Here is a 115343-nt window from a genome sequence, read left to right as displayed (position 1 = left end):
TGAACTGCGGCTGTCGGCGCGCAGCAATTTCGAGGCCCAGGGTTGCGACGATTTTCTGCGCCTGTGCAACGCCTTGCGCGAGCGCACCATCGCCCAGACCGTGACGGCCATCCTCGAACTTCTACCCAGCGGCATCACCCCTCAGGCCGTGACCCCTTCGGGCAGCGAGTGGCAGCTGGTCGATGACGCGGAAGTGGAGGAGATGCTCGAGGCGCGCCGCCTGGTGCGCCAGCTGCGCGAACCCCTGGGCGTCATGGAGTGGCGCAGTTGCGCCCGCCTCAACGCCGTCACCGGAGCCAGCGCGAAAGATCGCGAAAATCCGCTGTCGCTGGAATTCATGATTCGCGTCCTGCAGTCGCGGCTCAATCTGCGCGAGCAACTGCCAGTGGTGCGTGAGCACTTCTATGCCGCAGCGGCAAAAGAGCTGAGCGTGGTACTGCACGCCTATTTCAAGCATCTGGACACGGTTTTTGCCGAATTTCAGGTCGAGCCGCGCGTCGATCAGGTTGTGCACCCGGCGCTGGAGCGCCAGCGGGCCCGGGCGGCGCGCAATCCGGAGGCGTCCTATCAGGCCATCCAGCAGCTGCGTGCCGTGGATGCCGGCCCCAGCGCAGGTTCCAGCCCGGCCGCGGCACCGCCCGTCGACCCGGCAGTGCTGCAGCAGGCCTTGAGCCAGGTGCAGCGCCTCGAACCGCCGCAACAGGGCTGGTCGGCCCAGTCCTTTGTGCAGGAACTGCAGGCCGCCGGTGCCGCATTGTCGCCGCGGCAGAGCGACGATGCCGGGGTGGTGGCCGAGCTGTTCCAGCATATCGAGCAAGAGTCGGTGATCGCTCAGGACATCAAACCGGCTCTGCGTCATCTGATGTTGCCCGTGGCCCAGGCCACCATGCTCGAACCCGCCGCTTTTGCCGATACCACCCACCCGGTGCGGGCCACTTTGGACAAGCTGATCCGCCTTTGCGATTTTTCCGACCCGCCCAACCTGGCGCTGGAAAACCGCGTACAGCAACTGATTGCCGGCATAGTGGCGGACTATCGCGGCGACAACAGTGTATTCAGCCGCTGCAATGACGAACTGGAACAGTTGCTGGCCGTGCAACAGCGTGCCTACAGCAACAATGCCGACCGCGTGCGTCAGTACAACCGCGGCCGCGATGCCTTGGAGCAGGCTCGCCAGCAGGTTGGCCGCGAGTTGCTCAAGTTGTTCGGCAGCCAGGCCCCGCAGGTACTGCTCGACCTGCTGGATAACGGCTGGCGCGAACTGCTGGTGCATGAGCTGATTCGCCACGGTGAGCAGAGCGCTGAGTGGCTGGATGATCTGGCGGTGATCCGGCAATTGAATCACTGGTTGCAGGCGGGGGCTGCAGGCTCAGGCCCTGACAGCGACCCGGTCGAGCGCGCTTATGAGTCGGGCGCGGTTATGGAACTGATGCGCAAGCGCCTGGAGAGCTTCCTGCCCGGGCAGTATCGCCACACCCCGGTGCTCAAACAGCTGCACCAGCAATTGCAGGGCGAGCAGGCCGTCGAACTGGTCGATCTGGAGCTGCCGCAAGCGCAAACCCAGGACCTGCGCGACCTCGACCCGGCGCACCAGCGTTGGCGCGAGCGGGTGCAGCAACTCAGCGAAGGCGATTGGCTGGTAACGCAAAAGGGCCAACACCTGCAGCTGATCTGGGCCAACCCGAGCAGCGACCATTATGTTCTGGTCGATAGCCAGGGCCGCGAAGCCGGCAGCTTCACTTCCCATGAACTGATGCATCAGCTCGCCACCGGCTGGATCGGCACCTCGGCACCGGAAGGTCAGGGGGTGATTCAGGATCACCTGGAGAACATCGTCGGCAAGCTCTACCGCGATATCGCCTATGCCCGCAGCCACGATGAGCTGACCGGCCTGCTCAATCGGCGCAGCTTCGAAGCCTCTGTGGCCCAGGCCCTGGCCAGTCCCGAGCCGTGTGCCTTTATCTATGGCCATATCGACCTGTTCAGCGTGCTCAACTCCAGCTTCGGGCCCCTGGCCGGGGACACCTACCTCAAGCACACCGCCAGCCTGCTGGCGGCCCAGTTACCCGCAGGGGCAACCCTGGCGCGTATCGGTGGGGTGGATTTTGCCGTGGTGCTGCCCCAGGCCGATGTCGACCAGGCCAGGCTGCAGGCCGAAGCGCTGCGCGCCGCCATCGAAGCCAACCCGTTGGAATGGCAGGGCCACTCGCACAGCGTGACCATGAGCCTGGGGATCGTGCTGACGCGCGATTGCCACGATGTGATCAACCTGTTCCGCGACCTGCAGATGGCCTGCAATACCGCCAAGGAAGCCGGGCGCAACCGCGTGCATGTCTATAGCGACGAGATCGACGGTGCTCGCACCGGGCTGATGGCCATCGCCGGGCGGGTGGACGATATAGTCGAGCGCGGCGAGCTTAGCCTGCGGGTCCAGCAGATCGCTCCCACCGAGTCCAGCGAAGGGCACCTGCCGCATTACGAAGTGCTACTGGTGATGGAAAACGAGCTGATGCTGCTGGACTTTATCAGCGCCGCCGAACGCTATAACCGCATGACCAAGGTTGACCGCTGGGTGCTCAAGCGGGTGTTCAGTGAGCTGGCCCAGCACCCGGGCATCTGGGATCACTGCAGCGGCCTGTCGGTCAATCTGTCCGGCAGCAGCCTGAATGACGACCGGCTGCTCGAATTTATCGAGTCGCTGTTCGAGGATTACGCGATACCGCCGCAGCGCATCTGCTTCGAGCTGACCGAAACCGCCGCGGTGGCCAACCTGACCAAGACGGCCGACCTGGTGCGTTACCTGCAGCGTGTCGGCTGCACCTTTTCCATCGACGATTTCGGCACGGGGTTTTCTTCCTACGAGTACCTCAAGCGCCTGCCGGTGGATTACGTCAAGATCGATGGCAGCTTCGTCAAGGAAATCGAGCGTTCGCCGAGCGACCATGCCATGGTCAAGTCGATCAACGAGATTGCCCATGTGCTGGGGCGCAAGACCATCGCCGAATACGTCGAAACGGACAGCATTCGCCAATGTCTGGCCGCCATGGGCATCGACTTCGTGCAGGGTTATGGGGTGGAGATGCCGCTGTCGTTAAACGAGTTCTTCTCCCGCTACCGCTAGGGTCTTGGGCGTAGGCTCAGGGGGCTGGCTGATCCTTGTCGGCGGCGGCCAGTTCACGCAGCCAGAGCAGGCGCTGATGCAGTTGGGCGGCAAAGGAGCGGGCGGCCAGTTCCTCATGAAAGGTCAGCCCCCGCGGTCCCATGCGTACCTGCCACAGCGTGCGGCCATGGCGCTGCAACGCTTCGATCTGCACATCCATCCGCTTGCATTCCCCTGTTTGCCGAGTAACGGCCGCCACCATCATGGGGCCGTTGTTCCAGAGGTTACGCCAAGTGTCGACGAAGCGGGAGTGGCCTGACGGCTCAATAAACCCAGACTTCGACCCGACGGTTGCGCACGCGTCCGTCATCGGCGTTGTTGGCCGCCACCGGCAATTCGTCGCCGAGGCCGATGATGTCGTGGAAACTGACCCCAGCTTTGCTCAGCTCGCGGCGCACGGCCATGGCGCGCAGTTTGGACAGCAGCTCGGCGCGGGCGACATCGTCCTTGGCGTCGCCAAAGCCGACCAGCACCACCTTGCGCTCGAGTTTGTTCTGCGCCTGCAGGTATTCGAGCAGCCGCGGCAGATCGCGCAGGGCCTTGTTATCCAGGCTCGCGCTGCCTTGCTGGAAACGAAAATTCACCGACAGGCGCTGCGCCTCTTGGGTCAGCGCCTGGTACTGGGCGGGCATCTCGGCGGTGGCTGCGACCTGCATGGCCTGCACGTTTTGCGCAATAAAACCGCTGCCTTCCACGATGGCCTGGCCGCGCGGGCTATGGGCGAACTGAACCAGGGCGCGCGCCCAGGGGTTGGCCAGGTCGGGCTGGTTATAGAGGAACAGACGCCGCGACAAGGGGTAGTCCTCGGTGGCAATCAAGGCCGGGGTGGGCAGCATGGGCTGCGAGTCGCCGGCGGCGATGGCCAGGGCCTTGGCTTGGCGGATATAGGGCAGGCCGATAAAACCGATGGCGTTGCGGTCCTGGCTGACCGCGTCGGAGAGCTGCTCGCTGGACTCGTAGCGCTTGGCGTGGGTGGCCAGGGTCCTGGCGTTGGCGCTTAACACCAGCTCCTTGAAGGTGTCGAAGGTGCCGGACTTGTCATCGCGGGCGTACAGGCTGATAGGGCCGGACGGCGCGCCGAGCTGGGCCCAGTCGCTCAGCTCGCCGGCAAACACCTGAGCCAGTTGCTCGGTGGTCAGGGCTGTCAGCGGGTTGCTGGGGTGGAGGATGATCGCCAGGCCATCGAGGGCGATAATCTGCTCGGCCTCGCGGCTTGTCAGATCGCCCAGAGCTGCCAGGCTGCTGACCTCGCTGTCCTTGATCGGGCGCGAGGAGGCGGCCAACTCGGCGCTGCCGTCGGCCAGCGCGCTAAAACCGGTGCCCGAACCGTGGGCGGCTACTTCAATGTTTACGCTGCGGCCATCGGCGGTTTTACCGATGACCTTCTGCTCGTTTTCCGCAGCGCCTGCTTCGATGCGAATGGCGCTCAGACCCTGTTCTTCCAGCAGCCCCTTGACCAGCGCCGGGCCAAGCCGCGCACCAATGGTGTTGGAGCCCTGGATACGCAGCACACTGCTGTTGTCGGTGGGGATGGGCAGGGCGGCGAATACCGACCAAGGCAGGGCATAGCAGATGGAGCCGAGCAGTAGAAAGCTGAGGGTGCGAATCCAGGTTTCACGGTCAGACGTGGAGAGGGCGCGCGACATGCGGCAGACACCTTGTGGTGAGTGAAGGTGCCGCGAAGATAAGACAAAAATATGACCGTAATATGACTGCTGAGTGATGCCGGAGCTGCTCTGCAACAGGGCGGGCCAGCAGGCTGCTGGCCGCCCCGATCGGTGGTTACACTCAGCCCAGTTCAAGCCAGATCGGGGCGTGATCCGAGGGTTTCTCCATGCCGCGCAGCTCATAATCGACGCCGGCATCCTTGATCCGCCCTTGCAGCGCCTGGGAGGCCAGTATCACGTCGATGCGCAGGCCGCGCTTGGGTTCGTCCTCGAAGCCGCGGCTGCGGTAGTCGAACCAGCTGAAGCGGTCATTCACCGTAGGGTTGAGGTGGCGGAAGCTGTCGACCAGGCCCCAGCTTTTCAGGGTTGCCAGCCATTCGCGCTCTTCCGGCAGAAAGCTGCATTTGCCGGTTTTTAGCCAGCGCAGGCGGTTGGGCTCGCCGATGCCGATGTCGCAATCTTCCGGCGAGATATTGATATCACCCATCACCACCAGTTGCTGCTGCGGATTGAACTGGTTTAGCAACAGTTGCTGTAGGTCGGCGTAGAAGCGTTGCTTGGCCGGAAACTTGGTCGGGTGGTCGCGGCTTTCACCCTGGGGGAAATAGCCGTTCATCACGGTGACTGGGTTGCCCTGAGCATCGGCAAAGGTGCCGTAGATAAAGCGCCGCTGGGCGTCTTCGACGTCATCCGGAAAGCCCTTGTGCAGTTCCAACGGGGCCTGGCGCGAGAGCAGGGCGACGCCGTAATGGCCCTTCTGGCCATGGTAATGCACGTGGTAACCCAGCTCACGAATCTGCGCCTCGGGAAATTGCTCGTCGGCCACTTTGGTTTCCTGCAGACCGATCACATCGGGCTGGTGCTTGTCGATCAGCGCCGCCAATTGATGAGGGCGTGCGCGCAGGCCATTGATATTGAAGGAGACGATCTTCATGGGCGGCAGTCCTGGGTTGCTCTCTGGAAAGCAGGCGATGCTAGCCCATTCGCCGGGGGCGGGCCAGCCGTATGGCGGCCGGCGCAGTGCAGTGCTAACGTGGCTTCAGGCCCATAAATAAAGAAGAACTGAGGTCAATATCATGCCCAACAGTCCCGCCGAAGTTCGTATGCTCGACAGCGGCTATGCCCGCGAAGCCCGCTCGCTGCTGTATCACGCCTACCGCCACGATCCCACTTTCGCCTACCTGTTTGAAGCCGACCGGCCCGGCTATGACCAGCGTGTGCGCGCCACCGTGCGCGAGCTGGTGCAGCAGCATTTCAGCGAGGACCTGCCGGCCATCGGCCTGCTGATTGATGATCGCCTGATCGGCATGGCCCTGATCGCGCCCCCGCAACGGCGCATGGATATCACCGAAAGCTGGAACTGGCGCATGCGCATGCTGCTGACCACCGGCTTTCGCTGCACCAAGCGCTACCTCGAGTACCACGATGCGGTAATCGCCTGCCTGCCGCCTGGCCCTTATCACGTACTACCGCTGCTGGGCGTGCACCCGGAATACCAGGGGCAGCACCTCGGCGAACAACTGCTCGAAGCGCTGCACAACTGGTGCGCCGAAGATGCCAGTTCCCAGGGTGTGGTTCTGGATACCGGCAACAGCCATTACCTGGACTTCTACAAGCGCCAGGGCTATCAGGAAATTGGCGAAGTGGCGGTCGGCCCGATCATCGAGCACGTCTTCTTCCACCCCAGCCCGCAGCCGGCGATCAAGGCCAGCGCCTAGAGTCTGTCGTTCACCCCCGGTAATCGTTTTGCCCATGGATACTGGCTTTGATGGGGATTGAATGGCGGTTACCGGTTGAAATAACTGCGCGCTGAAAATCGTTCTCAACGCTCTAGGCTGGCGCTTTGCTCGTGCTAGCATCCGCCCATGGGTGTTTTCTTCAGGCTTACTGCTGCACTTGTTCTGCTATTGCTCGGCTCTTCAGTGCTGGCCGAAGCGCGTCTGCTCGTGCGTGTGCAGCCGGCCAATAGCGCCCTCAAGGACAATATCGAAGGCCATATCGGCAGCCTCGGCGAGCGCGATGCCGAGGCCCTGCGGCGGTACGTGCGCAGCGCCGAAGCGCTGGCGCAAAAAGCGGCCCAGGCCCTGGGCTATTACCATGCGCAGATCAGCAGTGAAGTCAGCGATGGCGCGCAGCCGCGCCTGACCCTGCGCGTCAACCCCGGCGAGCAGCTGCGCTTGCGCGAGGTGACTCTGCGTATCGAGGGACCGGCCAGCCAGCTAGCGGCGTTTCGCCTACCGCGCGATGCCCAGCTGCGCAGTGGCGCGCCACTCAACCACGGGCGTTACGAGGCGGCCAAGCGCAGTATCCAGAACCAGGCTTCACGCTATGGCTTCTTCGCCGGACGCTTTACCCAGCAACGCCTGGATATCGACCCTGCGGCGGGGATTGCCGATATCGAACTGGTCTATGACAGCGGCCCGCGCTATCAGTTGGGCGCGATCAGCTTTACCGGCGATGCCCCCTTCGAGACGCAATTGCTCCAGCGCATGGTGCCCTTTGCCGAAGACAGCCCCTATGACTCCGAACTGATCGCCGAGCTGTATCAGGCGCTGCGTTCCAGCGGCTATTTCGAGACGGTGCAGGTCGATGCCAACCCGAGCAGCGCGGAGCAGTTGCGCATCCCGGTGGTGGTTCAGCTGCAGGCTCGCAAGCCGCGCAGCATGGGCCTTGGCTTGGGTTTTTCCACCGATGTGGGCCCACGCGTTCGGGCCAACTGGACGCGCCACTGGGCCAATCCCCAGGGCCACAGTTATGGTGCGGAAACCGAGCTGTCGGCACCGCGGCAGAATCTCGGCCTCTGGTACGACATTCCCCTCGACCCACCGCTGACCGACAAGCTGCGAATTGCCGGCGGCTATCAGTTTGACGACCTGGCCGATAGCGATATCGACAGCCGCCTGCTCACCTTCGGCCCGGAGTGGCACCGCAAACTCGACAGCGGCTGGCAGCGGGTGATCTCGCTGAAATGGCAGCATGAGGAGTACGACCTGGGTGATGACAACGGCAGCAGCACCCTATTGCTGCCCGGCGTCAGTTATTCGCTGCTGAGAAGCGATAACCAGATCGACCCCAGCCATGGCTACCGGCTGCAGTTCGATCTCTCGGGGGCGGCCGAAGGCCTGCTCTCCGATACCACCCTGGTGCATGCCAATGTCCAGCTCAAGGGCCTGACCACACTGGCCAGCCGGCATCGTTTCCTCGGCCGGGTGCAGTTTGGCGGTACCGAGGCCAGCGGCTTCGGCAACGTGCCGCCGTCCCTGCGTTTTTTCGCTGGTGGCGACCAGAGCGTGCGTGGCTATGACTATCAGAGCCTGTCGCCGGAAAACCGCGAGGGCGACAAGGTCGGTGGTCGTTACCTGTTCACCGGCAGCCTCGAATACCAATACAGCATCGCCGAGCGCTGGCGTCTGGCGAGCTTTATCGACCAGGGCAACAGCTTTAACTCGCTGGATATCCCCTCGCTGAAAAGCGCGGTGGGAGTCGGGGTGCGCTGGGTTTCACCACTGGGACCGTTGCGCTTCGACCTGGCGCATCCGCTGGATGATCAGGGCGGCGTGCGCCTGCATTTCTCCATGGGGCCGGAATTGTGAAGCCAATACCGCGCAAGGGACTGCGCAACGCACTGTTAAGCCTGCTCGGCGTGCTGCTTCTGCTGAGCGCCGGGCTGAGCCTGGTGCTCAGCAGCCAGACGGGCAGCCGCTGGCTGCTGGAACAGGTGCCCGGGTTACGGGTCGACGGCTTCAGCGGCACGCTGGGTGGTACCTGGCGGGCCGAGCAGTTGCACTGGCAGCAGGAGGCTAACAGTGTGCGAGTCGATAACCTGAGCCTGGCCTGGTCGCCGGCCTGTCTGTTGCGCATGACCCTGTGTGTCGAGCGCCTGCACGCTGCGCAGATCAGCCTGGTGTTCCCGCCTGGCGAGGCCACCGACAGCGCATCGTTCCGCCTGCCGGAGCTGTCCCTGCCGTTGGCCCTGCAGCTGGGCGAAATCGCTATCGACAGCCTGCAATTCAATGACAATGAAGCCCTGCAGGGTCTGCAACTGGCTGCGCAGTGGACAACCCAGGGCCTGCGCATCGACAGCCTGAGTTTGCACAGCGGCGAGCTGCAGCTCGAACTGGCGGGCCTGCTGCAAACCACCGGTAACTGGCCGCTGCAGCTCGCAGGCCAGTTGCAGCTACCCGCGCCGCAGCAACAGCCCTGGCAGCTGGCCTTGCAGATCGAGGGCGATCTGCGTGAGCGTCTGCAGCTGCAGGGCGACAGCAGTGGCTACCTGCTGGGCCGCCTGAGCGGCGAACTGCAGCCGCTGGCCGAGCATTTTCCTGCCCGTCTGCAGCTGCAGGCAGAGGGTTTCATGCCCAGCGCCGAACTGCCGGACAGCCTGCGCCTCGACCAGCTGGTGTTGAGCGCCGACGGCGACTTGCAAAGCGGTTACCGGCTTAGTGGCAGTGCCAACCTGGCGGCGCAGCAAGCGCCCATCGTGCTGGTGCTGGAGGCCTTGGTAACCGCCGCCGGTGCCGATATCGAGGCGCTGCGCCTGACCGCCAAGCCGGAGCAGCAGGTGCAAGTGAGCGGTCGGCTGGACTGGCAGGAGGGCTTTAGCCTCGACAGCCGGTTTGACTGGCAGGACTTCCCCTGGCAGCGCCTCTATCCGCTGGAGCAGGAACTGCCCGTGGCGCTGCATAGGCTGCAGGGCGAGCTGGCCTACGACAATGGTCATTACCTCGGCCACTTTGCTGCCGAACTGGAAGGCCCCGCCGGAGCCTTCAGCCTGCAGAGCCCGCTAAGTGGCGACTTGCACAAGCTGTATTTGCCCGAGCTGCGCCTGCAAGCCGGGCAGGGACGCGCCGAAGGCCAGGTCAGCCTGGGTTTTGCCGAACAGCTGAGCTGGGATGTGCAGCTGCAACTCAGTGAGCTGGACCCTGCCTTCTGGCTGGCGGAGTTGCCCGGCACCCTGGCCGGGCCGCTGAGCAGCAGCGGTAGCCTGCAAGATCAACGCCTTGAACTGACTGCCGATATCGACCTCAGCGGCCGCTTGCGCGGCCAGCCAGCCGTGGCCCAGGCGCGTTTCGCCGGCGGCCTGGACAATGGCGAACTGAGCCGCCTGGAGTTGCGCCTGGGGGACAACCGCATCTACGGCAGTGCCTCGCTGCAGCAGCAACTGCAGGGGCAACTGACCCTGGCCATGCCCCGTCTGGGGCAGCTCTGGCCGCAGTTGCAGGGCCAGTTGCAGGGCCAGCTCGATCTGGCCGGCAGCCTGCAGGCACCGCAAGGCAAGTTGCAGCTCGACGGCCGGCAGCTGGCCTTTAGCGATCAGCGTCTGCAGCAGCTCACCCTCAACGCCAGCCTGGACAGCGCCCAGCGTGGCCGCCTGAAACTCGATGCCAGCGGGATCCAGCTGGGTGAAACCAATCTGGGTCAGCTTAGCGCCAGCGCCGAGGGCGACCGTCAGCGCCAGAGCCTTGAACTGCAGCTTGAGGGGCCGCTGCTGCTCACCCGGCTGGCGTTGGCCGGGCGTCTGGATCAGGGTAACTGGCGCGGCCAGCTGCAACGTGGCCAGCTGCAGAGCGGCGGCCAGGACTGGCGTTTGCAGCAACCTGCGACCCTCGACTACCTGGCCAGCGGTCAGCTGGATATGGGCGCGCACTGTTGGCGTTCCGGGCCCGCCAGCCTGTGTGGCGAGGCCCAGCGCCTGCTGCCCGAAACCAGGCTGCGCATGCGCCTGAGCGATTTTCCCCTGGACAGCCTGGCCCCCTGGTTGCCCGAGGACTTCGCCTGGCAGGGCCAGCTCAACGGCCAGCTGCAGCTGGACCTGCCGGCCAGTGGCCCGAGCGGACGTTTGCAACTGGATGCCGGCAGCGGCGTCTGGCGCGTGCGTGACCAGCAACAATGGCTGGACTTTGCCTACGACAGCCTGCGTCTGAACACCGAGCTGGGGCCGCAGCGCATCGACAGCCAGCTGGAGTTGCGCGGCCCGAAAATCGGCGAGCTGGTGCTGCAGGCCCGAATCGACCCGCGTCCGGCGGATAAGCCGCTCACTGGAAACTTTCGTCTGAGCGGCCTGGATCTGGCATTGGCGCGGCCCTTTGTGCCCATGGTCGAGCACATCGCCGGCCAGCTCAACGGGGCCGGGACACTCTCCGGAGGTCTGTTGGCCCCGCAGGTCAACGGCAACCTGCGCCTGCTCAACGGCGAAGTATCCGGCGGCGAGCTGCCGCTGGACTTCACCCAGCTGCAACTGCAGGCCCGGATCGACGGCGAACGTCTGCTGCTCGAAGGCGGCTGGCGCAGTGGTGAGCATGGCCAGGCCAGCCTCAACGGCGAACTGAGCTGGAGCCAGGGCATGGTGGCCGATATACGCCTGCGCGGCAGCCGTCTGCCGGTCACGGTGGAGCCCTATGCGGCGCTGGACGTCGAACCGGATCTGCGCCTGCGCCTGCTTGATGAGCAGCTTTCACTGACCGGCAAGGTACTGATCCCCAGCGGCCGGATCGAGGTGCGCGAGCTGCCGCCGTCAACCGTGCAAGTCTCCAGTGATGCCCGAGTGGTCGGCCACGAAAGCCCGGCGCAACGGGCTCCGGCAATCGCCATGGATATCGCTGTCGAGGTCGGTCAGCAGCGCCTGAGCTTTAGCGGCTTTGGCCTGGATGCCGACCTGGCCGGACGCGTGCATATCGGCAACGACCTCGATACCCGCGGCGAGCTGAGCCTGAACAAGGGCCGCTTCCGCGCTTATGGCCAACGCCTGACCATTCGCCGCGCGCGCCTGCTGTTCGCCGGGCCCATCGACCAGCCCTATCTGGATATCGAAGCGATCCGCCGGGTCGACGATGTAACGGCAGGGCTGCGCCTGAGCGGCAATGCCGCACAACCCACCAGCACGGTGTTCTCGGAACCTGCCATGAGTCAGGAGCAGGCGCTGTCCTACCTGGTGCTGGGACGGCCGCTGGGGCAGGGCGGTGGTGACAACAATATGCTTGCCCAGGCAGCGTTGGCCCTGGGCATGGCCGGCAGCGCACCGCTGCTCGGCAACCTGGCCGCGGGTCTGGGGCTGCGCGATTTCCAGCTGGATACCGAAGGCAGCGGGGTGACCACCAGTGTGGTGGCCAGCGGCAACCTGTCCGAGCGGCTTAGCCTGCGCTATGGCGTCGGTGTATTCGAGCCCGCCAACACCATCGCGCTGCGCTATGAACTGAGCCGCCGGCTCTATCTAGAGGCCGCCAGCGGCCTGGCCAGCTCCCTGGATATTTTCTACCGGCGCGATTTCTGATCGCAGCCGCCCTGTGCAGGTCGGAGCCGGGGATCAAGCAACCGTGGTGGCCTCTGGATTTATGCGGTCTTTGTTGTTGAACAAAGACCGTATCTCCCGGGCAATCGCTGGTTCTCGATAAAAACTTCCAAGTAATTGAATCTAAACAGTTAAAACAACTGCACAAGTCTTCATATACTGACGCCCCCAATCTCGGGGCAGCCCTGGCTGTGGCTGACAGGCATTGCCGACCCGTTGTCGGCGGTTAACGCCCACCTGAGGGGTTAACCGCACTGCAACAGCGCCTATCCGGCGGTCGCGCAAGCGAAGGGTACCCACCTCGCGCTCACTACAAGAATAAGGAAACCCACATGGAATTCATCAACACCCTGGTCAATCAACTCAATGGCGTGGTCTGGGGCCCGCCCATGCTGGTTCTGATTCTCGGCACCGGTCTGTTCCTCATGCTGCGCCTGAAATTTATGCCGCTGACCAAGATCGGCGCAGGCTTCAAGCTGATGTGGCAGGGCCGCAAGAAAGACGACGCCGAGAGTGGCGAGATCAGCCCATTCCAGGCGCTGATGACCTGCCTGGCCGCCACCGTCGGTACCGGTAATATCGCCGGTGTGGCCACCGCGATTTTCCTCGGCGGCCCGGGCGCACTGTTCTGGATGTGGTGCACCGCGCTGGTGGGTATGGCCACCAAGTACTGCGAAGTGGTACTGGCAGTGCATTACCGCGAGAAGGACGACCGCGGCGAGCACGTCGGCGGGCCGATGTACGCCATCAAGAACGGCCTGGGCAAGAAGTGGCTGTGGCTGGGCACTGCCTTCGCCATCTTCGGCGGTTTCGCCGGCTTCGGCATCGGCAACATGGTGCAGGTCAACAGCATGGCTGCAGCCCTGCAAACCACCTTCAATATTCCGCTGTGGCTGACCGGTCTGGTCACCATGCTCTTCGTCGGTATGGTGATCCTCGGTGGCATCAAGCGTATCGGTAAGGTCGCAGCGACCCTGGTGCCCTTTATGTGTGTGGCCTACATCATCGCCGCCATGGTGGTGCTGGTGGTCAATGCCGCGGAAATCCCGGCGGCCTTTGAAATGATCTTCACCTACGCCTTTACCCCGATTGCTGCCACCGGTGGTTTTGCCGGTGCGGCGGTTATGGCAGCGATTCGCTTCGGTGTGGCCCGCGGTATCTTCTCCAACGAAGCAGGTCTGGGTACTGCCGGTATCGCTCAGGCGGCCGGTACCACCAACAGCCCGGTACGTTCGGGGATGATCGGCATGCTCGGGACCTTTATCGACACCATCATCATCTGCTCGATGACTGGCCTGGCGATCATCACCTCCGGCGTGTGGACCAGCGGTGTTAGCGGCGCGGCACTGTCGGCGGCCGCCTTCGAACAGGCCATGCCAGGCGTCGGTGGTTATATTCTGACGGTCGCCCTGGTGGTGTTCGCCTTTACCACCATCCTCGGCTGGAGCTACTTCGGCGAGAAATGCTGGGAATATATGGTCGGCACCAAGGCGATTCTGCCGTTCCGCATCCTCTGGGTGCTGGCGGTGCCGTTCGGTGCGATTGCCCAGCTGGACTTCGCCTGGTTGGTGGCCGATACCCTCAACGGTCTGATGGCTATTCCTAACCTGCTGTCCTTGCTGCTGCTTAGCCCGATTGTGGTCAAGCTGACCAAGGAACACTTCGCGAAAAAAGCCCAGCTGGGTGTGCTAAAAGCTACAGCCTGACCCGCTGGTCAGTTAATATCGTGGGCCGTTACGGGCGCGAGACTTGCCATTTGCCAAGCTCGCGCCCTTACTTGTTTACCGTCCCCAATCTGCACAGAAGGATCTATTCCATGGCACACGTCACCCTTAAAGGTTCCCCGGTCGAAGTGACCGGTCAATTGCCGCAAGCTGGTCAGCAAGCGCCGTCCTTCAGCCTGGTCGGCACCGGTCTGGCCGATGTCAGCCTGGCCAGCCTGGCTGGCAAGCGCAAAGTCCTGAACATTTTCCCCAGCGTTGACACCCCAACCTGCGCTACTTCGGTGCGTACCTTCAACGCCGGTGCGAGCAAGCTGGCCAACACCGTGGTGCTGTGTATCTCCGCCGATCTGCCGTTTGCCCAGGCACGCTTCTGCGGCGCGGAAGGCCTGGAGAACGTGATCAACCTGTCGACCATGCGCGGTTCCGAGTTCCTCAATGACTACGGCGTTGCCATCGCCTCCGGCCCGCTGGTGGGTGTAGCCGCCCGCGCCGTAGTGGTGCTGGATGAACACGACAAGGTGCTGCACAGCGAGCTGGTCAGCGAAATCGCTGACGAGCCGGACTACGCCGCTGCGATTGCCGTGCTTAAGTAACCCCGCTCAATGATTGTTCAACGGCCTGCCTTGCAGGCCGTTTTTGTTTATGGCCTGCCATCCCTGGCGGCCACCCTGCGGGCCGTCGCTACGCGACGTTGAAAATTGTTCCCGACAATTTTCTGTGCTCTGCCATCTGTTAATGAAGCACTTTTCATTTGTGGATCAGACATTTAGTTACGTAAGGAAAAGGTAAATAGGCGGTAAAGAGGCTTTGCAGTCCGGCTGATACTGCATATCGTTCACGCTCCCCAAGGAAGTGATCGTCGCCATGCCTGATACACAGTTCACCACCCGTCCTCGCAACCTGTCGCGCCAATGGCTGCTCGGCTCACTCGCGCTGGCTGTTCTCGCCGTACTGCTGTGGTGGTTCTGGCCCAGCCCGCCGGAGTCGCCCCAGGGTGGTGGGCGCTGGCGGGATGGCGGGCCGGTGCCGGTGCGCGTGGCGGCTGTCAGCCAGGGCGATTTCCCGGTTGAGCTCAAGGCCCTGGGCACCGTTACGGCCTATAACACGGTAAATGTGCGCGGCCGGGTAGAGGGTGAACTGGTCAAGCTGCTGTTCAAGGATGGTCAGCCGGTCAAGGCCGGCGATCTGCTTGCGGTTATTGACCCGCGTTCTTATGAAATCGCCTTGCAGCAAGCCCAGGGCGCGCTGCAGGAAAGCCAGGCGCAACTGCGCAATGCCGAGCTGGACCTGGCGCGTTACCGCGGCTTGTATGCCGAAGACTCGATTGCCAAGCAGACCCTCGACACCCAGGAGTCCCTGGTCAACCAGTACCGCGGTGGCATCAAGAGTCTGCAGGCGGATGTCGCCACCGCAAGGCTGAACCTCGATTTCACCCAGATTCGCGCACCTATTACCGGCCGTCTGGGCATTCGTCAGGCCGATGTCGGCAACCTGGTTAGCTCCGGCGATGCACTGCCGCTGGTGGTAATTACCCAGACCCTGCCGATTGCCGTGATGTTTACCCTGCCCGAAGCCGAGTTGCCGGCAGTGGTGCAGCAACTGCGCGCAGGCGAAACCCTCGCGGTCGAGGCCTGGGACCGCAGTGAAAAACTCAAACTGGCCGAAGGCGAGCTGGAGAGCGTCGACAACCTGATCGATACCGCCACGGGCACGGTCAAGCTCAAGGCACGCTTTGCCAATGCAGAGGAAATGCTCTTTCCCAACCAGTTCGTCAACGTGCGTCTGCGGGTAAAAACCCTGCAGAACGTCACCCTGATGTCGGCCGCCGCGCTGCAGTTTGGTGCCAGCGGCACCTTCGCCTATGTGGTGGACGCAGAAAACAAGGTGCAGCTGACGCCGATCAGCGTTGGTGCCAGCGACGGCCTGCTCAGCGTGGTCGAGCAGGGCCTTGAAGTGGGTGATCGCCTGGTGCTGGAGGGCACCGATCGCCTGCGCTCGGGCAATCAGGTTGAAGTGATAGACGACAAGCCGGTTGCCGCCCAGGCCGAACCAGCCACGCCTGAGCGCAAGGGAGCGCCGCGCGTCCAATGAACGCCTCCCGCCTGTTTATCCTGCGTCCGGTCGCCACCACGCTGATCATGCTGGCGATCTTTCTGAGCGGGCTGATCGCCTATCGTCTGCTGCCCGTTTCGGCACTGCCGGAAGTGGATTACCCGACCATTCGGGTGATGACCCTCTATCCCGGTGCCAGCCCGGATGTGATGACCAGCGCGGTTACCGCGCCGCTGGAGCGTCAGTTCGGCCAGATGGCCGGGCTCAAACAGATGTCTTCGACCAGTTCGGGCGGCGCGTCGGTGATTACCCTGCGCTTTAACCTGGAGGTGAAGCTGGATGTCGCCGAGCAGGAAGTGCAGGCGGCGATCAATGGCGCGAGCAACCTGCTGCCCAGCGACCTGCCGGCACCGCCGGTGTACAACAAGGTCAACCCGGCCGACACCCCGGTGCTGACTCTGGCCATCAGCTCGAAAACCATGCCGCTGCCGCAGGTGTTCGACCTGGTCGACACCCGCCTGGCGCAGAAGCTGGCGCAAACCAGCGGCGTCGGCCTGGTCACCCTGGCTGGTGGCCAGCGCCCGGCGGTGCGTATCCGGGTCAACCCGGAAGCGCTGGCTTCCTATGGCTTGAACCTCAGCGATGTGCGCACGCTGATCACCGCCAGCAACGTCAACCAGCCCAAGGGCAACTTCGACGGCCCGACCCGGGTGTCGCAGCTGGATGCCAATGACCAGCTGAAATCTGTCGACGAATACCGCGAACTGATCCTCGACTACCAGAACGGCGCCACACTGCGCCTGAAGGATGTCGCCGAAATTATCGACGGCGCGGAAAACCAGCGCCTGGCTGCCTGGGCCAACCGCAACGAAGCGGTACTGGTCAATGTGCAGCGTCAGCCCGGTGCCAACGTGATTGATGTGGTCGACAGTATTCAGACGCTGCTGCCCAACCTGACCCAGGGCCTACCGGCCAGCGTCGAGGTCAGCGTGCTGACCGACCGCACCGAAACCATCCGCGCGGCGGTCAAGGGCGTGCAGCATGAGCTGTTGTTGGCCATCGCCCTGGTGGTGCTGGTGACCTTCCTGTTTCTGCGCAAGGTGTCGGCGACCATCATCCCGTCCATCGTCGTGCCGCTGTCGCTGATCGGCACCTTCGGAGTGATGTACCTGGCCGGCTTCACCATCAACAATCTGACCCTGATGGCTCTGACCATCGCCACCGGCTTTGTGGTGGACGATGCCATCGTCATGCTGGAGAACATCGCCCGTCATCTGGAAGAGGGTGAAACCCCGCTAAATGCGGCGCTAAAAGGCGCGCGGCAGATCGGCTTTACCCTGGTGTCGCTGACTATTTCGCTGATCGCGGTACTGATTCCGCTGCTGTTTATGGCCGACGTGGTGGGGCGCTTGTTCCGCGAATTCGCTATCACCCTGGCGGTGGCCATTCTGATTTCCCTGGTGGTGTCGCTGACCCTGACGCCGATGATGTGCGCGCGCTTGCTCAAGGCAGAAAAGCCCGAGGTAGAAGGGCGTTTCTACCGCGCCGCCGGGGCAGTGATCGACGGCATGATCGCCCGCTACGGCGTGTGGCTGACCTGGGTGCTCAAGCATCAACCGCTGACCCTGCTGGTGGCCATTGGCACCCTGGCGCTGACTGTGCTGCTGTACCTGGCCGTGCCCAAGGGCTTCTTCCCAGTGCAGGACACCGGGGTGATCCAGGGCATTTCCGAAGCGCCGCAGTCGATTTCCTTCCGCGCCATGAGCGAGCGTCAACAGCGCCTAGCCGAAGTGATTCTGCAGGACCCGGCCGTGGCCAGCCTGTCGTCCTATATCGGCGTGGACGGTGATAACCCCACGCTCAATAGCGGCCGCCTGCTGATCAACCTGACGCCACGGGCCGAGCGCGATGTCAGTGCCAGCCAGATCATCGAACGGCTGCGCCCGGAGCTGGCGCGGATTCCCGGTATAGAGCTGTATCTGCAGCCGGTGCAGGACCTGTCCATCGAGGATCGGGTCAGCCGCACGCAGTTCCAGTTCAGCATGGAGTCGCCGGATATCGGCCTGCTGGAAGAGTGGGTGCCCAAGCTGGTCAGCGCGCTGCGCGAGCAGCCGGAGCTGACTGACGTGGCCAGCGATCTGCAGAACCGGGGCCTGCAGGTGTTTCTGCAGATCGACCGCGATATGGCCGGGCGCCTCGGCGTAAGCATCGCCGATATCGACAACGCGCTGTACGACGCCTTCGGTCAGCGGCAGATTTCCACCATCTACACCCAGGCCAGCCAGTATCGCGTGGTGCTGGAAAGCGAGAATGCCGGCAGCATCGGCCCGGCCGCGCTGCGGCAGATTCACGTCGAGGCCGCCGATGGTCAACAGGTCGCGCTATCGACCCTGGCCCAGGTCGAGGAGCGCGCCGCCAGCCTGCTGATCAACCATATCGGCCAATTCCCCGCGGCTACCCTGTCATTCAACCTGGCCAGCGGCGTATCGCTGGGCGAGGCGGTGGCGGTGATCGAGCGGATCGAGCAGGAGATCGGTATTCCGCCGGCGGTGCAGACGCGCTTCCAGGGCGCGGCAGAAGCCTTCCGTGCGTCCTTGTCGAGCACCTTGCTGCTAATTCTCGCGGCCATCGTCACCATGTACATCGTGCTTGGCGTGCTCTACGAGAGCTATATCCACCCGATCACCATTCTCTCCACCTTACCCTCGGCGGGTGTCGGCGCGCTGCTGGCGTTGCTGATCAGCGGCAACGAGCTGGGGTTGATCGCGATCATCGGCATCATCTTGCTGATCGGCATCGTCAAGAAGAACGCGATCATGATGATCGACTTCGCCCTCGACGCCGAACGCAACCAGGGCATGCAGCCGGAAGCGGCGATCTACCAGGCGGCGCTGCTGCGCTTTAGGCCGATTTTGATGACTACCTTGGCCGCACTGTTTGGCGCGATCCCGCTGATGCTCGCCACCGGCTCCGGGGCCGAGCTGCGCCAGCCGTTGGGGTTGGTGATGGTCGGCGGGCTGCTGCTGAGCCAGATCCTTACGCTGTTCACTACACCGGTGATCTACCTGTACTTCGATCGCCTGTCGCGGCGGGTCAGTGGGCGTAGTGCGGCCGGGCTTGTGGTCAACCCATGAACCTCTCCGGCCCCTTTATTCGCCGGCCGGTGGCCACACTGTTGCTGAGCCTGGCGATTCTACTGCTCGGCGGCGTCAGCTTCGGTCTGCTGCCAGTAGCGCCGCTGCCGCAGATGGATTTCCCCACCATCACCGTGCAGGCCAGCCTGCCGGGGGCCAGCCCGCAGATCATGGCTTCCAGCGTGGCCACGCCGTTGGAGCGCTCGCTTGGCACCATCGCCGGCATCAGCCAGATGAACAGCCGCAGCAGCCAGGGCAACACGCGGATCATGATCCAGTTCGACCTGGACCGAGACATCAACGCCGCCGCTCGCGAGGTGCAGGCGGCGATCAATGCCTCACGCGAGCTGCTGCCCAGCGGCATGCGCAGCATGCCCACCTACCGCAAGGTCAACCCGTCGCAGGCGCCGATCATGGTGCTGTCGCTGACCAGCGATGTGCTCAACAAGGGCCAGCTATACGACGTCGCCTCGACCATCCTGGCGCAGAAGCTCGCCCAGGTAACCGGCGTCGGCGAAGTGCAAATTGGCGGCAGCTCCTTGCCCGCCGTGCGCGTGGCCCTGGAGCCGCGTCTGCTCGATCAGTACGGCATCGCCTTGGACGAAGTGCGCCAAAGCATCAGTGCCGCCAACGCCAAGCGGCCGAAAGGCGCGGTGGAAGATGCCGAGCGGCACTGGCAGGTACAGGCCAGTGATCAACTGGAAAAAGCCGCCGATTACCTGCCGCTGATCATTCGCTATCAGGACGGCGCAGCCGTGCGCCTGGGCGATGTGGCGAGCGTTACCGATGGCGTTGAGGACCGCTACAACAGCGGCTTCTTCAACGATGAGCAGGCGGTGCTGCTGGTAATCAACCGCCAGACCGGGGCCAATATCATCGAAACCATCGCCGGCATTCGCGAGCAACTGCCGGCCTTGCGGGCGGTGATTCCCGCCAGTATCGAACTGGAAGTGGCGATGGACCGCTCGCCGGTGATTCGCGCCACTCTGCATGAGGCCGAGCAAACCCTGCTGATCGCCGTGGTGCTGGTGATTCTGGTGGTGTTCGCCTTTCTCGGTCGCTGGCGCGCGGCGCTGATTCCGGCCCTGGCCGTACCGGTGTCGCTGGTCGGCACCTTTGCGGTGATGTACCTGCTGGATTTTTCCCTGAACAACCTGTCGCTGATGGCGCTGATTATCGCCACCGGCCTGGTGGTGGACGATGCCATCGTCGTGCTGGAAAACATCTCGCGGCATATCGAGGCCGGCGAAACGCCTATGGCGGCGGCCTTCAAGGGCGCGCGGGAGGTGGGCTTCACCTTGCTGGCGATGAACCTGTCGCTGGTCGCGGTGTTTATCTCGATTCTGTTTATGGGCGGTATCGTCGAGCGGCTGTTCCGCGAGTTTTCCATCACCCTGGCCGTGGCCATCGTGATTTCCCTGCTGGTGTCGCTGACCCTGACGCCGATGCTCTGCGCGCGCTGGCTCAAGGCTGAAACCGCCGAGCACAAGCCCAGCGCCATGCAGCGTTGGGGCGGGGCCGTGCAGACGCGCGTGCTGGCGTTTTACGCGCGTGGTTTGGACTGGGCGCTGAAGCATTCCTTGCTGATGCTGTTTAGCCTGCTGGCGACCATCGCGCTGAATATCTTTCTGTTTGTCAGCGTGCCGAAAACCTTTATGCCGCAGCAGGACACCGGCCAGCTGATCGGCATGATCCGTGGCGATGACGGCCTGTCGTTTCAGGTGATGCAGCCGAAGATGGAAATCTTCCGCCGCGCAGTGCTGGCTGACCCGGCGGTGGACAGCGTGGCCGGGTTTATCGGTGGCAGCGGCGGGATCAACAACGCCTTTATGATCGTGCGCTTCAAGCCGGTATCCGAGCGTAATGCCAGCGCCCAGGATGTGATCAACCGCCTACGCCAGTCGGTACCAAAAGTGCCGGGCGGACGCATGTTCCTGATGCCTGATCAGGACCTGCAGATCGGCGGGCGGGAAGGGCGTAGCTCAGAAAACGAATACATGCTGCTGTCCGGCGATCTCGACGAATTGCGCAAGTGGCTGCCACCGGTACGCGAAGCGCTGCGCGCCCTGCCGGAGCTGACCGATATCGACGCCAAGGAGGCCGAAGGCACCCAGCAGATCCGTCTGGTGGTCGACCGCGACATGGCCAAGCGCTTGGGCGTGGATATGAACATGATCACCGCCGTGCTGAATAACGCCTTTAGCCAGCGCCAGGTGTCGACCATCTACGACAGCCTGAATCAGTACAGCGTGGTGATGGAGATCAACCCGCAGTTCGCTCAGTACCCGGAAACCCTCGACCAGATTCAGCTGATCACCGCCGAGGGCGCGCGGGTGCCGTTGTCCAGTTTCGCCCGCTGGGAGCGCAGCCTGGAAGAAGACCGTGTGCATCACCAGGGCCAGTTCGCCGCAGAAAATATCGGCTTCGCCCTGGCCGAAGGAGTCAGCCTGGATCAGGCCAGCGCGGCGATCAACAACGCCGTTGCCCGGGTCGGTTTACCGACTGAAGTACAGGGCATGCTCGGCGGCACCGGCGGCGCCTTTCAGCAGACTCAGCAGAACCAGCCGTGGATGATCCTGCTGGCCCTGGTGGTGGTGTATATCGTCCTCGGCGTGTTGTACGAGAGCTATATCCACCCACTGACCATTCTATCCACCTTGCCCTCGGCCGGGGTCGGCGCGCTACTTGCGCTGCAGCTGATGAGCATCGAATTCAGCCTGATCTCGCTGCTTGGTCTGTTTTTGCTGATCGGCATCGTCAAGAAGAACGCGATTCTGATGATCGACCTGGCGCTGCAGCTGGAACGCCAGCAGCACCTGAGTCCGGAGGAATCTATCCGCCAGGCCTGCCTGCTGCGCTTCAGGCCGATCATGATGACCACCCTGGCGGCGATTCTCGGCGCACTGCCGCTGATGCTCAGCAGCGCCGAAGGCTCGGAAATGCGCCAACCACTGGGCATCACCATTGTCGGCGGGCTGGTACTGAGCCAGCTGCTGACCCTCTACACCACGCCGGTGATCTACCTGTATTTCGACCGCCTGCGCCACCGGGTCAACCGTTGGCGTGGCGTGCGCACTGACGCTGCTCTGGAAACCCCGCTATGACTCTGCTGCCAACACCCGTAGGAGCGAGCCATGCTCGCGAAACTTTTTCCGTAGCGAAGCCATTCGCGGGCATGGCCCGCTCCTACATGGGGCTGCTTACTCTCAGCCTGCTGTTAGGCGGCTGCACCATCGGCCCGGATTATCAGCGCCCGCAGCTGCAAACCCCGGCGCAGTTCAAGCAGATTGAAGGCTGGACCCAGGCCAAGCCCGGCGATGTGCTGGAACGCGGCAGCTGGTGGCAGCTGTATGGCGACAGCGAGCTAAATACCCTGGTCGAGCGGCTGAATGTCTCCAATCAGAACCTGGCCGCTAGCGAGGCGCAGTATCGCCAGGCCCGCGCTTTGGTGCGCGGCGCGCGAGCAGCGTTCTACCCGAGTCTATCGAGCAGCGCGGGGGCCAGCCGCAGCGGGCAAGGCACTGGCAGCCAGAGCACGTCCAGCGCCACCAACTCGAACAGCAGCGGCGTCTCTACCAGCTATGACCTCAGCCTGAATGCCGCCTGGGAACTGGATATCTGGGGCAAGCTGCGCCGCTCGCTGGAATCCAGCCGCGCCGGCTTCGAGGCCAGCGCCGCCGATCTGGCCGCGCTAAAGCTCAGCCTGCAGGCCGAACTGGTGCAGAACTACCTGCAACTGCGCGTGCTGGATGATCAGCAGCGTCTGCTCGATGCCACAGTCGCGGCCTACGCCCGTTCGCTGAAGCTCACGGAAAAGCAGTACAACGCCGGCATCGTGCCGAAATCCGATGTCAGCCAGGCGCTGACCCAGTTGAAAAGCACCCAGGCCCAGGCCATCGACCTGAAATGGCAGCGCGCTCAGCTGGAACATGCGATTGCCGTGCTGATCGGCGTGCCGCCCAGCGAACTCAGCATCGCCGTGCGCGAGCAATTGCCCGCGCTGCCGGAAATCCCTGTGGCCTTGCCGTCGCAACTGCTGGAGCGTCGCCCAGATGTGGCTGCCGCCGAGCGCCGGGTAATAGCCGCCAACGCCGATATTGGTGTTGCCGAAGCCGCCTGGTACCCGGATTTGAGCATTTCCGCCAGCGGCGGCTACCGCGGCAGCAGCTTTGCCGACTGGATCGATCTGCCCAACCGCTTCTGGTCCCTCGGCCCGCAGTTGGCCCTGACCTTGTTCGATGGTGGCGCGCGCAGCGCCGAGCTGGAACGCAGCGAAGCGGCTTACGATCAGACCGTGGCGCAATACCGCCAAGCGGTGCTCGACAGCTTCCGCGAGGTGGAGGACACCCTGGTGCAACTGCGCGTGCTGCAACAGGAAGCCGTGATCCAGCAGGAGGCGCTGGACGCCGCCCGCGAATCCCTGCGTCTGATCGAAAACCAGTACCGCGCCGGTACTGTGGACTTCAACAGCGTGGTCAACGTACAGGCCACGGCGCTGAACAACGAACGTACCAACCTCAGCCTGCTGGGCAGCCGTTTGACCGCCAGCGTGCAGTTGATCGCGGCGCTGGGTGGTGGTTGGCAGCGGGAGCAGTAGGGTGCGCTGCGCGCATCAGCTCAGGCTTGGGGGCTTGGTGCGCACGGCGCACCCTACGGTCAGGCCGGCCAGCTAGTCGCGCTTGTTGCGGTTAACCGTTTGCGCGGCCTTGATCACATCGCGCCCGATAGCCGTCTCGAACTGCTGCCACACCGGCTGCATGGCCTGACGCCAGGCGTCGCGCTGTTCCTCGCTCAGGGTGATGACCTGAGTGCCGGCTGCAGCGGCTATGCGGTCGCGGTCGGCCTGGTTGGCCGCTTCGGCCTGGCGGTTCACCTCGTAGGTGACCTCGTCGATAATGCCTTCCAGCTCTACGCGGACCTGGTGCGGGATGCCGTACCAGAAGCGCGGATTGCTCACCAGCATATAGTCGAGCACGCCGTGGTTGGTCTCGGTGATAAAGGGCTGCACGCTATGCAGCTGCTTGCTGTAGATATTCGACCAGGGGTTTTCCGCACCCTGCACCTTGCCGCTTTTCAGCGCCTCGAAGACTTCGGCAAAGGGCAGTATCAGAGGCGTTGCACCGAGCTGGTTAAACTGCGCTTCGAGCACGCTGGAAGGCTGGATACGGAACGTCAAACCGGCCGCGTCGCCCGGTACCAGCAGGGCCTTGTTGGCCGACAGCTGCTTCATGCCGTTGTGCCAATAAGCCAGGCCGACGATGTTGTGATCTTCCATGGAACGCAGCAACTGGCGGCCCTTGGCGCGCTTCTGGAAGCGATTGACCGCGTCCAGATCATCGAACAGGAAGGGCAGGTCGAATACCTGCAGCTGCTTGGTGTATTTCTCGAACTTGGCCAGCGACGGTGCCAGTAGCTGCACTTCATTGTTGGCCAGGGCTTCGAGTTCGTTGGCATCGCCGTACAGGCTGGAGTTGGGGTAGACCTCAACCTTGACCTTGCCGCCCAGGCGCTCTTCTGCAAGCTTCTGAAACAGCAGCGCACCCTGGCCCTTGGGGGTGTTGTCGGCGACCACATGGGCGAACTTGATCAGAATTGGCCCCGTCTCGCTGGCGGCATGGAGCTGGGCAGAGAGCAGCAACAGGGTGCTTGCCGCGACTGCGGCTATCGACTTGAGCATGGCGTGTCCTTTTATTCTTATGGGGAATTCGCGCCGCCTGCCCGGTATTCGGGCAGGACCAGGGCAGCGCAATAACGCCAGACACTCGCAATGCCTATGCCAGAGTCTGGATTGGCCGGCGGGGCCCAGGCCGGCGTTATTCAGCTGTGCGCCAGGTCATACTGGCTGGCGGATTACCGCCGTTATCCATGCATTTATCAGCGGTAATCCGCTGGTCTAGCGTCCCTGACGCAGTGCCCGCCAGGCACTGAACAGGATTAAGCCCATCAGCAGCGTCAGGCTGAGCCAGGTCCAGGCGGTAAAAGGCACGCCGAGGATGTTGTAGTCGTTCTGCCCGCACACCCCGGCGCTCATAAACACCTCGGGCAGGTAATCATGCAGCGGCAGCTGGAAGGCATAAAAAGGGAAGGGCGAGCAGCTGAAACTTTCCAACACGCCGGTCTCGATCAGCAGCAGGTGACTGTTATCGTAGACGGCCATTGCCCCTGCTGCCAGCAGCAGAGGCCATAGCGCCAGGCTCAGCCAGCGCAGGCCGAGCGCCTCGCAGGCCAGTAGCAAAAGACTGACAACCCCGCCACAGACCAGCCATAGACGGATTTGCACGCACAGGGTGCAGGGCTCCCAGCCGAACTGGTGCTGCAGCACCAGGGCCGAGCCGAGCATGACGAAACAGGCCGCGGCGATCAGGGCCAGCAGCGTGGTCAGAGGGGTGGGGCGAGTCATCCGAATCTCCATGGCACGCCGGCAGTGGCGTAAGGCTTTAGTGTCGCCGTGGGCTGAGCCAGCGGCAGGGCGAAGGCAAGGATGATGGCTAGCGAGTGGGCGATCAACCCCAGGATGCGGCCCGGGCACATTTGTCCGCATCTTGTTGTCTGTAGTAGTACTGATCGTGGTGTGTGCCATGTTCTGCAATAGGTCGTTGGTGCGCCAGCGCACCGACGCGATGCGCGCAATTGCTAGTCTGCGGAGGGACTCATCCGCGCCTGCATGCGCCCCGGGCGCAACCTGTGGCACCAGGATCATTCGCCACCTGCCGAGGATAGGGCATGCCGCTCTCCCGCTGGATAGCAATACTCATTCTGCCTTTGGCCTTTGGCCCACTGTCGGCCTGCAGCAGCCTGCCGACCCTAGTGCCGGACATGGCCCATAGCGATGCACCGGTGCGCCTCACCGGCCCAGGCGGGCCGCTGTCGGCGGCGCGCAGCCAGGCCATTATCGACAAGCTCAAGGCGTCGGGTGTGGAGACCAATATCTTCGACCTGCACCTGGCCGTCGAGCAGGCCATAGTCGGCAGCCCGTTGACGGCGGGCAATCGGGTCGAGCTGCTGCAGGATGGTTCCGCCACCTACCAGTCGATGATCGAAGCGATTGGCGAAGCGCGGGACCATATCAATATGGAGAGCTATATCTTCGACGATGACGAGATCGGTCAGCGTTTTGCCGATGCTCTGATCGCCAGGCAGCAGGCCGGGGTACAGGTCCATCTGATCCGTGACAGCGTCGGCACCCTGGGTACGGCCGCAGCCTTCTTTACCCGGATGAGCGATGCCGGGGTACAGATCGTCGAGTTCAACCCGGTTAATCCGCTGACGGCCAAGGCGGGCTGGCAGGTCAATCAGCGCGACCACCGCAAGCTGCTGGTGATCGATGGGCGCATCGCCTTTCTTGGTGGGGTCAATATCAGCAGTGTCTATTCCGGCAGCTCGCCCCATCTCGGCGAACAGCCGCCGATCTCCGGCGACTTGCCCTGGCGCGACACCCACCTGCGCCTCGAGGGCCCGGTGGTGGCGGAATTGCAGAAGCTGTTTATCGGCACCTGGACCGGGCAGAAGGGCCCGAAACTCAGCACGCGCCACTATTTTCCGCCGCTGGAGCAGCGCGGCAATGCGGTGGTGCGGGCCATTGGCAGCTCTCCGGAAGAACCCTACAGCCTGATCTACGTCACCCTGATTTCCGCCCTGCGCAGCGCCCAGAGCGAAATCTGGCTGACCAACGCCTACTTCGTCCCTGACCCGCAACTGCTCACCACCCTCAAGGAAGCCGTGGGGCATGGCGTAGATGTGCGTCTGATCCTGCCCAGCCGTACCGATTCCTGGCTGGTGTTCCATGCCGGGCGGGCCTATTACGAGGAATTGCTGGAGGCCGGGGTGCGTCTGTACGAGCGCGACGATGCCCTGTTGCATGTAAAGACCGCAGTGATTGACGGGGTCTGGTCCACGGTGGGCTCGACCAATCTCGACTGGCGCAGCTTCCTGCATAACCAGGAGGTCAATGCGGTGGTACTGGGGCCGGAGTTTGGCGAGCAGATGCGCGAGGTGTTTCAGGCCGACCTGGACAAATCCCGCGAGATCAGCCTGCAGGCCTGGCAGGATCGCGGCTTGCAGGTGCGCGTCAAGGAGTGGTTGGCACGGGTATGGGAGTACTGGCTATAAACGTCAGCGCTTGAACAGAGCCGAATCCAGCTGGTTGAAGCAGCGCACAAGCTGCTCATGGCTGGCCTCGGCAAAGGCTTTCTGAGCCAGCGGCACCAACACCGCGGGCTTGACCCGGCCGGAACCCAGCTGGCGCTGCATATAGGCCAGGATGGTTGCGTCGCTGATCGGTTCGGGTTTATCCATGGCATCCACGCGCAAGTTCCTCGGCTATTGCCGCGTTTGCATTGCGCGCGGCCCAGATGGCTACTGTAACCGTTGCAGGCAGATTGGCCAGCGTCGCCGCGATGCGTTAAGCCATCGCGGCGCCCCCCTTAACCCGGCTGGCAGCGCAGCTCGACGCGATGTTCGCCGCCGTCGTCGACAAGCGGGATCTGCGTATCTGCCAGCGGCACACCGTTTAGCGACAGCGAGGCAGGCGCATCGACCTGCTGGATCACCTCGATGCGGTACAACGTGCTGCCGAAGCGGTAGTCCAGGCTGTAGCCCGGCCAGTCTGCCGGCAATACGGGCTGCAGGCGCAGACTACTGCCGGTGCGCTGCAAACCGAGCAGCGACTCGACGATCAAGCGGTACATCCAGCCGGCCGCGCCGGTGTACCAGCTCCAGCCGCCGCGCCCGGCATGGGGGGCCACGCCATAGACATCAGCGGCCACCACATAGGGCTCGACCTTGTACTGCTCGATGCTCTGCGCGCTGCCATGGCTGACCGGGTTGATCATGCGCAGCAGCTCCCAGGCCCGTGCGCTGTCGCCCAGGCCGGCGAAGGCCATGCTCGCCCACACGGCGGCGTGGGTGTACTGGCCGCCGTTCTCGCGCACGCCGGGCACATAACCCTTGATATAACCGGGGTCTAAGGCCCCCTTGTCGAAGGGCGGTTCGAGCAGTTGCACCAGACCGACGTCGCGGCGCAGCAGATGTTTCTCCAGGGCGTCCATGGCGCTGCGCTGACGTTCAGGCGCGGCTGCGCCGGAGAGTACCGACCAGCTCTGGGCGATGGAGTCGATGCGGCATTCCTCGTTAGCGGCCGAGCCCAGCGGCGTGCCGTCGTCGAAGTAGGCGCGGCGGTACCAGGCACCGTCCCAGCCGTGTTGCTCCAGGCTGGTGCGCAAGCTGGCGGCCTGTTCGCTGCAGCGTTGGGAAAATACCGGGTCACCCTGGATCAGGGCGGTGTCGGCGAACTGCTGGAGCACCTCGAAGAGGAAGAAACCCAGCCACACGCTTTCACCGCGGCCCTGTTCGCCGACGCGGTTCATGCCGTCGTTCCAGTCGCCGTGGCCGATCAGTGGCAGACCATGGGCCCCGCGCGCCATGCCGTGTTCGATGGCACGTACGCAGTGACGGTAGAGACTTTCCTGCAGCGGCGAACGTTGCGGCAGGTCGAAGTAGGACTCTTCGCCGGCATGCAGCGCGCGGCCCTCGATATAGTTCACCGATTCGTCGAGCACGCTGTAATCGCCGGTGATGCGCACATAACGGCTGGTGGCCAGGGGCAGCCACAGGTAGTCGTCGGAGCAGCCGGTGCGCACGCCGCGGTCCAGCGGCGGATGCCACCAGTGCTGCACATCACCCTCGCTGAACTGATGGGCCGCGCACAGCAACAGGTGCTGGCGGCTGGCCGCCGGGCTGGCATGGATCATCGCCATGCTGTCCTGCAGCTGGTCGCGAAAGCCAAAGGCCCCGCCGGACTGGTAGTAGCCGCTGCGAGCCCAGAAGCGACTGGCGATCACCTGGTACATCAGCCAGCCGTTGGCCAGCACATCGATGGCCGGTTCCGGGGTCTTGATCTGGATCGCACCGAGGGTCTCGCGCCAGTGCGCCGTTACCTCGTCCAGCGCGCGGCTGGCGGCACTGGCTCCGTGAAAGCGCTGGGCCAGCTGCAGTGCGGCCTTGGCATCGTGGCCGGCACCGAGGCGGAAGATCACTTCGTGGCTGGCACCTTCGGCCAGCTCAAAGGCGACCTGGATCGCCGCGCAGGGGTCCAGGCCACCGCCGGTGCGGCCTGACAGGTATGGCCTGGCCATCGCCGCCGGGGCATTCAGGTTGCCGTTGCGGCCGAGAAACTCGCTACGGTCGCCGCTGACGCTGCGCACCGGCGTGTCGACATCGAAAAACGCCACGCGGCCGGGGAAGTCGATGGAGTAAGCGTTGCGGGCGAACAGTGCGCCGCTGACCGGGTCCTGTTCGGTAACCACATGCATGGCCGATTTTTCGCGCAGGTCGCCGAGTACCCAGGCCACGTAACCGGTGGCCGACAGCCGCCGGGGGCGGCCGGAGTGGTTGCGCACTTTCAGACGCGAGAACTTGATCGAGGCATCCAGCGCCACATAGACCCGCAGCTCGCTATGGATACCGCCTTCATCGTGCTCGAAGACGCTGTAGCCAAAGCCGTGACGGGTGGTATAGCTGCCCGTGCCGGGGCGCGGTAGCGGGGTGGGCGACCAGAACTGCCCGGTTTCGTCGTCGCGCAGGTACAGGGCCTCGTCGCTGGCGTCGCCGACCGGCTCGTTATGCCAGGGCGTCAGGCGGTATTCATGGGCGTTTTCGCTCCAGGTATAGGCTCCACCGCTTTCGCTGATAACCGTGCCGAAGTGCGGGTTGGCCAGCACATTGGACCAGGGTGCCGGAGTACTCAGGCCATGGCCCAGGTGGATCACATATTCGCTGCCGTCGGCGCTGAAACCGCCGTAGGGGTTGCCCAGTTGCAGCGCTGGGTCGCGGACTGGCGTGTTGGCCGGCCGCGCTTGCGGAGTGCGCATCTGGCTGGCATCGAAGCGCGGCAGCGCCGGTTCGCTGGAGCGTTGATGCACCTGCTCGGCCAGACTGCCGTTGCTGTCGCTGAGCACCAGGCGCGCCACGGCGAGCATCAGCAGGCGGTCTTCGTTGGACAGTTGCTGGGCCGGGCGGACGAAGATGCCACCGGGTCGATCGACCAGATGGGCTTCGCTGCCGGAGGTCACCAGGGCCATGATCAGGTCCTGCAGGTGCTGGCGGTAGCCGACCTGGTCTTCGTTCCAGATCACCAGATCCACCGCCAGACCTTTCTGCCGCCAGTAGGCGTGAGCCTGCACCAGTTGCCGCACCAGCTCGATATTGGCCGGGTCGGCGATCTGTACCAGAACGATGGGCAGGTCGCCGGAAATTGCCTGGCCCCAGAGGTCGGACTGGTTGCGCTGGTTGCTGGCCAGCACGCTGGCATCGGCGCGTAGCGCAGCATTGGCATAGAGGATCGAGGCGGCCATTTGCTCGAACAGGCGGGCGTCGGCCATGGAGGCGTTGAGTTGGCGCAGCAGCACCTGGCTGTGGGTCCAGGCCAGGCCGAAGACGCGGTCGGCCAGATGGCGGTCGCGGTATTTGTCGATCAGTTGCAGGCAACCTTCGCGGCTTTCGCTGACGCCGCTGACCAGGTCGATAACCGCGGTCTGGCCCGGATCGAGGGTGATCCGGCAACGGATCGCGACAATCGGGTCGAGTACCGAGCCGGCGCTGCCGGACAGGCTGTCGCTGCCGGCATCCAGCGCGGCCGGATGGGCCACGCTGCGGCCGCGGCCGATAAACTGCGCGCGGTCGGTTTCGTAGGAAATCGCGTCGATATCCACGCCATGGGCGGCCAGCAGGTGGCACATCCAGGGTGTTTTTTCCTCGCTGGACCGCGGCCGCCGCGAGCACAGAATCGCCTGCAGCTCCGGCAGCAGTTCGGTCTGCACAAACAGCTTGCTGAAGGCCGGATGCATGGCGTCGGCCACGGCCGCGGCGAGCACCACTTCGGCGTAGCTGGTGAGCTCCAGGGTGCGGCGGACCCGGGCGCGGTTGGTCAGATGCAGGCGGCGCAGTTCGATATCGTCCTCGGGGGAGACGACGATCTCGGTATGGGCATCGAAGTCGCGCTCGCGCACCCGGAATTCCGCGCGGGCGTCGGTGAAGATCGCCTCGTAGCTGGCCGTGCGGCGCAGGGTTGGCTGGTACGCAGCGGACCAGAAATCGCCGCTGCTGACATCGCGCAGGTAGCAGAACATGCCCCAGTTATCGCGGCTGATGTCTTCGCGCCAGCGCGTCACGGCGGTGCCGTTGCAGCGGCTGTAGCCGCCACCGGCGCTGCTGAGCATGACGTGATAGTGACCGTTGGACAGCAACTGCACGGCGGGACGGCGACGGCCCGGGTCGGCGAACACCCGCAGCTTGGTCTCGGTGATCCGCGCGGCGGCGTCGGCCGCAGGTGAGTGGGCGGCATGCAGGTACTGCGCGGCGGTTTTCGGAATGCGCTCCTGCAGCAGCAGGGCGGTGGCCTGGAACTGCGGGTCGGACTCGAAACGCCTTTGCATCGGCCGGTCCAGCAGTACATAGGCCAGGGCCAGCAGACTCATGCCCTGGTGGTGGGCCATAAACGAATGGACCACCGCCGAGTTTTGCCCCCGGGGCAGGCGCGCCGGGGTGAAATCGATGGCTTCATGCAGGCCGTAGGTGCCGGCCAGGCCCATCGTGGCCAGGCGCTGCAGGTTCTTACAGGCGGCTTGCGGGTCGACCATCAGGGCCAGGACCGAGGCGTAGGGAGCCACCACGATATCTTCGCCGAGGCCGCGCTTGAGACCCAGGCCAGGTACGCCGAAGGCGCGGTATTGGTAGTTGAAGTGGGCGTCCTGGGTGTTGTAGCCGGATTCGGATACACCCCAGGGCAGGCCCAGCTGGTTACCGTGCTCGATCTGCCGGGCCACGGCGGCGCGACAGGTCTGGTCGAGCAGGGTGCCGGCATAGTTGGGCATTACCAGCATGGGCATCAGGTACTCGAACATCGAACCGGTCCAGGACAGCAGCACCGGTACGCCGCGGTTGCTGGTCAGCAGACGGCCGAGGCTGAACCAGCCTTCCTGGGGCAACTGGCCCTGGGCGATCACCACGAAGTTGGTCAACCGCGCCTCGGACGCCAGCAGGTCGTAACAGGCGCTGTCCAGGCGGTTTTCTTCGGCGTTGTAGCCGATGCTGAACAGATCGCGGCTGGGGTCGTAGAGAAAACCGAAGTCCATCTGCGCCATGCTCGAGGTCAGCTTGGCGAGGCGTTTGGCCGTGGCGATACGTTCATTCGCAGAGTGCTGTACTTGCTGCACACGGGCCTGGCTGGCGGCGGGCCACTGTTGGCTGTCCAGTTGGCTCAGCTGCTGCCAGGTGGCTTGCGCGGGTTGCTCGGTGGCGTCCAGGGGCGGCAGGCAGAACAGGCTCAGCTCGTTATGCAGGTCATCGCAGTGCGCCAGCAGGGCCAACAGCCAGCGCTCGGTGTCGCTGTCCGCTGCGGGTTGCAGGGTCTGGCGCAGTTGCTGGGCATGTTCGAGCAGCCGCTGCAGGCGCTGACAGGTCGCCTCCAGGCTGTGCGGCGCAGTCGCCTGGGCGTCATCCAGCTCGCTCTGCAGCGCTGCCAGGGGCTCCGTATCGTGGCTCGCGTTGGCCAGGGCTTCGCGCAGCAGCGCGAGGGTATCGCCGAGACCGGCAAACAGCTGCGGGCTGAGCAGGGGTTGCGTGGCCAGCTCCAACAGGCCCGGACGCAGGGTCAGCAGCAGGCCGGCCAGGTTACCGCTGTCCACGGTGGACACGTAGCGTGGCATCAGGGGTTTGAGCGACTGGGTGTCGTACCAGTTGAAGAAATGCCGGCGATGGCGCTCCAGGCTGTTCATGCTGCTCAGCGACTGATCGAGACGCGCCAACAGGCGGCCGGCGCTGAGGTAGCCAAAGTCGTAGGCGGCCAGGTGCGACAGCAGCGCCATACCCATATTGGTCGGCGAGGTGCGGTGGGCGATCACCAGGCTTGGTTGTTCCTGGATATTGTCAGGCGGCAGCCAGTTATCCAGCGGGCCGACATGCTGATCGAAGAAGGCCCAGGTCTTGCGCGTCAGGTTGCGCAGAAAGCGCAGCTCATCGGCGGATGGAGCGAATGCCTGCTGTGCTACCGAGCGGCTGAGCCGCCAGGCGATTGCCGGGCCGCTTAGCCACAGCAGCAGCAGTGGGCTGGCCACCGCCAGCACTAACGGCGTGTTGAGCAGCAGGGCGGCGCAGCTCAGTGCGGTCAGCGGTGCTACCCACATCAACCGGTACAGGCCGGGGAGGTCGTTGCCGCTGCTGCGTTCCACTTCGCGTGAGGGGTTCCATTGCAGCAGGCGCTTCTGGCTGATCAGCATGCGCCACAGGCTGCGGCCGATAGCGTCCAGGCTGATCAGGGCCTCGAAGGGGAGCCACACCAGGCTGAGCAGGGCGCGGCTGAAATGCTCCAGGGCCGTCCGCAGGGTCACCAGCAGGTGCTGGCCGAGGGGGATGTCATGGGGTTTGCGCAGCAGTTCCAGCAGGGCGGCGAGCAGTGGCTGGGCCAACACCAGGCCGAGCACCATCAGGGTCCAGAGCAGTGCCTGGTCGACGCTGAACCAGCCCCACAGCAGCATGGCCAGAAAGGCGGCCGGCTCCAGGCTGCGGCGCAGGTTGTCGAGGATTTTCCAGCGGGCCAGGGCACTGAGACGATTGCGCTCGATGCCGCCCTCGGACTTCGGCGTCCAGGTCAGCAGCCATGGCAGCAACTGCCAGTCACCGCGCATCCAGCGGTGCCGGCGTTTGCAGTCGGCGCTGTAGCGGGCCGGGTGTTCTTCATACAGCTGCACATCGCTGAGCAGGCCGGAGCGGGCGTAGCAGCCTTCGATCAGGTCGTGGCTGAGGATACGATTGTCCGGGAAGCAGCCTTCGAGGGCCTGCTCGAAGGCATCCACCGCGTAGATGCCCTTGCCGACAAACGAGCCGTGCTGAAACAGGTCCTGATAGACATCGGAGACGGCGCGGGTATAGGGATCGACTCCCGCGTCGCTGCCAAACAGCTGCGCATAGGCCGAACGGGCGCTGCTTGGCAGGCTGATGCCGACCCGCGGCTGGAGAATCGCGTAGCCGCTGGTAATGCGCCGCCCCTCGGGGTTGAACACCGCATGGTTGAGCGGGTGGGCGAGGGCACCGACCAACTGCCGGGCAACATCGCGCGGCAGCTGGGTGTCGGTGTCCAGGGTGATGACGTAATTCACCCGCGGCAGCGCGGCGATAGCCCCGACGATTAAGGCAAAGTGTTCCTGGCCGTGGCCGCGCAGCAGGGCATTCAGCGCGGCGAGCTTGCCGCGTTTGCGCTCATGGCCCATCCACACGCCTTCGGCTGGGTTCCAGCGACGTGGGCGGTGCAGCAGGTAGAAGCGCTCGGCCGTGACGTGCGGGTACTTGTGGTTGAGCGCCTCGATCAGCTGGCGGGCCAGCTGCAGCAAGGCGGCGTCCTGCTCCAGCACCTCGCTCGGTGCATCCATAAAGTCGGTGAGCAGGGCGAAATGCAGGTTGGCATCGCGGTTGGCGAGAAAGCGCACTTCCAAGCCTTCGACCAGCTCCTCGATATCCCGCGCACTGCCCATCAGCGTCGGCACCACCACCAGGGTGCGTGCCTGCTCGGGAATACCGGCGCTGTAGTCCAGGCGCGGCAAGGTATCCGGAGTCACGGTCAGGGTAACCAGCCAGTTCACCAGGCCCAGGGCCAGGCAGCTGGTCATCAGCAGGATGGGGGCGCAGAGCAGCACCAGCAGGATGTCGCTCAAGCCGGCCTGGCGCGCGACGGCGAGGAAGGGCAAGGCCAAGAGCACGCTGAGGACTAGCGCGGGGGTGAGGAAAAAGGTCAGCGGGGCGCGGCGCAGCAGGCGTTGCCAGGCCTCGCAAATGGGCACGCGGGCCTCCAGGCGCTGCTCCAGTGCAGCCAGCCCCGGACCCTGCAGGTAGAAGCCGACGTGAGCGCCAATGCCCTCGCCAGCGACGGCCATTTCGATGGCCGTGCGGGCGACGTGCTCTTCGCCATGGGCGCAGTGCTTGGCCAGGCGTTCGACCTTATGCCGGTAGTGGTCGCGGGTGGCGAAATCCATGCTGGGGTAGATGGCGGCCGGGTCTTCGTTGAACACCTGCTCAACCCGGCTCATGCTCTCGACAAAGCTCTGCCAGTTGCTGTCAGTAAGCAGGCGCAGGCTGCTGATGCTGTTGCTGACGGAAACCTGTTCGGCCGCCTGTTGCTGCGTATCCAGCTGTACCAGGCGCTCAATGTTCTGCCCGTTTTCGCCGAGCATCTGCTCGATCCAGGTCAGCGGCAGGATCAGCGCGGCGCTTTGCCCCTGCAGGCGCCTGGCCAGTTCGGCGACGAAGGAACTGCTCATCGGCGGTTGCGAGCGAGCCATGTCGGCGACGCTGAGCACCACGCTCTTGGCATCCTGTTCGGCGATTTCGCAGATCGTGTCGGCCCAGTCATTGGCCAGGTTGCGATCCGCCCAGTTGGCCATCACCCGCGAGGCGATGCGGCGCAGGTTCTCGATCAGGGCCAGGCGCAGCATGATCGGAATCGCCCACAACTCACCAAGGGTCAGCGGTACGACCGATTGGTAGGCCGCGACGAAGCGGCTGAGGCTTTCGCTGTCGACCCGGCCGTCGCCATGGGAAATGGTTGCCAGGGCGATGTCATAAACCCGCGGCAAGCCAGCCGAGGGGCCATTGGCCAGGCGCGGCAGCTCTCGGCTGTAGCCTTTGGGCAGGTGCTTGCGCGCGGTGCGAATCTGCTCTTCGATCAGGTAGAAATTGTCCAGCAGCCACTCCGCCGCCGGGGTGGCGCGGCGCGTATCCACCGGCACGGCAGTGAGCATGGCGCAGCTGCGCGCCAGCAGCGCTTCGTTATCGTCCAGGCGGGTCAGCAGTGCACCGGAGGCCAAACGCGGGCTGAGCTTATGCTGCTCGGCCAGTTGATGGCCATGGCAGGCCATTTGTTCGGCGCTAAACAGTTCGGCGCGCAGGGCGGGTTCGGGGACAAACTGCTGAGTTGAACTGCGCAGGCGCGACAGTGTGCGAATCCATATGCTGGGCATTATTTCCTTGACCGGCCACATCTATTCCAGCGGCCTGGTAGCGGTGGGGCTGGGCGAAGGGGTGCGCCGCTCTGCAGGTTTTCACCTGCTGATACGCAGAGGGCAGAACGTGCGGCTCTGGTTCTGCCGATCACCAGCCTGACGGGGTGACATGCTGGCGTCTGTCCGTTGGCGCACATGGCACCATGGTGGCGCGGGCGCTGCGGCGCAACAGCGTGCTAAGCGTGCTGGCGCACTGACGGGCTCGTAGCGGGCTGCCAATGTCCTCTCTCCGAGCCCTGCGATTGCGCGGGCAAGCACTGCGGGCGGCCTGAGTACTGGCTATGACACCGTTACGACTGTTTTGCCTGCTGCTGTTGTGCAGCCCGCTCGGCCTGCTGCAGGCGGGCGATGCCGCGGCCTTGCGCGCACGTCACCTGGCCTTGGCCGAGCCACTGGCGAACAACCCGTTCCAGCGCCCGCTGTACCTTGAGTCGCAGCACAGTGACAGCCTGCTGCAGGGCGATATCTATGCCGAACTGAAGCAGCCTTTTAGCGTGGCTGGGCCGGCGCTACAAGGTATCGAGCAGTGGTGTGACCTGCTGATCCTGCATCTCAACGTCAAGGGCTGTCAGGCCTCCGGCGCGGCGCAGCAGGCCAGGCTGAAGCTGTATGTCGGGCGCAAGTTCGATCAGCCACTGGCCGATGCCTACCCGTTCGAATTTCACTATCGGGTCGAGGTCGCCGAGGCCGACTACCTGCGTGTGCTGCTGGCCGCGCCGCAGGGACCGCTGGGTACCAGCGATTACCGCATCGTGCTCGAAGTACTGGCGCTGGACGCTCAGCGCAGCTTCCTGCACCTGTCCTATGCCTATCGCTACGGCGTGGCGGCCAACCTGGCCATGCAGGGCTATCTGGCCACTGTCGGGCGCGACAAGGTCGGCTTCAGCATCGTTGGCGAGAATGCCAGCGGCGAGCCGCAATATCTGGACGGCATGCGCGCGGTAGTTGAGCGCAACACCATGCGCTATTACCTGGCGATCGATGCTTACTTGGGTGCACTTGCGCTGCCCGTCGCGTCGCGCCTGGACAAGCGCCTGAATGACTGGCACAGCGGCGTCGAACGTTACCCGCGGCAGCTCCACGAACTCGAACGGGGCACCTATCTGAGGATGAAATATCAAGAGGTTGAGCGTCAGCAGGGACAGGGCGCGGCGCAGCAATGAAACAACTCAGTCTGTGTGCGACAGCGAACAGATAAGCCCCCTCGATTGCTCGCATTCTGCTGTCATGTAGAGCAGTGCATTAGCGCCTGCTAAACGTATCCCTCATTCATGCTAAAGGTTGTAAGGAAAACGCCATGAGCTTAGGCACCATACTGTTGATCGTGCTGATCCTGATTCTGGTCGGTGTTATTCCCGCCTGGCCACATAGTCGCAGCTGGGGCTACGGCCCCACCGGTGGTTTGGGCCTGGTGGTGGTCATCATCCTGATTCTGTTGCTGCTCGGACGTATCTAAACCCGCTGCGGGTTAGCGATACGCCTGGGCGTTAGGTCGGTGGCCATGGTTCTCACGGATAGAGGGCATGGCACAGGCCGGTTTTGCGTTGAAGCGTTTGCGGCATCCATAAATATGTTGGTTAGCGCTAGGGCGCTGTTGATGAGGAAGTAGGGTCTTATGCGCGGCAGCGTACCGACGGGTGGCATAGTGGACTGCCATTGTCTCCATCTCGATTGCGCCATGCGCGCAAGCGGGAATGCGTTTGGAGGTCATTGTGCGCAAGCCTGTTGCGCCTTGAGGCCGATGCGCTGGTGCAGAGTTTCTTACCAAGTGCAGGGGCTGAAATGAGCCAGTTACCTGTGGTCTCGCCGGTTAGAGCGAGTAGGGCAGCTGGATTTTCAGCAATGTTTGCGCTCGCTGCCCTAGGCAGCGGCTACGCCAACCGGAGAAACACAATGGAATGTTCCCGCCCATGGCTACTCGCGTTGTGCGTCCTGGTACTGCTAAACACGATCAGCCTGTTTGGCAGTTGGCGGCTGACGCAAGAGGCCGCCGCCGCGCGCCAGCAAGCTGCAGTTTGGAAAAGCTATGCCCTGACGGTACATGATCAGGGGTTGTGGGCCGTCGAGCTGGATGCTCAAGCAACGGCCAGCATAGCTCAGCCACTCCCCAGGCTCAGCTTTTGAAGCTTGACCTGACTCATTTTTCATCGCTGATGACTATTTTCTGCTGCAGGCCGCGCTTGGCGTGGCCTGTGCCGAAGAATGCACGGTCGTCAGCAACCATTTAGCCCGGCTGAGTACACCAGGTACCGGCATGGCCTTAGAGGACAACACCATGAGCAAGACCCCGACAATTACCAGCCTGGGGGCGTTGCGCCTGCTCGGTGTAAGCGCTGGCCTGCTGCTGCTGAGCGCTTGCGCCTCGCCGCCAGCAGCCCCCGATGTAGCCCTGCAAGCGGCCGAGTCGGCTATCAGCCGTGCCGAACAAGCCCGCGTGGCCGACTACGCCTCGCCAGAGCTGGGCGTAGCGCGGGACAAACTCACCGCTGCCAATGCGGCAGTGCTGCGCGAGGAAATGATTCTGGCCCACCGCCTGGCCGAACAGGCGCGCGTCGAGGCTGAACTGGCCCTGGCCAGGTCGCAGGCGACCAAGGCCAAGGTGGTCAACGACGAAATGGTCAAAAGCACCGACAGCCTGAAACAGGAAATGCAGCGCAACACTGGAGCTCAACAATGAATATCGCCCATAACCTTCTGGCCGCCGCTGTCGCCCTGACCCTGGTGGGTTGCGCCGCGCAGCCGAGCATGCCCCAGGGCGCTGCCGAAACCCGCCTCAAGTTGACCCAGCTGCAAGCCGATGCGCAGCTCAATACCCGCGCCCCGGTAGCGCTCAAGGAAGCTGAAGGTGCCGTACTGGCCGCCGAGCAGCTGCGCAAGGATGAAGAGCAGGAGCAGGCCCTGGGTCAGCACTTGGTAGTGATGGCCGACCGCAAGGTGGAAATCGCCAAGGCCCTGGCCCAGACCCGCCTCTATGAAGACCAGCGCAAGGCGCTCAGCACCCAGCGCGAAGGCGCACGCCTGGATTCGCGGACCCTTGAGGCCGATCAGGCGCAACAGGAGAACGCGCGCCTGCAGCAGCAGCTCAATGAGATGAACGCCAAGCAGACCGAGCGCGGCCTGGTGATGACCCTTGGCGATCTGCTGTTCGCCACTGGCCGCTCCGAACTGCGTGCCGGCACGGTAAACAATCTGGACAAGCTGGCGCTGTTCCTCAAGCAGCATCAGGACCGCGACGTGCAGATCGAAGGTCATACCGACAATGTCGGCAGCGAAGAGGCCAACCTCTCCCTGTCGCAGCGTCGCGCCGATTCGGTGATGGCCTTCCTGCAACAGCAAGGCGTTTCGTCCACCCGCCTGGACTCATCCGGCATGGGCGAGAGCAGCCCGGTCGCCAGCAATGATTCGGCCTCCGGTCGGCAGATGAACCGTCGGGTTGAAGTGATCATTCGCAATACCTCCCGCGCCCAGAACTGAATCCGTCAGGGGCTGTCCGATAAGGACACGGAGGGTGCTATGGCGTATCGGGTACTGATTGTCTCTGCCGATGCCGACGACAGCAGCGCAATGCGCGAAATGCTTGTGGAGGCTGTGGACGGCCCCTTCAGCAGTGAGCGAGTGCGGTCGTTGGCCGACGCGTTGATGCGCCTGCAGGAGAGCGGCATCGACGCGGTACTGCTCGACCTGACGTTGCCCGATAGCCAGGGCATCGTCACCTTCGAGCAGGTGTTTGCCGTCGTGCCGCGGATTCCGATCCTGACCCTGTGTACCCCAGAAGACGAAGCCCTGGCCCTGCAGACCCTGCAAGGCGGGGCCCAGGGTTATCTGCTCAAGGGCCAGTTTGCCAGCTATCTGGTGGCGCAATCGCTGGGCCATATTATTCAGCGCCGCAGTGTCGAGGCGAATCTGTTCTTTGAGCGTGCGCGCGCGGAAATCACCCTCAACTCGATCAGCGATGCGGTAATCAGCACAGACATGCAGGGCGCTGTCGATTACCTCAACGTCGCGGCCGAGCAGATGACTGGCTGGTTACGCGACGCGGCACGGGGCCAACCCATTGATCAGGTGATGAACCTGATCGACCCTGACAGCGGTGCAGCAGTGGCCAACCCGGTGGCGCTGGTATTGCGCGAGCATAAGCCCATGTGCATGAAGGCCGGTACCGTGCTGATACGCCGGGATGGCAATCATGTCGCGATCGAGGATTCTGCTGCGCCGATCATTGATTCCAATGGGCAGGTTAGCGGGGCCGTGATCGTGTTCCATGATGTCACCGAGTCGCGCAGCACGGCCATGAAGATGGCGCACCTGGCTCAGCATGACTTTTTGACCCAGCTGCCCAATCGCGTGCTGCTCAATGACCGTATCGCCAAGGCCATCGATCTGGCAGAGCGCACTGGCCATGCCATTGCCCTGTTGTTTATCGACCTGGACCATTTCAAGAGCGTCAACGACTCGCTTGGCCATGCCACTGGCGACCAGTTGCTGAAAGCCGTGGCCGTGCGTCTGTCGGCCAGTGTGCGCAACTCGGACACCGTGTGCCGCAATGGCGGCGACGAGTTTGTGGTGCTGTTGGTGGAAGGCCGCAAGATGCAGGACGCCAGCGTCACCGCGCAGAAGATCATCAGCGCCCTGACCGAGCCCTTTATCCTTGGCCCGCATGAGGTGCGGGTGAGCTGCAGTATCGGCATCAGTGTGTACCCGATGGACGCCGACAACGCCGACACGCTGCTGAAAAACGCGGACACGGCGATGTACCACGCCAAGAAAGCCGGAAGAAACAACTTCCAGTTCTTCAAGCACGCCATGAATGTCCACGCCAGTGAGCGTCAGGTGATCGAGAGAAGCCTGTGGCAAGCCCTGGAATGGCAGGAATTTATTCTGCACTACCAACCCAAGTTCAACCTGAAAACGGGGGTCGTTACCGGTGCCGAGGCGCTGTTGCGCTGGCAGCATCCGCAATGGGGCGTGACCCTGCCGGATGGCTTTGTCCCGATTGCCGAGGAGTGCGGTCTGCTCGTGCCAATCGGCCGCTGGGTGCTGCGCGAGGCCTGCCGACAAACCCGGCTATGGCAGGAACAGGGCCTGCACCTTGCCTCGATTGCGGTAAATATTTCCGCACTGGAGTTCCGCCACCCGGATTTCGTCGACGAGGTAAAGGCCATCCTCAACGAAACCGGGCTGGAACCAGGCTGCCTGCAACTGGAAATTACCGAAAGCGTGCTGATGCGCGATGCCGATATCAGCAGCGGCATCCTGCAAAAGCTCAAGGGCCTTGGCGTGCAGCTGGCAGTGGACGATTTCGGCACAGGTTACTCAAGCCTGAGCTATCTGCAGAAGTTTCCCATCGACGTGCTGAAGATCGACAAGTCGTTTGTACATGCCATCGACACCAGCAACGGTGTTATCGCCAGTGCAATGATCGCCATGGGCAGCAGCCTGCGCTACAAAATGGTCGCGGAGGGGGTAGAAAATCAGGAGCAGCTGCTGTTTCTGAAGAGCGAGCAGTGCGAGGAAGGACAGGGTTATCTGTTTAGCCGAGGGCTGCTCGGTGAACAGTTCGCCGATCTGTTTCTGGCCAAGCTACCGCCGGCCGCTTGAGTTGCCTGCTTCTGCACGCGGTTATTCAGCGCTGGGCCTGCAGCTTATGGCGCAGTAGCCGGGAGTAATCATCGTTCAGCGCCTCATAGCATTCGCAAGCGGCGGTTTCCAGGCCTTTACGGTCGAGGATGGTGATGCGCCCACGGCTGTAGTGAATCAGCTTGCGCAACTGCAGTGCGCCGGCAGCAATGGAGACGCCACTGCGGCGCACGCCGAGCATATCGGCCAGGTATTCGTGGGTCAGTTGCAGGTGATCGCTGTGCGCGCGGTCGTGGCTCATCAGCAGCCAGCGCGCCAGCCGCGGTTCGACCTCATGGAAGTGCCCGCAGGCGACATTCTGCGACAGCTGCACCATCACTACATAGAGGTAACGCTTGAGGGTGCGCAGCAGCCGCGGGCACTCCAGCAAGGCCTCACGCAACTTCAGGGGGCTGATACGCAGGGCGCTGCCGTTACCTTGCACCACGGCGCGGCTGGGGGCGGCGTTGACGCCTAGAGCCTGGGTAGCTCCGAGCATGCCTTCGTTACCGATAAGGGCCAGTTCCAGTGGGCGATGTGAACCGAGGGTGGTAACCAGCGAGATAAAACCGCTGACAGGGAAATACAGGTGACGGAAAGGCCGATCAGGCTCACAGAGAACTTTGCCGAAGTGCAACTCCACCGGTTCGCAATGGGCCATGACCAGGTCGCGCTCTTGGCGCGGTAGGGAACCCAATAAAAGATTGATGATGTGCTGTGGCGGTGCAACTGACATGAATGCGTCCTGCAGCACGGGGCAAGCCGATAAAGGGCGCGGGAGGGGTGCCTGACAATCCCGTGGCTGCAGTCTGCCCCTCTGCCGGAAGGGCACTCTGTTCGCTACAGCACTAAGCGCAGGCTTTAGCGGCCTGGTTTCGTACTGCGCTGGCTCTAATTGGGCTAATTCGAGGGGTTATAGGGCAGCAGGCGGTCGGTTTCCTTCTTGACTACGGCGTAGCACTCGCAACTCAGTTGTTCGAGCTTGTGCCGGTCGAGCACGGTGATATGTCCGCGGCTGTACTCGATTACGCCCTGGCGCTGCAGCTTGCCGGCCGCCTCGGTGACCCCTTCGCGGCGTACGCCGAGCATATTGGCGATCAGCTCCTGGGTCATGGTCAGCTTGTTGCCGGATAAGCGGTCGAGCGACAGCAACAACCAGCGGCACAGCTGCTGGTCGATCGAATGGTGACGGTTGCATACTGCGGTTTGCGACATCTGGGTAATCAGCGCCTGGGTGTAGCGCAACATCAGCTCTAGCAGTACGCCATGGCGGTTGAACTCCTCCTTGAGGTCCTGGCTAGGCATACGATAAGCGTGCCCGCCGCTCTGCACGATGGCTCGGCTGGGCGTGCTCTCACCGCCCATAAACAGAGCGATTCCGACCACCCCTTCGTTGCCGACGACGGATATTTCCGCCGAAGCGCCGCTTTCCATCACATAAAGCAGGGAAATGATCGAGTCGGTGGGGAAATAAACGTGGCGCATGGTATCGCCGGACTCATAGAGCACCATGCCCAGCGGCAGCGACACCAGTTCAAGATGGGGGAACAGGCGTTGTTGCACCTCACTAGGAAGAGCTGCCAGTAGGGTGTTGCGCTGGGGAAAGTGCTTTTCAAGCATCTCTGCCACCTTTGACAGAGGTGAGGTTTTTAACCTTCAAACTAACGGCCGGTTTCAAGAACATCGTGTCTCGTACTCGTCTATGTAACGTAATAATTTTTGCGTCCGCAAGAGCTGCAGGTACCGATGATAATGCCAGTTTGGCCGAGCCTGCTCTGTTCGATACCGTACACAACGATGTTGTGCGTCGGGTTGCGACGCAGCACCCACAAGGCCTATGTGTGACAACGCACTGACAGGATGGGTACATGGGCGCACCCTGAACCGAGGAGCGACGATCAGCGGCAAGCCCAGGCGTGCCGGGGGTTTGCGCGATTCAGGCCAGGGCGAAAGAGAACCGCTGCCCGGCAACCTCAGAGGATATTGGCTATGACCATTCTCAATAGATGTGTACCGCTGCTGGGGTCTGTTGCTGTGCTAACGCTCAGCGCCTGCACTGCGCTCAACCCGCAAGCGCCTGCGCCTGCGCCTTATCCACAAACTACTTATCAGACCAACGGCAATAATCAGGGTTATTCCAATGATTACGGCGTGGTGACCTCCATCGAGACTACCCAGGCGGAATATCAGGGCATTGCCGGCACCGGCTATGGCTTGGGCACTGTGGCTGGCGCGGTGCTCGGTGGGGTGGCGGGCAACCAGGTCGGCAAGGGCTCGGGTAACACCGCCGCGACCATTGCTGGCAGTGCGGGCGGTGCCTATATCGGTCACCAGATCGAAAAACGTAACCAACCCGCGCCCGGCTACGCCATCACCATTCGTATGGCCAATGGTAGCTCCCAGACCCTGACCCAGGCCAGCCCCGGCGACCTGCGGGTCGGCGACCGGGTGCGCCTGGAAAATGGTGTGTTCCAGCGCTACTGATAGCGCCCGGGTGGCCGCCGCGGCGCATGCCTGCGTGCGGAACACCGGGGAAAAACTGAAAAGCCCAAATAATTAATAAATAAGGAGGGTTCGCATGTCATTTGCACTTTATATGGGCGGTGCCCTGATTTTTATTGCCGGGCTGATCTACGGCGCGGTGCTGCTTGCGGTGCCCACGCAATGGATAGTGGTAGGGGGCATCGTGTCGGTGGGCGCAGCCTTTGTCACCGGCGTCAGCGTGACGCGGCAGAAGGACCAGCCTTAGTCGGCAACTCATCTCGTATAAGGCAAGCGCAAGGTCGACTGAAAACGGCTAACCTGCTTGCTGTGGATTTATCAGTGGAGAAGTACAGATGGACGGAATAAAAATTGCGGCATTGCTGCTGATTCTGGGTGGGGCCCTGGGCCTGGCCTATGGCGGTTTCAGCTATACCAAAGAAACCCACAATATCGATATCGGCCCCCTACATATGCAAGTGGCGGAGAAGGAGCGGGTCAATATCCCGCTCTGGGCGGGTTTTGGCGCAATCATCATTGGCGGTCTGCTCCTGGTAGGGCGTCGCAAAGGCTAGCGCCCGGTGGCTTGCCCGCCAGCCACGGCACTAAGCGCATAAAAATGCCGCTTTCCTGATAAGGGAAAGCGGCATTTTTTTAAGTGACCAGGATTAGGTGCCGGGATGCGTGCTTCTTCGCGCGCCTGGATTCAGCTTCAGTTCAGCTAGAGCCGTTAGGGTGGCTCCACTTTTTACAGAACATGGAGTTCAACATGCCAAACCTCGCCATGACCGTAAGGCCTGCTGCAATGGCACTCTGCGCCGCGCTGCTTTCAACCGGCGCGATGGCCAACCAGCCGCAGATCTATGGCTTGCATGAGCATGTTTCCCTGCACGAACTGGCCCTGAAACTGCCCGCCAAACTCGATACTGGTGCCGAAACCGCCTCGCTTAGCGCCAAGAATATTGAAATGTTCAAGCGTGATGGCGGCGAGTGGGTGCGCTTCCAGCTGGGGATGGAAAACGCCAAGCAGGCGCAGGTCATCGAAAAGCCACTGACGCGCATGAGCTATATCAAACGCCGCGCCGATGATCGCAAACCTGGCGACAAGCAGCTGTATACCGAACGCCCAGTGATCGAGATGGATATCTGCGTGGGTGATGAGCTGAAGAATATCGAGGTCAACCTGACCGACCGCAGCGCCTTTGAATTCCCGCTGCTGATCGGCTCGTCGGCGCTGAAGGAATTCAACGCCGCAGTCAGCCCAGGTGTGCGCTATTCGGCTGGGCAGCCGAGCTGTACGCAAACCAGCTGAGTGGGCGCTTCTAGAGCCTGTGCTGGTCCATTAGAGCGGCGGAGCGCTACGCAGCCCTGAAGCTCCAGACTATTTCCACCACGCGCACGGCCATAATCAGATAGAGCAGGAACAGAAATATCTGCAACGCAGCGTGATGGCGCAGCTTGGCCAGCTGGTTCAGGCCGTCGCTGATATTCAGTAGCAGCAGAATCGCCGACACCATGATCAGCCCCCAACCCGCGAGGGTTGAGCCCCAAAGGCCCATAAAGAGTTGGTGGTTACCCTGCAATGCCTTGGTGCCGGCGGCAAACAGCAGCGCGCAGACCAGCAGGTTTTTGATGTTGTCGAAGATCTTGGCGCTTAAGTCTGCATCCAACAGCGCCTGGTACTTTCTCCAGAGATTGCGCATAGACGGCACCTGATGATTGATGGAGCTTATGGGGCCAGCGGGTCACTGGCTGCGCGCGGCCGGGGCCAAAACAGGCTGGCCATGCACAAGGCATACACAATCGCGAACAGCACATAGGCAATCCGTGTGGCAAACAGCTCGGGCGCGCCGCCAGGCAATGGCGAAATGCCGAGGCCGAAAAGAATCATAAAGGTCGTAAGTCCGCCGCCAAACACCTTGCCCGTCGTCGTGCCCAGCACCGCTTTGCCGGCAAACAGCAGGCTTACCAGCAGCACAATGAGGGTCACCAGCCAGAGGCTGGATCGCACTTCGCTCAGGGTAAAGGCCAGGGATGCGGCAACCCCACCCAGCAGGTTGATCACAATCAAGCCGACAGCGGCTCGGCCACTCATCGTCAACTCGAACTGGCTGAGCAACGAAGCCACGGTGATCGGTATGACCATGGCCGTGGCCAGGCGCGGATCGATCAAACACAGCGCAACGACAGCCAGCAAAATTGCGCCACTGACCATCGCCTGGCGCATAACCCGGCCAGGCTCCTGAGGCAGCAAAGGTGCTGGGTTTGCATGCGTTGGGCCCGTGTCCGGGAATACCGCGTGTGCGCCCCAGGCAAGCAGCAGGCCAACGCTGACCGCCTTGGCCAGAATCAGCACGATCGACTCGCCCAGGTCCCGCTGCAGGATGTCGAGTAGCGGTACCACAATGGCGATTACCAGCATCAACGCCGGCCCCGCGCCACCCAACTGACGCCCCTGAGCAAAAAAACAGCTGAAGTAGCACAGCCACAGCAACGGCAGCAGCACCAGTGGCCGCTCACCGAGCAGGCCGGTGAGGAAGATCAGCAGCGCGCCGACCATAAAAATCAGTAAAACCGTGCCCAGCCCCTGGCGCAAACCGGGTGGGCTGTAGCTTGCCAGGAGAAACTGAGTGGCGAACAAGGGGGCGAGAAAGGGCAGCACACTGCCATTGACCAGACCCACGCTGAAGCCAAACGTAACCGCCAGGGCGACACGCAAACCCTGGCGCTTGGCGCGCGCCAGGTCCATTGACGGGGAGGGTAGCGTGGCCTCAGTTGACATAGGTCAGCAGCGCCACAAGCCGCGCGGTGATTGCGCCGAGGACGTTCGCCAGCGGGTTTTCCCCGGTGTAAATCACCGCGGTTGCCTGCGAGCCGTAGCGCAGACCTTTGGGGTAAGGCTCCATCATCACCAGGCGCACGGGAAAGCGTTGCGGGTCACGTACCCAGCCGCTCTGATTGCGCACCGAGGGCAGCGCCGAGGTGCTGCTACCTTCCTGGGCAACACCCCAGCCAACGCTCTCGACCCGGGCCTTGAAGACTCGCCCCGGCAAAAGGTCGAATACCAGCTCAGCATCATCATCGGCCTGCACATGCTCCAGGCTGTTTTCCTTGAAGGCTGCGGAAACCCAGACGATGCCCGTGTCGATAAAGGTCAGCGCGGACTGGCCGGGGCTGACCACCTGGCCGACGGCCAGCTGCAGATTGGTGATAACACCGTCGGCCGGGGCCTTGATGTCGGTGCGCACCAGATCAAGCCGGGCCTTCTCCAGTTGTGCCAGGGCCTGTTTGAACTGCGGGTTATCTGTACCGGTTGGCCCCAGCTCCTGGCGCGCCCGTTCTAAATCGGCCTGCGCCTTGGCCACGGCGGCTTCGGCAGAATTCAGCGACGCGGTCGCCTCATCGAGCCGCGCCCGTGCATATACGCCGCGCTCAACCAGCTGCGTCACTCGGCGCGCTTGCTCACGCACATTGTCGCGCTGGGCGCGGGCGGAAACTGTCTGCGCCTGGGCCGCATCCACCGATGCGGTATTGGCCCCCAGCGCCTGGCCCGCTTGCTCAAGGCGAGCCTCGGCTTCGGCAACGGCAATCTTGTAGGGCTGCGGATCGATCCGGAACAGCAATTGCCCAGCCGTTACCCGTGCATTGTCGAGCACCGAGATTTCCGCCACGCGGCCACCGACTTCTGAGGCCATCTGCACCACATAGCCCTGAACCACGGCCTGTGAGGTGGATGGGGTGCTGCGTTCCATCAGGACGGAAAGTACAAACAGCGTGGCGGTAACCAGGACCACGACAAGCGCAATACGGCGCAGCGGGTTAGGCGGCGGAGCAGGGCTTTGGGCAGGGGTGGCGACCGGTGCCTCGGCCGGGGGCAGTGGCGTGCTGTCGGGCGGCTCGTGTGCTTCAGGCATATAGGCTCCCGCAAGGAAGGTGGAGCAAGGGCAACCGTAGGGGCTGGCTAGGCAACTTGCGGCCCACGCGCCAGGCGCGGGCCTGCGGGCAGGTCAGACTCAGGCCGGGCCTGTGCTGGTAACCCGTGCACTGCGAATAAACAGCGCCCGCAGCTTTTCCCAGAAATTGCCCCCCAGGACAAAGAAGCTGCCAATCAGCAAGGCATCGCCAAGCATCTGCAACGCCCAACTATTGGGCCGCAGGCCAGGGGCGACGGCATCGATATAGGGTTCGAGAAAGGACGAAATCAGCGGCAGGCAGAACATCACCACGCCAATACGATGGCGCACCGGGCCAATTTCCACCTCGGTACTCGGCGCCATCGAGGACATATAGCCATAGATATGCTGTTTCAGCTCCTGGAAGCCGGCCTTGCCCATAACGGCAATGACCAGCAGAAAGAGAATTTTATTGAGAATAAACAGCGCCCCCGAGAGCGCCGCGATCTTGGAGCCCGGCACATCCGCTGCCGCCGCCAACGGCACCAGAAGCCACAAAACCGGAATCAAACAGATAATCGCAACGCCAACCTTGAAGCGCCAATGGGCGGACTTAGGCTGAGCTGTGTTCTGCGCTGTACTCATGGAGTCGTACCTTCCCTGCGATTAGTGTTTTTAGCCTTAAGTCCACAAACCATCAGCTAAATATCTAGCACAGAACCAGCGCAGTGCAGCTTTATTTAGCTGCACCGACTCGACGCCAAGCCACTGATAGCCGCTGCTGGGCGGCATCTGGTAGCGGTTTTCTAGGAGGGTGTCTGCGCGCAGGATGGGCAACAGACAGCGAGCGCTAATGCTGCGCCCAACTCAGCTGCTGGCGGTTTCCGGCAGCTTGGCGATCACCTTGATCTCGAACTGGAAACCATAAAGCCAGGTCACGCCGACGGCGGTTAAGGTCGGATGCGGTGCGTTACCCCAGAACTCCGGGACAACCGTCCAGACCCTCTCGAACGTCGCTTGCGGATCGACCATAAAGACGGTCACGTCGACCACATCGTCAAAGCTACAACCGGCGGCTAGCAGAATCGCATTCAGGTTGGTGAATGCGGTGCGCACCTGCACTTCCAGGTCGGGCTCGGGCGAGCCGTCTTCACGGCTACCAACTTGCCCCGAGACAAACAAAAAGCCGTTGCTGCGGATCGCCGGGGAATAGCGATTGCGTTCATAAAGCGCCTGGCGGCCGGGCGGGAATACAACGTCACGCTGGTTCATCTGTGCCTCCATCATGGGGCGGTAGCGCCCCGATTTATTAACGATGAAGAGACTGTAGGACGTTGCGTTAGGCCGATAAACCGGCAACTCTGGCTATCACTGTTTGTAGAATCCAAACAATCCAATTGATAGTGGGATGGAAAATGGACCGTTTCGATGCGATGCAGGCATTTGCCCGGGTGGTGGAGGCGGGCAGCTTTACCAAGGCGGCCGAAACCCTGCACATCAGCAAAACCAGCGTGACCCAGATGGTGCAGCAGCTGGAGGCACGCTTGCGGGTCAAACTGCTCAACCGCACCACGCGCAAGGTCAACCTCACGGCCGACGGCGCGCTCTACTACGGGCGTGTACTGAGGCTGCTGGATGACCTGGCCGAGGCTGAGACCAGCTTGTCCGGCGCCTCGGCGGTGCCCCGCGGCCTGTTGCGGGTGGATGTGCCCAGCCCGCTGGCCAGAATGATCCTTATGCCTGCATTGCCGGCATTTCACGCGCGCTACCCCGAGATCCAGATCGATATGGGCGTCAGCGACCGCATCGTCGACCTGATTGGCGAGAAGGTGGATTGCGTCGTGCGCGGCGGCGAGCTGACGGATCAATCGCTGATGGCGCGCCGGGTCGGCGACCTGCAGCTGGGTGTTTATGCCGCGCCAAGCTACCTGCAACGCCTCGGCACGCCTGCGCATCCGCGCGAGCTGGAAGACTCGCAGCACCGTATTGTCGGCTTCCTCTGGGCGCGCACCGGCAAAGCCCTGCCGTATGCCATGCACAGCAACGGCGAGCGTATTCATATACAGGGTCGCTACGTGCTGGCGGTGGACGATGGCAACGCCTATCTGGCGGCCGGTCTAGCCGGCATGGGGATTCTTTGGCTGCCGGACTACATGTCCGCACCCCACGTGGCGCAGGGCGAGCTGGTGCCTCTGTTCGAGGCGTGGCGTCTCGATCCGATGCCGCTTTACGTGGCGTTCCCGCCGAACCGGCATATCAGCATCAAGCTGCGCGTGTTTATCGAGTGGGTTGCCGAGCTGATGGCGCAGCATGCGCCTATCGCTCCCCGGCTCGGGGGCGATAGGCGCGTTCCGTAGGGTGACGCGGGGCCGCCTAGGCCGTGCGCACCAAGAGTGCATCCGTTCTTGGGGGCACGGGGCTCCCTACATAGGCGGTCTACACCGCAGGCTGGCTTAAGCCACGATGGCATCCAGGTCCGGACGCTCGGTTATGCGGTGTTTGGCGATGCTGGAGAGAAAGCTTTCGACAAAATCGCCGTTGGCCATCTTCCCGGATGCGGTAATAACCCCGGGGCCTTGAAAGGCTGGCCCCTGGTTACCGCTGGGGCGGGCAGCCTTGTCGATCAGCATGGCTCCGTCGTCGGTGGCGGCGATGGGCTTGCCGTGCTTATAGGCCTCTTTGACGAACAGCAGGGCCTGGGCATTCTTGCAGAGCTCGTCAACGCTCTTGGTTCCACCCGGCACATACACGGCATCGAACTGCACTGAGCCGACGGTGGGCAGGCTGTGGTCCACCCTGAGGGTTTTCCCCGTGCCGCTGCGGATCTCGCCCAGTTGCGGGGCAATCACTTTCAGCGTGGCACCTGCTGCGAGTAAGGCGGCGCGCAGGGTTTCGATGGTCGTGGCGTCAACGTCGTTGGCCGCCAGTACCGCCACTTTGCGCCCGGCTATGGAGTCGGTGCGGGTAGTGGCCATGCTTAGCGCGGCGTCCATCGCGGGTTTATCCGTGCGCGGCAGGCTTTCGGCGCCCGTCGGTGGTGGCGGCACAGCCATGCCCAGGCCGTCGGCTACCCGTTGCGCCAGTGCGGCGTCGACCTGAGTCAGGTTCGCCACCATGCGCTCGCGGATGGCCGGCACGCTGACCTTGCCCAGCTCGAAGCAGAAGGCGTCGACGATATGCGCCTGTTCCCAGGCGGCCTGGCTGCGCCAGAACAGCGCCGGCTGGGAGAAGTGATCGGCAAAGCTGGGGCTGCGCACCCGGGCTTTGGCACCCTGAATCGGCTCGGCATGGCTGACGAAGCCACCTTGCTCCCAAGGGCGCTGCATCGGGCAACCGCCGCCCAGGGTGTTTGGCTCGTAACTGACGCGGCCCTTGATGATGTCCTGGCGCATATGGCCGTCGCGCTGGTTGTTGGCCACCACTGCAATGGGCCGATTGATCGGTATTTCATGGAAGTTGGGGCTGCCCAGGCGGGACAGCTGGGTGTCGGTGTAGGAAAACAGCCGGCCCTGCAGCAACGGGTCATTGCTGAAGTCGATACCGGGCACTAAGTGGCCAGGATGGAAGGCCACCTGCTCGGTTTCCGCAAAGTAGTTGTCGGGGTTGCGGTTCAGGGTCAGCTTGCCAATCAGCTGCACCGGCACCAGGGACTCGGGAATCAGCTTGGTGGCATCGAGCAGGTCGAAATCGAACATATGCTCGTCGGCTTCGGCGACGACTTGTACGCCCAGCTCCCACTCGGGGTAACGCCCTTGGTCGATGGATTCCCAAAGGTCGCGACGATGAAAGTCGGCGTCTTTACCGGCCAGCTTGACCGCCTCATCCCAGACCAACGAATGCACGCCGAGTAGCGGTTTCCAATGGAATTTGACGAAGCTTGCGTTGCCAGCGGCGTCGATAAAACGGAAGGTATGCACGCCGAAGCCTTCCATCATCGCGAAGCTGCGCGGGATGGCGCGGTCCGACATCAGCCACATCACGGTGTGGCTGGTTTCCGGCACCATGGAGATAAAGTCCCAGAAGGTATCGTGGGCGGACGAGGCCTGGGGGATTTCGTTATGCGGCTCGGGTTTGACGGCATGCACGAGGTCGGGGAACTTGATTGAATCCTGGACGAAGAACACCGGCATGTTGTTGCCGACCAGGTCGAAGTTGCCCTCTTTGGTGTAGAACCTGACCGAGAAGCCGCGCACATCGCGAGCCGTATCCATGGAGCCACGCGAACCGGCCACGGTGGAAAAACGCACAAAGACCGGGGTTTTCAGGCTCGGGTCCTGGAGAAAACCGGCTTTGGTCAGGCCGCTCATCGACTCGTACACCTCAAACTCACCATGGGCACCGGCACCGCGCGCATGCACCACGCGTTCAGGGATGCGCTCATGGTCAAAGTGCATGATTTTTTCGCGCAGGATGTGATCTTCCAGCAGCGTCGGGCCGCGCTCACCGGCACGTAGCGAGTTCTGGTTGTCGCTGATCAGCAAACCCTGGTTGGTCGTAAGCGATTCGCCCGGCTCATCGGCGAGCACAGCCGCAGCCTGCTCAGAGCGGTTGGCATCGGCCGGGGACGGATCAAGACCGGTCAGGTTCTGAGTAACGGGGTCGTCGTTATTGCGCTTGCTCATGGGAACGCTCCTTGCAAAATTGAGCGTGGTAAGCGTTCACCTGAAACCTAGGGTGAAGACTTCCACCACGCCATATGGGCGGCGGTATTCGGTCGGGAAGGGCGCAAAGCACCGGAGCACGCCCGAGGGCGATCAGCAGAAGCGCTGGATGCTCAATTCTTCCGCTTTCAACACAGAGGAGTGCGCCTAATCCGGTCGCAGATAAACCAGATTTCGTCGCGGTCATTGGGGGGCGGAAAATTGGCATCGCAGGTTTGCGCGCGGTTGTGCAGCCCCCGCACCCGGTAGGCATTAGCCGTTGAAAAGCCACTGTCTAGGGGCAAGACTTGGGGCCGGGCCTGCATCTCTTCGACGCGCAGATAAGGCCCTTGCTCAGAGATCATCATGTCGTCGTCTCCGACGCATTCAGCTTCCAGGCAGGGGGTAGCTCGACGCAGTGAATCCCAGGTTTTGCGGACGGCGTTTTGGCACCAAACACCGAGCTCAGCAGCGCAAACAAACGCGCCACCAGGCTCGGCGGGGCATGCCAGTAGACCGCCGATTGCGGGGTGAACTTGAGTAGCGCCTGGTTGTTCAGCTGCGCTTGCGCAATAAAACGGGGCGAGTTGATATGCCCGAGCCAGATAGCCCCCAGCAAGTACTCGGAGGATAAATCCTCGGCGTAAAGCTCTGCTCGCCCGGTTAGAGAGACGCGTCTCGTCCGACCCGGATCGGAGAAACTCAGGTTGATACTCGGCAGGTTCGCTGCAGGCAGGCACAGCGGATCGGTGAAGAACCACAGTGCCCCGCAATCGTCCATTTCCCAGCGCGACATAGGGCTGCTGAGCAGGGCACCATGCTCATCAATACCGCTGAGCGTGGCCACAGACATACTTTTCATCATGCTGCGCAACTGCGATAGCTGCGCGCCGGGTTGGCTTTGAGTATTCACTGAAGACTCCTGGGTCAGGATAGAGACAGAGCGCGCTAACCGCGTGCGGCCATCAGCTCTGCTTTACGCTCGGAGAGCTGGTCGCCCAGAGCCTTCATATCCAGATCAGTGGATTTGGCTTTCGGGAACATTTCGTTCTGTTCTTCTTTAACGTGATGTTTGACGTATTCGGCCAATACTTTGATCTTCGCGTCGAACATCTCACCATCGGGTTCTATGCCTTCAACCTGGGCAATCAAATCCTTTAGGGTGGCGTGTTCGACAGTTGCCTCGGGAACCAGTTCCTTATCTTTCAAGGCCAGTTTTACCGCTGGGTAGAAAATCTCTTCTTCAACCTGGGCATGCACGCTTAGTTCGGTGCAGATCTGCGCGACCAGTTGTTTTTTCTTGTTCGCCGAACGGGCTTTTTCATATTCGGCAAATAGATCGTCGACCAGTTTGTGATCGGCACGCAGCAAGGTGGTGGCGTCCTGTCTTTTAGCAGGGCTAACAGATACTGCGGTTTTTTTCGCTGTAGTCGTCATGTGTGTGTGTTCCTTTAAGTGGAATGTCACTGCGATATGTACCTAGGAAAACCCTGGAGCCGGCAGCCTCGTTAAAAGGCAGGTGGGCCCACAGTTTCCTAGAACACAAAGATGGCCAGCAGGATGATGATGGGAATTGGAATCCCGAGAAATAACAGCAGTAGTGAGCGCATAGCAGTCTCCGGTTATTGAATGGAAGGCGTGATCAGGCGTCGCGCTGACGACCGCCATAGGGAGCAGCGAAACTGGCAACGAAGGCACCAATCAGCAACGAGATAAACAACCAGATCGCTGCATAGGCAGAGGTCTTGCGGGCGCTATCGGCGGCTTCTCGTGCGCTGGTTTCTGCTTCGCTGAGGCTGGCTTGTACCCGTGTAAAGGTCTCGCTTACCCGCTGCTCGGCTTGTTGCTGAGTCAGACCGGTGCGCTGGGCGACCACCTGGCCGACATAGCTGATGTCTTCTTCGGGCATGGCGTTGGTACGCACCGAGTTCATAAAGATGCGCGTCACTTCTGCCATGGAAACAGCGGTTTCCTGCTGCGGCGTCAAGGCGCTCGGCTCACTGCCCAACGGGGTGGCCATGGCGTTCATGTCACGGCGAAACAGGGTGTCGAGGAAGTAGCCAATGGCACCACTGTTGCTCTCGTCAGTCGCCATTTCTGAGCCTGCGGCCACGCCGCCGGCAGTCGCTACCATCGCGGTAGTGGCAATACCACCGGCCACAGCAGCCCCAGCCTGGACACCACCGTTGACGATGGAGCCGATCACCGAGGTGAGCAAAGTCGCCGTTGCAAGGGAGGCAACCGCCCAGGCCAGGAAGCCGTGCGCGGTATCGCGGAAGTACACCTCGTCGGTGTGCACTTCAACCCACTTGGTCCGCAGACGGCCTGCCAGGTAGCCACCCATACCGGCGGCCAGCAGTTGGGTCAGGGTGACCCAGATGATCGTACTTACGCTGAACGTCGTGGCGCTGATCCCATCGTTGGCCCACGGCGATATCGACGACAAGCCCAGGCCGGTGCCAAGTATCAACAGGATCAGGGAGAGTGCTGCCGCTGCCGCTGCACCGGCGAATATGGCACCCCAGGAAACCGCACTGACTGAGAGTTGCGGCGTGTCGACGGCTGTTCTCACTGAGCCGTATATCGGGTTCTGTTCACTTATTGTATTCATGGCAATCTCGATTGAACCGAACGTCGCGCGAGATTGCAGCGAGCCGGGACCAAGACCATTACATCGGGTAAAAACAGTGTCGGTGCGATAGCGCGCAAAGGCACTTTGCTATTAAGCGGCTCTTTGTAGTGTGCGCTGTAGTGCTTATACAGTGGTATATCGCTGATTAGCCATGAGCGGACTTTAAGTTCGGTAACGCACTTATATCCGTTTGTGAGCGGTATTCAATTCTACTTGGCGCAACGTACTATCACGGGATGCGGATTTATTCCGGATTTGCTCATTCAGGCCCGTAATTGGCGGATTAAACGACACATATGCGAAGACTGGATGGGGGTGTCGATGCGGTATATCTGATCTAGAACGATGGGTCACTCAAGCGGTGTTGAATGGCTGGTTTGGCAAATCACGCCTAATCAACTCGAATAACAATCCTGCTTAAAAACCCATTGAAAAATGTTTCAAACTATTTAGGGCTGATAAGGGCAGGGCACTCGTGGAACACTCCGGTGCTGATATCAACTGGGGCAGCATATAGCTCGACTCCCGCTCCGTGGCGAGGCAGAACCCAGGTGATGAGTCGATGGCCGCGCCTCTTTCCGGGGGCGCTGCATCGGCACTCCATCGCGCGGCGGCTTGGTGTTGTAGGTGCATGGCGTGGTTGCCTCGCTACAGATCAAGGACCAGGGGTTGGATGCCGTTTTCATCCTCTGCCGGCACGGCGCAGCAGATCAGCACCATATCGTCCTCGGGCATTTCCGCGGGCGGATTGGGGTAGTGCACCTTGCCGCTGATCCGGCGCGTCCGGCAGGTGCCGCATGAACCTCCACGGCAGCTGAAGTCGGGCGACAGGCCGCGGCTCTCGGCAAGCTCCAGCAGGCTGCCGCTTTGTGATGTCCAGCGCGCCTCCTTGGCTGACCCGGCGAAATACACCGGCACAGGTGCGCTTGCGGCCGGTGGCTGAACCAGCGTTGGGCGTTGCTCATCACCCTGGCGGCGTAGCGTCGACGGGCCAAAAGCTTCGGCATGGATGCGCGCGTCCGGGATATTCACGCTGCGCAGGCCGCCGTACATATCCTGGGTGAAGCTGGCCGGGCCGCAGAGGTAGAAGTCGTAGTCGTCGAGCGGCAGATGGGCCTTGATCTGGTTGAAGGCCAGACGCCCCGATATTTCATAGTCCACGCCCAGAAGCGCGCCGGCATCAGGGTTGCTCAGGGCGCGCTGAAGATGCAGCAGGCCTGCGGCGCGTTGCGTCAGTTGCCTGAGCTCGTTCTGAAACGGCAGCTCCTGTGTGGTTCTACCGCCCTGGAACAGATAAACCGGCTGAGCTCGCTGCTGCGTGCTGATTTGCTCGACCAGCTCGCGAGCCATGGACAGCAACGGCGTAATACCCACGCCGGCACCGATCAACACCACCGGCCGCGGGCTATCCGTCTTCAGGGTAAAGCTACCGAGGGGCGGGCGGATCTCCAGGATGTCACCCACCTGCAGGTGCTCATGGAGATGGCGCGAAGCTCGGCCCTGCGCCTTTACGCTGATACGAATGTGGCCATCGGAAGGGGCGCTGGAAACGCTGTAGGTACGGATCAGTACATCGCTCTGGCCAGGCTGCAGGCGAATGGGGATGTGCTGGCCCGCAAGAAAGGTTACCGCTGCGCCGTCCAGGGGTTCGATAAACAGCGAGCGAATGTCCAGGCTTTCCTGCTCCACGCGGCTTACGCGCCACGGCTGCCACTGCTTGCGTTGTTCACTCAGGCGCAGGCGTTGCTCGGCGTCCGCCCAGGTACCGGTCATCAGGCTGGTCGGTGCGAACGCCTGGAAGTCCCAGCGGATGGAAACCGCCGCCGGACGCAGCACTACCTGCTCCACATCGAAACGCCACAAGCGCTCGGCACCCTCGAAGGCTGCGATCAGCGGGCTTTGCAGAATCAGTTCGGTACGCCCGCTGAGCTGCAGCATGTCGCCGCTGCTGAAGTCGACGAACAGCAGCCCAGCCTTGGGGTTCAGCTCAAGATTGCCCAGGGTGTTGAAGTGCAGGTTGCCGGCGTAATCCGGGATGGTCAGGCGGTTGCCGTCCACCTTGATAAAACCAGGCCGACCGCCGCGATGGGAGACATCCACCGAGCGTTGCAGGTCGTCGTGCTCAAAATAGCTGGCGACGAAGAAGGTGTCGGCGTTGCCGATTATCTCGCTGGCGCGCGGGTCCAGCGCCGTTGAGTTCTGACGCGCAGGCTTGCCTGCCGGGGCCTGGGGAACTCGCGCGTAAGTGCGCTGCTGGATGTACTGCGGGCAATTGCCGAAGGCATGTTCCACGGCGATATCCAGACGGTTCGCCGTCGCCTGGGTGATCACTCCGTTGATGCGATTTCTGCGCCGGGTGTGCAGCTCGATGCCGAGCATGCCGATGGCCTGACCCGCTTGCAGCCCAGAGGCGGCCGGGTCCTGGGGATCTGGGGTGGTGGCGAGCGACAGGCGCTGCGGGTCGGGGGAGTAGGCAAAGCCTTCCGGCCCTTCGATCAGGGTGGCCCAGGGCCGCCCCTCGGCATCCACCGCGCCAACGACCATAAAGGGAAGCTGGTGGTAGAAATCGCGGTGCTGGTCGGGCATGTAATCGCGGATAACCTTCTGGCCGAAGATTTCCATCCGCTCAGCCACGCCGACCTTTTCTTGCAGCGCTTTTTCACCGGCATGCCAGGGCGAGTGGCGGTGTTTGGGGAGGTGATCCATGGGCGGGCACTCCTCGAGTGAGCTGCCGGGGAGTGCCGGCAGCGTGCGGCTTGCTCAGTTCGCCTGCAGGCCGGCGGCGGTGCGTGGCATGGGCACGAAGCCAGGAAGCGCTTCGACCCGCGCCAGCCAGGCGCGCAGGTTGGGGTAGTCCTGCAGCGACACATTGCCTTCCGGGGCATGGGCGATATAGGCGTAGTTGGCTACGTCAGCTATGGTGGCAGTTGGGCCGGCCAGGAACGGCGTGGTGGCCAGTTCGCCCTCCATCACCTTGAACAGGACGTGGGCGCGGTTGATTACCTCTTCGGCATTGAACGCCGCAGCGAATACGGTAATCAGGCGCGCGGCAGCCGGGCCGAAGGCCACCTGGCCTGCGGCCACCGACAACCAGCGTTGCACCCGCGCCGCTGCCAGTGGCTCATCGGAGAACCACTGGCCGTCGCCGTATTTCTTCGCCAGGTAGACCAGGATTGCGTTGGAGTCGCTGACCACGGTGCCGTTGTCGTCGATTACCGGCACCTGGCCGAAGGGGTTCAGGGCGAGGAACTCGGCCTGCTTGTGCGCGCCGTTGGCAAGGTCGACAAATACCAGCTCGGTCGGCAGCTTGAGCAGCGAGAGCAGCAGCTCGACGCGGTGGGCGTGGCCGGACAGGGGGTGGCGATAGAGTTTGATGGCTGCTTGGGTCATGTTGAAGCTCCGCATTGGCTGAGAGAAGCAGCGTTGAGTCGAACCGGCTGGTTCTCACGCTGATGGGGCATGCTGCGCCCGGATGCGCTGAAGCAGAATCGCCATGCAGGGCAATGGATAATTTCACTTTCTGCAAGAAAGGCGGCCAGCACTCAGTGGCGAAACGCCGGGTGGCTGCGCAGGCGCGGCACCGCGAAGTCGAGGAAAGTACGCACGCGCGTGCAGGCTTTGCGACCCTCGCGGTAGATCAGCTGCGCTGGCAGCTCTGGCACGGCGAAGGCCTCCAGCACCGGCTCAAGCAGCCCGCTGTGCAGCTCCTCATGGGCCTCGTAGCTCATGCAGCGCACCAGCCCGAGCCCCGCAACAGCGGCGCGAATGGCGGCCTGCTGAGTGGTGCAGGTCAGCACGGGGGCTGTCTTGGCCGCTCGGTTCGCCGGATTGCCGTGCAAACGCCAGTCGCTCCCGTCGCCCATTGAGGTGGCGAGAACGCTGCGATGGTCCTTCAGAGCGTCCGGAGTGTCTGGCCGGCCCCAGCGGGAAAGGTACCCAGGCGACGCGCAATAATCGGCGCTACATGGCCTACCGACACGGCGAATCCGGACGAATCCGGGAGATGGCCAACCACAAAGGCAACGTCGATGCCTTCCTCAAGGAGCTTGGGCATGCTTTCCCGGGAGCGGGTACGCATCTGCACATCGGGAAAGGCGTCGAGGTAAGCGAGTGCTATCGGCATAAACACCTGGTGCGTCAGCAGCAGCGGCAGCGATACCGTCAGTTGTCCGGCAGGGTGGCGATGGATGCCGGCGACAGAGCGCTCCGCCTCGGCGATTTCCGCGAGGATCAGCCGGCAACTGGCGGCAAACCTTTCCCCCGCAGGGCTCAGGCTGGCCCCCCGCGGACTGCGCAGCAGCAGTACCGTGCCCAGGCGCGCCTCCAGCGCCGCCAGTGTGCGCGTGATGGTGGCCGGTGCCAGGTTCAGATGGCGCGCCGCCGCTGCCAGGCTGCCTGTTTGCGCCACCGCCTCGAACACCTGCATCTCGTGGTATCGGTTCACCCAGCTACTCCGACCCGGCGCGCCGTAGCGCGGGGTTTGTCAGCAGCCGGCCATAGCAATGGTCGACAAAGGTGCGCACCTTGGCAGAGGCCTGTCTGCCGCTCTGGTAAAGCACATGCACCGGCAGCGGCGGGGTGGCGAAGGCATCGAGCACGATCTCGAGTTCGCCCTTGGCCACAAATTCGGCGACCTGATAGGACAGCACCCGGGTAAATCCCCAGCCCATGCGCGCTGCGTTGATCGCCGCCTGATTGGAACTGACCACCAGGCGCGGTTGCGGCGTCACGGCAACGCCGCCGTCCGGTCCATCGAAATGCCAGGTGGTGAGCAGGGGGCTGGCCGAGGACATGGCAATCTGCGCCGTCTGCAGAGCCTCCGGGCAACTCGGCCGGCCAACCCGATCAAGAAACCCCGGCGCAGCGCAGATCACCGGGCGAATTTCCCCGACCTTGAGTGCATGAAAATTGCCTTCGGGAAGCTGGCCGATGCGTATGGCCACATCCACGCCTTCATCGACCAGGTTAACCAGGCGGTCGACCAGCAGCGCGTTAACCGTCACTTCGCTGTGCGCGGCCAGGTAATCGCTGATCAGTGGAATCAGAAACAGCTCGCCGAACATCACCGGCGCGGTCACCGTCAGGTTGCCCCGCGCCCTGATGCTGCTGCCGGCGGCCAGTTCTTCCGCCTCTTCCAGCTCCAGCAGAATGCGCTTGCAGTCCTCCACATAACGCCGACCGGCTTCGGTAAGGCGCAGGCTGCGTGTACTGCGCGCCAGCAGCACGGTGCCGAGGCGTTGCTCCAGCGCCGCGATGGCGCGCGTCGCACTCGGTGGCGAGATCCCCATCAGCTTGGCCCCACCGGCGAGGCTTTCCGCTTCGGTCACGGCCAGCAGCACTTTCATTTCCTGGAACCTATCCACGGTCACCCTCATGGCGAAAATTCATTAAGCGGCCTCCAGCGCGGCACCGGAGTAGGGGGGCCAGTCAGCAGCAAATATATCTGTGACCTTTTCTATGGTGAAAGGGGGATTCGATGAATAGGGATACGTGCGGAGGCAGTTCCGCCCCTGCTCAATGGCAGTACCGCTGCCTTGGCAGAAGGCCTACGCTTCATTTGATGGATTAATCCAGTCATTTGACGGGATGATGATGAGTACTTCAACGACTGCCCGGCAACCGGCCAGAAAAAAGACGAATTGCGTAGCGTTGGGGTCGCTGAATTTTGGGACTTCAGCTCAAGTTGCGACTTGCTCAAAGAATCAGAGCGCTTGCTCCAGATTAAAGAAGGCTTCTCTGCTTACCTTGTCCACGCTATTCGCGTGACCTTTGACCTTCAAGAGCGCAACTTGGCAACGCTGCTAAATGCCTCCATCTCCACGCTCGAACGGCTGATGCGCGAGCAAAAACCGCTGGACTCCGTGGCCTCCGAACGCCTGGATCGAATTGCTGCCGTTGCTCATCTGGCCGACGCGGTTTTCGAGAGCAGAGAGGCGGCCGCGCAATGGATGTCCAAGCCGAACAAGGCTCTGGGTGGAAGTACGCCTATTATGCTGTGCGAAACCGAGATTGGAGCCAAGCAGGTTCGCCGAGTGCTTCAAGCCCTGGAGTGGGGCGGCGCTGCCTGATGCTGGCTTGGCGAATTGCGAAAGCTAACTGCTGTTTGGCCAGTGAAATGGCGTAACGGCTTTTGTTGGAAATTCAGGCATCAATCTTGACGGTGTGCCCATTTAGGGCTTTCTGGTTAAAGACGGTGCAGAGTACGGCTTTGAGCCAACGCCTTAGCCGCGTTTTTCTGCTGGTACATGGCGATATCGGCCTGTTGCAGCAGTTCGCGCGCTTCGGGCGTATGACCGTCGCTTAGGCTCATGCCGATACTGGCACCGACCTCGAATTGTTTGCCGTCGAGAAAGATGGGCGCGTTAATCGCCTGACGCAGACGCTCGCCTAAGACATCCCCGGCGGCCTGGTCGGTGATCTGCTCGGCGACCACGATAAACTCGTCGCCGCCGAAGCGGGCGACGAAATCACCGCCGCGGGCAACTTCTTTGAGCCGTTCGGCGATGACCTTAAGGACCTGATCGCCGACATCATGACCGTGGTTATCGTTAATCGGTTTGAAGCCATCCAGATCGATCATCAGCAACGCCAGGCTTTTTCCGCTACGCGCAGCGCGCAGCATGGCGGCCCGCAGGTGTTGCTCTAAGCCGCTGCGGTTGGCCAGCCCGGTGAGCGGGTCGTGGCTGGCCATCTCCTCCAGTCGACTATTGGCCTCGGCCAGTTCCTGGGTGCGGCTGGCAACGCGCTGTTCCAGGACGCTTTCCTGCTCGCGTAAGGTACGCAGCATTTCCTGCTGGGCCCGTTCCTTCTGCCGTTTGAGTTCGTTGAAGCGCGCAGCAAGGCCCAGCGATAGTAATAGCATTTCCAGCGCCGAACCGATCTGCAAGCTGTAGAGGGTGGCGACGTTGGATGGCAACAGGCCCAGGTTGCGTAGCGCGAGCATCGAGGTGCCCAGCAGCAGCAGAGACCAGGCGACGACAAAAATCCAGGCACCTAGCACCCGTTGCAGCGCGCAGCTGAGACCGCAAAGGAGTAGGAGAAAGGCGATCAGAATGCCGAACAGCGACATCGTATAAAGCGCCTGTTGCAACGGCATCAGCAGCGCTGCCAGCACCACCAGCCAACCTATGGCTGTGCCAGCTAACAACAGACGATTCCAGCGCGGAGAAAAGCGCGGCGTATCCAGATAACTGCGGGTGAACATGATCGCCAGAGTGGAGGCGAGGGTGAACCCCACCGGCAGAATGCGGCTGGCCGAGCTGCCCAACTCAGGCCACAGGTAGAGCGCACCGATGCCATTGAAGGCGATGACTGCGGCACCATAGCTGAAGGTGAACAAAGCGTACAGCAGGTACGACGCATGACGAATGGAAAAGAACAGCAGCAGGTTATACAGGCCCAAAGCGAGCAAACTTCCGTAGTAGGCGGCCATCATCACGTAGGACAGGTCGCTGTTCTCATAGAAGGCCTGTCGCGACCACAGATTGCTGTTGAGCGTCATGCTGCCCTGGGACTGAACATGCAGATACAGGGTAATGCGCTCGCCAGGTGCCAGCTGCAGCGGAAACATCGGCAGACGATGACGTACCGTGCGTTCGGCGGCAGGCAAGGTAGCGCCGGCACGCGCCACCTCGATGCCGCTGGCGCGCACCTGGTAGAGCGTGACCCTGTCCAGATAGGCATATTCCAACGCGAGAATACGCTCGACGGGCTGTGCGGCGACCGACTGTAAGTCGACCCGGAGCCAGACCTCATCGCGGATATAACTGAGTTGCAAGTCGCGCCGCTCGTGCGCCAGCACGAAGCGCTGCCCAAGCTGTTGCACCTGTGCCAGGGTCAGCTCGCCAGGTGGGGCGCGTAGATAGGCCATATAAGGATCAAGCGACAATATCGATTGGGTCGCATCAATAAGCACCGGCGGTGCCTGAGGGGGGGACGCAAGCGCGACAGAAGCCAGGCCGGGGCTCAGAAATACCAGGCACAGGTATAAATTGTTGAGAACCCTGCGAATGCTAATACCTCACCCCCGGTGGTGACCGCATGCCTATTAACAGCCTAGCAGGTTGCCCTTGCTGGGAGGTTCTAAAGGTCTGCAAACCCTGAGGAGGGGATGGTGCAAGGTTGTCCGCCAGCCTGGCAGCGCCGGATAAGCAAAAAAAGCCCCACGGCAAGGAGCAACTGCCGTGGGGCGGGAAGGGGTTGGCTAGGCCAACCGGGGGAGAGTCTGCAAGCAGGTCTAGGCGTTAGGCTGCCACCCGCCGCCAAGGGCCTTGTAGATGGCGACGATGCCGCGATAGAGCTCAACTTCCGCCTGGGCCTGGGCGTCTTCGGCGCTCAGGCGTTCACGTTCGGCGTCGAGCAGCACGAGGAAGTCCACCTCACCTTCGCGGTAGCGCACGCGGGCTTGTTCGGCAGCGGCGCGGCTGGCTTCGGATTGGCGCAGCAGGGCCAGCAGGCGCTGTTGGCGTTTGCCGTAATCGCTAAAGGCGTTGGCCGATTCCTCCAGGGCCAGCAGCACTTGCTGTTCATAGTTGGCCAGTGCGCCATCGGCTTCGGCTTCGGCCCCGCGCAGGCGTGCACGCACGCTGCCCAGGTCAAACGCTGCCCAACTGATGGTGGGAGCAAGGCCCCAGGCTTGCGCCGCAGATGAACCCAGCTGCGAACCACGCCCGGCGGTAAAGCCGAGGAAGCCGGACATGCTCACCCGTGGAAACAGATCCGCCGTGGCCACGCCGATATTGGCGGTGGCGGCGGCCAGTTGCCGTTCTGCGGCGCGGATATCCGGGCGGCGACGCAGCAATTCGCCCGGGTCACCAACCGGTAGGGCCTTGGCGATGGCGGGTAGATCCTGAGCCGAGAGGTCCACGCTCAGTTGGTCCGGGCGCTGGCCGAGCAGGGTAGCGATACGGTGTATGGCGCGCTGCTGTTCGGCCTGCAATTGCGGCAGGCTGGCTTCGGTGCCGGCCAGGCGTGCGTCGCTGCGCAGTACATCCAGCTGGCTACCTACGCCGGCTTCACGCAGTTGCTCGGTAATGGCGCGGGATTCCTGCTGGTTTTTCAGGTTGTCGCGGGCGATACGTTCACGCAGTTGCGCGCCGCGCAGGCTGCCGTAGGCATCTACCAGTTCGGCGATCAGGCTGACCTGCAGCTGTTGGTAATCCGCTTCGGCTACATCCAACTCGGCATCGCTGGCTTCCAGTTGGCGCTGAATACGGCCAAACAGGTCCAGCTCCCAGAGCATGTCCAGGCCCAGGTCGTAACGTTCGCCGCGCACGCGTTGCTCGGTCACGCCGGGTTGCTGAGCCTTGCCGAATTCACCACTGGCACGGCTGGTGATGGTCGGCAATTGATCGTTGCCGATGTCATCACGGATGGCCTGGGCCGCACGCAGGCGGGCGAAGGCCACGCGCAGTTGGCGGTTCTCCTGCAGGGACTGTTGCACCAGCTGGTTGAGAACCGGGTCATCGAACTGCTGCCACCAGCTGGTTTCGAAACGCGAGCGGTCGTAGTTGCTGCTTTGTGCGCTGCTCAGTGTGCCGGCATCCATCTGCGGGGCCTGGTAGTCCGGGCCGACGGCGCAAGCCGTCAGTGCCAGAGTCAACAGGCTGATGGCCAGAGGCTTGGCGTTGAGAGTCTTCATACCTGCACCTCCTGCAAACGCGCCACTTTCTGCGCTTCGCGCTTCTCCACAAAGGCGCGGATCAGCACATAGAACAGCGGGGTCAGCAGCAGGCCGAAGAAGGTCACGCCGAGCATGCCGGAAAATACCGCAACACCCATGGCATGGCGCATCTCAGAACCGGCGCCGGAGGACAGTACCAGCGGCACCACACCCATAATGAAGGCGAAACTGGTCATCAGAATCGGCCGCAGACGCAGGCGGCAGGCTTCCAGCACCGCGCTGACGCGGTCCATGCCTTCTTCCTGTTTCTCCTTGGCGAACTCGACGATCAGGATGGCGTTCTTACAGGCCAATCCCACCAGCACGATCAGTCCGATCTGGGTGAAGATGTTGTTGTCGCCTCCCGCCAGGATCACCCCAGTGATGGCCGACAGCAGGGTCATCGGCACGATCAGGATCACCGCCAGCGGCAGGCTCCAGCTTTCGTACTGGGCGGCCAGCACCAGGAAGGCCAGCAGCACGCAGAGCGGGAAGACGAAGATCGCGCTGTTACCGGCCAAAATCTGCTGGTAGGTCAGGTCGGTCCACTCGAAGCTCATGCCGTTGGGCAATTCTTCCTTGAGCAGTTTGGCGATCGCCGCCTCGGCCTGTCCGGAGCTGTAGCCGGGGGCTGCCGCGCCGTTGATTTCGGCGGTGAGGAAGCCGTTGTAGTGCATCACCCGATCCGGACCTGAGCTGGCGCTGACCTTGAGGAAAGCTGACAGCGGGACCATTTCGCCACGGTTGTTGCGCACCTTGAGCTGGCCGATCTGTTCCGGCTCCAGTCGGAACTGCTGCTCGGCCTGCACGTTGACCTGATAGGTACGGCCAAAGCGGTTGAAGTCGTTGGCGTACAGCGAACCCAGGTAGATCTGCATGGTGTCGAAGATGTCACTGATCGCCACGCCATGGGTCTTGGCCTTTTCGCGGTCGATGGCAGCATCGATCTGCGGCACGTTGACCTGATAGCTGGTGAACACCGACATCGGATCCAGTTCCGGCAGCTGGCGCGCCTTGGCGATAACGTTCTGGGTTTGCAGGTACAGCTCGTCATAACCGAGGTTGCCACGGTCCTGCACCTGCAGGCGGAAGCCGCCGATGGTGCCCAGGCCTTGCACCGGTGGTGGCGGGAAGATCGCCAGGTAGGCTTCCTGAATCCCACCGAACTGGCCGTTAAGCTCAGCGGCAATGGCCCCGGCGGACATGTTCTCGTCCTTGCGCTGGTCGAAGTCTTTTAGGGCGACGAAGACGATGCCGCTGTTCGGGCTGTTGGTGAAGCCGTTGATCGACAGGCCCGGGAAGGCGATGGTGTTGGCCACGCCAGGGTGCTTGCCGGCGATTTCCGACATTTGTTTCATCACATCTTCGGTGCGATCTAGGGTCGCGGCATCTGGCAATTGGGCGAAGGCCACCAGGTACTGCTTGTCCTGCGCCGGTACAAAGCCGCTCGGCGTGGTGGCAAACCCCAGGTAGGTCAGACCGATCAGCCCGGCGTAGACGAACAGGGCGATGCCGCTGCCGCGCAGCACGCGCTTCACGGTGCCGACATAGCCATGGCTGGCGCGGTCGAACACCCGGTTGAAGGGTTTGAACAACCAGCCGCCAAACAGCTTGTCGAGCAGCTTGGAGAAACGATCCTTCGGCGCGTCGTGGCTTTTCAGCAACACGGCGGCCAGGGCAGGGGACAGGGTCAGCGAGTTGATCGCCGAGATCACCGTGGAGATGGCGATGGTCAGGGCGAACTGCTGATAGAACTGTCCGGTAAGCCCGGAGATAAAGGCCGTAGGAATAAACACCGCGCACAGCACCAGAGCCGTAGCGACGATAGGTCCGGTCACTTCCTTCATCGCCTGCTTGGTGGCTTCCACCGGGGTTTTACCCAGGCCGATATTGCGTTCGACGTTTTCCACCACGACGATGGCGTCGTCCACCACGATGCCGATGGCCAACACCAGACCGAACAGCGACAGGGCGTTGAGCGAGAAGCCAAACATATGCATCACGGCGAAGGTGCCAATCAAGGACACCGGCACGGCGGCCAGCGGGATGATCGAGGCGCGCCAGGTTTGCAGGAACAGAATCACCACCAGCACCACCAGGATGATGGCTTCGAGCAGGGTGTGCACCACCGCCTCGATGGAGCCACGCACGAAGATGGTCGGGTCATAGACGATTTCGTAGTCCACGCCTTGCGGGAAGCTCTGCTTCAGCTCGGCCATGCGTGCGCGCACCGCATCGGAAATCTCGATGGCGTTGGAACCAGGGCGCTGGAACACCGGGATGGCGACTGCGGGTTTGTTGTTCAGCAAGGAACGCAGGGCGTACTGGCTGGAGCCCAGCTCGATCCGTGCGATGTCTTTCAGGCGAGTGATTTCGCCGTTCTCACCGGCGCGGATAATGATGTTTTCGAACTCTTCCTCAGTGACCAGACGGCCCTGGGTGTTGATCGACAACTGAAAGCTATTGCCCGCATCCGACGGCGGCGCGCCGAGCGAACCAGCAGCGACCTGGCGGTTCTGCTCGCGGATAGCGTTGACCACGTCGGCGGCAGTCAGGTTGCGCGAGGCCACCTTGTTCGGGTCGAGCCAGACGCGCAGCGAGTAGTTGCCCAGACCAAACAGTTGCACATCACCGATGCCATCCAGACGCGCCAGCTCATCCTTGATATTGAGCGCGGCGTAGTTGGACAGATACAGCATGTCGTAGCGGTCGTCCGGCGAGGTCAGGTGCACGACCATGGTCAGGTCGGGCGAGGCCTTGTCGACGGTCACGCCGAGACGCTGCACTTCAGTGGGCAGGGTCGGCATGGTGCGGGTTACGCGGTTCTGCACCTGCACCTGGGCTTTATCCAGATCGGTGCCGAGGGCGAAGGTCAGGGTCAGGGTCATCTTGCCGTCGGCAGTACCCTGAGACGACATATAGAGCATGCCTTCCACACCGGTAATTGCCTGTTCCAAAGGCGAGGCAACGGTTTCACCGATCACCTTGGGGTTGGCACCGGGGAAGGCTGCACGTACCACCACAGTGGGCGGCACCACTTCCGGGTATTCGCTGATCGGCAACTGGAACAGCGATATGGCCCCGCCAATCAGGATCAGCAGTGACAGCACGGCGGCGAAGATCGGCCGCTGAATAAAGAATTGCGAGAAATTCATGGTCGTGTTCCCGTCAGCTGTTGCGCAATGGCATGGCGTACGCCAATCGGTTCCCTCGCCCCTCTGGGGAGAGGGTTAGGGAGAGGGGAGCGGTCTGATTGCATGGTCATGGTCCGTTAGCTACGGGGCGTCGAAGGCGATGGTGGGTTCTTGACCGCAACCCGGCGGCTGTTCTGGCGTTCGATGGCCTGGCGTTGTTCGGTCAGCAGTGCTTGGGTCTTTTCATCGGCCATGGGCACGCTTTGCGGATCCACCGTGGAACCTGGGAAGGCGCGCTGCAGACCGTTGACCACGATCTTCTCGCCCTTGGCCAGACCGTTGCGCACGATGCGCAGGCCTTCCAACTTCGGCCCCAGCTCAATGGCCCGGTACTGAACGGCGTTGTCCTTATCGAGCACCAATACGAACTTCTTGCCCAGGTCCGTGCCGACCGCTTCATCCTTGATCAGCGCCGCGGCGTACTGGCCACTGCCGACCAACTTGAGGCGGGCGTATAGGCCAGGTGTGAAGCGCCCGTCACGGTTGTCGAACACGGCGCGGCCACGAATGGTGCCGGTCTGCGGGTTGACCTGGTTGTCGAGAAAGTCCAGCTCGCCCAAGTGTGGGTGACCTTCTTCGCTGGACAGGCCCAGGTACACCGGGCTGGCATCGCGGGTCTGACCGCCGGCCTGGCGCGCCAGCTCCACGTATTTGAGGAACACGCGCTCATCGGCATCGAAATAGGCGTAAACCCTGTCGGTGCTGACCAGGGTGGTGAGCAGGCTTTGCCCGGCGTTGACCAGATTGCCTTCGGTGATTTCCGCACGACTCACGCGGCCATCAATCGGTGCGGTAACCCGGGTAAAACTGAGGTTGAGGCGTGCGTTGTCCAGTTCCGCCTGGATGCCGGCGACCGCGGCCTTGGCTTCTGCTGCGGCGCTGGTGCGGGCGTCGGCCAGTTCGGCGGAGATGGCGTTGCTCTGGCGCAGACGCTCGCCGCGATTGGCTTCGCTTTGCGTGCGTGAGTGGCTGGCGCGGGCTTGTTGCAGCTGAGCTTCGAGGCGTTTGACCTCGGCCTGGAACGGCCGCGGATCGATCTGGAACAGCAAGTCGCCTTTGCTCACCAGACGGCCTTCGTCGAAGGCTACCTGATCAATAAAGCCGGACACCCGTGGGCGAACCTCAACCGACTCTGGCGCTTCCAGGCGGCCGGTAAACTCGTCCCACTCGTTGATCGGTTGTTCGATAACTTCAGCCACGCTGACTTTTGCAGCGGGCATCTGTTGGGCGCTTTCCGGCGCTTTGCCGCAGGCGCTCAGTACCAGCACTGCGGCAAGAGCCAGGGGGAAATGCCAGAGATTTTTAGTGAACTGTTCCATGTGTACTTCCGCCAGAAGGTGTTGTGATGAGGCGGAGTCTGCTGCGGCGGGGCTAAAGCGACGAATCGAACGACTCGAAGATATGTATCACTCAGAATGATGGAGAGCTGGCTTGTATCGACAAGCCCGTATGTGGGCAAAGGGATGGGTAGGATGGGTGAGAACCCACCAATTGGCCGATGGGTTCTCACCCATCCTACGTTCTCAGCACCAATCTACGCTCTGCCTACAGGCTATCCGGGTCGCCACAAAACATCTGGATACGCGAGCGCAGCCAACGTTCCGCCGGGTCGTTGTCCTGGGCACCGCGCCAGGCCATATGCAGCTCGAAGGTCTGCGCCGGAATAGGCAGTTCCTCGGCGCGCACACCGCCGGCAGAGCTTAGGGCGGCAGCGGTGTAATCCGGCACAATGGCAAGGATATCGGTACCGGAGAGCAGGGTACCGAGGCCGTTGAACTGGGGCAGGGCGAGGACCACCCGACGCTTGCGGCCGATTTTCTCCAGCTCGCTATCGATAAAACCACTGAGGTCGCCGGCAAAGGACACCAGCGCGTGGGGCCGTGAGCAGAAATCATCCAGGCTTAGTGGGCCAGGCGCGCTATCGGCGCGCAGTAACTTCGGCTTGCTGCGGCGCAGCACCTTGCGTTTGGCATTGGCCGGCAGTTCATCGGTATAGGCCACGCCCACGGAAATCTCGCCAGAGGCCAGCAGGGACGGCATCAGCAAATAGTTGGTGCGGCGAATCACCAGCACCACCCCCGGCGCTTCGGCGCGCAGGCGCTTGATCAAAGGTGGCAGCAAGCCGAACTCGACATCATCCGACAAGCCAATACGAAACACTGCATTGCTGGTGGCCGGGTGAAACTCGGCGGCGCGGCTGACCGCAGTGGAGATTGAATCCAGCGCCGGCGAGAGCAGGGCGGCGATCTCCATGGCCCGCGCAGTGGGTTCCATGCTGCGCCCGGTGCGCACGAACAGCGGGTCGTCGAACAGGCTGCGCAGGCGGGCGAGGGCGGCGCTGATGGCCGGTTGACCGAGAAAGAGCTTTTCCGCGGCGCGGGTCACACTGCGCTCGTGCATCAGCGTTTCGAAGACGATCAGCAGGTTGAGATCGACGCGGCGCAGGTCGTTACGGTTCATCCGGGGTCCATTCAGGCGAGGCGCTTCAGTGCAGGCGTATCAGGCTAATGCCGAATGCCGCTGGCAGGCAATACATGGATGCGAATGATGCAGGCACGTCGATCATCACCGACAAGCATGGTGAATATCAGTCCCGCGCGGTGGTATTGCAGGCAAAGCCCGGATAAAGTCCGTGGCCATAAGCGGACGCCAAGATCGTAGTACAGTGGTTTTGCGCGTACCCAAAGGGTCAACCGACGAGGTTTGCTATGTCCCGCATCATCCGTTTTCATCAGTTCGGCGAGGCCGACGTCCTTAAAATCGAAGAGCGCTCGAACCCCACGCCCAGCGCTGGCGAAGTGCTGATTGACGTGGAGGCCGTGGGTGTCAGCTGGTACGACGTGCTCTGGCGGCAGAACCTGGGCCATACCGCGGCGCAGTTACCGGCGGGCCTCGGCCATGAACTGGCCGGTACGGTGTTGGCCGTCGGTGCCGGGGTCGATGACCTGAACGTGGGCGACCGGGTTGCCAGCTTTCCCGGGCACAATGCCAATCGTTATCCAGCCTATGCCGAGCAGGTGGTGCTGCCACGCAGCTCCCTGACCCGCTATCCAGACAACCTGACTCCGCAGCAAGCCAGCGTGCACTACGTACCATCGATGGTGGGCTGGTTCGGCTTTGTCGAACTGGCGAATCTGCAACCCGGCGAGACCGTACTGGTCACCGCCGCCAGCCGCTGCTGGGGCCCCTATATCGTGCAGATGGGCAAGGCCCTGGGTGCCCATGTAATCGCGGCCACGGCCTATGCCGAGGACAGCGATTTTCTCAAGCAACTGGGTGCCGACCAGATCATCCTCACCGAGGAGCAGGACCTGGTCAGCCGGGTCGGCAAACTCACCGATGGCCGTGGCGTCAATGTGGTGATGGATGCCCTCGGTGGGCCGCAGATGTGCCTGCTTGGCGATGCCCTGGCCCCGCGCGGCCGTTTGATCCTGTTCGATCTGCAAGGCGGCAACGAAACGCCGTTCCCGGCCTGCGCCGCGTTCCAGAAGAACATTCAGTTCTTCGTCCACTGCATCGGCAACTTCACCGGCAAGGAAGAACTGGGCATTCCCCAGGACAAGGCCGCGGTGGCCAAGGCCCTGCAGGGCATCAACCAGCTGACCGCCGATGGCGTGCTGTTACCCCTGGTCGACAAGGTGTTTGGCTTCGATGAGGTGGTGGCAGCCCACCGCTATATGGAAACCTGCCCGAGCCGCGGCCGGGTGTTGTTGCAGGTTGAAAAGGCGTCCTAGGGCAGAATCCTCGCTCGCACTCCAGCGTGGGTATGCAGTTGGCGACGCTCCGCGTCGCAGAGCTGGTGTGTATCTCCAGCGAAAACGTAGGGTGGACATGCCGAAGGCTTGTCCACCATTGGGTCATCGCGGTGGACAAAGCTTCGCTATGTCCACCCTACACAGTCGAACGCTTACATCCATCGCTGCGCCCTAGCGATCCACCCCATATTCCTCAGCCAATAACGCCGCCACCGCGGCGCTGGAATCGAGTATCTCCAGGCGCTGGGCCACCAATGCAGGGTCGAGGCGAAAGGGCGAAACTGTGTCGAAGACCACCAGCCGTTGCAATAGCGGGCTGTCGAGCAGGGCACTGCCGCCGGTGAACAGGCCATGTACCGCTCCCGCCCAGATATGCCGGGCACCGGCGGCCTGACAGGCCTCGGCGGCGCGCAGCAGGGTGGTGCCGGTGCTGATCAGATCATCGACGATAATCGCCGTCTTATCCCGTACCTCGCCGATCAACTGTGAATCCGTGACGCTGTCGTTGCGTCTGTGCTTGGCCATATAGGCGCTGGCCACCGGGCGGCCGATACGTTGCTGCAGGGCCCGGCGAAACAGTTCAGCGCGCTTGATTCCGCCGCTATCGGGGGATACCGCCACCACCTCGGCGTCCGTTAGCCCGGCGGCGAAGTGTTCGGCGAACAGCTCCGCGCCCGACAGGTTATGGCTGGGGATGCGAAAGGCATTGTCGAAGGCGGCCTCGCTGTGCACTTCCAGCGTCAGCAAGCGGTCCACCCCGCAGGCCTCGAACATGGCCGCCACATAGCGGGTAATGACCGGGTCCTGAAACTCGGTCCGGCGCTCCTTGCGCCCATAGCACAGGTAGGGGGCCATCACCTGCACGCGGCGCGCCCCGGCATCTTTCAATGCGCCGCAGAAGAACAGTAGGCGGCAGAGTTTGTCGTGGCCACTCTCTTCGGCATCGCCATGCAGCGAATGGAACACCAGCACCTGACGGCCATTGACCGGCTGCAGAGGCCGGCTCTTGTGTTCGCCGTCCTCGAACAGGCGCTCCTCATGCTCGGCCAGTTGCCAGCCGAGCCGCTGCACCACCCGCTCGGCATAGGCCTGGCTACCGTGCAGGGCGAAGATCAGGGGTATCTCGGACGGCATGGCGCAGCTCCCAGGCTGGAGGTAGTTCTAGAGCATCGTCTTTTCCGCGGTGCAGTCAAGCCGCCGAGGTGCGGCCTGTGGCCCCAGGGGAGGGCGTCTTGATATGCATCAAGACGCCGCCCGCCGGCTGCCGCATGTGGGGTTATTGAATGCGCCTTGCTCGGCCAGGCACGTATCGGCCAACATCCCGGAGGTCAGGCTCGGCACCGGCTAAGGCACTTCGGCAGCGCCCTGAGCCTGGGGTTTGAAGCGGGAATGACGCGCCAGCTCTTCGGCGCTGAGCACCTGCTGATAGCGCCGCCCGCGGATAATCCAGGTGGGGTAACCGCTGATATTCTCTTCAATACAGGCCCGAGCCAGCACGCCTTGGCGGCCATTCGGCGAGCACTCGACATAAGGCAATTGCTCGGCTGCAGGGCCAAACAGGCTTTTCTGTTCCTGACAGGCCGGGCACCAGAATGCACCGTAGAATTTTGCCTCGCTGCGCTGCAGATGGTCGGCCAGAGCCTGCAGTTGCGGATCGGCCCGCGGGGAAAGCAGGCCGCTGTAATAAAGGTGCAGCGCAGCAACGGCCAGCAAGGCGGTTATCCCGCTGCGCAGCAGCCAGTGGCGCAAGTCGGTGACGGTCGCCGATTTCGGCCAGATCTGGCTGGCACGCAGGAAAAACGCCGTGAGCAACGCCAACGACAGCAGACACCAGGCGCAGAAGACCGCCAGCTCAAGCCAGCCAACCAGCGTCAGGTACAGGCTGATGACCAGGCCCACCAGAGCAATCAGCCATAACCGCCGCCAGCGCTGCAAGCGGCTCGGTTGTCGCCAGGCAAACACCGCCAGCACTGCATAAAGGGCAAATCCCCAGAGCGCCAACGGCACACCCAGCACCCTGGACCAGCGACTTTGCTGAATCAACTGGCAAGACGAGCCCTGATCACAGAACGCTGGCGCAGCATCGCTCAAGGTGGTGAACGTCAGGTACCCACTAAGCAACATGCCGGATAAGGCCAGTAGCAACAGTATCCAGTCCGGCGCAGCAACCCGGGTTTTCTCGACCCCGACCTGGGACGCTGCAGCGGAGCGGTGAGCTTTCTTGCTGGTTTGTTTACGCATGGGCCAAGTCGATATTCAGAGGATTCAAGCAGCAGGCTAGCACTGAGGCTTTTGGCCTGACAATTTTGTTAGGCAGGCAAAGCAAGGCCTGAATTGAACATAACAGCCATTATGCGCAGCAAGACCCACGGTCTGTACTTCGCGCCAAGACTTCGTATAATGTATATTATGTTAAATATGATATGGAGTTACCGATACGAGATGCGCTTGCTGTCCTCTTGCGACTAAAGACGCCGTCGTTGCTGGCTATATAAGGACCGCTGCTTTCATCACTCGCTCCGCCTTGGATTGGTCTACGGCCGACCCCCGCACGGTTAGCGTGGTCGATAAGCATGGGCTCCCATCGAAGTTCGGCTCTGCGCATAACGTTCAACCTTCTGAGCATTGAGCTTGTCGCGCTGGTTTATTCCAGCCACACGGCATAACTCAGTCACGCTGAACCGCTCATTCAATTCACCGATCAAAGCTAACGATCAATCGAACACTTATCGTCAGTCACATCAATGCTGCCTTTACTGCCGTCTTCGCGAGCAAGCTCGCTCCTACAAGGGCATCGCTAGACGCTAAGAATTCGTCAATAGAACGTCACTTTTGTTTTGGCGCGCATCTAATTGTTGTATTTATGACACTTTCCGATAGTCGGTCACAACTTTTTCGCTCCGCTGGGTCATATCACCGTAGCCGCCGATGGCACATTGGCATATGCCGTGGTTTAAGCCCGATATGGAGATAAGTTCATGATTTTTAACGTACAAGATTTTGGAGCCATAGGAGATGGCATCAGCGATGACACGGCAGCGATACAAAGCGCGATTGATGCGGCGGCCGCGGCAGGCGGCGGGCAGGTGTATTTGCCGACCGGGACTTATATCGTTTCGGCAGGTGAGGAACCGTCCGACGGCTGTTTGATGCTTAAAAGCAACGTCTACCTCTACGGCGACGGCATGGGTGAAACCACTGTCAAGGTGGCCGACGGCTCCGACACCAAGATCACGGGCATCATCCGCTCGGCCTACGGTGAGGAAACCCACGACTTCGGTGCCAGCCACCTCACCATCGACGGCAACCGCGACAACACCACAGGCAAGATAGACGGCTGGTTCAACGGCTTTATTCCAGGCCGGGAAGGTTACGATTCCAACGTCACCCTCGACAGCGTCGAGATCAAGGATTGCTCCGGGTACGGTTTCGACCCCCATGAGCAGACCGTCAATATGGTCATCAAGAACAGCGTGGCCCACGGCAACGGTCTGGACGGTTTCGTCGCCGACTTCCTCAGCAACAGTACCTTCGAAAATAACATCGCCTACAACAACGACCGCCACGGCTTCAACGTCGTCACCAGCACCCACGACTTCACCATGACCAATAACGTTGCCTACGACAACGGTGCCAATGGCATTGTGGTGCAGCGGGGCAGCGAGGACATCCCCTCCCCCATCAACATCACCATTACCGGTGGCGAGGTGTATGGTAACGGCGGCGAAGGTGTGCTGATCAAACTGTCCAGCTACGTGACCGTCAGCGGCGTCGATATTCACGACAACGGCAGCGCCGGGATTCGCATCTACGGCAGCACCCACGTCGAAGTGACCGACAACACGCTTAACAACAACTCCCTGGCCAACCCGGTCCCGGAAATCATCATCCAGTCCTACGACGACACCCTGGGCGTGTCCGGTCGATACTTCGACGGCAGCGACAACCTTATCCAGGGCAACATCATCAGCGGCAGCGATCTATCGACCTACGGCGTCGCCGAGCGCAACGAAGACGGCACCGATCGCAACGCCATCATCGCCAACACCATCAGTCATACCAGCAAGGGCGACACGCTGGTCTATGGCGACGGCAGCTATGTCAGCGCCACGGTGCCGACCACCACCGTACAAGGCACGGCTGACAATGACACCCTGCTGGGCAGCAGCGCCAACGAGATTTTCTACGGCGGTGCCGGCGACGACACCATCGATGGCGGCGCGGGTGACGACATCCTGGTAGGCGGCGCAGGCCTCGACAGGCTCACCGGCGGCAGCGGTGCCGATACGTTCCGTTTCGCCAGCCAGTCCGACAGCTACCGCAACGCCACCACCAGCTTCAATGACACCATCACCGATTTCGATGTTACCCAGGACAAGATCGACCTCGCGGATCTGGGCTTCACCGGTCTGGGCAACGGCCTAGGTGGCACACTGCAGATCAGCTACAACGCCAGCAGCGACCGCACCTACATCAAGGATTACGACGCCGACGCCAGCGGCAATCGCTTCGAGCTGATTCTCTTGGGTAACCTGACTGAGACCCTGACCGCCAGCAACTTCATCTTCAACCGGGTAATCACTGGCACCAGCGGCAGCGACTCACTCATGGGCAGCGAATCGGCCGACACCCTGCTCGGCCTTGAAGGCAACGACAGCCTCAGTGGCGGCGCGGGCGACGACAGGCTCGACGGTGGTGCCGGCAAGGACACCCTCACCGGCGGTACCGGGGCGGACACCTTCGTGTTCTCCAACCGCCTGGACAGTTACCGCAACTACAACCCTGAGGGTGCCAACCTTAGCGATGTGATCACCGACTTCGATGTCACAGCCGACAAGATCGACCTGTCCGCCATGGGTTTCACCGGCCTGGGCGATGGCAAGAACGATACGGTGTACGTGCTGCTCAACAGTGCTGGTACCAAGACCTATATCAAATCACTGAGCACCGACGCCGATGGCAACCGCTTCGAAGTGGCGCTGGACGGCAATTACCTCAACACGCTGACCAGCGCCAATTTTGTCTTCGCTACGTCGTCGCCGACCAATCAGGCTCCAGTGCTGGCAACACCGCTGCTGGATCAGAACGCGACCGAAAACACCCCATTCAACTACGTGGTACCGGCCACCAGCTTCACCGATCCGGACAACGACAGCCTCAGCTACACCGCCACACTCGCCAATGGCAGCGCCCTGCCCGCCTGGTTGCTCTTCGATGCCGCTAGCCGCACCTTCAGCGGTACACCCAGCGACACGGCCTCGGGCACTTATGCCATACAAGTCACCGCGACCGACGGCAGCAACGCGACCGTCAGCGATAGCTTTACCCTCGCGGTGCAGGATGTGCCCGGTGCCCCCATCGTGATCAATGGCACGCCGAACAGCGATACGCTGACCGGCACCGCGGCCAACGAGCAGCTGTTCGGTGGTGCCGGTAACGACACCCTTAATGGCGGTGCCGGCAACGACATTCTGGTGGGCGGCACTGGCGCGGACAAACTCACCGGTGGTGCGGGTGCCGACGTATTCCGCTACACCTCGGCGCTCGACAGTTACCGCACCAGTACCACCAGCTCCAGTGACCTGATTCTCGACTTCGACGTGGCCGCCGACAAGATCGATGTGTCGGCACTCGGCTACACCGGCCTGGGTAACGGCCAGGGCGGCACGCTGCTGGTGTCCTACAACAGCTCAAACAACCGCACCTACCTCAAAGACCTCAACGTCGACACCAACGGCAACCGCTTTGAACTGTCGCTGGCGGGTAACCTGGCCAACAGCCTGACAGCCAGCCATTTCGTGTTCGCCGACCAGAACACCCCCAGCAACGTGGCACCGGTGGTGGTCATTCCCCTCCTCGACCAGAACGCCAGCGAAAGTACGCCTTTCAGCTACACCGTTGCCGCCGACAGTTTCAGCGACGCCAACCAGGATGTACTGACCTACACCGCAACCCTGGCAGACGGCAGCGCCCTGCCCGCCTGGCTGAGTTTCAATGCCGCCAATCTGACCTTCACCGGCACGCCGCCCAGCACCGCTTCAGGCAACTACAACCTGTTGCTCAAGGCCACCGATCCGTCAGGTGCCTCGGTCAGCGACAGCTTCGCCCTGGCGGTCGCCGATGCGCCCGCCAACACCATTACCGGGACCCACAACGGCGAAACCCTCAACGGTACGGCGGACGCGGACCTGATTCTCGGCCTGGGTGGCAACGACACCATCAGGGCCGGCGGCGGCATGGACATCATCGACGGCGGCGCGGGACGCGACTCGTTGTATGGTGGCGACGGTGCCGACACCTTCCGCTACACCGACGTGTTCGACAGCTACCGTGACTACAGCGCCGGTGGCGTCACGGCCACCGATACGATCTATGACTTCACCGTGGGCGTCGACAAGATCGACGTCTCCAGCCTGGGCTTTCTCGGCCTCGGCAATGGCAGCAACGGCACGCTGTACATGACCCTGAACTCGGCCGGCGACAAGACCTATATCAAATCCAGCGAAGCCGACGCCAACGGCAATCGCTTCGAAATCGCCCTCATCGGCAACTACCTCAATACCCTGAGCGCCGATGACTTCGTGTTCGGCGAGCGCGCCCAGCAGGACATTCTCTACCTGCCGACCCTCGGCCAATCCAATGCGCGCCTGCTGCGCATGACCGAGGACGACGATCAGTCCGGCACCTCGATGCTGGTCAATGACTTGAGCCGCTACACCACCTATGACGTGCGCAGCCAGTTCACCGATGCTGACGGCAACGGCATCGATATCGCGGTGGGCGGCAGCACCGTCAACGGCCTGTCGACCCTGGGTGTCGAAGAACTCAAGTTGTGCTGGTGGCTGACCGACACCAACCAACCCGGGCCTGCGCTCCTGCGCGCCGTGACGTTGTTGCAGGATCAGCTTAGCGAACTGCGGTCCATCGATAACGTCACCATGGGCATCGTTTGGGGTCAGGGCGAGGAAGCCGCCCAGGAGATCGCCCGCGCCACCGATAAGCCCGCAGCAGCTGCTGCCTACAAGGCCGCGACGCTAGCGGTATTTGATTACCTGCACGCTCAATTCGGCAGCTTCAATGTGTACATGATGGAGACCGGACATTACGCGCAGGACGCTGCGCGCGCCCGTGGCTATTCGGAAGAAAAGATTGCCGACATTGTCGAGGGTGTCGGCTATGTCCGCGCCGTTCAGGAGGCCATCGCCGCCGAGCGCGCCGATGTGAAGCTGGCGGTGGACTACACCGACCTGCCCTTGCGCTACGAAGTCGACCCGCTGGTGTACCCCGACGACGTCTGGCACCTGCATGAGGAATCGGCAGAGATTGTCGGCCAGCGCCTGGCGGACTACATCGCCGATGACCTGGGCTTCCAGGGCAACCCTGACGATAACAACAGTGTGCAGGACATCTTCGACGAGGCACAAAACGAAGGCGGGATGATTTTCGGTACCGACCAGGCGGACACCCTGGTCGGTAGCTCGGGCAACGACACGCTGGACGGCGACCTCGGTGCCGACACCATGACCGGTGGTGATGGTAACGACATCTATGTGGTCGACAACGCGTTCGACAGCGTGGTGGAAACCAACACCTCGACCGCGCAGATCGATACGGTCAAAGCCTCGGTCAGCTGGACGCTGGGGGCCAACCTCGAGAATCTGGTGCTGACCGGCGTGTCGGATATCGACGGCACCGGTAATGAGCTGCGTAACTTCATCACCGGCAATGCCGCCAACAACGTGATCGATGGTGCAGCCGGAGACGACAGCATGAGCGGTGGTGATGGCAACGACACCTATTACGTCGACAACGTCGGCGATAGCGTGATTGAAACCAACAGCGACTCGGTGTCTGGCGGGATCGACACTGTGCACAGCAGCCTGGCGGCCTACACGCTCAGCAAGAATGTCGAGAACCTCTATATCAATACCCCTGACGCCGCCAACGGCACGGGCAATGCGCTGGATAACACGCTGTACGCCGGAGCCGGCAATAACGTGCTGGACGGGCGAGAAGGCAATGACACGGTCTCCTTTGAACGTGCCATGGCCGGGGTCACCGTCACCCTCTCGACATCCGCACAACAGAACACCCTGGGTTCCGGGCTCGATACCCTGAAGTTCTTCGAGAACCTGACCGGCAGCGCCTACGCCGACAACCTGACGGGCAACAGCGGCGCAAACGTTCTGAACGGCGGTGCCGGCAACGATACGCTGGTGGGCGGCTCGGGCGATGATCGGCTGATCGGCGGCGAAGGCACCGACACCCTGACCGGCGGCACTGGCGCGGACACCTACGTGTTCGGTGCGCTGGCGGACATGGGCGTGGGCGCGTTGCGCGATGTGATCAAGGGCTTCAAGAGTGCGGAGTTCGACCAACTGGACTTCACCGGCCTGGATGCCAACCCGCTGACTGCCGACTTCGACGCCTTCACATTTATCGGCAGCAATGCCTTTGCCAGCGACGCCACCGGCCAGCTGCGCTTTGCCGATGGCATCCTCTACGGCAGTGTCAATGCGGACGCCAGCGCCGAATTCGAAATCGAACTGGTGGGCGTCAAGGAGCTGCACGCCAGCGACTTCGCCTGACAGCGGGCTTGCTCGTGAAGGCGGCGGTACATTCGGCATGGAGGCTGACTGACCCAGCGCTTTCGCGAGCAAGGGTTAGGCCTCCCGCTGCTCCTACAAGGGGATTTGCAGCACCAGAAATATCGAAGGCAACCACCGACCAAATGTAGGCGCGGGCCATGCCCGCGATGGTGGCGGCACATTCAACATCGATGCGGCTGACCCACCGCTTTCGCGGGCATGGCCCGCTCCTACAGAATGCGCACTACATGACGCCCACCCGTTAAAACAGGCTTTGCACCTGCTCCAGGACCGCGCGGTTCATCTGGCCGGTGTGGGTGTGCAGGCTTACATAGCTTTGCAGCATGTCGAGCTTGGTATTGAGCAGGTCGCGGCGGGCCTGAAATACCCGCTGCTGCGCATCAAGAATATCCACGGTGGAACGCACGCCACCCTGGAAGCCTTTCTCCGTCGATGTCTGCGCCCGCTGACTGGATTCCACCGCCCGCTGCATTGCCTTGCTCTTGGCAAACCCTGCCACCACGCCCAGGTAATCGGTTTCGATATCCTCGGCCAGTTGTTGACGCTGTACATCGTAGTCAGACTGAGCGCCCGCCAGTTGTGCTTCGGCCTTGGCCACCGAGGCGCGTACCGCACCGCCGCGATACAGCGGAATATCCAGCTGCACCCCCACGTAATAAGTGTCCTGGCGCGGGTCGAGCTCCTGGTACTGGCGGGTTTCCCGGCGGGTGAGCTGGGTGGTCAACGACAGGGTCGGATAATGCCCGGCGCGCTGAGTTTCGGCCTGGGCCTCGGCCACTTGCACCGCCGCCAGTCGGGCCGCCAGCTCGGGGCTGGCCTCACGGGCAATCGCTGTCCAGTAAGGCAGATCCTGCTCGGGCGGGATCGGACTACCGGCGGCGGGTTCCTCGCGCATCGGCTGGATATCATCGATGGGCACACTGGCGCGCCCGGACAACGCCCGCAACGCAGCCACGCGGCGGGCCTGGGCTTCGGCCTCCTGGGCCTCCAGCAGATCGAGTCGCGCCTGGGCTTCATCGATATCGGTGATCGTGCCTTGGCCGCCCTCAAAGAGTTTTTTGCTCTGGATAAGCAAGCCGTTGATGGCGACTTTCTGCTGGGCGATCAACTTGATCTCGTTCTCAGCCCGGGCGACGTCGAAATAGCCCTTGGCAACCCGGTCGTACAGGGCCTGGTCGGCGACGTCGAACAGCTGACTGCCCAGCTGTCCACGGGCCTTGCCCTCCTGATAGGCCGCCCAGCGGCCCTTGTCGTAGAGCGGTTGTTGCGCCGCCAGGGTGACGTTGTTGGCCTGGTAATCGTTGCTGTTGACGTAACCGCCGTCATCGCCGCCATCAGTCCGTCCGCCGTTGCCGTAACGCGAGGTCAGCGACACTTGCGGATAGAGGCCGCCGCGGCCAATCGCCTCTTCATGCTTCGACGCATCGAAAGCATGGGCCGCTGCTTGCACGGTCGGGTCGTTGAGGCGCGAGGCGTCGTACGCGGCCGTCAGGCTCAGGCCTGCCTCGTTGGCCCAGGCGGGATTGAGCACCGCCCAACCGCTACACAGGCTTAGCAGCACACGGGTGCTATAGCGACAACGATCGGTCATGCTCATTCCTCTTTGAAGGCCACAAGCAAGCGTTCGCGAAAAGGTTTCATCAGGTAATTCATAAAGGTGCGCTCCCCCGTCACCACCGTGACATCGGCGAGCATGCCTGGTCGCACCAGCAGCCCGGCGACCTGTAATGAGGCGGCGGTGTCGGCGGCAATCTCGACCTTGGCGGAGAAGTACGGCAGGTGCGTCTGTTCGTCAATCAACTGGTCCGCCGACACGGTAGTCACCGTGCCGGTAATGGTCGGCGTATCCACCCGCTGCAGCGCGGTGAAATGCACATGCACCGGCAACCCCGGGCGCAATTTATTGGCCATCAACGGCTCGAAACGCGCGGTGATGGCCATCGGCGCATCCAGCGGCACCACCTGCATCAGGGTTTGCCCGGCCTGCGCAACGCCTCCGACGGTATGAATGCTCAGGTCCATGACCTGCCCGGCCACCGGTGCCCGGATCGCACCGTGGTCGACTTCAAACTGCAAGGCACGGATCTGATCGGCCAACCCTGCGGCCTCGGCAGAGACCTCGCTGAGCTGGGTTTCGGCATCGCGGCGAAACTCCTGTTGCGCCTGCAACGCCTTGAGCCGGCTCTCGTTGATCGCCTGGCGGGTCCTGCCGACATCGCCTACGCCGGTGGCAATCTGCCCTGCCAGCTGTGCCGCGTTGCGCTCGGCCTCGAAGAGCTTGTTGCGCGGCACGTAGCCTTCACGGGCCAAATCCCGCAGGCCGCCCAGCTCCTGCTGCTGGAAGCGCATCTGCGCGTCGTAGTTATGCTTGACGCCCTCGTAACCGAGCAATTGCTGCTGCAAGGCCGCCACTTCGTGCTCGACGATCTGCAAGCGGCTGCCCAGCTCCGCGCGACGGGTCAGAAACAGCTGGCTTTGCAAGGCCATGGCCGCCTTGACCCGCGGCTCCTCGGCACGTTCCAGCAGCTCAGCGGGCCACTGGATCTCGGCGCTGCCAAGGCGCTCGGCAATCAAGCGCGCCTCGATGCTGCGGTCGTTGAACAACTTGCCCCGGGTCACGTCCAGTTGCGACTGCGCCTGCACGGTATTGAACTGCACCAGCAACTGTCCCTGGCTGACGCGATCGCCATCACTGACCAGCAGCTTTTCCACCACCCCGCCGACCAATGACTGCACGGCCTTACGCTCCCCCGCCACCACCACGGTGCCGCTGCCCACAACGCCCTGATCGAGCGGCGCGAGAAAGGCCCAGAGCAAAAAGCCGCCCAGGGTCAGGAGCACAAAACCCACACCATAGCGCGCGGCACCACTGGCGTCGGTGCTGGCCTTGGGCAGCGTATTGGCGCAGCCCACACTCAGCCCCTGCTCGCTGTAGGTGTGTGTACCCGGAGTCAGATCACGCATCTTCGCCAGCCTCCCTTAACTCGGCCGGTCTGGGCCCCGGCATCAAGGCCTTGAGCACCCGCCCCCGTGGGCCGAAGGCTTGTTGGGTGCCTTCCTTGAGCACCAGGATATGGTCGACCACTGCCAGCACGTTGGGCCGGTGGGTGATCAATACCACGGTGCTGCCGGCGCTCTTGAGCACATTGATAGCCTGCACCAGCGCCAACTCACCGGCCTCGTCGAGGTTGGAGTTGGGCTCATCGAGGACGATCAGCGACGGCTGCCCATAAAGTGCCCGGGCCAGGCCGAGACGCTGTTTCTGGCCGCCCGACAAGCCAAGTCCGCCGGGGCCCAGCGGCGTGTCGTAGCCTTTGGGGAAGCGCAGAATCATCTCGTGAATACCGGCGTGACGGCCGGCAGCGATGATCTTGTCGGCGTCCTGCTCGCCGAAACGGGCGATGTTGTCGGCCACGCTGCCATCGAACAACTCGATGTCCTGCGGCAAGTAGCCGAGATGGGGCCCCAGGGCGTCGTGGGACCATTGGCTGATTTCTGCGTCGTCCAGGCGCACCGACCCGCCCATGGCCGGCCATATCCCGACCAACGCCCTGGCGAGGGTCGACTTGCCACTGGCGCTGGGACCGACAACCGCGAGTACTTCGCCTTTGGCCAGGCTGAAATTGAGGCCGCGCAGAGTGGGTTGCGAGGCACCGGGCGGGCCGACATACAACTGTTCCAGGCGCACCGCGCCGCTGGGCGGTGGCAATGGCATACGCAGCTGCTCGCGCGGATGCTGGGCAAGCAGTTGGCTCAGGCGCTGGTAACTCTGGCGGCCGGAGTTGAATTGCTTCCACGAGCCAATGGCGATCTCCACGGGGGCCAGGGCACGCCCCAACAACAGCGACATGGCGATCATCATGCCCGCCGACAACTGCCCATCGAGCACCAGCAAGGCCCCCAGGCCCAGGGCCAGCGATTGGCCGGAGATGCGCACAAAACGACTCGCCGAAGTAATCCGCGCACTGCGGTCGCTGGCATGGGCCTGGGCGGCAATAATGCGTTGTTGCAGCAGGCTCCAGCGCTGGCGCAACGGCCCGAGCATGCCAAGGGCCTGGATCACTTCGGCATTGTGCAAGGTGCTGTTTACATAGACCGCCGACTGCACACCCAGGCGATTGGCCTCCCCCAGCGGTGCTCGCGTCGCCAGCTCACCCCACAGCGCCAGGCCGATCAGCACCAGGGCCAGAACCAGCGTCAACACGCCGAACCAGGGATGAAAGATAAAGGCCACCAGCAGGAAGATTGGCAACCACGGCGCATCGAGCAAGGCGATCAGGCCCTGGCCGGTGATCAACTGCCGCAGCGTCGCCAGATCGCTGAGCACCTGCGCCGGGTTGGCGTTGTGCTCGCGCAGGCTGCGGGCGAAGGCGGCGTCGAAAATCCGCTCGCCCAGGGCTTCGTCCAGCCCCGCGCTCATGCGAATCATCACCTCGCCGCGCACCCATTCGATCAGGGCGCTGAACAGAAACAGCCCCAGGACGATCAGGGTGAGCATAAGCAAGGTGGTTTCGTTGCGGCTGGTAAGAACCCGGTCGTACACCTGCATCATGTAGAGCGCCGGCACCAGCACCAGCAGGTTGATCACGCCACTGAACAGCGCCAGCGACCAGAACACCCGGCGATAGCTTAATAAAGCGGCATCAATCTCATGCCGAGGATCGAGAAGCAAACCCATAAAATGTCGCCCGCAAAAGGAAATAGTGGGTCCAAGACGCAATCAATCGCGAGCGTTTTGCCCTAAGACATTGGAGAAAACACTAACCGTAGCCTGACGTGCCCGATCCTCGGCATTACGGTGCCCCTTGTTGACAACGCAACCAGCGGTTAGTGCCGGCGCGACGGGGTGGGTTGGCATCTGGGTGACCGGCGGGACGCCACGAACAAGGCGAGTGACTAACCCGCGGTATCACCGCGGCCAGCCGAGCCTGCAGGGCATCAACCACCTGCTGATCACCCAGGACGCCGGCGTGGCCCAGCGGGCGCAATTGCACGCGGCCAGCCATTTCGCGTCTAGTTGGCGCGCAGCGGTCGCCAACTAGAGGTCCGGACCGGACGCGGTAATGGATACGCAGATTGCTCAGCAAGGCTTTCTCACGGCCCTACTCGCCGCCAGTCACGATATATCCCGGGAACTGGGGCATACGGGCTCGCCTTCCGGCCTATAAATTCCAAGGCTGTGTGCGTTGTATTGCCAGGAGCGATTTGCTCCCTTCCGAACTGAGAAGCGGGGGTTGCCAAACACGCCAGGTGTGCAGGCTTAAATGGCGTCCCCTAACCCTCTCCCCAAAGGGGCGAGGGGACTAATCTGCGTAAGCCGGACAATCGCGCAACAGTTAACAGGTACGTAGCCAATCCAAAACGGCAAACTCCTTTTGCATCGGACGTTTGCGGCTCGCAATAGGTAGGGTGCGCCGTGCGCACCAGGGCCGGCTGCATTTTTTGTGCGCACAGCGCACCCTACGGGTGCAACCCTGCTTGTCCTCAAGCCGGGGCAATTAGCTGCAGATTAATGCTGTATAGATAAACAGCACAGGCTAAACTCTACCCGGCCCTTATCCCAACCGCATTCCCTGCGCCCTCCCCAGCCATTTGCATTGCCCGCCTGGCGAGGCGCGATACCTGACTATGCACACAGCATCCGGTACGCCCATGCAGTCGCAACTCGATCCGCGCTTCTATTACCTGGCGAATTTCCGTCAGGCCCTCACCTGGCTGCAGGAGCGCTATGCCGATCTGTTGAGTGAGGCCGAGCATGAGTTTGTCCGGCAGTTCTTTGCCATGGACACGCCTGCCCAGGCCCTGCTGGTACGGATAATCATGCGCAAGGGCAGCCACTTTCGCTTGAGCAAGCTCAGCTATGAGGAAATCGGCTGCGCGCGCCTGGCGGCAACGCCGCTGCTCGACGCGGGCTGGGTGCGGCATGACGCCGAGCTGTGCCTGGAAGAGCTGTTCAAACTGCTGCGCAAGGATGAAGTGCTCCAACACCTGGCGGGCCCCACTTGCAGAAAATCGCAGAACAAATCCGAGTTGCTGGCGCAACTGGCCGAGGCCTGTGCCGAGCCGCGCGCCTTTGCCGCCTGGTGTCCGGGCAGTGAGGAGCAGATTGTCTCCCTGACCATCGACGCCCTGTGCGAGCGTCTGCGCCTGATGTTCTTCGGTAACCTGCGCCAGGACTGGTCCGAGTTCGTCCTTGCCGAGCTCGGTATCTTTCGTTATGAGCGCGTAGAGCTGACGCCCGATTCACGAGCCTTTCGCCACCGCGCGGATGTGGACTGCTACCTGCATTTACAGCGCAGCCGTGAACAGTTCGAGGCCGGCGAGCCGCTTGCCAACGTGCTACAACAGATCAGCGCCTTGGTCTGCGATACCCCCTTCCTGGCCGCGCGACGTAACAAGCTGTTGTTCCGCATGGGCCAGCAGTTGGAGCGCGAGGCCGACTTGGAAGGTGCGCTGGCGTTTTATACCGACTGCCGTTATGTCGGTGCTCGCCTGCGGCAGATCCGCGTACTGGAGCGCCTGGGCCGCGCCGAACACGCCTATAAGCTGACGCTGCAGGCCGCCCAGGCACCGGAAAATGATGCCGAAGCCCAGGCGGTGGAACGTGCCTTGACCCGACTGGCCCGCCAGCTCGGGCAACCGCAACCTGGTAAAGCCAAGCCACTACCGCCGGCACGGATTGACCTGAGCCTGCCAAGGCCTCAGGCGCAGAGTGTCGAGTTTGCCGTCAAAGCCCATCTGCATGAGCCCGACGCGCCAGTGCATTACGTCGAGAACAGCCTGATCTGCAGCCTGTTCGGCCTGCTCTGTTGGCAAGCCATCTTCGCGCCGGTGCCGGGGGCGTTCTTCCACCCGTTCCACACCGCACCGGTTGACCTGCTCAGTGCCGACTTCCATACCCAGCGCGAAGAGTTGTTTGCCAATTGTCTGGCCCACCTCGACTCGGATACCTACAAGCAGGTGATCCGCGAAAACTACGCGGCCAAATTCGGCATCCAGTCGCCATTCGTATTCTGGGCCGCGCTGGATCAGACCTTGCTGGAACAAGCGCTCGACTGCCTGCCCGCCGCGCACTTGCGGGCCTGGTTCAAGCGCCTGCTGCTGGACATCAAAGCCAACCGCGCCGGCATGCCTGACCTGATCCAATTCTGGCCGGCCGAGCAGCGCTACCGGATGATTGAAGTGAAAGGCCCCGGCGACCGCCTGCAGGACAACCAGCGGCGCTGGCTGGCCTTTTGCGCCCAGCACGGCATGCCGGTGGATGTCTGTTACGTGCAATGGGCAGACGCGTGAACTTTCAGGTCGCGGTGCGCGCGCTGTGCGAGTTCACCGCCAAGGTCGGCGACCTCGACTTGCGCTTTACCCCCTCGCCCACCGCCCAGGAAGGCATGACCGGCCACGCCATCGTGGTAGCCCGACGCGGCCCGACTTATTACGCCGAATTGCCATTGAGTGGCGCATACCAGGGTTTGCAGGTACGCGGCCGGGCGGACGGTTACGACCCCGAGGAAAACCTGCTCGAAGAGATCAAGACCCACAGGGGCGATATCAGCCGTATCCCGGAAAACCATCGCCTGCTGCACTGGGCCCAGGCCAAGGTCTACGGCTGGCTGCTCTGCTGCGAACGCGACATGCCAGAGATCAATCTGGCGGTGGTCTACTTCAACGTCATTACCCAGCATGAAACGGCCTTCCACCTGACCGTCAGCGCGGATGAGCTGCGTGAGTTTTTCGAGCTGCACTGCAGTCGCTATATCCGCTGGGCCGAGTACGAGCGTGAGCATCGCCACCAACGCGATGAAGCCTTGGTGCGCCTGCGCTTTCCGCATGCCGAGTTTCGCAGCGGCCAACGCCAGCTGGCCAACCAGGTCTACCGCGCCGCGCGTGACGGTCACTGCCTGATGGCCCAGGCCACCACGGGCATTGGCAAAACCCTCGGCACCCTGTTTCCGCAGCTCAAGGCCTTCCCCGAACAGCAGCTGGATCGGTTGTTTTTTCTTACCGCAAAAACTCCCGGCCGGCGCCTGGCGCTGGATGCATTGGCCACCCTGCGTAGCCAGGAAGAAGCGATGCCGCTGCGGGTGCTGGAGCATGTAGCGCGCGACAAGGCCTGCGAGCACCCCGACAAAGCCTGCCATGGCGATTCCTGCCCGCTGGCCAACGGCTTTTACGACCGCTTGCCCGCCGCCCGCCAGGCCGCACTCGAAGGTCAATGGCTGAGCCATGAAAGCGTGTGCGCAACCGCCCTGGCGCATCAGATCTGCCCTTATTACCTGAGCCAGGAGCTGTGCCGCTGGGCCGATGTGGTGGTTTGCGATTACAACTATTACTTCGACATGGGCGGCCTGCTGTACGGCCTTACGCTGCTCAATGAATGGCGCATCACCCTGCTGGTGGACGAAGCCCACAACCTGATTGAGCGCGCGCGCGGCATGTACACCGCCGAGCTCAATCAACAGCGCTTTGAAGCGCTGCGGCGCATTGCACCGAGCGTGATGAAGGCCCCGCTGGAGCGCATCAGCCGGCACTGGCGACAGCTGGAGCGCGACCAGGAAGTGGCGTATCAGGTGTACCCCACCGCGCCGGACCTGTTCGTGATGGCGCTGCAAAAGGCGGTCAGCACGCTCACCGATCACCTCAGCGAGCAGCCGGCTGGCAATGCCGCCGAGCTGCTGCACTTCTACCTGGACGCCATGTTGTTCTGCCGCCTGGCCGAAGCCTTTGGCGCGCACTCGCTGTTCGATATCAGCCGCGATGAGAGCAGCGGCCAGTCGGTGTCGACCCTGTGCATCCGCAATATCGTGCCCGCGCCGTTTCTCGCCCCGCGCTTCGACGAGGCGCACAGCTGCACGCTGTTTTCCGCCACCCTGAGCCCGGCGAATTATTACGCCGACCTGCTCGGCCTGCCGGAGGAAACACCCTGGATCGATGTGGAGTCGCCCTTCAGCGCCGAGCAGTTGCATGTCCAGGCTGTCAGCAACCTGTCCACCCGCTATGCCCATCGCGACTACTCGCTGGCCCCCATCGCCGCCTTGATTGCCCGCCAGTACGCGGAAAAACCGGGCAACTACCTGGCCTTCTTCAGCAGTTACACCTACCTGCAGGCGGCGCTGCAGGAGCTGCAGATGGCGCATCCGCAGATCCCGGTCTGGCAACAGTCACGGCAAATGGATGAAAACGAACGCCAGGCCTTTCTCGAGCGTTTTTCCAGCAATGGCCGCGGCATCGGTTTTGCCGTACTGGGCGGAGCCTTTGGCGAGGGTATCGACCTGCCCGGCGACCGCCTGATCGGCGCCTTTATCGCCACCCTCGGCTTGCCGCAGATAAACCCGGTCAATGAAGAGATCAAGCAGCGGATGGAGGTGATGTTCGGCAGCAACAACGGCTACGGCTACACCTACCTCTACCCGGGCTTGCAGAAGGTGGTGCAGGCCGCCGGCCGGGTTATTCGCACCGTCAAAGACCAGGGCGTGGTCTACCTGATCGATGATCGCTTCAACCAGCCAGCGATCCGTAAACTGCTGCCCACCTGGTGGAAGGTGGATCGCTGCCGCTTGCCGTTGCACAACGAGATAAACTCCCTTTAGCCAGCAACAGTGTGCCGCTCCAGGGTCGTTACAAGGGCAGCAGTCACCACGCCTGCTTCTTGTCCATGATGAAATTCACGAACGCGCGTAGACGCAACGGCATATGCCGGCTGTGGGGATACAGCAGGGTGAAGGGGCGCGAGCGTCCGGAAAATGGCTGAAGCACTTCCACCAGCGAACCCTTGGCCAACTCGCGTTCGACGATAAAGCGGTAGGTCTGGAACAGGCCCGCGCCATGCTTGGCCAGGGTCACGCCAGCCAGCACGTCGTCGGCACAGAGGTAGCCGCCGTTGGTCAGCATTTCCCGCTCCTTGCTGCCTTCGTTGAACAGCCAGGTGATCGGCCGGCCGCTGCTGGGCAGTTCGAACTGGATGCAGTCATGCTGCTCCAGATCATCCAGGGTCAGCGGGGTGCCCGCCCGCGCCAGGTATTCGGGGCTGGCCACCACCACCAGCCGGGCATCCTCCAGCGGACGTGCGATCAAGGTCGAGTCCGGCTGAGCACGTACGCGCACGGCCATGTCATAGCCTTCGGCGACAAAATCGATATTGCGGTTGCTCAGATGCACCTCGACCTGAACCTTGGGGTAAAGCCGGCGAAATTCGGGCAGCAGAGGCAATAACCGATGATGCCCATAGGTGGTGGGCAGGCTGATGCGCAGCGTACCCGAAGGGTCCAGCTGCTTGCCCGTTACCTCCCGCTCCGCTTCCACCAGCTGCGTCAGGGCCTGGCGGCACTGCTCGTAATAGCTGCGCCCGCCGTCCGTCAGGCGAATGCTGCGGGTGGTGCGTACGAATAACCGCGTCCCCAGGCGTTCCTCGAGGCGCGCGACCGAGCGACTGACGGCGGCCGGCGTTACCCCTGCAGACAGCGCAGCAGCGGTGAAGCTGCCCTCTTCCGCCGCGAGGCAGAACAGCTCGATGCTGCCCAGCAATACATCGTCGAATTGTCGTCGCACGATTGATTACACCATGTATCAACTGAAGTTTTAAAAACCCTATTTATCAGCACATCAAGCAAAAATATAGTCCATCCCAACAGCGCACCACTCGCTTACTTGCGCTGAGAAAGCCTTCAATCCTTTCAGGAGAACTCCATGAGCACTCGCAGAACCGTTGCTATCACCGGTGCCTCCAGCGGCATCGGTCTCGGCCTGGTCAAGGCCTTCCTCGCCAGCGGCTTCAACGTGATAGGCAATGCCCGCTCCGAGGTGGGCCTGGCCGAGGCCAGCGCCGCACTCGGCAATCCACAGGGCTTTATCGGTGTGACAGGCGATATCGCCACGCCGCAAACCGCCGAACGCATCTTTCAGGCGGGTATCGAGGCCTTCGGCCAGGTTGATGTGCTGATCAACAATGCGGGTTTCTTTCTGCCAAAGCCCTTCGTCGAGTACAGCCCGGAGGATATCGAGAACCTTCTGCAAACCAATCTCAAGGGGGTGATCTACGCTTCCCAGGTGGCGGCGGCCCATATGATCGGGCGCAAGCAGGGACGCATCATCAACATCACCGCCGCGATCGCGCTGCAGCCCAACCTGGCGGTGCCGGCGGCATTGCCGGTGCTGATCAAGGGCGGGCTGAACCAGTTCACCCGCGCGCTCGCCCTGGAGCTGTCGCCGCACAATATCCAGGTCAACGCCGTGGCGCCGGGAATCATCGAAACCCCGATGCACGACCCGGCCACCCACGGCTTCCTCAATGGTCTGCAACCGGCCGGGCGGATGGGACAGGTCAGCGAAATCGCCGATGCGGTGCTCTATCTGGCCAACGCCCACTTCACCACTGGCGTCGTTCTGCCGGTGGACGGTGGCATGAGCGCCGGTAAGTGGTAGCCCTACTGAACTAAATACAACGATCACCTTCCTGGGGAAGTGCCACACAGCCTCCCCAGCCCTCCCCAGCCCTCCCCAACGCAGGAGCAATACCATGCCTTTTGTTAACGTTCGTATCACCCGTGATGGCGTAACCCGCGAGCAGAAAGCCCAGGTCATCCGGGAAATCACCGAGACCCTGGAGCGCGTGCTGAACAAACGCCCGGATCTCACCCATATCGTGATCGAGGAAGTCGACACCGATAACTGGGGCTATGCCGGCATAACCACAACCGAGTACCGCAGCAGAACGCCCCAGGGCTGAGGGGTTGCTGGGCCGGCCGCTGCGGCCGGCCCAGCTTGATAAGGTCTTCGAGCGTCGCCGGCCAATACGGCGCACTCGTTCATATCACCGAGCGCCGCCAGGCAGGCTGTGCTGCAGACTCAACAGCTGCTCGCGCATGCGCTGGTTATCCTGTTGCAGTTCACGCTGTTTGAAAGCCTCGCGCACCTGTTCGCGCAGGTCGTCGACAGCCCAGGGCTTGGTGATAAATCGGTAGACCACCCCTTCGTTGACGGCCTGGAGGATGGCACCTACCTCGCTGGAACCGCTTAGCACCATACGGATGACTTCTGGATAAAGGGTCTTGAGCCGACGCAGAAAGTCCACCCCGCTCATGCTGGCCATGCGTATATCGGTCAGCACCACATCCACCGGATAAGTCGCCAGTATTGGCAGTGCATCAGCATCACTTGCGGCGGTGAGGATGCGGTAGTTTTCCAGGCGCAGTTCGCGCTGCACGGCCGCGAGGATGCTCGGTTCATCGTCGATCAACAGCAGATAGCGCTCCTGAACCTCGATGATGTTGTCCGGCAGGTGCAACTCCGCCCCGCCCTGGAGCAAGGCCAGGCAGGCCGGGGGCGGCAGAGGCGGCGAATAGTAGTAACCCTGCAGCTCGTCACAGCCGGCGCGGCGCAGAAAGCCCAGTTGCTCGGCGGTTTCCACCCCTTCGGCGATCACCTTAATGCCCAGGTTATGGCCGATGGAAATCATCGAGCGCACCAGGGACGCGCTGTCGGGCTCCAGGTGCACATCGGTGACGAAGCTGCGGTCGATCTTCAATTCACTGAAGGGGAAGCGCTTCAGATAGCCCAGGGATGAATAGCCAGTGCCGAAATCGTCGATGGAGAACCGAATACCGATGGCGCTGAGTGCCTGCATCTTCAAAAACACCTCATCGGTGTTGGTCATCAGCATGGTTTCGGTCACTTCCAGCTTGAGGCTGGCCGGTGCCACCCCGTAACGCGCCATGGTTTTCTGCACTCGGTCGATAAAGTCGGTCTCCATAAAGCTGATCGCGGAGAAGTTAACCGCGATGCTCAGGCCCGTCATCAGGTCTTTCCAAGCTTGCAGCTGACGGCACACGGCGTCGAACACGTAGTTGTCGATGCCGACGATCTGGCCGGTTTCCTCGGCCAGTGGAATAAATTCGTCGGGCGGCACCAGCTTGCCCTCGTGCTGCCAGCGCACCAGCGCCTCAAAACCGCACAGACGGCCGCTGAGCAGATCAAGCTGCGGTTGATACACCAGGCAGTACTCGCTGTTCTGTAGGGCCTGACGAATTTCCCGCTCCAGTTGCAGGCGCCGCTGCATCTTTTCATTCATTTGCGGGGTGAAGGCGCAGATGCGATTACGCCCCTGGTGCTTGGCCTGATACATGGCGGTATCGGCATTGCGCAGCAGGGTGACGACGTCGGTGCCGTCATCGGGGAAGCGGCAGAAGCCGATGCTGCAGCTGACCACCAGTTCCTGATCGTCGAGCAGCAACGGCTCGGCGATCAGCTGTTGCAGCTTTTGCAACTGTTCCAGCCAACCGATGCGCTGGTCGCGATCGACCATCAGGATGACGAACTCATCGCCCCCCAGGCGCGCCACGGTGTCGACTTCCCGTCTGCTGCGCTGCAGGCGTTCGGCGACCTGCACCAGCAGCTGGTCGCCGGCATTGTGGCCGAGGCTGTCGTTGATCACCTTGAAGTGATCCAGATCCATAAACACCAGGGTGAACTGGGCACCGCTGCGGCTGGCGAAGGCAATCGCCTGGCGAAGACGGTCGTTGAGCAGGTTGCGGTTCGGCAAGCCGGTCAAGCCGTCGTGGTTGGCCTGGTGCTCCAGTTCTTCCTGATAGCGCTTGCCCTCGGTGATGTCGTGAAGAATGCCGACAAAGTGGCTGACCTTGCCGCGGTCGTTGATCACCGGGGCGACTTTCAGGTCATTCCAGAACGCCGAACCGTCCTTGCGGTAGTTGCACAGCAGCGCACCGCCCTCCTCTTGGGCCCGCAGCGCCCGGCGGATATGCTCCAGGGCGGGCTGGTCGGTGTCGGTGCCTTGCAGAAAGCGGCAGTTGCGCCCTTCGACTTCATCGCGGCGATAGCCAGTGATGCGCTCGAAGGCAGGGTTGACGTAGACGATAGGCTGGTCTGGCTGTTCGTTGTCGGTGATGACGATGGCGTTGACGCTGGCCTCCACGGCGCGGGTGCGAATGCGGATCTCCAGGTCGCGGCGGCGCTGTTCGGTGACGTCCTGAAGCACCGCGATGGCCCCCTGCCGCACCCCCTGTTCGTCTACAAAGGGCACGGCCGAATTGAGGATGGTCTTGTCGGTACCGTCGAAGGCTTCGATGTCGATTACCTTGTTGCGCGTCGTTTTGCCTTGCTGAACCGCCCGCACCAGCGGCCAGTCCTCGGTTGCCAGAGCCTGGCCGTTGTCGGCCCAGAAGCCCTGGTAGCGCGGGTAGTCGACCAGCTCGGTGGGATGCTTGCCGGCCCAGATCAGCCCGCTTTCGGGGTTGCTCATGATCAGCCGGCCGTTGCGATCGGCGACCAGAACGCCCACCGGCAGGCTGTCGAGAATCTTGCGCAACAGCGCCTCACTCTGGCCCAGCGCCCGGGTGCGTTGCTCCACCAGCTCCTCCATGCTTTCGAACAATCGCGCCCGGCCCAGGGCCATGGCCAGCTGGCGACCGATGGAAGCCAGGGCCATGAGCGGCTCTTCGGCCCAGGGCTGGCTGTTGCGTCTGACTACATTGAGCATGCCGACAATCTCGCGACCCAGCAGCAACGGGATACTGGCATGGCAGCCCTCGCCCGCCTGCTGGGCCAGGGCCGGGCAGGCGCTGATATTGCTGGGTGTAGCCAGATGATCGCTAAGCCAGGCATGCCGGCACGGGCAGTTGTCGGTACAGGCGCTCAGCCGTTCGAGGCTGTAGTCCGCGCCGCGGCCGCTGGCCCCAGCCAGGCGTGCCGACTCTTCTGCCTGGTCGGTATCGGTCAACAACAGCCAGGCCGCCACCGCCTCGGGAAACTCCAGGATGCGCTTGAGCGCCGCATCTATTACATGCTGTTCGGTCTTGGCATCGGTCAGGCCGCTGGTGAAGTGGAACAGGCAATTGAGCAGCGTGTTGCTCCGGGCCAACTCGTCGTGTTTGGACTGCAGTTCGTGATTCAGGCGCACGCCCTGCTCGTAGGTGGAAATCAACAGATCGAGGATCTGCTGGCGGCCGGCGGTAATAAAGTGCCGCTCGCCCTCCAGCATTACCTCCACGCCCATCTGCACGCGCTCATGGCTGCGCAGCTCAAGGTTGACCAGAAAGTAGCGGATGCGCGACATCAGATACTTCTCGTCGTACGGCTTGACGATAAAGTTGTCCGCCCCCGAGGCCAGGCCGTGCACCACATCGCGGGCGTCGGCCAGGTGGGTCACCAGAATCACCGGGATGTTGGCCGTAAGTTCGTTGCTCTTCAGTTGCCGGCAGAGTTCGTAGCCATCCATTTCCGGCATGACGATATCGCTGATAACGATGGTCGGCCGGCGTTCGGCGACTTTGGCCAGGGCTTCGACACCATTACGGGCAATGCGTACCTGGCAACCAGAGGCTTCCAGCAGGTACTGCAGTTCGGTTGCCTGCGTCGGGCTGTCCTCGACTATCAGGATTTCAGCGTGGTCGTACATGACGCACCTCCTCCTTTACCCGCCTGTTCTGTGGCCTCTTGCCGAGCCAGCGCATTGAGCGTAGCGGCAATCTGTTCCGGGCCAAGAATCTGGCAGGCGGCCTGCATATCGATGGCAGCTCGCGGCATCGAATCGATGACCGCGCTGCCGGGTTCCTGCACCAGGGTCAGCGCACCCTGGCGGCGCAGTTCGGCCAGGCCCACAGCACCGTCGCGGCCCATGCCGGACAGCTGGATACCAATGGCGCGGTTGCCCAGCCGCCGCGCCACGGAATTGAACAGATGGTCGATCGACGGACAGAACTGCTGCTGGGCCGTGCCCTCCTGCAACTGTACGCGCGGCTCCGCATTTACCCCAAGCTGCTTGCCATCGGGTGCCAGATAGAGCACTCCGGGCTGCAGCAGCTGGCCATCCTCGGCGATCTGCACCGAAAACGACACCAGGCTAGCCAGCCACTGACAGAAACTGGGCAGAAAGCCCGTGCTGATGTGCTGCACCAATACCATGGGCCAGGGTGGAACCTGCTGTAACCCCTGCAACAGGCTTTTCAGCGCCACCGGACCGCCCGCCGAAGCCCCGATGGCGACCAGCCGCGGGGCGGCCTGGAGTATCGGCTTGGGTACTGGCGAGGTCTTCTGCGGCTGCGCCGCCGGGCGAGGCCGGCGCACCACCTTGATCTGGGCCAGGCTGCGCAGCGTACGTAATAGCTCATCAATGCGCTGTTCGAAATCCGGCGCATTGAGCCCGCGGGGCTTTTCCACCACGGCCAACGCGCCCACAGCCAGTGCGCGCATGGCGGTGACCGCATCATTGGCATTGGCACTGGCGGTCAGCACCACCACCGGCAAGGCATAGCGCTCAAGAATCCGCCCCGTGGTTTCGTAGCCGTCGATACCAGGCATATGCACGTCCATGGTCACGATATCCGGGGTGTAGCTCTCCAGCAGCGTCAGCGCCTGCTCACCGCTGTCGGCCGTGCACACCTCGAAGCCGGCGTCTTCGCAGACCGAACGCAGCAGCAAGCGCAGCACCGGCGAATCATCGACTATCAGTACACGCATGGTTGTGCTCCCCCCTCTCAGATCAGTCGCCGAATGGCATCGAGCAAGCTGTCCTGCTCGAAACCGCTTTTCACCAGATAAGCATTGGCCCCGGCCTCCAGCCCCCTGGCCCGGTCTTCCGCTGTGCCCAGGGCCGTCACCAGCACCACCGGCAAGCTGTCCAGTTCGCGGTCAGCGCGAATCCGGCTGGTCAGGGTAAAACCATCCATGCGCGGCATCTCGACATCGGACACCAGCAGGTCGAACTGCGCCTGTTTCAGGGCATTCCAGGCTTCCAGGCCATCGTTGGCGGTGGCCACCTGATAGCCTGCGGCTTCGAGTATGGCCTTGAGCAGCCCGCGCGAGGTGAAGGAATCCTCGGCGATCAACAGGCGCTGCCGCGAAGTGCCGGAACTCGCCTCGGCGCTCTGGGCCAGGGCGCTGACGCGGGTCTCCTGGGCGCTACGGTAGAGATCGCCGGGGTGCAGAATGGGCACCAGCTGACCATCGCCGAGCAGGGTTGCCCCCAGCAAGTTGCGTACCCGCAGCAGTTGTTTGCCGAGGTTTTTCACGGTGATTTCCTGATCGCCAAGCAGTTCGTCCACCAACAGGACAAAGCGTTCACCGCGCACTTTGAGCAGCAACAGGGTCAGCTTGCTGGCGTCGCGGGCCTGGCTGCCAAGACCGAGCACCTCCGCCAGGGACCAGACCGCCAGCACTTGCTGCTGAAACACCACCGTGGGGCGGTTTTCCAGGTTCTTCAGCGCCGCGGCCGGCAAGCGCAGACAACGCTCCACCGCCAGGGCCGGAACGGCGAAGGTGCGTTCGCCGATGCGCACGATCACCGCGCGAAAAGTTGACAGACTGAGGGGCAGGTGCAGGTGGAAACAACAGCCCTGCCCCGCAGTGGATTCCAGGTCGATGCGCCCGCCCAGACGCTCGACCACCTCCTGCACGATGGCCATGCCCAGGCCGCGGCCAGACAGGTCGGTGATCATGGCGCTGGTACTCAGACCGGAGCTGAACACCAGCTTGGCGGCCTCCGCATCACCAAGCGCCTCGGCCTGCTCCAGGCCCAGCAGGCCGGTGCTTACCGCCTTGGCCTTGAGTTGCGCGAGGTCCAGGCCGCGGCCATCGTCGCTGATCCGCAGTTCGAAGCGGTCCGCCGACTCCTGAAGCAACTCCAGTTGCAGCTGGCCGAGCTCCGGTTTGCCACAGGCGATGCGTTGCTGCGGGGTTTCCAGACCATGGTCGAGGGCATTGCGCAGTAGATGGGTAAGCGGCGCACGCAGTTCATCGAGGATGCGCTTGTCGATCTGCAGATGGCTGCCGCGCACCTGCAGATCGACCCGTTTACCGGCCTGGCTGGCCAGGTCCTGAACCATCGCCGGCAAGCCTTCGACCAAATGGCTGCCGGCCAGCAGCAGCGTGCTCTGCAGCTCATCGGTCAGGCCCGCGGAAAGTTGCGTCAGCCCCTGCGCCAGGTGCTTGCCGGCTTTATCTAGCTGCACCGCGGCAAAATGCAGGCGGTCGAACTGGGCCTGGCTCCAGTCCAGATAGTCGAACAACAGTTTGAGCCCGCCCTGGCTCGCCGTGGGCAGCGTCGCCAGGCTGCCGCGCAATTGCTCCAGAGCTCCGGGGCTGATCAGCCGACCCTGCTGCGGCGCGCAGGCCTGTACATGTTCGCCCAGGCTGCGGCTCAGCGATTGCGCCTCGAGCCGGTGTTGCAACAGGCTTTCGCTGTGAAACAACAGGGCATCCAGGCGCTGGGTCGAAACCCGGACCGTACCCGCTTCGGTGCGTGGCAACACAGGAGCCGGCGGCTGCTCGGGCAATTGCACCGGTGCGCCATTGGCGGCCGCCTCCAGGCTCTCGATCAGTTCGGCCTGGGTTACGGCATCAGGTGCTGGGCCGGCGTGCAACTGTTGCAGCATACCCAGGGCATGGCGGCACAACTCGACCCGCTCGGCACTCAGCTCCAGCCCGCCGCTGCGCACCGCGGCGAGCAGGCTTTCCCAGGCATGGCAAAGCTGCTCCATGGCACCCAGGCCCACGGCCCGGGCCGCGCCCTTGATGCTGTGTACTTCACGAAACAGCGACTCAACGGCCTCGGCCGAGGCGGCGGACTCGCGCCAGCCAGCCAGTTGGTCGGCGAGGGTCGCCAGGCGCTCGTCGGCCTCCAGCTTGAAGCTGGCCAACAGTTGCCGCTGCAGGGCCTCACGATCCAGGCTCATGGCATGCTCACAATTTGAACCGTCCCGCCAGGCTCTTTAGCTTCAAGCCCAGCTGGTGGAGGTTGCGCGCCGCCAGGTCGACCTGACGGGTGCCGCCGACATTGTCCTGGCTGGCTTGGCGGATGCTTTCCATGGCGGTGGCGACCTGGTCCATGCCAACCATCTGCTGCTGGCTGGTCACGGCGATCTGCAGCGCCATCTCGCTGGACTCCTCGATATTGCTGCTCAGGGTGCGAATCGCCTCGCCACTGGCCTGGGCGCGCAGGTAACCGACTTCCACCGTCTTGCTGCCTTGCTCGGCCAGCAGCACCGCCTTGGTCATGGCCTTCTGGATCTCGCCGAGAATGCCGCGCACCTGGGCCGTGGCCTGTTTCGACTGCTCGGCCAGGATCTTGACCTCCTGGGCCACCACCGAGAAACCCTTGCCGGTTTCGCCCGCCTTGACCGCCTCGATCGAGGCATTGACCCCCAGCAGATTGGATTGCTCGGCCAGATCGCCGACCGAGGCGACTATCTCGCCGATGGCCTGGCTCTGCTCGCCTAGGCGCATGATGCTCTCGGCCACCGCCTGCATCTGCTCGCGGATCTGCTGCATACCGCTCAGGGCCTCGTCCACCGCTTGGCGACCCGTCTGTGCGACCTGCCGGGTGCGTGCGGCGCTTTCGCTGACCCCCTGGGATTTGCTGCCCGCCAGCACTGCGGTCTGCTTGACCTCCGCCACCGTAGTGGCGATCTCGCTGATGGCCGTGGCGGTTTCCTGGGTGCTGCTGGCCACCTGGCTGGTGGCGGCCAGAATCTCCTCGCTGGAACTGGCCAGCACCGAGATGCCGTCATTCATTTCCTGCACCAGTTCGCGCAGGTTATCCACCATGGTGGCAAAGGCGCTGCCCAGCACATCGCTCTCGGCCACCCCTTGCAGGTCGACCTGCAGCTGACCGTCGGCCAGCCCCTCGGCCTTGCGGACCAGGTCCTGCAGATACAGGCCCATACGGGTAAAGGCCTGGCCCAAACGGCCGACCTCGTCCTGGCGCGCGGTGGTGCTCATATCGCGGGGGATCTCGCCACGGCTGATACGCTCGGCCCAACCGGTCAGGCGCACCAGCGGCTGCGCGATATGCCGGCTCAGCCACCAACCGAAGAGGCTGGCCAGTACCGCCAACAGCAACCCCACTTGCAGCAGTTGCCTGCGTTGCTGCTGCAGCTCCTGGGTGGTTTTCTCCAGGCCCTGCTGCACCCGCGCAATGGTCAGTGCGGAGAGTTGTTCGCTCAGGCCCGCGATCTGCTCCACCCGTTCATTCTGGATACCGCTGAACAGGCGGCGGGCTTCCTCGCCCTGGCCGCTGCGCAACAGGGGGATAACATCGCTGTCGCGGCTTTGGTTATAGGCGGCGTACAGCTTCTGCAACTGCTCGACCAATACCCGGACCTCGTTGTCCGTAATGCGATTGCGGCTGAGTTCTTCCAGCAGGCGCTCATTGGCCTGGCTACGACGATGAATATCCGCCAGATACTCGCGCTGCGCCGCACCGTCACTGTCCATGGCCAATTGCAAGGCAATGCGCTGGGCCTGGATATTGATCACCAGATCCTTGACCTCATTGACCCGTTCATAACGGCGGGTGAAGTCCGCTGCTTCAATTTCCTGCAATTGCACGAAACGCTGCAGGCTGAACAGCAGCATGGCGGCGAAACCTGCAATCAACAGGGAGAAAGCCAACAACAACTTGCTGCTGATACTCAGGTTGGCCAGTTTGCTCATCATCGTTTTTCTCCTGGCGGCGGTTCTGCTCTTGTTGGCAGACCCGCCAGTGCTTGGTTCAGAGCCGGAAGCGGGCCGCCAGGCCCTTGAGTTTCAGGCCCAGCTGATGAAGATTGCGCGCCGCCAGGTCGACCTGGCGGGTACCGCCGACATTGTCCTGGCTGGCCTGGCGAATGCTTTCCATGGCACTGGCGACCTGGTCCATGCCAACCATCTGCTGCTGGCTGGTCACCGCGATCTGCAGCGCCATCTCGCTGGATTCCTCGATATTGCTGCTCAGGCTACGAATCGCCTCGCCGCTGGCCTGGGCGCGCTGGTAGCCGACCTCCACCGTCTTGCTGCCCTGCTCGGCCAGCAGCACCGCCTTGGTCATGGCCTTCTGGATCTCGCCGAGAATGCCGCGCACCTGGGCAGTGGCCTGTTTCGACTGCTCAGCCAGGGCCTTGACCTCCTGCGCCACCACCGAGAAACCCTTGCCGGTTTCGCCGGCCTTGACCGCCTCGATCGAGGCATTGACCCCCAGCAGGTTGGATTGCTCGGCCAGGTCGCCGACCGAGGCGACTATCTCGCCAATGGCCTGGCTCTGCTCGCCCAGGCGCATGATGCTTTCGGCCACCGCCTGCATCTGCTCGCGGATCTGCTGCATGCCGCTCAACGCTTCTTCCACCGCCTGTCGGCCGTCCTGGGCGATTTTCCGGGTGCGCGCGGCGCTTTCGCTGACCCCCTGCGATTTGCTGCCCGCCAGCACCGCGGTCTGCTTGACCTCTGCCACTGTGGTGGCGATCTCGCTGATGGCCGTGGCGGTTTCCTGGGTGCTGCTGGCCACCTGGCTGGTGGCGGCCAGAATCTCCTCGCTGGAACTGGCCAGCACCGAGATGCCCTCATTCATCTCCTGCACCAGTTCACGCAGGTACTGGCTCATCAGCCCGAACGCCTGGGCCAGCCGTCCCACTTCGTCCTGGCGCGGGCTGCTACTGACCTCACGCGGAATCTCGCCACGGCCAATCTGCTCGGCCAGACCGGTCAGACGAGCCAGAGGCAGGGCGATATGCCGGCTCAGCAGCCAGGCCAGCACGGCGCTCACGCCCACCAACAGCAGGCTCAGATTGCGGATGCGCTCGCGCAGGGCCTCGAGGCCCTGGCGTGATGCCTCCTGGGTTTCGCTAATACGTTGTTCGGTCAGTGTGGCCAGCTGCAGGCCAAGCGCATGAATCGCCTCGAAGCGCTCCAATTGCACACCCCGGTTCAGCTGCAGCGCTTCTTCCAGTTGCTCGTTACGGATCAGCTGCAGTTGCGTGGCGCGGGTATTCGCCAGGGCGTTGCGCACGTCAAACAATTGCTCAAGCAGCTCACCGGCCTGCGGATCGCCGCTGGCCGTCTGGCGCAGCTGCTTGATCAGGCGCTCATTGTCGGCACTGTGCTGGCGAATCTGCTCCTCGCGTTCGTCCAGCTCGCCCCTGGTTCCCGGGTTGATCGCCAGAAGCAACTCGCTGCGCTGGGCGGCGATATTGATACGCAGCTCCTTGACCGCGGAGATCCGCTCGTAGTTACGCTGAAACTGGCTCTCCTCGCGGGCTTGCAACTCGACAAAGCGCTCCAGGGTGGTGAATAGCAGCCCGCCAAAGCCCAGAATCAGCAGGGCGAACGCCAGGAGCAACTTGCTACCTATATTGAATCGCAGAATCCTGAGCATCATCCGTGTCCCTCTCTACTGTGCGATTACTCAACCATAACGCGCAGGTCCGGGTCGCCCAGCAGGCGTGCGCCGTCCAGCACCGTGCATTGTTCTGTTGTCACCCCAAGCAGGTAGCGCGCGCGCACCCCGCTCAGGTTGGGCAGGTCCTTCTGCAGGTTGGCGCAGCTGATCGTGGCCACCCCAAGCACGCGGTCGATCAACAAGCCGAACTCCATGTCCGCGCTGTGCAAAATCAGCAAAAAGCTGCGGTCCGACAGGCTGCCGTGGGGTAACTCGAACAACACCCGCAAATCCAGCACCGATACGATGCGCCCACGCACATTGACGATGCCCAGCACATAGGCCGGGGTACTGGGCAAGGGCGTGTACTGGTTGAGTGGCAGCACCTGGGCGACATGCTCACTGCCAATGGCATACAGCTCGTCACTCAAACTGAAACGAAGCACATCGAGCTGCTCGCCAAGCTCCGCCGGCTGCGCGGCCCCGGCCCATTGGCGGGTACGGGCGGCCAACCGCTTGTTCAACTCGCTGGTGCTTATATCGCTACCTTCGCCCAGGCGGCGTTCAAGCTCGCCTAGGCGCTCACGCAGCTGATCCCAACGCCCGCTGGTGTCTATCGGCTCGGACATGACGGCGCGACCTCCTGCAGTTGTTGGCACACAAGCAGCAATTGTCCGCAACTCATGCCATCGCCCAGGGGCACCAGGCTATCGCCGCTCTGCTGCAGCAATAACTGCTGGCAAACCCGCAGCGCCTTGGCGGCAGCCTGGGTACGGCCCTGGGCGACCAGCAGGCGGGCCTGGAGAAAGTAGCCGAGGATAAATTCGGGCTGCAGGTATAGGGCCTTGTGCAAAGCCTGCAGCGCGGCCGCATCATCACCGCTGTGCTGCGCCAACTGAGCCTGCAGCCAATAGGCGGGAACCGAGTCGGCCTGCAGTTGCAGGGCCCGCTGCAACCAGTCGCGGGCCTCGTCGAGGCACTGCTGATCGGCCCAGCTGCGCGCGGCCAGCAGGCAGGCCTGGTGCTGTTGTCCGCGGCTCAGGCCGGCGCAAGCCAGATAGGCCAACAGGGCTGCCCGGGCCGCTGGATAAAGGCCGGCAGCCAGGGCTTGTTGGGCCTGCTGCCAGTGCTCCTCGGCGGGGACGGCCTGGCGCGTGGCCGGCTGCACGGGTGCCGGTGCATCTTCGCGCTTATGGCGAGTGCTATGGGGGGCTGGCTCTGCCTGACTCACGGCAGTGGTTAGCGCCGCCATGGGCGGAACGGCCGCGGTTGCCCGCCCGGCGTGGCGATTCAGGGCGTAATTGCAGCCCGCCCAGCTACCCGTCAGCCCCGCCTGGGTGGCGATGCCGGCTTCGACTGCGCCGAGCAGTAGCAACCCCTCGTCATTCAGGCAGCCAAGCAGACGCTTGACCACCGCCGCGGCACGCGTTGGCGAAAAATACATCAGCACATTGCGACACAGGATCAGATCGGCCTCCGGCAGCAGGCAATCCTGGCCTTCATCGATAAGGTTGAACTGGCGAAAGCGGATGCGTCCGCGCCAGGCCGGGCGAACCTGCCACAGGCGGCCTTCGGCCTGGAAGTAGCGCTGGCGGAAGGCGCTTTCGTTGCGGCGAAAGGCGTTGCTGCCATACAGGGCCTGCTCGGCCCGGGCGAGAAATTGCGCACTGATATCGCTGGCGACCAGTTCCACCGTCCAGCTATCGCGCTCCTCGCCCAGCAACTCATCGAGCAGAAACAGCAGGCTATAGGCCTCTTCGCCGGTGCAGCAGCCGGCACTCCACAGGCGCAGGCTGCGTTGCCCGCTCTGCCGGCGGCGCGCCAGCACGCCGGCCAGATGGTGTTGGGCCAGCCAGTCGAAGGTTTCCGGGTCGCGCCGAAAATAGGTTTCACCAACACTGAAGGCCGGTACCAGGCTTTGTATCAGCGCGGCATCCCACTCGGTAAAGGCCAGCGCCTGCAACCAGGCCGCCGGGTCACTGAGCTCCTGCTCGACTGCCAGCAACTGCAGGCGACGCAGCAGTTCGGCGCTGCGCGGCGCGGAGAAGTCCATGCCCAGGTGCTGGTGAACCTTGTGCACCAGCACATCCAGTAGCGGGGCCGAACAGGACGGCTTAGACCCTGGCATCGGGGCCACCTCTCTGCTCGGCCAAGGCGGCGTCCAGCTGGCTTTCCTCGGCGGCGCAGAGCAGTTGCTCGACATCCTGAATCAACAGCATGCCCTCCGCACTGCGCAGCACGCCCTGGAGCAGACTGGATGGCACATGGGGATCGGGGGCCGGGGAAAAATCGCTGGCGACGCAACTGCATACCGCAGCGACCTTTTCCACCGGTAGCAGCAGTTGACGTTTGCTGGTTTGCAGCCAGATAAAGGGTTGCCACAAGGTCGTCGGGGCCGAGGGCCAATCGAAGCGCCGGGCCAGATCGATCACCGGCAACACATGGCCCTGCACATTGACCAGCCCGCGCACAGTTGGCGGCGCACCGGGCAAGGGTGTACTAAGCAATGCCGGCAATACCCGTACGACATTCTCGAGCGCAACTGCAAAGTGCTGCCCGGCCAGCCAGAAGGGCAGCACCACGTATCTATCCATAGATGCATCCCTGTCGTTGCGATCTCAGGCTCTCATACTTGTACCCTAGCTCAGCTGTTGATGGCGTCCAGTTTGCCGCCATCGACAGTTTTGCTGTGGCCAAAACGCAACCCGGCCCAGGCTATAGATAGAAGCGCCTGTACAGATACGATGTCGGTAAGGGCCGCCTGGATAGGCGGCAGTGATCTAAGCCATCAGACGTTGGCGAGCGAAACTGAATAACGGCTAACCTTGCTCAGGTTACCGTCCGACCGCGGAAATACGCCGATTCGATGGGACAACGGCGACGTTCGATCATCAGTCCCTGTCCAGCAGGTGAAACCGAGGCAGAGATACGTGCCAGCGAATAGCCGCCAGGCGGATCAGCAGCACTGTCAGCATGGACACCCCGGTATCCAGCCAATGCGGAGTGCCCAGCTCGCGCAGGCCGATAAACATCAGGGCTCCGGCAATGCAGGCGGTGGCGTAGATTTCCTTCTGGAAGATCAGCGGAATCTCGTTGCAGATCACATCGCGCATCACCCCGCCGGCCACGCCGGTCATCACCCCCATGATCACCGCCGTGCTATAGGGCACGGCATGCTGCAGTGCCACTTCGGTGCCGATCACGGTAAACACCGCCAGACCGAAGGCATCCGCCAGCAGCAGGCCTTTCTCATGAATGGGCTGGGTCAGGCGCACCCAGATCACCGTGCCGATGGCCGCCAGAGAGGCCACTAGGATATAGAGGTCGTTGAGAATCCAGCTGACCGGGTGGTTGTCCAGGATTACATCGCGCAGGGTGCCGCCGCCCAGCGCGGTGATGATGGCAATCACCAGCACGCCGAACAGGTCCATGGATTTGCGTCCGGCCATCAGCGCACCGGTAATGGCAAATACCGCAACGCCGAACAGGTCGGCGAGGTAGAAGAGTTCTGCCATGGCGTCCTCAGGACTCGACCGGGGTACGCATGGTGACGAATTCCTCGGCCGCCGTTGGGTGCACGCCGATGGTTTCGTCGAACATCCGCTTGGTTGCCCCGGCTTTCAGGGCAATGGCCAGGCCCTGGACGATTTCCCCCGCCTCCGGGCCGACCATATGGCAACCCAGCACCCGGTCGCTGTCGGCATCCACCACCAGCTTCATCAGCGTACGTTCCTGGCTGTCGGTCAGCGTCAGTTTCATCGGCCGGAAACGGCTTTCGAAAACCACGACGCGGTGGCCCTCTTCCCTGGCCTGCTCCTCGCTCAAGCCTACGGTGCCAATATTCGGCAGACTGAATACCGCCGTAGGGATCATCTGGTAATCGACCTTGCGGTACTCCTCCGGCTTGAACAGCCGCCGCGCCACGGCCATGCCTTCGGCCAGGGCCACCGGGGTCAGCTGTACCCGGCCGATCACATCGCCGATGGCCATGATCGAGGGTGCCGTGCTCTGGTACTGCTCATCGACCTTGATATAGCCGCGCTCGTCCAGTTGCACCTCGGTGTTTTCCAGGCCGAGGTTATCCAGCATCGGCCGCCGGCCGGTGGCGTAGAACACACAGTCGGTTGCCAGTACGCGGCCATCCTTGAGCGTTGCCAGCAGGCTGCCATCGGCCTGCTTGTCGATGCGGGTGATATCGCTGTTGAACTGCAGGTCGAGGCCGCGCTTGCTCAGTTCTTCACGCAGGTGCTGGCGCACCGCGCCATCGAAGCCGCGCAGGAACAGCTCACCCCGGTAGAGCAAGGAGGTCTGCGCGCCCAGGCCGTTAAAGATCGAGGCGAACTCCACGGCAATATAACCGCCGCCCACCACCAGCACGCGCTTGGGCAGTTGTGCGAGAAAGAATGCCTGGTTCGAGTCGATGGCATGCTCGCGGCCGGGAATATCCGGGACATGAGGCCAGCCGCCGGTGGCGATGAGGATATGCTTGGCGCTGTAACGCTTGCCGCCCAGTTCAACGCTGTGCCCATCAAGCAGACGGGCGTGGCCTTCCAGCAGGGTCACCCCACTATTGACCAGCAGGTTGCGGTAGATACCGTTGAGGCGCTCGATTTCGCGGTTCTTGTTGGCAATCAGGGTCGGCCAGTCGAACTGCGCCTGATCCAGCGACCAGCCAAACCCCTGGGCCTGTTCGAAGTCTTCGGCGAAGTGGGCACCGTACACCAGCAGCTTTTTCGGCACGCAGCCGACGTTGACGCAGGTGCCGCCCAGATAGCGGCTCTCGGCCACCGCCACGCGGGCACCGTAGCCCGCGGCAAAGCGGGCCGCGCGTACGCCGCCGGAGCCAGCACCGATTACAAACAGGTCGAAATCGTAGGTCATCACAAGCCTCCAGAACAGGCCGCAAGCATAACCCAATCACCCCGAGCCCCGCCCTCGGACTACGCTTGCAAAGTACCCTCAAGGAGCAGCCTTATGCGTCCGACCCTCACCCACCTGGCGTTGCACGTCCCCGACCTAGATGCCTGCGTGGCCTTCTACCGCGAGTTCTGCGGCATGGCGGTGATTCACCAGCGCGCCGGCAAGGGCTCACGGATTGTCTGGATGGCCGAACCCGGCAAGGAGCATGAATTTATCTTCGTGATCATGCCCGGCGGGCAGGACCGCGCGCTGGCGGCCGATGACTACAGCCACTTCGGCTTCGCCGTGGCCAGCCGCGAGCAGGTCGATGCCATTGCCGCCAAAGCCCAGGCTGCGGGTTGTCTGATCTGGGCCCCGCGTGACGAGCCCTATCCGGTCGGCTATTACTGCGGGCTGCGTGATCCATCAGGTAATTATGTCGAGTTCAGCTACGGCCAGCCGCTTGGCCCGGGCTCTGAGGCGATGCCGATTCCTTGACCGGCGCGTGCAAACGGCAAGCAAAAACGACAAAGCCACCTCGCGGTGGCTTTGCTATTCATCTCACTTACAACTCAAGGCGTACGGCTTACCGCCTCAGTAAGCCTTGCCTGGCTTGTAGAGGTTCTCGAAACAGAAGTTGGTGGCATCGATATAGCCTTCCGCACCGCCGCAGTCGAAGCGCTGGCCCTTGAATTTGTAGGCCATGACGCAGCCGTTCTGCGCCTGCTTCATCAAGGCATCGGTGATCTGGATTTCGCCGCCCTTGCCGGGTTCGGTCTGCTCGATCAGTTCGAAGATATCCGGCGTCAGGATATAACGGCCGATAATGGCCAGGTTCGAAGGCGCATCTTCAGGCTGGGGCTTCTCGACCATGCTGTTAACCCGGTAGATGTCTTCCCGGATCATTTCGCCAGAAATTACCCCGTACTTGTGGGTTTCTTCCGGCGGCACTTCCTGGATGGCCACGATCGAGCAGCGGAACTGCTTGTACAGCTTGACCATCTGAGTCAGCACGCCGTCGCCGGCCAGGTTCAGGCACAAGTCATCGGCCAGCACCACGGCAAAGGCTTCATCACCAATCAGGGGACGACCGCAAAGAATGGCATGACCCAGGCCTTTCATTTCGACCTGGCGGGTGTAGGAAAAGCTGCATTCATCGATCAGACGGCGGATCCCGCTCAGGTATTTTTCCTTATCGGTATCGCGGATCTGATGTTCGAGTTCATAGCTGATATCGAAATGGTCTTCCAGGGCACGCTTGCCGCGCCCGGTGATCATGGCAATTTCCGTCAACCCGGCTTCCAACGCCTCTTCAACGCCGTACTGGATCAGCGGCTTGTTCACGATCGGCAGCATTTCCTTGGGCATCGCCTTGGTGGCGGGCAGAAAGCGAGTGCCGTAACCGGCTGCAGGGAACAAGCATTTTTTGATCATTGGGAACCTTAGGTAAATGGGTGAAAATTGCGTGCGCAGTTTATCAGGCTGCACTGGCCTTACAATGCCCCTGGGCAGGCCGGCCAATACCTCGATAAAGAAAACCCAGCTCAGCCAAGTGCGCAGCATCGTAGATATTGCGCCCGTCAAACAGCACAGGCATACGCATCAAACCGCGTACTCGTACAAAGTCAGGCTGACGGAACTGCTTCCATTCAGTAACCAACACCAGTGCATCCGCCCCTTCAACGACGGTATACGGCGATGTACTCAGGCGCAGCTGACCGCTATCGATCGCCTGACTATAACGTTCTGCCAGAGCCGTTGTGGCAACCGGGTCGCAGGCCTGAACGGTTACGCCAACTGCCAACAAGGCATTGAGCAAAACCAGGCTGGGCGCTTCGCGCAGATCATCGGTGCCTGGCTTGAAAGCCAAGCCCCAAAGCGCCACGACCCGCCCTTGCCAGTAACCGGAAAAATGCTCACGTAACGCCTGGAACAACAACGTCTTCTGTAGCGCGTTACGAGCTTCGACTGCGCGCAGGATGCCAGGTTCAATGCCTTCCTGCTCGGCAGTGCGGATCAACGCCCGCACATCCTTGGGGAAACAGGAACCGCCATAACCGCAACCAGCGTAGATAAAATGCGTGCCGATGCGTTTGTCACTGCCGATGCCGCGGCGCACCTCCTCGATATCGACGTCCAGGCGTGCACACAGGCTGGCCATTTCGTTGATAAAGGAAATCTTGGTGGCGAGAAAGGCATTGGCGGCGTACTTGCTGAACTCCGCGGCGCGCAGGCTCATGCACAGCAGGCGTTCGTGGTTGCGCAAAAACGGCGCATACAGACGGCGCAGCACCTCAGCGGCCTCCGGCTCGTCGCAGCCGATGATGACCCGGTCCGGACGCATAAAGTCATCGATGGCCGAGCCCTCCTTGAGGAACTCCGGGTTGCTGGCCACGCTGACCTTGCACGACTGGCCACGTTTACGCAGGCCATTATTGATCCGCTGCGCGACCCGCTCCCCGGTACCGACCGGCACCGTGGACTTGTCGACCACGATACAACTGCGCTGCAAGCTGGCCCCCAGGGCATCGGCCACGGCGAGCACATGGGACAGATCCGCCGAACCATCCTCCCCGCTTGGCGTGCCCACGGCGATAAAAACGATCTCCGCCTGGGCGACGCCCAGCGCCAGATGCTCGGTAAAGCTCAACTGACCGCTGGCAAGATGGGCCCTGAGCATCGTTTCCAGCCCGGGCTCGTAGATGGGCACCTGACCGTCAGCCAGGCCGGCGACCCGCGCGGCATCCTGCTCCACGCAGATCACCCGGTTACCCATTTCGGCAAAACAGACCGCCGATACCAGCCCGACATACCCGGCTCCGATCACGCAAATTCGCATCGCCACACCTCCAGATGAGTTGCAGCGATTGCAGCTAAAACAGGTGGCAGGCATATGACACTGACGCGACAGGCGCGTGACAGCGTACTTAAGGCGAGGGAGTTGTAGCGAGGAAAGGTGGTGCCCCGAGCCGGAATCGAACCGGCAAGACCTTGCGGTCGGCAGATTTTAAGTCTGCTGTGTTTACCAATTTCACCATCGGGGCGCTTGGCGCGTTGTCACTTGTTGGCTAGCGGCTGTTGCCGTCAGCGGCTCAACTTGCGAGGTCTGGACTATATACAGCCCATGGGCGAGCTGCAAGCCGCGTACCTTAAAATGAAAAAGCCTCGTAAATCATGGATCTACGAGGCTTTTCTAATTGGAGGCTGAGGTCGGAATCGAACCGGCGTTCACGGATTTGCAATCCGGTGCATAACCACTCTGCTACTCAGCCTTGAAACTAAACGGGCCGTTTAAACGGCCCGTTAAAATTGGAGCGGGAAACGAGACTCGAACTCGCGACCCCGACCTTGGCAAGGTCGTGCTCTACCAACTGAGCTATTCCCGCTTGTCGTACTGACGGCCGCCATTCTATAGCTTCGGAACGCCGCGTCAACCCCTTGATTCAAAAAACTTATTTCTTTTCGGCAACTGGGCTGAGGTGCGGCCAGGCCGCCATCAGATACTGCACCATCGACCACAGGGTCAGCACGGCGGAGATCACCAACAACACATAGCCAAGGATCACCCAGGCGGTAAATGTCGGCGGGTTGGCCAGCAGGACGATCAGCGCAACCATCTGCGCCGCGGTTTTCCATTTGGCCAGATTGGAGACGGCGACATGGGCCCGAGCGCCCAGTTCGGCCATCCACTCGCGCAAGGCCGATACCACGATTTCACGGCCGATAATGATCACCGCCGGCAGGGTCAGCCAGAGGTTGGTGTGTTCCGCCACCAGCAGCACCAGGGCTACGGCCACCATCAATTTGTCGGCCACCGGGTCGAGAAAGGCCCCGAATGGCGTGCTTTGTTCAAGCCGACGCGCCAGATAGCCGTCCAGCCAGTCAGTTGCGGCGGCACAGGCAAATACTCCGCTGGCCGCCCAATAGCTCCAGCTGAAGGGCAGATAAAACAGCAGAATAAAGCAGGGAATCAGCAGAACGCGGAGCACGGTTAGCAGGTTGGGGATATTCATCGGCACAACTAGGCTGCAAAGTGAGCAGGCATTCTACTCGCTGTGCAGTGCGGCATAAATCAGCTCTGCAAGCTTTTTACTGATACCTGGCGCTTTGGCGATTTCTTCGCTACTGGCGCGGGTCAGTTCCTGCAGGCCGCCAAAGTGGTTGAGCAGCTCACGGCGGCGCTTTGGCCCTACCCCGGCAACCTCCTCCAGGCTGGATGTACGCCGCGCTTTACCGCGCCGGGCGCGATGGCCGGTAATGGCAAAGCGGTGTGATTCGTCACGAATCTGCTGGATCAGGTGCAGCGCGGGCGAATTGCCCGGTAGGGTGAATTCATGGGCGGCGTCATTCAGGTAGAGGGTTTCCAGCCCCGGCTTGCGGGTGGTGCCCTTGGCCACGCCGAGCAGAATCAGCTCGGGCACTGCCAGTTCTTCGAGCACCGTACGGGCCATGGCCAGCTGGCCCTTGCCGCCGTCGACCAGGAGGATATCGGGCAACTTGCCTTCGCCCTCCTTGACCCTGCTGAAGCGCCGAGTCAGCGCCTGGTGCATGGCGGCGTAGTCATCGCCCGCCGTCACGCCTTCGATGTTGTAGCGGCGGTAATCGGATTTCAGCGGGCCTTCCGGGCCGAACACCACGCAGGAGGCCACCGTGGCTTCACCGCTGGAGTGGCTGATATCGAAACACTCCAGGCGCTGCGGCACTTCATCCATGTCCAGCGCCTCGGCCAGGGCCTCGAAACGCGCGGCCACATGCTGGCGATCGGCCAGGCGCGCGCCCAGGGCCTGCTCGGCATTGGTTACCGCCAACTGCTGCCAGCGCGCCCGGGTGCCGCGCACGCGATAGCTGATACTCAACTGGCGACCGCGCATCTCCTCGATAGCCGAGATCAGGGTGGGGAAGTCTTCGTGCTGGGCATTGACGATCAGCTCGCTGGGCAGGTCGCGCTCCTGACTGCTCAGGTAATACTGGGCGAGGAAGGCCAGCAATACATCACTGCCCTCCTCCTCAATGGCCACCTGCGGGAAGAAGTTCTTGCTGCCCAGCACCCGCCCGCCACGCACACTGATCAGGTGCACGCAGGCACCGCCCGGATTGACCATGGCCGCGACCACATCGACGTCGCCGCTGCCGCCTTCCATGCTCTGCTGATCCTGCACCCGGCGCAGCAGGGATATCTGGTCGCGCAGTTCGGCGGCGCGCTCGAAATCCAGGGCCATAGCGGCCTGCTGCATACCGCTGGACAGCTCATCGCTCAGGGCATTGCTGCGGCCTTCGAGGAACATCACCGAGTGGCGTACATCCTCGGCATATTCCTCAGGCGTCACCAGGTCGACACAGGGGCCCTTGCAGCGTTTGATCTGGTACTGCAGGCAAGGCCGGGTGCGGTTTTTGAAGAAGCTGTCCTCGCATTGGCGCACCAGAAAGGCCTTCTGCAACAGGTTGAGGCTTTCGCGGATCGCCCCGGCGCTGGGATAGGGGCCGAAATAGCGGCCCTTCGGCTTTTTCGCCCCGCGATGGATGCTCAGGCGCGGATAATCGCCATCCGAAAGAAACACATAGGGATAGGACTTATCGTCGCGCAGCAGGATGTTGTAGGGCGGCCGCCATTCCTTGATCAGCGTCTGCTCAAGCAGCAGCGCCTCGGTTTCGTTGGCGGTGATGGTGGTTTCGACCTGAGCGATCTTGCCCACCAGGGCGGCAGTCTTGGGGGCCAGGCCGGTCTTGCGGAAGTAGCTGGCCAGGCGCTTTTTCAGGTTTTTGGCTTTGCCGACATAGAGCAGCCGGGCATCCACATCGAACATGCGGTAGACGCCGGGGCGGCCACTGCAGGTGGCGAGAAAAGCGCTTGAGTCGAAAGCCGCGCCGGTTTCAGCTGCCGGCATCGATCATGCCATGGCGCACCGCCAACAGTGCCAACTCCACATCACTGGTAATCGACAGCTTTTCGAAGATGCGGTAGCGGTAGGTGTTCACGGTTTTTGGCGACAGGCACAGCTTGTCCGAGATGCTCTGCACCTTCTGGCAGCCGGCAATCATCAAGGCGATCTGGATCTCGCGCTCGGACAGCAGGTCGAATGGCGAATTGTTGTTCTGCGGCTGAAACGACTTGAGCGCCAGCTGCTGGGCGATCTGCGGGCTGATATAACGCTGGCCACTGAACACCATACGGATTGCCTGGACCATTTCCTCCAGCGCTGCGCCCTTGGTCAGGTAGCCGGCGGCACCGGCCTGCAGCAAGCGGGTAGGAAAAGGATCTTCTTCACACACGGTCACGGCCACGACCTTGAGGTCGGGGTGGCTGCGGATCAGTTTGCGGGTGGCTTCGAGACCGCCGATGCCGGGCATCTTGATGTCCATCAGGACGACATCGGGCTTCAGTTCGCGGGCTTTGTGCAGGGACTCTTCACCGGATTCGGCCTGGCCTACGACCAGCAAGCCTTCAATGTCGGCAAGCATGCGCGTGATGCCTGTGCGAACCAGATCGTGGTCATCGACTACTAGCACCCTAATCAAGCGACACCCCATTGTGCGTCAGGCCACCCAGACAGCGGCCTTGTTGAAATGCTGATCAAATCAGATTTGCGTTATTTGACCAAGCTTGGCGCATGACCGTCAAAAAGCAAACGCCAAAATGCGCTTGCAGGACGCCCAGAGGAAAATGGCGGAAGCGGTGAGATTCGAACTCACGGAAGAGTTTCCCCTTCGACGGTTTTCAAGACCGTTGCATTCAACCGCTCTGCCACGCTTCCGGCGTTAGTGCGGGCGGCAATCTTACCGGAACGCAACACACTGTCAAACTCTGCGTCTTGGCAGTTTGCGTGGCTCTGTTATGATCCCCTTCGACCTTGGTCACGGAACCATCTAGCCTCTACAGGAGTGTCGCCATGAACGATCACAATTATGCCCTCGACCATACGCAGGTCGAGCAGCAAGAAGTCAGCCGCGTCCTGCGCAACACTTACGGCTTGCTGGCCATCACCTTGGCTTTCAGCGGTCTGGTTGCCTTTATGGCGCAGCGCGCCAACGTGCCTTATCCGAATATCTTCGTGGTGCTGATCGGCTTTTACGGCCTGTTCTTCCTCACTGCCAAACTGCGCAACTCGCCATGGGGCCTGGTTTCCACCCTCGCCCTGACCGGCTTCATGGGTTACACCCTGGGCCCGATCCTCAACCGTTATATGGGCATGGCCAACGGCGCTGAAGTAGTCAGCTCGGCATTCGCCATGACAGCATTGGTGTTCTGCGGCCTGTCGGCCTATGTACTGACCACCCGCAAGGACATGAGCTTTCTCAGTGGCTTTATCACTGCAGGCTTCTTCGTTCTGATCGGTGCCATGGTGGCTGGCTTCTTCTTCCAGATCAGCGGCCTGCAACTGGCGATCAGCGCCGGCTTCGTGCTGTTCTCCTCGGCCTGCATCCTGTTCCAGACCAGCGCGATCATCCACGGTGGCGAGCGCAACTACATCATGGCGACCATCAGCCTGTATGTATCGATCTACAACCTGTTTGTCAGCCTGCTGCAGATCTTCGGCATCATGGGCGGCGACGATTGATCGCTTAACCCGTAAACAAAGAAAGGCCGCTTAACTAAGCGGCCTTTTTTATTGCGCGTGTCCCGTCCTGAATAAGGTTTACACCTCCCATCCCGAATTTCCGGAGATCCTGATGGAACAAGGTGTAAAGCGAACACAGCGCGATTACTCGCTGGCCTTTAAATTGGCGGTTGTCGATCAGATCGAAAAAGGCGAATTG

At 62.3% G+C, this 115343-nt stretch carries 78 protein-coding genes, 4 tRNA genes and 1 pseudogene (1 of these 83 running past the window's edge); 31 read left to right on the top strand and 52 right to left on the bottom strand.

Annotation, left to right across the window (positions count from 1 at the left end):
• Positions 1–3121 carry the 3' portion of a DUF1631 family protein gene (locus VMP31_RS21690; RefSeq protein WP_325509775.1) on the top strand. 110 nt of this gene lie to the left of the window's left edge, so 3121 of the gene's 3231 nt are visible here — the last part of the coding sequence; its start codon lies off the left edge, out of view; it ends in the stop codon at positions 3119–3121.
• A 16-nt stretch (positions 3122–3137) separates the two neighbouring features.
• Here VMP31_RS21690 and VMP31_RS21685 read toward each other — a convergent pair whose 3' ends face one another.
• The 3 genes from VMP31_RS21685 to xthA form a co-directional block, all read right to left on the bottom strand.
• On the bottom strand, positions 3138–3320 hold the full coding sequence (locus tag VMP31_RS21685) for a hypothetical protein (protein ID WP_325509774.1): 183 nt from the start codon (positions 3318–3320) through the stop codon (positions 3138–3140).
• A 103-nt stretch (positions 3321–3423) separates the two neighbouring features.
• Entirely contained in the window at positions 3424–4806 is a 1383-nt protein-coding gene (locus tag VMP31_RS21680) for a phosphate ABC transporter substrate-binding/OmpA family protein (protein WP_325509773.1), read from the bottom strand.
• Positions 4807–4948: 142 nt separating this feature from the next.
• The gene (gene xthA / locus VMP31_RS21675) at positions 4949–5761 is read right to left on the bottom strand and encodes an exodeoxyribonuclease III (protein WP_325509772.1); all 813 of its coding nucleotides are present in this window, start codon (positions 5759–5761) and stop codon (positions 4949–4951) included.
• 142 nt (positions 5762–5903) lie between these two features.
• On the opposite strand from xthA, the gene VMP31_RS21670 reads away from it, so the two are divergent.
• The 9 genes from VMP31_RS21670 (at position 5904) to VMP31_RS21630 (ending at position 23622) form a co-directional block, all read left to right on the top strand.
• Positions 5904–6545, top strand: coding sequence for a GNAT family N-acetyltransferase (locus tag VMP31_RS21670; RefSeq protein WP_325509771.1), 642 nt, complete (start codon positions 5904–5906; stop codon positions 6543–6545).
• Positions 6546–6692: 147 nt separating this feature from the next.
• A complete protein-coding gene (locus VMP31_RS21665) occupies positions 6693–8420 on the top strand; it encodes an autotransporter assembly complex family protein (RefSeq protein WP_325509770.1) in 1728 nt (575 codons plus the stop codon).
• 5 nt (positions 8421–8425) lie between these two features.
• Positions 8426–12097, top strand: coding sequence for a translocation/assembly module TamB domain-containing protein (locus VMP31_RS21660; protein ID WP_325509903.1), 3672 nt, complete (start codon positions 8426–8428; stop codon positions 12095–12097).
• 350 nt (positions 12098–12447) lie between these two features.
• Entirely contained in the window at positions 12448–13821 is a 1374-nt protein-coding gene (locus VMP31_RS21655) for a sodium:alanine symporter family protein (protein ID WP_325509769.1), read from the top strand.
• A 110-nt stretch (positions 13822–13931) separates the two neighbouring features.
• Complete coding sequence (gene tpx / locus VMP31_RS21650; protein WP_325509768.1) at positions 13932–14432, top strand: thiol peroxidase; 501 nt, start codon at positions 13932–13934, stop codon at positions 14430–14432.
• A gap of 271 nt (positions 14433–14703) precedes the next feature.
• Positions 14704–15930 (top strand): MdtA/MuxA family multidrug efflux RND transporter periplasmic adaptor subunit, encoded by a 1227-nt coding sequence (locus VMP31_RS21645; RefSeq protein ID WP_325509767.1) that lies wholly within the window; start codon positions 14704–14706, stop codon positions 15928–15930.
• Positions 15927–19025 carry an MdtB/MuxB family multidrug efflux RND transporter permease subunit gene (locus tag VMP31_RS21640; RefSeq protein ID WP_325509766.1) on the top strand — a complete coding sequence of 1033 codons (3099 nt, stop codon included), beginning with the start codon at positions 15927–15929 and terminating at the stop codon, positions 19023–19025. Before VMP31_RS21645 ends, VMP31_RS21640 begins: the two co-directional genes overlap by 4 nt.
• Entirely contained in the window at positions 19022–22129 is a 3108-nt protein-coding gene (locus tag VMP31_RS21635) for a multidrug efflux RND transporter permease subunit (RefSeq protein ID WP_325509765.1), read from the top strand. The genes VMP31_RS21640 and VMP31_RS21635 overlap by 4 nt, the downstream gene beginning before the upstream one ends.
• Positions 22130–22200: 71 nt before the next feature.
• Positions 22201–23622, top strand: coding sequence for an efflux transporter outer membrane subunit (locus tag VMP31_RS21630; RefSeq protein ID WP_325509764.1), 1422 nt, complete (start codon positions 22201–22203; stop codon positions 23620–23622).
• Positions 23623–23694: 72 nt separating this feature from the next.
• Here VMP31_RS21630 and VMP31_RS21625 read toward each other — a convergent pair whose 3' ends face one another.
• Both VMP31_RS21625 and VMP31_RS21620 read right to left on the bottom strand, forming a co-directional pair.
• Complete coding sequence (locus tag VMP31_RS21625; protein WP_325509763.1) at positions 23695–24702, bottom strand: TRAP transporter substrate-binding protein; 1008 nt, start codon at positions 24700–24702, stop codon at positions 23695–23697.
• A 216-nt stretch (positions 24703–24918) separates the two neighbouring features.
• Positions 24919–25425 carry a disulfide bond formation protein B gene (locus tag VMP31_RS21620; protein ID WP_325509762.1) on the bottom strand — a complete coding sequence of 169 codons (507 nt, stop codon included), beginning with the start codon at positions 25423–25425 and terminating at the stop codon, positions 24919–24921.
• Between the two features lie 323 nt (positions 25426–25748).
• Between VMP31_RS21620 and cls the strand changes: the two genes are divergently transcribed.
• Positions 25749–27134, top strand: a complete 1386-nt coding sequence (cls, locus tag VMP31_RS21615; RefSeq protein WP_325509761.1) for a cardiolipin synthase — start codon at positions 25749–25751, stop codon at positions 27132–27134.
• A gap of 3 nt (positions 27135–27137) precedes the next feature.
• Here the strand turns inward: cls and VMP31_RS21610 are convergent, their stop codons facing one another.
• On the bottom strand, positions 27138–27320 hold the full coding sequence (locus tag VMP31_RS21610) for a hypothetical protein (RefSeq protein ID WP_325509760.1): 183 nt from the start codon (positions 27318–27320) through the stop codon (positions 27138–27140).
• Positions 27321–27448: 128 nt separating this feature from the next.
• Positions 27449–36031: a GH36-type glycosyl hydrolase domain-containing protein gene (locus VMP31_RS21605; protein ID WP_325509759.1), complete on the bottom strand. Its 8583-nt coding sequence runs from the start codon at positions 36029–36031 to the stop codon at positions 27449–27451.
• 323 nt (positions 36032–36354) lie between these two features.
• Here VMP31_RS21605 and VMP31_RS21600 point away from each other — a divergent pair, with 323 nt between their 5' ends.
• The 5 genes from VMP31_RS21600 to VMP31_RS21580 all read left to right on the top strand — a co-directional run bounded on the left by VMP31_RS21600 (position 36355) and on the right by VMP31_RS21580 (position 41671).
• The gene (locus VMP31_RS21600; RefSeq protein WP_325509758.1) at positions 36355–37236 is read left to right on the top strand and encodes a hypothetical protein; all 882 of its coding nucleotides are present in this window, start codon (positions 36355–36357) and stop codon (positions 37234–37236) included.
• Between the two features lie 134 nt (positions 37237–37370).
• Entirely contained in the window at positions 37371–37529 is a 159-nt protein-coding gene (locus tag VMP31_RS21595; protein ID WP_325509757.1) for a DUF3309 family protein, read from the top strand.
• An 819-nt stretch (positions 37530–38348) separates the two neighbouring features.
• Positions 38349–38750 carry a DUF4398 domain-containing protein gene (locus VMP31_RS21590; RefSeq protein WP_325509756.1) on the top strand — a complete coding sequence of 134 codons (402 nt, stop codon included), beginning with the start codon at positions 38349–38351 and terminating at the stop codon, positions 38748–38750.
• On the top strand, positions 38747–39547 hold the full coding sequence (locus VMP31_RS21585; protein ID WP_325509755.1) for an OmpA family protein: 801 nt from the start codon (positions 38747–38749) through the stop codon (positions 39545–39547). The genes VMP31_RS21590 and VMP31_RS21585 overlap by 4 nt, the downstream gene beginning before the upstream one ends.
• A 39-nt stretch (positions 39548–39586) precedes the next feature.
• Entirely contained in the window at positions 39587–41671 is a 2085-nt protein-coding gene (locus VMP31_RS21580) for a putative bifunctional diguanylate cyclase/phosphodiesterase (protein WP_325509754.1), read from the top strand.
• A gap of 25 nt (positions 41672–41696) precedes the next feature.
• Here the strand turns inward: VMP31_RS21580 and VMP31_RS21575 are convergent, their stop codons facing one another.
• A complete protein-coding gene (locus VMP31_RS21575; protein WP_325509753.1) occupies positions 41697–42425 on the bottom strand; it encodes a Crp/Fnr family transcriptional regulator in 729 nt (242 codons plus the stop codon).
• Positions 42426–42589: 164 nt separating this feature from the next.
• Positions 42590–43309: a Crp/Fnr family transcriptional regulator gene (locus VMP31_RS21570; RefSeq protein ID WP_325509752.1), complete on the bottom strand. Its 720-nt coding sequence runs from the start codon at positions 43307–43309 to the stop codon at positions 42590–42592.
• A 369-nt stretch (positions 43310–43678) separates the two neighbouring features.
• On the opposite strand from VMP31_RS21570, the gene VMP31_RS21565 reads away from it, so the two are divergent.
• From VMP31_RS21565 to VMP31_RS21550, 4 genes are all read left to right on the top strand, one after another.
• Positions 43679–44173 carry a glycine zipper 2TM domain-containing protein gene (locus VMP31_RS21565; protein WP_325509751.1) on the top strand — a complete coding sequence of 165 codons (495 nt, stop codon included), beginning with the start codon at positions 43679–43681 and terminating at the stop codon, positions 44171–44173.
• Positions 44174–44267: 94 nt separating this feature from the next.
• A complete protein-coding gene (locus tag VMP31_RS21560; RefSeq protein WP_325509750.1) occupies positions 44268–44438 on the top strand; it encodes a hypothetical protein in 171 nt (56 codons plus the stop codon).
• Positions 44439–44526: 88 nt separating this feature from the next.
• Positions 44527–44745, top strand: coding sequence for a hypothetical protein (locus VMP31_RS21555; RefSeq protein ID WP_325509749.1), 219 nt, complete (start codon positions 44527–44529; stop codon positions 44743–44745).
• Positions 44746–44954: 209 nt separating this feature from the next.
• Entirely contained in the window at positions 44955–45482 is a 528-nt protein-coding gene (locus VMP31_RS21550; protein WP_325509902.1) for an ATP-dependent zinc protease, read from the top strand.
• Positions 45483–45528: 46 nt separating this feature from the next.
• Here VMP31_RS21550 and VMP31_RS21545 read toward each other — a convergent pair whose 3' ends face one another.
• The 5 genes from VMP31_RS21545 to VMP31_RS21525 all read right to left on the bottom strand — a co-directional run bounded on the left by VMP31_RS21545 (position 45529) and on the right by VMP31_RS21525 (position 49335).
• The gene (locus VMP31_RS21545; RefSeq protein ID WP_325509748.1) at positions 45529–45873 is read right to left on the bottom strand and encodes a hypothetical protein; all 345 of its coding nucleotides are present in this window, start codon (positions 45871–45873) and stop codon (positions 45529–45531) included.
• Positions 45874–45899: 26 nt separating this feature from the next.
• Complete coding sequence (locus VMP31_RS21540; protein ID WP_325509747.1) at positions 45900–46952, bottom strand: hypothetical protein; 1053 nt, start codon at positions 46950–46952, stop codon at positions 45900–45902.
• On the bottom strand, positions 46942–48084 hold the full coding sequence (locus VMP31_RS21535) for an HlyD family secretion protein (protein WP_325509746.1): 1143 nt from the start codon (positions 48082–48084) through the stop codon (positions 46942–46944). The genes VMP31_RS21540 and VMP31_RS21535 overlap by 11 nt, the downstream gene beginning before the upstream one ends.
• Before the next feature lie 99 nt (positions 48085–48183).
• On the bottom strand, positions 48184–48708 hold the full coding sequence (locus tag VMP31_RS21530) for a transporter suffix domain-containing protein (protein ID WP_325509745.1): 525 nt from the start codon (positions 48706–48708) through the stop codon (positions 48184–48186).
• Positions 48709–48930: 222 nt separating this feature from the next.
• On the bottom strand, positions 48931–49335 hold the full coding sequence (locus VMP31_RS21525) for a RidA family protein (RefSeq protein ID WP_325509744.1): 405 nt from the start codon (positions 49333–49335) through the stop codon (positions 48931–48933).
• Positions 49336–49478: 143 nt separating this feature from the next.
• On the opposite strand from VMP31_RS21525, the gene VMP31_RS21520 reads away from it, so the two are divergent.
• Positions 49479–50420: a LysR family transcriptional regulator gene (locus tag VMP31_RS21520; RefSeq protein WP_325509743.1), complete on the top strand. Its 942-nt coding sequence runs from the start codon at positions 49479–49481 to the stop codon at positions 50418–50420.
• A 96-nt stretch (positions 50421–50516) separates the two neighbouring features.
• On the opposite strand, the gene VMP31_RS21515 is transcribed toward VMP31_RS21520, so the two are convergent.
• The 8 genes and pseudogenes from VMP31_RS21515 to VMP31_RS21475 all read right to left on the bottom strand — a co-directional run bounded on the left by VMP31_RS21515 (position 50517) and on the right by VMP31_RS21475 (position 60698).
• Positions 50517–52685: a catalase gene (locus VMP31_RS21515; protein WP_325509742.1), complete on the bottom strand. Its 2169-nt coding sequence runs from the start codon at positions 52683–52685 to the stop codon at positions 50517–50519.
• Positions 52686–53067: 382 nt separating this feature from the next.
• Positions 53068–53616, bottom strand: a complete 549-nt coding sequence (locus tag VMP31_RS21510; RefSeq protein WP_325509741.1) for a pyridoxamine 5'-phosphate oxidase family protein — start codon at positions 53614–53616, stop codon at positions 53068–53070.
• A gap of 35 nt (positions 53617–53651) precedes the next feature.
• Complete coding sequence (locus VMP31_RS21505; RefSeq protein WP_325509740.1) at positions 53652–54140, bottom strand: hemerythrin domain-containing protein; 489 nt, start codon at positions 54138–54140, stop codon at positions 53652–53654.
• Positions 54141–54345: 205 nt separating this feature from the next.
• Positions 54346–55314: a hypothetical protein gene (locus VMP31_RS21500; RefSeq protein ID WP_325509739.1), complete on the bottom strand. Its 969-nt coding sequence runs from the start codon at positions 55312–55314 to the stop codon at positions 54346–54348.
• A gap of 669 nt (positions 55315–55983) precedes the next feature.
• Positions 55984–58041, bottom strand: coding sequence for a pyridoxamine 5'-phosphate oxidase family protein (locus VMP31_RS21495; RefSeq protein ID WP_325509738.1), 2058 nt, complete (start codon positions 58039–58041; stop codon positions 55984–55986).
• A gap of 54 nt (positions 58042–58095) precedes the next feature.
• Positions 58096–58725 carry a glutathione S-transferase gene (locus tag VMP31_RS21490; protein WP_325509737.1) on the bottom strand — a complete coding sequence of 210 codons (630 nt, stop codon included), beginning with the start codon at positions 58723–58725 and terminating at the stop codon, positions 58096–58098.
• A 152-nt stretch (positions 58726–58877) separates the two neighbouring features.
• Positions 58878–59761 (bottom strand): annotated as a pseudogene (locus VMP31_RS23500) (LysR family transcriptional regulator).
• Positions 59762–59783: 22 nt separating this feature from the next.
• Positions 59784–60698 carry a LysR family transcriptional regulator gene (locus tag VMP31_RS21475; RefSeq protein ID WP_325509735.1) on the bottom strand — a complete coding sequence of 305 codons (915 nt, stop codon included), beginning with the start codon at positions 60696–60698 and terminating at the stop codon, positions 59784–59786.
• A 348-nt stretch (positions 60699–61046) separates the two neighbouring features.
• Here VMP31_RS21475 and parS point away from each other — a divergent pair, with 348 nt between their 5' ends.
• On the top strand, positions 61047–61403 hold the full coding sequence (gene parS, locus VMP31_RS21470) for a type II toxin-antitoxin system Xre/ParS family antitoxin (RefSeq protein ID WP_325509734.1): 357 nt from the start codon (positions 61047–61049) through the stop codon (positions 61401–61403).
• Positions 61404–61519: 116 nt separating this feature from the next.
• Here parS and VMP31_RS21465 read toward each other — a convergent pair whose 3' ends face one another.
• From VMP31_RS21465 to VMP31_RS21445, 5 genes are all read right to left on the bottom strand, one after another.
• Positions 61520–63205, bottom strand: a complete 1686-nt coding sequence (locus tag VMP31_RS21465; protein WP_325509733.1) for a diguanylate cyclase domain-containing protein — start codon at positions 63203–63205, stop codon at positions 61520–61522.
• Between the two features lie 366 nt (positions 63206–63571).
• Complete coding sequence (locus VMP31_RS21460; RefSeq protein ID WP_325509732.1) at positions 63572–64975, bottom strand: TolC family protein; 1404 nt, start codon at positions 64973–64975, stop codon at positions 63572–63574.
• Positions 64972–68151: an efflux RND transporter permease subunit gene (locus VMP31_RS21455; RefSeq protein ID WP_325509731.1), complete on the bottom strand. Its 3180-nt coding sequence runs from the start codon at positions 68149–68151 to the stop codon at positions 64972–64974. The genes VMP31_RS21460 and VMP31_RS21455 overlap by 4 nt, the downstream gene beginning before the upstream one ends.
• A 116-nt stretch (positions 68152–68267) precedes the next feature.
• Positions 68268–69509, bottom strand: a complete 1242-nt coding sequence (gene mexE, locus VMP31_RS21450) for a multidrug efflux RND transporter periplasmic adaptor subunit MexE (RefSeq protein ID WP_325509730.1) — start codon at positions 69507–69509, stop codon at positions 68268–68270.
• A gap of 226 nt (positions 69510–69735) precedes the next feature.
• Positions 69736–70650 (bottom strand): LysR family transcriptional regulator, encoded by a 915-nt coding sequence (locus VMP31_RS21445; protein WP_325509729.1) that lies wholly within the window; start codon positions 70648–70650, stop codon positions 69736–69738.
• Positions 70651–70898: 248 nt separating this feature from the next.
• Here VMP31_RS21445 and VMP31_RS21440 point away from each other — a divergent pair, with 248 nt between their 5' ends.
• A complete protein-coding gene (locus tag VMP31_RS21440; protein ID WP_325509728.1) occupies positions 70899–71924 on the top strand; it encodes a zinc-dependent alcohol dehydrogenase family protein in 1026 nt (341 codons plus the stop codon).
• Between the two features lie 192 nt (positions 71925–72116).
• Here VMP31_RS21440 and VMP31_RS21435 read toward each other — a convergent pair whose 3' ends face one another.
• Both VMP31_RS21435 and VMP31_RS21430 read right to left on the bottom strand, forming a co-directional pair.
• The gene (locus VMP31_RS21435; RefSeq protein WP_325509727.1) at positions 72117–73079 is read right to left on the bottom strand and encodes a ribose-phosphate diphosphokinase; all 963 of its coding nucleotides are present in this window, start codon (positions 73077–73079) and stop codon (positions 72117–72119) included.
• A 210-nt stretch (positions 73080–73289) separates the two neighbouring features.
• Positions 73290–74186 (bottom strand): vitamin K epoxide reductase family protein, encoded by an 897-nt coding sequence (locus VMP31_RS21430; protein ID WP_325509726.1) that lies wholly within the window; start codon positions 74184–74186, stop codon positions 73290–73292.
• 737 nt (positions 74187–74923) lie between these two features.
• Here VMP31_RS21430 and VMP31_RS21425 point away from each other — a divergent pair.
• Positions 74924–80533, top strand: coding sequence for a putative Ig domain-containing protein (locus VMP31_RS21425; RefSeq protein WP_325509725.1), 5610 nt, complete (start codon positions 74924–74926; stop codon positions 80531–80533).
• Between the two features lie 262 nt (positions 80534–80795).
• Here VMP31_RS21425 and VMP31_RS21420 read toward each other — a convergent pair whose 3' ends face one another.
• From VMP31_RS21420 to VMP31_RS21410, 3 genes are read right to left on the bottom strand one after another with little or no spacing between them, the layout of a single operon-like run.
• A complete protein-coding gene (locus VMP31_RS21420; protein ID WP_325509724.1) occupies positions 80796–82145 on the bottom strand; it encodes a TolC family outer membrane protein in 1350 nt (449 codons plus the stop codon).
• A 2-nt stretch (positions 82146–82147) separates the two neighbouring features.
• Positions 82148–83518 (bottom strand): HlyD family type I secretion periplasmic adaptor subunit, encoded by a 1371-nt coding sequence (locus tag VMP31_RS21415; protein ID WP_325509723.1) that lies wholly within the window; start codon positions 83516–83518, stop codon positions 82148–82150.
• Positions 83511–85232: a type I secretion system permease/ATPase gene (locus VMP31_RS21410; protein WP_325509722.1), complete on the bottom strand. Its 1722-nt coding sequence runs from the start codon at positions 85230–85232 to the stop codon at positions 83511–83513. The genes VMP31_RS21415 and VMP31_RS21410 overlap by 8 nt, the downstream gene beginning before the upstream one ends.
• Before the next feature lie 214 nt (positions 85233–85446).
• On the opposite strand from VMP31_RS21410, the gene VMP31_RS21405 reads away from it, so the two are divergent.
• From VMP31_RS21405 to VMP31_RS21395, 3 genes are all read left to right on the top strand, one after another.
• Complete coding sequence (locus tag VMP31_RS21405; RefSeq protein ID WP_325509721.1) at positions 85447–85596, top strand: hypothetical protein; 150 nt, start codon at positions 85447–85449, stop codon at positions 85594–85596.
• A 610-nt stretch (positions 85597–86206) separates the two neighbouring features.
• Positions 86207–87847: a VRR-NUC domain-containing protein gene (locus tag VMP31_RS21400; RefSeq protein WP_325509720.1), complete on the top strand. Its 1641-nt coding sequence runs from the start codon at positions 86207–86209 to the stop codon at positions 87845–87847.
• Positions 87844–90141 carry an ATP-dependent DNA helicase gene (locus VMP31_RS21395; RefSeq protein WP_325509719.1) on the top strand — a complete coding sequence of 766 codons (2298 nt, stop codon included), beginning with the start codon at positions 87844–87846 and terminating at the stop codon, positions 90139–90141. Before VMP31_RS21400 ends, VMP31_RS21395 begins: the two co-directional genes overlap by 4 nt.
• Positions 90142–90184: 43 nt before the next feature.
• Here the strand turns inward: VMP31_RS21395 and VMP31_RS21390 are convergent, their stop codons facing one another.
• Entirely contained in the window at positions 90185–91099 is a 915-nt protein-coding gene (locus VMP31_RS21390; RefSeq protein ID WP_325509718.1) for a LysR family transcriptional regulator, read from the bottom strand.
• 138 nt (positions 91100–91237) lie between these two features.
• Between VMP31_RS21390 and VMP31_RS21385 the strand changes: the two genes are divergently transcribed.
• Together VMP31_RS21385 and VMP31_RS21380 are read left to right on the top strand one after the other, a co-directional pair.
• The gene (locus VMP31_RS21385; protein ID WP_325509717.1) at positions 91238–91972 is read left to right on the top strand and encodes an SDR family oxidoreductase; all 735 of its coding nucleotides are present in this window, start codon (positions 91238–91240) and stop codon (positions 91970–91972) included.
• Between the two features lie 94 nt (positions 91973–92066).
• Positions 92067–92276, top strand: coding sequence for a 4-oxalocrotonate tautomerase family protein (locus VMP31_RS21380; protein ID WP_325509716.1), 210 nt, complete (start codon positions 92067–92069; stop codon positions 92274–92276).
• Between the two features lie 84 nt (positions 92277–92360).
• On the opposite strand, the gene VMP31_RS21375 is transcribed toward VMP31_RS21380, so the two are convergent.
• The 10 genes from VMP31_RS21375 to gorA all read right to left on the bottom strand — a co-directional run bounded on the left by VMP31_RS21375 (position 92361) and on the right by gorA (position 107570).
• Positions 92361–95960 carry an EAL domain-containing protein gene (locus tag VMP31_RS21375; protein ID WP_325509715.1) on the bottom strand — a complete coding sequence of 1200 codons (3600 nt, stop codon included), beginning with the start codon at positions 95958–95960 and terminating at the stop codon, positions 92361–92363.
• Positions 95936–97021 carry a chemotaxis protein CheB gene (locus VMP31_RS21370; RefSeq protein WP_325509714.1) on the bottom strand — a complete coding sequence of 362 codons (1086 nt, stop codon included), beginning with the start codon at positions 97019–97021 and terminating at the stop codon, positions 95936–95938. Before VMP31_RS21370 ends, VMP31_RS21375 begins: the two co-directional genes overlap by 25 nt.
• Before the next feature lie 17 nt (positions 97022–97038).
• Positions 97039–99234, bottom strand: coding sequence for a hybrid sensor histidine kinase/response regulator (locus VMP31_RS21365; protein WP_325509713.1), 2196 nt, complete (start codon positions 99232–99234; stop codon positions 97039–97041).
• 7 nt (positions 99235–99241) lie between these two features.
• Complete coding sequence (locus tag VMP31_RS21360; protein ID WP_325509712.1) at positions 99242–100996, bottom strand: methyl-accepting chemotaxis protein; 1755 nt, start codon at positions 100994–100996, stop codon at positions 99242–99244.
• 55 nt (positions 100997–101051) lie between these two features.
• Positions 101052–102686: a methyl-accepting chemotaxis protein gene (locus tag VMP31_RS21355; protein ID WP_325509711.1), complete on the bottom strand. Its 1635-nt coding sequence runs from the start codon at positions 102684–102686 to the stop codon at positions 101052–101054.
• A 26-nt stretch (positions 102687–102712) separates the two neighbouring features.
• A complete protein-coding gene (locus VMP31_RS21350; protein WP_325509710.1) occupies positions 102713–103318 on the bottom strand; it encodes a chemotaxis protein CheW in 606 nt (201 codons plus the stop codon).
• Positions 103303–104817, bottom strand: coding sequence for a CheR family methyltransferase (locus tag VMP31_RS21345; protein WP_325509709.1), 1515 nt, complete (start codon positions 104815–104817; stop codon positions 103303–103305). The genes VMP31_RS21350 and VMP31_RS21345 overlap by 16 nt, the downstream gene beginning before the upstream one ends.
• A complete protein-coding gene (locus VMP31_RS21340) occupies positions 104804–105283 on the bottom strand; it encodes a chemotaxis protein CheW (protein WP_325509708.1) in 480 nt (159 codons plus the stop codon). The genes VMP31_RS21345 and VMP31_RS21340 overlap by 14 nt, the downstream gene beginning before the upstream one ends.
• 297 nt (positions 105284–105580) lie before the next feature.
• The gene (locus tag VMP31_RS21335; protein WP_325509707.1) at positions 105581–106204 is read right to left on the bottom strand and encodes a trimeric intracellular cation channel family protein; all 624 of its coding nucleotides are present in this window, start codon (positions 106202–106204) and stop codon (positions 105581–105583) included.
• A 7-nt stretch (positions 106205–106211) separates the two neighbouring features.
• Positions 106212–107570 carry a glutathione-disulfide reductase gene (gene gorA / locus VMP31_RS21330; protein ID WP_325509706.1) on the bottom strand — a complete coding sequence of 453 codons (1359 nt, stop codon included), beginning with the start codon at positions 107568–107570 and terminating at the stop codon, positions 106212–106214.
• Positions 107571–107663: 93 nt separating this feature from the next.
• Here gorA and VMP31_RS21325 point away from each other — a divergent pair, with 93 nt between their 5' ends.
• Positions 107664–108086 (top strand): VOC family protein, encoded by a 423-nt coding sequence (locus tag VMP31_RS21325; RefSeq protein WP_325509705.1) that lies wholly within the window; start codon positions 107664–107666, stop codon positions 108084–108086.
• A 96-nt stretch (positions 108087–108182) separates the two neighbouring features.
• Here VMP31_RS21325 and galU read toward each other — a convergent pair whose 3' ends face one another.
• The 9 genes from galU to VMP31_RS21280 form a co-directional block, all read right to left on the bottom strand.
• A complete protein-coding gene (gene galU / locus VMP31_RS21320) occupies positions 108183–109022 on the bottom strand; it encodes a UTP--glucose-1-phosphate uridylyltransferase GalU (RefSeq protein WP_325509704.1) in 840 nt (279 codons plus the stop codon).
• A 43-nt stretch (positions 109023–109065) separates the two neighbouring features.
• Positions 109066–110427: a UDP-glucose/GDP-mannose dehydrogenase family protein gene (locus tag VMP31_RS21315; RefSeq protein WP_325509703.1), complete on the bottom strand. Its 1362-nt coding sequence runs from the start codon at positions 110425–110427 to the stop codon at positions 109066–109068.
• Between the two features lie 118 nt (positions 110428–110545).
• A tRNA-Leu gene (locus tag VMP31_RS21310) sits at positions 110546–110632 on the bottom strand.
• 154 nt (positions 110633–110786) lie between these two features.
• A tRNA-Cys gene (locus tag VMP31_RS21305) sits at positions 110787–110860 on the bottom strand.
• Positions 110861–110898: 38 nt separating this feature from the next.
• Positions 110899–110974 (bottom strand) — tRNA-Gly (locus VMP31_RS21300).
• Between the two features lie 66 nt (positions 110975–111040).
• A complete protein-coding gene (pgsA, locus tag VMP31_RS21295) occupies positions 111041–111601 on the bottom strand; it encodes a CDP-diacylglycerol--glycerol-3-phosphate 3-phosphatidyltransferase (protein WP_325509702.1) in 561 nt (186 codons plus the stop codon).
• Positions 111602–111634: 33 nt separating this feature from the next.
• On the bottom strand, positions 111635–113473 hold the full coding sequence (uvrC, locus tag VMP31_RS21290; RefSeq protein WP_325509701.1) for an excinuclease ABC subunit UvrC: 1839 nt from the start codon (positions 113471–113473) through the stop codon (positions 111635–111637).
• Entirely contained in the window at positions 113460–114104 is a 645-nt protein-coding gene (gacA, locus tag VMP31_RS21285) for a response regulator transcription factor GacA (protein WP_325509700.1), read from the bottom strand. The genes uvrC and gacA overlap by 14 nt, the downstream gene beginning before the upstream one ends.
• Before the next feature lie 146 nt (positions 114105–114250).
• A tRNA-Ser gene (locus tag VMP31_RS21280) sits at positions 114251–114340 on the bottom strand.
• A 135-nt stretch (positions 114341–114475) separates the two neighbouring features.
• On the opposite strand from VMP31_RS21280, the gene VMP31_RS21275 reads away from it, so the two are divergent.
• The gene (locus VMP31_RS21275) at positions 114476–115144 is read left to right on the top strand and encodes a Bax inhibitor-1/YccA family protein (protein WP_325509699.1); all 669 of its coding nucleotides are present in this window, start codon (positions 114476–114478) and stop codon (positions 115142–115144) included.
• Positions 115145–115343 lie beyond the last annotated feature (199 nt).

This window comes from Pseudomonas sp. (assembly GCF_035512415.1).
Classification (GTDB): domain Bacteria; phylum Pseudomonadota; class Gammaproteobacteria; order Pseudomonadales; family Pseudomonadaceae; genus Aquipseudomonas.
Note: the sequence above shows the minus strand (reverse complement) of the source record. Positions and strands in the feature narration are given on the sequence as shown.

Coding starts and splice junctions, on each gene's coding strand:
- VMP31_RS21685 (WP_325509774.1), bottom strand. CDS start 3,320: ATGGATGTGCAGATCGAAGCGTTGCAGCGCCATGGCCGCACGCTGTGG.
- VMP31_RS21680 (WP_325509773.1), bottom strand. CDS start 4,806: ATGTCGCGCGCCCTCTCCACGTCTGACCGTGAAACCTGGATTCGCACC.
- xthA (WP_325509772.1), bottom strand. CDS start 5,761: ATGAAGATCGTCTCCTTCAATATCAATGGCCTGCGCGCACGCCCTCAT.
- VMP31_RS21670 (WP_325509771.1), top strand. CDS start 5,904: ATGCCCAACAGTCCCGCCGAAGTTCGTATGCTCGACAGCGGCTATGCC.
- VMP31_RS21665 (WP_325509770.1), top strand. CDS start 6,693: ATGGGTGTTTTCTTCAGGCTTACTGCTGCACTTGTTCTGCTATTGCTC.
- VMP31_RS21655 (WP_325509769.1), top strand. CDS start 12,448: ATGGAATTCATCAACACCCTGGTCAATCAACTCAATGGCGTGGTCTGG.
- tpx (WP_325509768.1), top strand. CDS start 13,932: ATGGCACACGTCACCCTTAAAGGTTCCCCGGTCGAAGTGACCGGTCAA.
- VMP31_RS21645 (WP_325509767.1), top strand. CDS start 14,704: ATGCCTGATACACAGTTCACCACCCGTCCTCGCAACCTGTCGCGCCAA.
- VMP31_RS21640 (WP_325509766.1), top strand. CDS start 15,927: ATGAACGCCTCCCGCCTGTTTATCCTGCGTCCGGTCGCCACCACGCTG.
- VMP31_RS21635 (WP_325509765.1), top strand. CDS start 19,022: ATGAACCTCTCCGGCCCCTTTATTCGCCGGCCGGTGGCCACACTGTTG.
- VMP31_RS21630 (WP_325509764.1), top strand. CDS start 22,201: ATGGCCCGCTCCTACATGGGGCTGCTTACTCTCAGCCTGCTGTTAGGC.
- VMP31_RS21625 (WP_325509763.1), bottom strand. CDS start 24,702: ATGCTCAAGTCGATAGCCGCAGTCGCGGCAAGCACCCTGTTGCTGCTC.
- VMP31_RS21620 (WP_325509762.1), bottom strand. CDS start 25,425: ATGACTCGCCCCACCCCTCTGACCACGCTGCTGGCCCTGATCGCCGCG.
- cls (WP_325509761.1), top strand. CDS start 25,749: ATGCCGCTCTCCCGCTGGATAGCAATACTCATTCTGCCTTTGGCCTTT.
- VMP31_RS21610 (WP_325509760.1), bottom strand. CDS start 27,320: ATGGATAAACCCGAACCGATCAGCGACGCAACCATCCTGGCCTATATG.
- VMP31_RS21605 (WP_325509759.1), bottom strand. CDS start 36,031: ATGCCCAGCATATGGATTCGCACACTGTCGCGCCTGCGCAGTTCAACT.
- VMP31_RS21600 (WP_325509758.1), top strand. CDS start 36,355: ATGACACCGTTACGACTGTTTTGCCTGCTGCTGTTGTGCAGCCCGCTC.
- VMP31_RS21595 (WP_325509757.1), top strand. CDS start 37,371: ATGAGCTTAGGCACCATACTGTTGATCGTGCTGATCCTGATTCTGGTC.
- VMP31_RS21590 (WP_325509756.1), top strand. CDS start 38,349: ATGAGCAAGACCCCGACAATTACCAGCCTGGGGGCGTTGCGCCTGCTC.
- VMP31_RS21585 (WP_325509755.1), top strand. CDS start 38,747: ATGAATATCGCCCATAACCTTCTGGCCGCCGCTGTCGCCCTGACCCTG.
- VMP31_RS21580 (WP_325509754.1), top strand. CDS start 39,587: ATGGCGTATCGGGTACTGATTGTCTCTGCCGATGCCGACGACAGCAGC.
- VMP31_RS21575 (WP_325509753.1), bottom strand. CDS start 42,425: ATGTCAGTTGCACCGCCACAGCACATCATCAATCTTTTATTGGGTTCC.
- VMP31_RS21570 (WP_325509752.1), bottom strand. CDS start 43,309: ATGCTTGAAAAGCACTTTCCCCAGCGCAACACCCTACTGGCAGCTCTT.
- VMP31_RS21565 (WP_325509751.1), top strand. CDS start 43,679: ATGACCATTCTCAATAGATGTGTACCGCTGCTGGGGTCTGTTGCTGTG.
- VMP31_RS21560 (WP_325509750.1), top strand. CDS start 44,268: ATGTCATTTGCACTTTATATGGGCGGTGCCCTGATTTTTATTGCCGGG.
- VMP31_RS21555 (WP_325509749.1), top strand. CDS start 44,527: ATGGACGGAATAAAAATTGCGGCATTGCTGCTGATTCTGGGTGGGGCC.
- VMP31_RS21550 (WP_325509902.1), top strand. CDS start 44,955: ATGACCGTAAGGCCTGCTGCAATGGCACTCTGCGCCGCGCTGCTTTCA.
- VMP31_RS21545 (WP_325509748.1), bottom strand. CDS start 45,873: ATGCGCAATCTCTGGAGAAAGTACCAGGCGCTGTTGGATGCAGACTTA.
- VMP31_RS21540 (WP_325509747.1), bottom strand. CDS start 46,952: ATGTCAACTGAGGCCACGCTACCCTCCCCGTCAATGGACCTGGCGCGC.
- VMP31_RS21535 (WP_325509746.1), bottom strand. CDS start 48,084: ATGCCTGAAGCACACGAGCCGCCCGACAGCACGCCACTGCCCCCGGCC.
- VMP31_RS21530 (WP_325509745.1), bottom strand. CDS start 48,708: ATGAGTACAGCGCAGAACACAGCTCAGCCTAAGTCCGCCCATTGGCGC.
- VMP31_RS21525 (WP_325509744.1), bottom strand. CDS start 49,335: ATGAACCAGCGTGACGTTGTATTCCCGCCCGGCCGCCAGGCGCTTTAT.
- VMP31_RS21520 (WP_325509743.1), top strand. CDS start 49,479: ATGGACCGTTTCGATGCGATGCAGGCATTTGCCCGGGTGGTGGAGGCG.
- VMP31_RS21515 (WP_325509742.1), bottom strand. CDS start 52,685: ATGAGCAAGCGCAATAACGACGACCCCGTTACTCAGAACCTGACCGGT.
- VMP31_RS21505 (WP_325509740.1), bottom strand. CDS start 54,140: ATGACGACTACAGCGAAAAAAACCGCAGTATCTGTTAGCCCTGCTAAA.
- VMP31_RS21500 (WP_325509739.1), bottom strand. CDS start 55,314: ATGAATACAATAAGTGAACAGAACCCGATATACGGCTCAGTGAGAACA.
- VMP31_RS21495 (WP_325509738.1), bottom strand. CDS start 58,041: ATGGATCACCTCCCCAAACACCGCCACTCGCCCTGGCATGCCGGTGAA.
- VMP31_RS21490 (WP_325509737.1), bottom strand. CDS start 58,725: ATGACCCAAGCAGCCATCAAACTCTATCGCCACCCCCTGTCCGGCCAC.
- VMP31_RS21465 (WP_325509733.1), bottom strand. CDS start 63,205: ATGGCCTATCTACGCGCCCCACCTGGCGAGCTGACCCTGGCACAGGTG.
- VMP31_RS21460 (WP_325509732.1), bottom strand. CDS start 64,975: ATGAAGACTCTCAACGCCAAGCCTCTGGCCATCAGCCTGTTGACTCTG.
- VMP31_RS21455 (WP_325509731.1), bottom strand. CDS start 68,151: ATGAATTTCTCGCAATTCTTTATTCAGCGGCCGATCTTCGCCGCCGTG.
- mexE (WP_325509730.1), bottom strand. CDS start 69,509: ATGGAACAGTTCACTAAAAATCTCTGGCATTTCCCCCTGGCTCTTGCC.
- VMP31_RS21445 (WP_325509729.1), bottom strand. CDS start 70,650: ATGAACCGTAACGACCTGCGCCGCGTCGATCTCAACCTGCTGATCGTC.
- VMP31_RS21440 (WP_325509728.1), top strand. CDS start 70,899: ATGTCCCGCATCATCCGTTTTCATCAGTTCGGCGAGGCCGACGTCCTT.
- VMP31_RS21435 (WP_325509727.1), bottom strand. CDS start 73,079: ATGCCGTCCGAGATACCCCTGATCTTCGCCCTGCACGGTAGCCAGGCC.
- VMP31_RS21430 (WP_325509726.1), bottom strand. CDS start 74,186: ATGCGTAAACAAACCAGCAAGAAAGCTCACCGCTCCGCTGCAGCGTCC.
- VMP31_RS21425 (WP_325509725.1), top strand. CDS start 74,924: ATGATTTTTAACGTACAAGATTTTGGAGCCATAGGAGATGGCATCAGC.
- VMP31_RS21420 (WP_325509724.1), bottom strand. CDS start 82,145: ATGACCGATCGTTGTCGCTATAGCACCCGTGTGCTGCTAAGCCTGTGT.
- VMP31_RS21415 (WP_325509723.1), bottom strand. CDS start 83,518: ATGCGTGATCTGACTCCGGGTACACACACCTACAGCGAGCAGGGGCTG.
- VMP31_RS21410 (WP_325509722.1), bottom strand. CDS start 85,232: ATGGGTTTGCTTCTCGATCCTCGGCATGAGATTGATGCCGCTTTATTA.
- VMP31_RS21400 (WP_325509720.1), top strand. CDS start 86,207: ATGCAGTCGCAACTCGATCCGCGCTTCTATTACCTGGCGAATTTCCGT.
- VMP31_RS21385 (WP_325509717.1), top strand. CDS start 91,238: ATGAGCACTCGCAGAACCGTTGCTATCACCGGTGCCTCCAGCGGCATC.
- VMP31_RS21380 (WP_325509716.1), top strand. CDS start 92,067: ATGCCTTTTGTTAACGTTCGTATCACCCGTGATGGCGTAACCCGCGAG.
- VMP31_RS21375 (WP_325509715.1), bottom strand. CDS start 95,960: ATGTACGACCACGCTGAAATCCTGATAGTCGAGGACAGCCCGACGCAG.
- VMP31_RS21370 (WP_325509714.1), bottom strand. CDS start 97,021: ATGCGTGTACTGATAGTCGATGATTCGCCGGTGCTGCGCTTGCTGCTG.
- VMP31_RS21365 (WP_325509713.1), bottom strand. CDS start 99,234: ATGAGCCTGGATCGTGAGGCCCTGCAGCGGCAACTGTTGGCCAGCTTC.
- VMP31_RS21360 (WP_325509712.1), bottom strand. CDS start 100,996: ATGATGAGCAAACTGGCCAACCTGAGTATCAGCAGCAAGTTGTTGTTG.
- VMP31_RS21355 (WP_325509711.1), bottom strand. CDS start 102,686: ATGCTCAGGATTCTGCGATTCAATATAGGTAGCAAGTTGCTCCTGGCG.
- VMP31_RS21350 (WP_325509710.1), bottom strand. CDS start 103,318: ATGTCCGAGCCGATAGACACCAGCGGGCGTTGGGATCAGCTGCGTGAG.
- VMP31_RS21345 (WP_325509709.1), bottom strand. CDS start 104,817: ATGCCAGGGTCTAAGCCGTCCTGTTCGGCCCCGCTACTGGATGTGCTG.
- VMP31_RS21340 (WP_325509708.1), bottom strand. CDS start 105,283: ATGGATAGATACGTGGTGCTGCCCTTCTGGCTGGCCGGGCAGCACTTT.
- VMP31_RS21335 (WP_325509707.1), bottom strand. CDS start 106,204: ATGGCAGAACTCTTCTACCTCGCCGACCTGTTCGGCGTTGCGGTATTT.
- gorA (WP_325509706.1), bottom strand. CDS start 107,570: ATGACCTACGATTTCGACCTGTTTGTAATCGGTGCTGGCTCCGGCGGC.
- VMP31_RS21325 (WP_325509705.1), top strand. CDS start 107,664: ATGCGTCCGACCCTCACCCACCTGGCGTTGCACGTCCCCGACCTAGAT.
- galU (WP_325509704.1), bottom strand. CDS start 109,022: ATGATCAAAAAATGCTTGTTCCCTGCAGCCGGTTACGGCACTCGCTTT.
- VMP31_RS21315 (WP_325509703.1), bottom strand. CDS start 110,427: ATGCGAATTTGCGTGATCGGAGCCGGGTATGTCGGGCTGGTATCGGCG.
- pgsA (WP_325509702.1), bottom strand. CDS start 111,601: ATGAATATCCCCAACCTGCTAACCGTGCTCCGCGTTCTGCTGATTCCC.
- uvrC (WP_325509701.1), bottom strand. CDS start 113,473: ATGCCGGCAGCTGAAACCGGCGCGGCTTTCGACTCAAGCGCTTTTCTC.
- VMP31_RS21275 (WP_325509699.1), top strand. CDS start 114,476: ATGAACGATCACAATTATGCCCTCGACCATACGCAGGTCGAGCAGCAA.